The organism is Streptomyces cacaoi, from assembly GCF_006539165.1.
In the GTDB taxonomy this organism is placed as follows: domain Bacteria; phylum Actinomycetota; class Actinomycetes; order Streptomycetales; family Streptomycetaceae; genus Streptomyces; species Streptomyces cacaoi.
Genome location: NZ_BJMM01000006.1, coordinates 1 through 113445, shown reverse-complemented (window position 1 = coordinate 113445; position 113445 = coordinate 1). Strand labels below are relative to the sequence as shown.

The following is a 113445-nucleotide window of genomic DNA, read 5'->3' as shown; positions in this document are numbered from 1 at the left end:
GCACGGACTGCGGCCCGGGCACCGGATGCTGGAGATCGGCTGCGGGAACCTGCGGGCGGGCTGGCGGTTCATCGAGTATCTGGAGCCCGGCCACTACCACGGCGTCGACATCTCTCCCGACATCCTGTTCGCGGCCCAGGAGACGCTGCGCGCCCGGGAGTTGCAGGACCGGCTGCCGACGCTGACGCCGGTGCGCGATCTGACGCTCGGGTTCCTTCCGGAGGGGCGCTTCGACGTGGTGCACGCGCACAGTGTGTTCTCGCACTCGCCGCTGTCGGTGATCGAGGAGTGCTTCGCCCATGTCGGCCGCGTGCTGGCGCCCGGCGGCTGGTTCGACTTCACCTTCGACCGCACCGAGGGCGAGGAACACCATGTGCTGCGGGAGGACTTCTACTACCGCACCGAGACGCTGACCGCCCTGGCCGCCGCGCACGGTCTGGCCGCGCGTTTCATGGCGGACTGGGAGGCCCTGCCGCACGGCCAGTCCAAGATCCGCATCACGCACCGCGCGGACGGCCTGGCCGACTGACCGGGTGCGGCGGCCGGCGCGGGCCGCCGCCGGGGAGGGCCGGGCCGCGCGAACGGCCTGCCCTCCCCGGCGGGTTCAGCTCCGGCGGGTCCGTCCCCGGCGGGGGCGGCGGGCCGTCATCTGACCACGGCCGTCACCGCCGCCGGGTGCGCGGCCAGATCCTCGGCGGCAGCGGCCGGCCGCCACTCGCGGGGCCCGGCCGCGCGAAGAGGCTCGGTGCCGTGGGCGCCGTTCTGGCCGTGTGTGCCGTGCCGTTGCCTGCGGACGCGGACGGCTTCCCAGCCGTCCGGCGGCTCGGGCCCGACGTGGTAGGCGATGTCCGGCTCGCTCGCCCGGCGGGTGACCTCGCACACCCGCACCTGCCCCTGCGGGGCGAGCGCCAGCAGCCGGAAACAGCGGTCCGCGGCCTCGCCCATCACCCGTGGGGCGGTGTCCCCCTCCCCCGGGCGGGACAGCAGATAGGCGTCCCCGGTGACGACCACGACGTGGAGGCCCGCGGGATCGGCTCCCAGGGCGGCGGGGCCGGTGCCCCGGCCGGTGGAGCGGTCACGTATCGCGAAGGCGGCGCGTACCGCGCGGGCCGCGTCGTCCTCGCTCGTCTCGGGGTGGCCGAACAGGACGGAGAAGACGGGCCCGTCCGCCTGTGCCATGGTGCCGCCGAACCGGGCGCTCTCCTCGCGGACGACCCACTCGGCCTCGCGCAGCGCGTCCTGCACGCTCGCCGGGTCGTGGCCGTGTCCCTCCAGGCCGTAGCGTGCCCAGACGAGGCTGACCTGTTTGTGTTCGACGGTGAACTCGTTGAACCGGCGGGGACGGCTGGCGCGTCCGCCCACCGCGGTGAGCCCCGCACGGGCCTGCGGCGGTGCCTCCCGTACCGGCTCCGCCCCGGGCCCGGGCACGGGCGTCACCTCGACCGGGCCGGTGCGCCGGGGAGGGTCCAGCTCCGGGGCGTGGGCGAGGATCGCGCGTTCCAGTTGCTGCATGCCCGGGGTGGGCTCCAGGCCGAAGCGGTCGACCAGTTCGACACGGAAGTGGCGGTAGGCGGCGAGCGCCTCGGTCTGCCGGCCGCAGCGGTAGAGGGCCAGCATGAGCTGGCAGATGAGGCGTTCCCTCGTGGGCTCGGCGGCGGCCACCGAGTGCAGCTCTCCCAGGACCGCGTGGTGCCGTCCGCACGCCAACTCGGCCTCGAACAGGTCCTCCAGGGCGTTGAGCCGGCTGTTCTCCCAGGCGGACAGCTCGGGCCAGGCGAAGCCGTCCTCGACGAGATCGGCGAGCGGGGCTCCCCGCCACAGGCCGAGTGCCTCCCGCAGCACCCGCGCCGCCGACTCGTGGGTGCCGGCGGCGATCTCGGCCTGTCCGCGCTCGACGGCCTGCCGGAAGCGGAGCAGGTCGACGGCGTCCGGATCCACCCGGAGCCGGTATCCCGGCGCGTCGGTCACCAGCACGGCCCCGCCCTGGGAACCGGGCTCGCACGCCAGGGTCCGGCGCAGGTCGCGGACGGCGTTCTGCAGCATCTTCCGCGCGGTGAGCGGCGTGTCACCGGGCCACAGCGTCGCCAGCAAACTGCTCGTGGCCACCACGCTGTTGGCGTGGATGAGCAGATGGGCGAGCGCTCCTCTTCTGATCACTCCGCCCAGCGGCACCGGTACTCCGTCGTCGAGCACCTCAAGGGGACCGAGCAAGTGGAAGTCCACGGAACCTCACCTTCTGTCTGGATGTGTGTGTCCCCGTGTTTCTTCCGTGCCGTCCGGCGCCGCCCGCGGGGCGACGCCCATCGCGAGCCGCAGGAGCTCCAGCCGATGGGTGGTTCCCGTCTTGGCACGGATGCGCCGCATATATGTGTCGACGGTGTGTGGGCTGAGGCCCAGGGCGCGCGCCGTCGAGGAGTACGTGTGCCCCTCCAGGACGCGGTCCAGGACCTCGCGTTCGCGGTCACTGAGTGCTCTCAGCAGATCGGTGTCGGGCTGTCTCATGGTGGTGAGCGGCCTCTCTCCCGGCCTCGGTACGGAGAGGGTGACGCCGCACCGACGCGGCCTCGCCGGCCTCCGCCGCACACTGCTCCCATACCCGCGCCGGGGCGCGGAAGACTTACACGATTGAGGGACCGAGCCGGGCCGGGCGGCATCTTCGCAGCTCATCGTGTGTCCGTCGGACGGTACCCGCCGCTTGCCGCCCCACGGCAGGGGCGGTCACGGCGGCGACGGACACACGGTCAGCCGGCCCGCCGGCGGCTCAGCCCCAGCCGGTGTCGTCGTCGCCGGACGAGGTGGTGCCGGGGGCCGCCGTGTGGGCCGTGTCGGCGGAGACGGTGAGCGTGTGCGGGGCGGCGGCGCGGGGGTGCGCCGGCTGCTCGGCCGCGCCGTGGAAGAGGGAGAGCGCGGGTGCGGCGATCGCCGTCATGGCGACGGAGAGGAGGAAGGTACGCATTGCGGCCTCCGATGGAAGAGTTCCGGTGGGAATTCGGTCTCGGGCCCGATGCATCGATCGTGGCGCGGGCCCGGTGCGCACACCACGCGTTCCGCCGCTCACCAAGGTGCCCGGCAACAAGACGAGGGGGGAACATAACGGGCAGGAGAGAACTCTTCGGGCGTTCGGCGCCGCGACGAGGGCGTCGGGTCCGCGGTGGACGGGAGGACGGGCTCAGGCGCGGCCGGGTCAGGGCGTGGCGTGGAGCGCCAGCAGCAGCATCGGGCACGGGGAGGAGATGTCGTCCAGCGTGCAGGGGTGGCGCGCGGGCACATAGAACATCTCCCCGGCGCGCAGCCGGAGTTCGACCCCCTCGCCGTGCCGCTGCGCACGCTCGGGGCGCTCGACGCGGCAGCGCGCTCCGCCACGCAACGGCAGCAGCAGGATGTCGGGGCCGGTGTGCTCGACGGGCAGCGTCACCCCGGCAGGCAGCAGCCGTTGGTACGCGACGACGGGATAGCCCATGGCGTGGCCCAGATCGACGGCCAGCGCGTGCGCGCCGGAGCCGGGCGGCACGGGCCGCCATCCGTCATCGCCGATTCCCTCCCCCGCCGCCTCGTCGTCGGGGCCGCGCAGGCCGGGGAGCACGGCGTGGGCGCGTGCGGGCCACACCATCGCGGGGCCCCTGCCCTGGTACGTCGCCAGGCACAGCGCCATGTCACGGAGGAAGAGTTCCCAGTCCGAATCGGACACCCTTGGCCTTCGCTCTCGGAGGTCGCCTTGCGTGACCGCCACGCGCCGGGGACGGCGCACGCACCCGGCTCATGGGATGTGTGCGCCGATCGCACGGCAGGAAGGGGCAGTCGGCGACGCCGGGCGGCCCAACCGACCCCCGGGCGCCCGCGTCCGCGTCACCCCCCGCGCAGGCGGCTGCCCATCCTGGCCCGCCGGGAGCCCGGTGTGCCAGTCACGTTTCGGCGGTCCCGCGATCCCGGTCCCGTGAGGACGTGACACACCTGTCAGCCAGAGGTGATGTGCTCTCAACTCGACACGGCTGGGGCCCCGTTCGCCGCCACGAGCGCGCCCCGGATGACGCACCCACCGCACCACGCACCCGGCCGGGCGAGGCCCGGTACGACGTGGCGCCGTACGACAGCGCGAGGCCGCGGCGGCGGTTGCCGTCGCGGCCTCGCATGCCGTGTTCTCCGTGTGCGCGGTCCGGACGCTACGGGCCCACGTCCCCGGCCCCGGTGGCCGGTTCGTCGCCGCCCGCGCCCGCGCGCCCGTCCCTGCGGCCGTGCGCGCCGTCAGCGCCGTCAGCGTCCGGCTCCTCGTCCAGCAGGCCGGCGCGCGCGGCGAGGACACCGGCCTGGAAGCGGCTCACGGCGCCGAGGGTTTCCATGATGTCGGCGACGTGTTTGCGCGTGGTACGCAGCGACATCCCCACTCTGCGGCCGATCGCCTCGTCCTTGTAGCCCGCGGCGAGCAGCCGCAGGATCGTGCCGTCCAGCTCCTTGGCCACCGATTCGAGGCCGTCGACGGCGGCATCGGCGAACGGCCGGGCGTGCGCCCACTCGTTCTCGAAGACCGAGCACAGGTAGGTGACGATGGACGGCTCGCGGATGACGACCGCGCCCAGGCTGCCCTCCCGGTCGGGGATGAACGCCAGTTCACGGTCGAAGACGATCAGTCGGCCGAACATGTCGTGGACGGTCCGGTACTCGGCGCCGAGGCCCGACATGACGGACACATACGACTGGCTCGGCGCGTTGAACCGGGCCGTGTGGTTGTAGAGGGTGCGCATCCGCACGCCCCGGGCGAGGAGCGCCGTGTCGCGGCTGATGGCCTCCTGGAGCACCTCCGGGGAGCGCCCGCCGCCCGGCTGGCTGCTGAGGACCTCCTCCCGGCACTCGTCGGAGGCCCGGTTCAAGGCGGCGCGCACCTCGTCCAGATGCGCGATGACCTCGATGTTGCCGGTGGTGCCGCGGCGGCGCCCTTCGAGGAAGCGTGCTCGCAGACGGCCGAACTCGACACTGATCTGGTCGAGTTGGTGCCGTTTGTGCTGGAGCGATTCCTGGATCGGTGCGGTGAGCGCGGCCGCCGCCAGATCGGGGTCGACGGGCACCAGCACCGCCTCGTCCTTCGCGTGGGAACGCAGCAGGCCGAGTTCCTTCAGCCGGGTGACGGCCGCCTCCAGCTGTTCCCGGGGGATTTCCAGCTCGGCCAGAGCGTTCAGGAATTTCCGGCTCGTCTGCTGGTTCTCCAATATGCAGGAGTACACGGCGACTTCGGTTTCACTCAGATATGTGGAACCGCAGGAGACCGCGGGGAGAGGCTGGTTCACAGGGCCGTACCTCCTTCACCGGACGGTCTGTTCGACGGTCCGGCGCAGGGGGATCCGGTACGGGGCATCCTGTGTCTCAGCAGCATTTCGCTTCTTTTCTCTTCCACCACGGTTCCTGTCGGGAGCGCTCTGATGCGCCGCATGGCCGGCAGCGCGGGCGGGGTCACCCGGGAACCGCGCCGCCGATCCCGGCAGCGCCCAGGATGCGGGCCGCGGCTCTCGTGTGCTGTCCGAAGGCGAGCGGGCCGGGCGTCTCCAGCACCTGCCAGCCGGCCGTCTCGGGTCTCGGTGCCGCGTCGGGCAGCGTACGGGCGTCGCGCACCGGCAGCAGCGCGAAGATCTCCAGGGTGTCCCGGGTGGAGTACGCGTCGAAGAGGCGGACCTGCCCGGGGTAGGCCACCAGCCCGGTCTCCTCCCTCAACTCCCGCACGGCACCCTCCTGCCAGGTCTCCCCGACCTCCACATAGCCGCCGGGCAGCGCCAGTCGCCCCCGGGCCGGCTCGACCGCCCGGCGGACCACGACCACGCCGAGCCGGCCCGACAACGTTGCCACCGGCTGGACGACGACCGCTGCGGGCAGTGGGTTGCGCCACTGGGTCTCACCGCAGCCGGAGCAGTCCCGCGGCCACCCGGCGCCCTCCGCGCAAGCGGTACCGCAGTACGGACAGTGAGTGACGCGGCGTCCGCGCGTGTACCCCATGAGCCTCCCACTCCGTTACGCAGCAGGCAAGATACCGCAGCCCCGGCACCCCGCCCGAGGGCCGCGACCGGCCCCGCTTCCGGCAGCACCTTCCCCCGGACGGACCGAACCCGGGGGAAATACACGGTCATTGGGCGGTCATCATGGCCAATGGCCGCTGCTTTCCGTCGAGTTCCCTGGCAATTCCACCCGGTCCCTAGAGTTGTCCACGTGCTGAAACGACTTCTCCCCGCTTCGGGGCCGGGCCGCGTCCTGGTGGCGGCGACCCTGTTCATAACCATGGGACAGGGCGCCTTCATGACGTGTTCGGCGCTGTATTTCACCACTGTGGTCGGAATATCCGTGCCGCAGTTGGGGCTGGGGCTGACCATCGCAGGAGCCGTGGGTCTGATCGCCGGCATCCCCCTGGGGCATGTCGCCGACCGCCGCGGGGGACGGGAAACAGCGGCGGTGCTGATCTCCCTCAACGGGCTGGCCGCCGCCGGTTATCTCTTCGTCGGTTCCTTTCTTCAATTCACCGTTTCGGCCTGTCTGTTCATGGTTTTCGAACGCGGGGGCAGGGCGGCGCTCCAGACGGCCGTCGCCGCCACGCTGGACGGCGAGGATCTCGTGGAGACCCGCGCCTATCTCCGCGCGGTCACCAACGTCGGCGTGGCGGTGGGCGCCGGATGCGCGGGCATCGCCCTCCAGTTGGACACGCCCGCGGCGTTCCGCACCGTCCTGGTGCTGGACGCCCTGTTCTTCCTCGTGGCGGCGGCCGTGCTGCTGGCCCTGCCGAAGGTGCCGCCGCTGCCCGTGCCGGAGGACGGCGCCGGGGAGCCCCGGCTGGCCGTGCTGCGTGACCGGCCGTTCGCGCTGGTGACGCTCCTGAGCGCGGTGCTGGCCCTGCACGCGGTGCTGCTGGAGATCGTCGTGCCGCTGTGGATCGCCCGCCACACGGACGCACCGCGCTGGATGGTGACGGCGCTGTTCCTGCTCAACACGGCGAGCGTGGTGGCCTTCCAGGTGCGGCTGGCCCGGCAGGTGACGAACATTCCGCTCGCCATAAGGGCCGTGCGCCGGGCCGGCTTCGTCCTGTGTGCCGCCTGTGCGCTCTTCGCGGCGTCGGCGGCGGGCAGCGTCGTCACGGCCGTGGCGTTCCTGGTACTGGGCGGCGCCGTGCACGTGTACGGGGAGATGGTGCTCTCGGCCGGCTCCTGGGTCCTCGGGTACGACCTGGCGCCACCGGACAAGCTCGGCCAGTACCAGGGCTTCTTCTTCTCCGGCTACGCCACCTCCGTCATGATCGCCCCCACGTTCCTGACCGCCACCGTCATCGAGGGCGGTTCCCTCGGCTGGCTGCTGCTCGGCGGCCTGTTCGTCCTCGCGGGCCTCGCCATGAAACCGGTCGTCGGCTGGGCCGAGCGCACCCGCGCCCCACGGCTCGCGCACAGCGGCTGACCTCCCAGAAGGAGCACTGCGATGAACCATCGATCCCTCTCCCCCGCCGCGCCGCCCGCGCGGCAGCCCACCGACGGACCGGCGCACGGCACCTTCGCCACCGGCCCGGCGGACGCCCATGTCGCCCTGCGGGAACGGCTGTTGGGCAACGGCACCCCGCTGACCGAGCTGACCGGCAGGCCGGCCCCCGGACCTGCCGCCGGACCGTCCGAGGCCCTGCACGCCGAGGTGTCCGAGCAGCTGTGGAGCCGTGGCCTGGCCGCGATCCAGCTCGACGAGCCGCTGTCCGACGACCGGTTCACCGCCCTCGGGGACTTCCTGGGCTCGGCCATGCCCGAACGGGACCCCGCGGTCGCGCCGTACGTGCAGCGCGAGGTCATCCTCAATCTGCGCAGCGAGCACGGCCGTACGGACGATGTGTCCCTCCAGCCGTTCGCCGCCAACTACCTCTCGCTGCACACCGAGAGCAGCGGCGCCCCCCTCGACCGGCAGCCGCGCTACATCGTGCTGATGTGCCTCGCGCCGGGGGCCGCGGCACAGGGCGCCAGGACGGTGCTCGTACCGATGCGGGAGGTGGCCGGCCAGCTCTCGCCCCGGGCGCTGGAGGTGCTCTCCCGTACCCGGTACCGGGACCGGCCCGGTGTGCCCACCATCGCCCGGCGGGACGGTGAGCGCTGGGTCTTCTCCTTCCGCGACTTCCTCGCCGACGAGCTGCACTGGTCCCACGAGGGCCCGGACGCCGGAGGCCCGCCCGTCGGGGACGCGCTGCGCGAGCTGCTGGCCGCGATGTACACGCCCGCGCACATGCGGTGGGTCCAGTGGCGGCGCGGGCTCCTCGTCGTCATCGACAACACCTACTTCTTCCACGGGAGGACCAGCGGTTCGGCCACTCCCGAGGCACGGCTGAGGCATCTCAAACGCCTGCGCGTCGTGTAGTCCCGTCCATCCGTTCGCGCTCCCCCACGAAAGCGGCCCTCGGGAAAACGCATGAAACTCTTCGAAACCGTACCGTCTCCGCGTCCGTGTCCCGCCCCTCCGGACGCCTACGAGACCGCGGCGCGCACTCCGCGCGCCGGTGGCGTCAGCGACGTCTTCTCACCCGGGGTGGACCACCGCGTCCTGGAGGTCTACGCACGGGCCCGCGACCCCCACGATCCCCTGGAACTGCGGGACCTGTGGCTGGGGCGGGTCGAGCACGAGCTGGGGCGGCACGCGCTGCGCCCGGCGCTCGCCGAGACCTGGCGCGCCGGCAGGCCGCGCCGCACCGTCACGGCCGAGGAGGTGCTCTCCTCGCGCGCCACCGTCCGCTTCGTCAAGGAGCTGTTCAACTCCTTCTTCCGGGACGACCTGTACGGCGAACTGCGCGACAGCGCCCGCTACATCCTCTCCAGCGGCTCCATCGACGAGGAGCGGTGGGGCCTGCCACAGAGCCTGAAGGAGTGCATCCGCTACGCCCTGGACCGGGACTGGTACGGCTACTCCGACTCGCGTGGGCGCGTGCCCGCGCGGGAGGCGATCGCCGCGTACGAGAACGCCCGGGTGGCGGGGACGCGGTACACGGCGGACAACGTGGCCATCACCATGGGCGGCACCTTCGCCATCAACTCGCTGGCGGACTTCGTGCTGCACGGCGGTGCGCGGCCGACCGCTCCGGCGCTGTGTGCGACGCCCAACTATCCGCCGCTGGTGGAGGCGGTCGCGCGCCGGCACGATGTGCGGCTGGTCCCGGTGCCCTCCGAGCACGGCCGTACCGGTCTGGATCCGCTGATCGCCGCGCTGACACCGGAGACGCCGCTGGTCATGCTCCAGACGGTGGGCAATCCGACCGGCGCCGCCGTGCGGGAGGACGACCTGGTGCGGCTGATCCGGGCCGCCTCGCCGTCCACGGTCATCGTGCTGGACGAGTGCCACGAGTGGCTCGGCGACTACGAGGAGCGGTCGGCCGAGCGGGCCGCGCCCGGCGTGGTGCGGGTCTCCAGCCTGTCCAAGACCTGGTCGGCGCCCGGGCTGAAGGCCGGCTGGTTCCTCGCCGATCCGGCCTTCATCGACGAGTACTACGAGTACGCCTCGTCCTCGTTCGGCGGGCCGCCGTCGTTCTTCTACACCACGATCGAGGTGCTCGCGCGCCTGGAGCGGTGGCTGGTCAGCGGGGTGGAGACGCCGGGGGCCGCCGAGGTCAAGGAGTTCGAGTCGTCGTACGCGATCGATCTGCCGCGGCTCCAGGACGCCTACCGGGGCTACCGCACCGAGCGGCTGCGGCGGGCGGAGGCGCTGACCGTGCTGCGGGACGCGGCCACCGTCCGGCTCGCCGACATACCGGGCCGGGTGCTGCCGCCGCACTTCTCCATCAACACGGCCGTGGAGCTGGAGGGTTGGGACGACTCCTACCGCTGCTTCCGTGACCTGCTGCGGGAGACCGGTGTGTCGGTCTACCCCGGGATCCTCAACTTCTGCCTGTCGGGCAGCGCCGTGCGGATCACCACGGCACGCCCCTGGGAGGATCTCGCGCCCGCCCTCGACAGGCTGCGGCCGCGTGCCGCCGCTGTGAACGGACGCTGAGCGATGGACGGATGGCTGAGCGCCGGCGGGCGCAAGCTGGTTCTCGGGATGGTGCATCTGTCGCCGCTGCCCGGTACGCCGTTCCACGAGGAGGGTTCCTTCGAGCGCACTCTGGAGACGGCTGTCCGCTCGGCGCGGGCGCTGGAGGAGGGCGGCGCCGACGGCTGCCTCATCCAGACCGTGGACCGGGTCTACACCGTCGACGAGCGGTCGGACCCGGCGCGCACGGTCGCGATGGGCCTGATCGTGCGGGCGGTGGCGGAGGCGACCGGTGAACGGTTCCTCGTCGGGGCGCAGTTGATGCGCAATGCGCTCCAGGCGTCGCTGGCCGTGGCGAAGGTCGCGGGCGGCAGCTTCATCCGCGCGGGGGCGCTGGTGGGGCAGACGCTGAGCCCGCACGGCATGGTGCGGCCCGATCCGCTGGCGGTGATGGACTACCGCCGCCGGATCGGCGCACGGCACGTCGCCGTCATCGCCGAGGTCGACTCGATGCACTTCCGGTGGTTCGGCGGGGAGAAGACCACCGCCGAGGTGGCCCGGGCGGCGCAGAGCGCCGGCGCCGACGCGGTGTCGCTGTGCCACCCGGACGAGGACACCGCCCTGGAGATGATCGCCTCCGTCCGGGCGGCCGCGCCGCAGCTGCCGGTGATCCTGGCCGGACACACCCGGCACGAGAACGCGGCCCGGCTGATGGCCGCGGCGGACGGGGCGTTCGTCGGCACCTGTCTGGAGAGCGGCGGCTGGGGCGGGGAGATCGACGCCGGCCGGGTCGCCGCCTACGTCGACATCGTACGGAAGGTGGAGCGATGAGCGGCCCGAACGGTCCCGGCTCCCCGACGGCGGGCGGAGCCGGCGCCGGGCCGCCCCGGCTCGAACCGCAGGTGATGCTGCGCCAGGCCGAGGCCCTCGCGGCGGATCTGAGCAGGCACACCGGCCCGTTCGACGCGCAGGTGCGTGCCCTGCTGCCCCCGCGGTGGGCGTCGGTCGACACGGTCAGCATCGTGGGGGACGGCGACTCCTACCACGCCGCGTGCGCCGTGCGGACGGCGTTCGCCGCGCTGGCCGGGGTGGACTGCCGTCCGGTGAGCGCGCTGCCCTTCGTGGAGTACGAACCGCTCGGCGCCGACCGCCGCCCGCCGCGTACGGAGCTGACGCTCGCGGTGTCCGCCTCGGGGCGTACGCCCCTGGTGGTGCGGGCCGTCGAGCGGGCCCGGGAGTGCGGGGCCGGCACCGTCGCGGTCACCGGGACGCCGGGCAGCCCGCTGGCGGAGGCGGCGGACGGTGCGCTGCTGGTCGGCCTGCCGGACAGCGAACGGTCGCCGGGGGTGCGCACCTACCAGGCCAGCCTGCTGGGGCTGTTGCTGATCGCCGTCCGGCTGGGAGAGCTGCGCGGGCATCTGGCCGCGCCGGAGGCGGACGCGCTGCGGGAGGAGCTGGCGGCGCTGGCCGACCCGGTCGCGGCGACCGTGCGGGCGGCCCGGGAGCGGTGCCGGGAGCCGGCCGAACTCATCGCGGAGGCGGGCGTGTTGAGCGTCGTCGGGAGCGGCCCGTCCTACGGCACGGCGCTCTTCGCGGCAGCCAAGGTCGTCGAGACCTCCGGTGTCCTCGCCGTCGGGCAGGACCTGGAGGAGTGGTGCCACGTCGAGCGGTTCGCCCGGCCGCCGGGGATGCCGGTCGTGGTCGTGGCCGCGCCGGGGCGCTCCCACGGGCACGCCGTGCGGGTGGCCGAGCGGGCGGCGTCGCTGGGGCGCCGCGTCGTCGCCGTGGCGCCGGAGGACGACGCCGATGTCGCCCGGCACGCCTGGGCGGTGCTGCCGGTGGCCGCGCGGGCGCGCGAGGAGTTCTCGCCGCTCCTCCACCACGTCTTCGCCGCCCCGCTCGCCTGCCACCTGGCCCGGCATCTGGGCCGGGCCCCGTTCCTGGCCGATCTGCCCCCTGCCGCCCGAGCCCCTTCTTCTCCTTCTTCTCCTCCTTCTCTTCCTTCTTCGCCCACGTCCACCACCAGCCGATGAGAGCCCGGAGAGACACAGTGACCGAGACACGGGACGACCTGACCACCCAACAGATCATCTCTCTGCTGACGGAGGAACTGCACGACCTCGACCCCGTCGAGCGGAAGGCCAAGACGGTCGAGCTGCTCGCCGTCTTCGGGCGTGCCAAGGCCGCTTCGCTGGCGCCCGAGGAGCGGCCCGAGTCCCCCGAGACACCGCCGGGTCCGCTGCTGATCTGCGACTGGGCCGAGGACCTCGGGCTGGACGGGTCCACCCAGCAGCTCGGGATCGACGTGGCGCCCGGCCCCACGAAGGTGTCGAAGACCGCGGCCGCCACCGGGCACTCCCTGGTGTCCAGCGGGCATGTGGGCGCCGACATCCTGCATGTGCCGGCGGGCAGCGGGTTCGCGCCGCACACCCACCCCGGCGACCATCTGCTGTTCGTGCTCGCGGGCAGCGGCACCATCTCGGTGGCCGGCGAGATCGTGCCCACGCGTCCGGGCCAGGTGTACATGGTGGAGGGGGCCGTCACCCACGCCGTGGGCGCGGTCACCGACCACATGATCCTGGCCGTGGGCGCACCGCACCGCCGGCTGGACAGCCCGGACCGGCAGGAGTTGACGGCCTACGCGGCGCTGCTGGGCGATCTGGGCGAGATCACCTGCCGGATCTGCGACATCCGCGGCTCCAGCGGTGAGGAGCTGGCGGCGAAGGGCTGCACCCACTCCCCGCACCGTTTCGGCGGGTGAGCCGTGCCCTCTTCGTCTGCTTCGTCCTCCACCGCGGCCCCCGCCGTGTCCGGCCCGTCCCCCGCTCCCGCGCGGGATGCCGCGTCCGCTGCCGCCGACGCCGCGCTGGCGCACAGCTACCGCGGCATCCCCTTCGAGGAGCGGCTGGTGCCGCGTCCCACGCCGGCGTCCTGGCTCGCGCACCACGCGCGGGCCCGGCCCGGCGCCCCCTTCCTGACGACCGTGGGCGACGACGGTGAACCCGTCACCCTCAGCTACGGCCGGGCCGAGGCGTTGAGCCGTCGCCTGGCCCACTGGCTGCGCACCGCGCCGGGTGTGGAGCCCGGGCGGACCGTGGCGCTCGCGCCGGTCAACGACGCCGAGTCGGTCGTGGCCGTCCTCGCGGTGCTGCGGACCGGCTGCCCGCTGCTGCTGCTCGGCCCGCAGGACCCGGCCGACCGCCGCAGGCAGCAGGCCGAGGCGGTGGGTGCGCGGCTGGTGCTGCGGCCGATGGCGGTGTCCGCCGAGGCGGTGCCGGAGGCCGTCGTCCTGCCGGATGCCCGCGCCCTGGCGGACCCGGACGGCGAGGCCGCACTGCCGGAGCCCGACCCGGCGGCGGACGCGCTGTTCTTCGGCACCTCGGGGTCGACGGCGGCCTCCAAGCTGGTCGCCCAGTCCCACTACAACGCCGCCGTGAACGCGGAAGCGCTCGGCCGCCACCACGGGCTGCGCCCCGGGGACCGGCTGCTCGGCTGCCTTCCCGTGCACCACGTCAACGGCCTGCACTTCACCGTGCTCGGGGTGCTGGCCGCGGGCGCGCACGTGCTGCTCGCCGACGGCTTCGACCCGCTGCGCTATCCGCGGCTGCTCCAGCGGTTCCGGCCGCGGATCGCCAGCGTCGTGCCCAGCGTGCTGGAGGCGCTGCTGGAGACCTGGCGGGCGCCCGGACTCCCGGACGGCTTCGGGTACTTCGTCTCCGCCGCGGCGCCGCTGACCACACGCACCGCCCGGGCCGTGCACGAGCGGCTGGGCGCCCGGGTCCTCCAGGGCTACGGGCTGACGGAGACGGTGAACTTCTCCACGACGCTGCCGCCCGGCCTGTCCGAGGACGCCTACCGGCAGCTGATGCTGGAGACCGACATCCCGTCCATCGGCACGGCCCTGTACGGCAACGAGGTGGCGGTGCTCTCCTCGGAGGGCGAGCCGGTCGCGCCCGGGGAGGTCGCCGAGATCTGCGTACGCGGCCACAACGTGATGTCCCGTTACGAGGGCAACCCGGCGGCGACCCAGGAGGCGTTCGCCGGCGGCTGGTTCCACACCCAGGACCTGGGCAGGGAGGTCACCGTCCCCGGGCGGGCGGAGCCGTTCGTCGTCGTCACCGGGCGCGTCAAGAACATCGCCAAGGTCGGCGGCGAGACCGTCTCCCTGGACGAGATGGACCGGGTGCTGCGGGCCTTGCCCGGAGTCAGGGACGCCGCGTGTGCCGCGCTCCCGCACCGCTTCCTCGGTGAGGAGATCGTGGCCGCGGTCGTGCCCGCTCCCGGCGGCGGCCCGCCGGATGTGCTGCCCGCGCTGGCGGCCGCCTTCCGGCCCGCGGTCCTGCCCGGCCGGGTGGAGGTGTGCGAGGCCGTCCCGCGGACCCGCACCGGCAAGATCCTGCGCCGGGAACTCGCCGCCCTGCTGGCCGGTCCGGCACGGGACGGCGCCACGGACGGCCCGCCGTACCCGGCCTCCGCATCCGTTGCACCCCCTTCCAGGAGTACGCCATGAACGAGCCCTCGTCGTTGACGTCCCGCGTCACGGATCTGCTGTGCGAGGCGCTACAGATCGATCCGCCGCCCGCCGAGATGGATCTGATCGCGGCCGGCCTGCTCGACTCCATCGGCTTCATGCACCTGTTCGCCGCCATGGAGACGGAGTTCGGTATCGGTGTGACGGCAGCCGATCTGTCCCCGGACCGGTTCCGCAGCGTCGAACGCATCGCGGCGTTCGTCTCCGCCAAGCAGGAACAGGCGGGCCCGCAGGCGGAGTCGGCGGAGGCTGCGGAGGCTGCGACGCCTCCGGCAGCGGCGGCTCCGGCGTCGGCGGAGCCGGCCGTGCTGACCGATCCGCGCACCGGGCGCGAGCGGCGCCGCGTCGCCGTGAGCGGTGTGCGCGAGGTGGCGGCGGCGGTCGCCGAGTGCCGTGCTGCCGCCGCCGGTTGGGCCGCGCACACACCGCGCGAGCGTGCCCGGCGGCTGCTGCGCCTCGCCGATCTCGTGGAGGAACGCTCCGCCGAGTACGTCGCGGCCGAGCAGGCCGGCACCGGCAAACCCGCCGCCGAGGCGGCCGGCGAGGTCGAGCAGTGCGCCGACCTGCTGCGCTTCTACGCGGGGGCGCTGCGCACCGGCCGGTCCCCCGCGCCCGGAGGTCTTCTGCCGGGGCGGGAGAGCTGGGTGCGGTGGGAGCCGCTGGGCGTGGTCGGCGTGATCGTCCCGTGGAACTATCCGCTGATGATGGCCGCGTGGCGGATCGGGCCCGCGCTGGCCGCCGGCAACACGGTGGTGCTCAAGCCGGCGCTGACCACCCCGGACACCGCACTGCTGCTCGCCCGGGACGCGGCCGCCGCGCTGGGGCCGGGCGTGCTGCTGACGGTGCCGGGCGACCGGGACACCGGCCGGCTGCTGGTGGAGAGCGACGTCGACGCGGTGGCGTTCACCGGCAGCGAGACGGGCGGGCGCGACGTCGTCGCCCGCGCGGGGCTGCGCCGCGTCAGCCTGGAGCTGGGCGGCAACTGCCCGGCCGTGGTGCTGCCGGACGCGCCGCCCGACACCTGCCAGGGCCTGGTGGCGGCCGCGACGTACAACGCCGGGCAGAGCTGTGCCTCCCCGGCGCGGGTCATCACACTGCGGGAGAACTACGAGCAGACCGTCGAGGGCCTGGCCAAGGCGATGGCCGAACGGCGTGCGGGAGTCGACTTCGGCCCCCTCAACAACGCGGACCAGGCGGCCCGTTACGACCGGATCGTCGCGCGCAGCGCGGCACGCGTCGAACACGTCGCCCCGCTCGCCCCGCCGCCGGGCGAGGAGGACGGCCACTGGCGGCCCGGCCGGATCCTGGCCGATCTGCCGGCGGACGATCCGGCCGTGCGCGAGGAGGTGTTCGCGCCGGTGCTCACGGTGCAGGCGGCGGACGACCACGCGGAGGCGGTGGCCCTGGCCAACGGCGTGCCGCAGGCCCTCGCCGCGAGCGTGTGGGGCGCCCGCGCGGACGAGGTGCTCGACCTCGCGGGGCAGCTCGACGCCGGGGAGGTGTGGATCAACTGCCATCTGGAGCAGACGGCGGAACTGCCGCACGGCGGGCGGGGCGCCTCGGGGCACGGCACGGACATGAGCGTGCTGGCGCTCACCGAGTACCAGCGGCCCAAGACCGTGACCGCGCGCGTGGGCAGGAGCTGAGCGATGGCGGAGGTCAGCTCCCCGGCCGGGGAGGCGACGGCGGTGTGGCGGTGGGAGGTGAGCCGCGATCCGGACGAGGTCCACGCGCTGCTGTGCGCGTGCGACGCGCACCAGGCCGCGGCCTCCGGGACGTCCGCGCCCCGGCGCCGCCCGGAGACCACCGAGCGGCGGGTGCGGTCCGGTGCGGTGCATCTGCTGCGCCACGGCTCCCGGCCCGCCGGGATGTTCACGCTCAGCGCGGACGCGTCGTTCACCGTGGCGGAGGCCGGGTTCCCGCACGCGGACCGGCCGCTGTACCTCTCCCGGCTGTCGGTGGCGCCCGAGTGGCTGGCCGGCGGGTCGCTGGTGGGGCTGCGCTGTGTGCGCCGTGCGCTGGCGGTGGCCGCGGAGTCCGGTGCGGACGCGCTGCGTTCGGAGGTCAACCCGGATCTGGCGGACACCTGCGCGCTGCTGCACACCCTGGGCTTCGCGCAGTTCGGGCCCACGCTGTCCGACGAGCACGGCCGGCGCCGCGCCTATCTGCACCGGGGCCTGACACCGGCGGCGGGCGGTGCGGACTGATGGCGGCATCGATACGGCGGGAGCGGATCGGCACGAGCGCCGGCCACGCCGGGCAGGGGCCGACGCCGGTGGACTCGTACACGCTCGACACGGGCGCGGGCCTGGCCGTCGAGGTGTGGACCTACGGGGCGCAACTCGTGCGGTGCCTCGTCCCCGACCGGGAGGGCCGCACCGGCAATGTGGTGGTGCGGCTGCCGGATCTGGCGGCCTACGAGGACCGGGCGGCCAATCCGTACGTCGGCTCCACCGTGGGCCGTTACTGCCGGTGTGTGGCGGGCGGCCGGTTCCGGCTGGACGGTGTGGAGCACCGGCTCGACCGCAACGACGGCGCGCACCACATCCACGGCGGCCCCGCCGGCTTCGACCGCTACGTGTGGGAGGCGGAGGCGGAGCAGCGCGCGGACGGTGTGCTGGCGCTGCGGCTGCGGCTGGAGAGCCCGGACGGCGACCAGGGCTATCCGGGCACGCTGTCGGCCGAGGTCTGCTACGAGGTCTCCCCCGAGGGGACGCTGGCGTTCGACCACCGGGCGACGACGACGGCCGCCACCCTCGTGGGGCTGACCAACCACGCCTACTGGAACCTGGCCGGCTCCGGCCGCGTCGACGGGCACCGGCTCGCGCTCAACTCCGGCCGGGCCGTGGTCTTCGACGACGAGCTGATCCCGCTGCCGGGCCCGCCCGCCGACATCACCGGCGGCCCGCTGGACCACCGGCGGCTCACCCCGCTCGACGACCGGCGGCTGGACAACTGCTTCGTCCTGGACGGCCCCGAGTGGGCGGCGCGGCTGCACGACCCCGCGTCCGGCCGGACGATGCGGGTCGTCACCGACCAGCCGGCGGTGGGCGTGTACACCGCCGACGGCTTCGCCGGGCGGCGGCGCTGCGGCATCTGTCTGGAGGCCGGCCCGCTGCCGGACGCGCCCAACCGGGACGACTACCCCCCGGTCCGCCTCGATCCGGGCGAGACCTACCGGCACCGCACCGTGCACCACTTCTCGGCCCGCTGAGCCGTCACCGGCCGGGCCCGAACCACAGGAGGTTTGGCGTAGATGGACCCACTCATGGTTTCCGTGGCGGAGGCCGTGCGGCGCCGGGCGCAGGCGCCGCAGCCGGCCACCGCCCTGGACCCGGACGCGGAGCTGTCGTCCCTGGGGGTGAGCTCGCTGGGCGTGGCCGGCCTCGTCGGCGACCTGGAGGAGATGTTCGCCTTCCGGTTCCCCGACGACGCGGTCACCCCCGAGGTGTTCCGCACCATCCGCTCCCTGACCGACACGGTGCGCGCGCACCGGGCGCAGCAGTCGCAACAGGCCGGGTGAGCATGCAGATCCATGGAGACGGCGTCCGGGTCGGCGTCCACTCGGGCCAGCAGTACACGTCCTTCGCCGAGGCGCTGAAGCTGTGGCGGACGGCGGAGGACCTCGGCTACGACTGGGTGTCCCTCTTCGACCACTTCCGGCCCCCCATGGGCGGCCCGGCCGGCCCCTGCTTCGAGGGCACGTCGCTGCTGGCGGCGCTCGCGGCGCGCACCAGCCGGATCCGCTGTGCCGTGCTCGTCTCGGCGGTGACCTGGCGGCATCCGGCGCTGGCCGCCGCCGTCGCCGCGACGATCGACCATGTCTCGGACGGCCGCCTGGAGTTCGGCATGGGCGCGGCCGGCGCCGACCTCGCCTACGACCAGTACGGCATCCCCTTCCCCGACGCCGGAACGCGGCTGGACATGCTGGACGAGGCGTGCCGCGTCGGGCGGGCGCTGTGGGACGGCGGGCCGGTGACGTTCGACGGGAAGCACTTCCGGCTCGACGCCGCCCACCTGGAGCCGCGCCCCGTGCAGCGGCGGCTGCCGTTGGTGATCGGCGGCGAGGGCGAGCGCAGGATGCTGCGTATCGTCGCCGAGCACGCGGACATCTGGAACACCCTCGCGGGGACGCCGGACTCCTACCGCGGCAAGCTGCGCAGCCTGGCCGGGCACGCGGCGGCCGTAGGGCGCGACTCCGCGGACATCCGCAAGTCGGTGACGTTCCGCGCGATCCTCGCCGAGAGCGAGCACGAGGCGCTGGAGCGCAAGGAGCGCCTGGTGCGGACGCTGGGCGCGGATTCGCCGGTGTGGCCGGAGTACCTGGTCTTCGGCACGCCCGAGCAGTGCGTGGAGCGGCTGCGGCCCTATCTGGACCTCGGCGTCCGCGACTTCCTGCTGGGGGCACGCCCGCCGGTCGACTGGGAGACCGTCGAGCTGTTCGCCCGGCGGGTCGCCCCCGCCCTGCGCGCCCGCACGGCCACCTGACCGCGGCGCGCCGACGGCGCAACCCGCACGGCCGGCCGGGCAGCACGCGGCCGGCACCGATCCCCTGTCCCCCACCTCCGCGTCCACCGCGGCCGACCAAGGACTCACCATGGGCAATTATTACTATTCAGACGGTTTTGCCGCCTTCTTCGACAGCCGGTACACGGGATGGGTGCACCGCTTCTCGCCCCGTCTCGTCGACCATCTCGACGGCCAGGAACTGCCGGAGCGTTCGGTGATCGACCTGTGCTGCGGCACGGGCGTCACGGCGTCCGTCTTCTGCGCGGCGGGCTGGCGGGCGACCGGCGTGGACGGCTCGGCCGCCATGCTCGACATCGCACGCAAGAAGCTCGCGCCCGCCCTGGACAGCGGCGCGCTCACCCTCGTCGAGGCCGACGCCCGGTCCTTTCGCACACCGCGCCCGGCCGGTGCCTGTGTGAGCCTGGACGGCGCGCTCAACCACCTGGACTCCGTGGCGGAGCTGACGGCGTGCTTCGCCGCGGTGTGGGAATCCCTGCTGCCCGGCGGCGAGTTCGTCTTCGACCTGTACACCGGTTCGCACTTCCGCCACTGGAACAACCTGACCCTGACGGACGACCCCGACGCGGTGATCGTCAAGCGCGGCGTCTGGGACGACACCACCAGGACGGGCATGCTGCGCGTCTCCGGCGTCCACGGCTCGGGCCCGGACATCCAGCGCGTCTCCCAGACGCTGCGCAGCTGGGAGTACGACGACGCCGAGGTGGCCGAGGCCCTCGCGGCGGCCGGCCTCGAACAGGCCGCGCACGACTTCGAGCCGGCGCACGTCAAGTGCGACTCGGGTTCCTGCTCCCTGACGCCCGTCCCCTGCCGCACCATCTACCGCGCCCGCAGGCCCCGTTGACCGCGGGCCGCGCGCACCCCCCCCTCACCACACAAGGAGCGACGATGACGACCACTGCCCCCAGCACCTCCGTGCCGAGCACCGATTCCCTGTTCTGTTCGTCGGTGGCGGTCTCCGCGCTGTCGGCCGCCGTGGAGCTCGGGCTGCTCGACGAACTCAAGGACCGCGGCGAGCTGCGGTTCGACGGCCGCCGGGACGGCGCCGACCGGATGGACCCCGCCATGGTGCGCGGCCTTCTCCTGCCCCTGGAGTGGGCCGGGATCGTCACGCTGGACGAGCAGGCTGCCCGGCCGGGGCCCGGCTTCGACGCGGCCTACGCCGACCGCGGCTACTTCTACTGGCTGGCCGGCGGCAACGGTTCGCTGATGAGCCGGGCCCCGCACGTCGCCCTGGAGCGCCACCGGCAGGGCGAGTTCTACACCCGGGACATGCGGGCCGTCGCGGTCAGCTCCCGCATGATCGGCGACGTCGAGGTCGAGCTGCGGTTCGACAAGATCCTCGCCGACCGACCGCCCCGCGCGGTGTGCGACCTGGGCTGCGGATCGGGCCAGCGGCTGATCCGGATCGCGGGCAACCACCCCGGTGTGCGCGGCGTCGGGGTGGACCTGGCGCCCGCCGCCGTGGAGCTGTCCACCACGTCCGTGGCCGAGGCCGGCATGGCGGACCGGATCTCGGTGCACCACGGTGATGTGCACGCGCTGCCGCAGCAGGCCGAGTTCGCCGGGGTCGACACCGTGACCTGTGTGTTCATGGGGCACGACTTCTGGCCGTACGACAAGTGCGTCACGGTGCTGCGCAGGATCCGTGAGGTCTTCCCCGACGTCGAGCGGTTCCTGCTGTGCGACGTGGTGCGCAGCGAGACGGCGCCGGGGCCGGAGACGCCCATCTTCCGGCTGGGCTTCGAGCTGGCGCACACGCTGATGGGGGTGACGCTGCCGACGCGTGCGGACTGGATGACGGCGTTCGACGCCGCCGGCTGGGAGTGCGAGGCCGTCCAGGAGTTCAACCGCCCGCCCGGCGGCCTGCTCTTCGAGCTGCGCCCCGCCGCGGGCGCCAACTGACGCGGCCACAGCGCGAGGGCGCCGCCCGCCTCCGGGGAAGGAGGCGGGCGGCGCCCTCGTCGTACGGGCGGGCGGCCTGCGGCGGTGTGCACCGCCCGGCTCGACGGGTCGGCGCCCGGCCCGGCCCCCCACGGGAGGTGGGCCGCCGTGCGGGAGTGTTCGGTGCGGTGCCGGACGGACGCCGGAGCCCCGCACGACTCGGCACCCGGCGGGTGCCTGTCGCCGTACGGGGCTCGGTAGCGGGCGGGGCGTCGCCGTCCCCCTGCGTGGCTCGGCACGCGGCGGGGGCTCGGCGGCGTACGGGCGGGGTCGTCACCGTGCAGGGTTCAGCGCCCGGGAAGGGACATCGCCGTGGGCGGGGCTCGGCGGTGTGCGGGACTCAGCGCCATGCGCGGCCGGAGACTCCGCTGAGGTTCCAGCCTTCGGGGCTGTCGATGCCGCGCAGCGCGGGCGGCGGCTCGGCACCGGTCGCGCGCACCATCAGGCTGGGGAGGTACATGTCGCGGGTGAACTGCCCGGTGGGGGCGTCGAGTTCGGCACCCAGGGCACGCAGGGCCGCCACCCGCCGCGCCGGCAGATCGCGGGTCCACATCAGCACCTGGGCGCCCGGCAGCCACGCCAGCGCGGTCTCCACGAGGTCGGCGAAGACCGCGTCGGAGGTGGCCTCGCAGTCGACGATCGTCGTGGGCGTCTCGCCGTCGTCGGTGTCGACACCGGAGCGGTGCCCGATGAGATAGCCCTCGACGGGCCCGTCACCGGCCACCAGGTGGAAGTACCGCGCCAGCGGGTTGGCGGCGCGCCAGCGGAAGTAGGCGGCGTCCCGCACCGGGCGCGGCCCCGGGCCGCCCGACAGCCGGGCCACCAGCCCGGCCATCGTCTCCGCCGCGACGTCCGGCAGCGGGCGCAGCGTCAGCCCGGAGGCGGCCCCGCGCACGGCCGGCAGCTCGTGCCACGGCCGCTCCGCGACCAGGGGCTTGTCCCGGGTGACCACCGCCTGCGCCCAGGGCCCGATCAGGCGCCAGCCGTTCATCAGCATGGCGGGGCCCGCGCCCTGGTCGCCGAAGTCCAGCACCCACGGCACCCCGTCGGCGCGCAGCCGTGCCACGACCTCGTCGGTGAGCATCCGGAAGAGCGGGCTGCCCTGGTGGCGGGGGGCGACGACGGTGTCGGTGAGGCAGGGCAGCGTGAACCGCTCCCCCGCCACCTCCCAGCACGAGCCGAAGACCCCCACCATGCCGGCCAGTTCGCCGTCCTCGCGGGCGAGGGTGACGTACCGGTCGTCGAGGTGGGGGTTGGTGGCGTACTTCCAGTCCAGGTAGGCGAGGTTGGCGCGGCGTCCGCCGCGCCACAGCGAGTCCTGGAAGTCCGCGATCTCCAGCCGGTCGTGGGGTGTGCAGCCGGTGAAGGAGAATCCGGTCACGGGGCGCCCCCACCGCTGGGGACGGCCTCGTCGGCGGTGAAGCGCTGCTGGAGCGCCCGCAGATCGGTCTTGCCGTTGGCGTTCGCGGGCAGCGACTCCAGCGCGAGCCAGCGCGCCGGCAGCATGTAGCCGGGCACCTTTCCGCCGAGCCGGGACTTGACCTGCCGCGCCGTCAGAGAGACGCCCTCGGCGAGGGTGTAGGCGGCGCAGATCAGCGGGCCGCCGGCGCGGCCGGGGATGCTCACCACGGCGGCGGCGCTGACCTCGGGCAGCGCGTGCAGCTCGCTCATCACCTCGTCCAGCTCCACGCGGTAGCCGTTGACCTTGACCTGCCGGTCGGCACGGCCGTGGAAGCGCAACAGCCCGTCCGCGTCGCGGCTGCCGAGGTCGCCGGTGCGGTAGGCACGCCGCCCGGAGCCCTCGGGCAGCTCGATGAACGAGGCCGCGGTCCGCTCCGGGTCGCGCCAGTAGCCGGGGCTGACGCCGGCGCCGCCGATCACCAGCTCGCCCACCTCTCCGGGCGGGAGCGGGCGCAGCTGGTCGTCGACGGCCTCCACCCACTCGCCGGGCAGGGGGCGGCCGACGGGCAGCGCCTCGTCGGGCGGCGCGGTCAGGGTGTGGAAGGTGCTGGCGATGGTGGTCTCGGTGGTGCCGTAGAAGCCGGTGAACGTGGTGTGCGGCAGCCGGCGCATCCAGAACTCCACGTCCGTGGGCGGGAAGACCTCCCCGCCCCACAGCACCCGGCGCAGGTCGGGGAAGTCGTCCTTCTCCACGACCTCGTGGCGGGCCATCGCGCTGAGCACGGACGGCACCGAGAGCCACTGGGTCAGCCGGGAGTCGCGGATGAACGCGGCCAGCGTGGTCGGCAGCAGGCTCGCCTCCGGCGGGACGAGATGGAGTTCGGCTCCGCTGGTCAGCGGCCCGTACACGTCCCACAGCGAACCGTCGAAGTGCAGTTGGAGGTGGCAGGAGATCCGGTCGTCCGGCCCGAGCCCGAAGTGCTCGTTCGCCCAGGTCACGAAGTGGGCGATACCGGCGTGGGTGAGGGGGACTCCCTTGGGTTCGCCGGACGAGCCGGAGGTGAACAGCAGATAGGCCACGTCGTCCGGGCCGCCCACGGGTTCGGGTGCCGTCGTCGGTGCCGCGGCGACGTCGGCCGCCGTGAGCGCGGGCGCCGGGTCGGTCGCGGTGGCGTCGCTGCCGGGCAGGCACAGGGCCGCGACGGCGCCGGGTGCGGCGGCCGCCGCGACCTCGGCCGCCAGCCGGCCGCGGCGCCCGTCGGCGAGGAGGCGGCACGGGCCGGTCCGGCTCACGAGGGACGCGAGCCTGTCGACCGGTGACGCCGCGTCCAGGGGTACGCAGACACCGCCGGCCTTGAGCACCCCGAGCAGAGAGACGATCGCGTCCGGGCTCTTGGGCACCAGCAGGCACACGGTCTCGGCCGGGCGCAGCCCGCCGGCGCGCAGCGCGTGGGCCAGCCGGTTCGCCCTCTCCTCCAGCTGCCGGTAGGTGAGGCGCTCCGGGCCGAACACGACGGCGTCCGCTTCCGGGGTCCGGGCGGCCTGTGCGCTCACCAGCTGTTCGAGACGCGTCATCCGGGGGTTCCCTTCCTGTGGGGGAGCTTGTCGAGGTGCACCCGGACCGCTGTGCCCTCGCCGATGAGCCCGTCGTGGCCGGTGCCGGTGAAGGGGCCGAACGTCACCCGGCCGGCCAGGGTCTCGGTGCGCAGCAGCGTCTCGTGGTGCCGGATGCGTGCCGCCGCCTCGGCGGGCAGGTCCACGCTCAGCGCGATACGGTCGCTGACCTCCAGCCCGGCCTCGCGGCGGGCCTGCTGGACGACGCGCACCAGATCGCGTGCGGCGCCCTCGGCGGCCAGCTCCTCGGTCACGTCGGCGTCGAGGGCGATCAGTCCCGCCCCGTCGGACAGGGCGGCGCAGCCGCCGGGCCCGTCGGCGACGAGCTTCAACTCGTATTCGTCCGGCCGCAGTCGGTGCCCGGCGGCGACGACGGTGCCGTCCTCGTCCGTCGTCCAGTCGTCGTCGGCGGCGGCGCGGATGACCTGCTGCACCGCGCGGCCGAGGCGCGGCCCGCACCGGCGGGGGTCGACGGTCAGCCGCATCCGGCCGTGTGCGGACACATCGGTGGTGAGCACGACGTCCTTGACGTTGAGCTGTTCCCGCAGCAGACCGGTGTAGGGCTCCAGCGCGGGCGCGTCCGGCGCCGCCACCACCAGCCGGGCCAGCGGGAGGCGCAGCCGCAGCCCATGGCTCTTGCGGCGGCCCAGCGCGGTCGAGGCGACGTCGCGCACCCGGTCCATGGTGCGCACCAGCTCCGGGTCGTGCGGCAGTTCGGCCGGCTCGGGCCAGGAGGCCAGGTGCACGGAGCGGCCGCCGGTCAGCCCGCGCCACACCCGTTCGGTGATCAGCGGCAGCAGCGGGGCCATCAGCCGGCACAGCACCTCCAGGGCGGTGTGCAGGGTGTCGACGGCCGCGCGGTCGCCCGCGGCGAACCGGTCGCGCGAGCAGCGGATGTACCAGTTCGTCAGCACGTCCAGGTGTTCCCGCAGCGCGGTGCAGGCGCGGGAGAGGTCGTAGTCGTCCATCGCGCGGGTCGTCGTCTCGACGAGGTCGCGGGTCCTGGCGAGGAGGTAGCGGTCGAGCGGGTGGTCCTGGTCCGTGCGGAAGCGGCCCTCGTGCTCGGCGCCGTACAGGGACAGGAAGTGCCAGGCGTTCCACAGCGGCAGCAGCACCTGACGCAGCGCCTCCCTGCTGCCGGCCTCGGTGACCTCCAGGTCGCGGGCGCGCAGCAGGGGCGAGCTCATCAGGAACCAGCGCATGGCGTCGGAGCCGTCGCGGGCGAAGATGTCGTTGACGTCGAGGTAGTTGTTGCGCGCCTTGGACATGGCCTGCCCGTCGTGGCCGAGGACGACGCCCAGGACGGTGCAGTTGGCGAACGCCGGCCGGTCGAACAGCGCCGTCGACATGACGTGCATGTTGTAGAACCAGCCGCGGGTCTGGGCGTAGTACTCGACGACGAAGTCGCCCGGCGAGTGCCGCTCGAACCACTCGGCGTTCTCGAACGGGTAGTGCACCTGCGCGAAGGGCATGGACCCGGTCTCGAACCAGCAGTCCAGCACCTCGGGCACGCGCCGCATCACGGAACGCCCGGTGGGATCGTCGGGGTTGGGGCGTGTCAGCTCGTCGATGTACGGGCGGTGCAGATCGTCCGGGCGGATGCCGAAGTCACGCTCGATCTCGTCGAGGGAGCCGTACACGTCGACGCGGGGGTGTGCCGGATCGTCCGACACCCACACCGGGATGGGGGCGCCCCAGTAGCGGTTGCGGGAGATGTTCCAGTCCTTGGCGCCGCGCACCCAGTTGCCGAACTGGCCGTCGCGGGCGTGCTCGGGCGTCCAGCGGATCCGCTCGTTGAGTTCGAGCATGCGCTCCCGGATCCGGGTGACGGCGACGAACCAGGACGCGATGGCGTGTTGCAGCAGGGGGTTGCCGCAGCGCCAGCAGTGCGGCCGGGAGCGGGTGTGCGGCCGGTCGGCCAGCAGCGCGCCGCCCGCCTCCAGCAGCTCCAGCACGGCCCCGGTGGACTCCAGCACGGGGCGGCCCGCGCACGGCGGTACGGCGTCGGTGTAGCGGCCGCGGGAGTCGGCGGGGTAGATCCGGCCGACGCCCGCCGCGGTGGCGACCGCGTGGTCGTGCTCGTCGAAGCAGGGGGTGACGGCCACGGCTCCGGTGCCGTCGGCGGTGTCCACGGACCGCTCGGCCACCACGAGATGCCGGTCGTCGGCCGGTTCGCAGAAGTCGAACAGCGGGGTGTACCGGCGGCCGGCCAGCTCGGCGCCGCGGTGCCGGGCGATCTCCCGTCCGCCCGCCGACTCGGGGTGCGCGGCGGCCCGGTCGGCCGCCACCACCAGCCGCCAGCCGTCCTTCTCCAGCACGGCGTACTCGGCGTCGGGGTGCACCGCGACGGCCGTGGCGCCGGGCAGCGCCCAGGGCTCGTCGGACTCCACCAGGAGCAGCTCGCCGCTCTCCAGACGGACGCCGACGAGCACGGTGCGGCCCGGCACGTCGCGGTGGGTGTCGTTGCCGTCGATCCGCCCGCTGCTCTCCGCGTTGGCCAGCGGGGTCTCGCAGTGCGCGCAATACCAGGAGACCGAATGCCCCTGGTAGATGAGCCCCTTGTCCCACATGGTCTTGAACGCCCACATGACGCTCTCCATGTAGTCGAGGTCATGCGTCTTGACGGATTCGTCGAAGTCGACCCAGCGGGCCTGCCTGGTGACGTAGTCGCGCCATTCGTCGGTGTAGCGCATCACCGTGGTGCGGCACACCTCGTTGAACCGCTCGACGCCCATCCGCTCGATATCCGATTTCGCGGTGACGCCGAGCTGCTTTTCCGCGTCGAGTTCCGCGGGCAGCCCGTGCGAGGTCCAGCCGAAGCGCCGCTCGACCTTGCGGCCGCGCATGGTCTGGTAGCGCGGCACGACGTCCTTCGCGTAGCCGGCCAGCAGATGCCCGTAGTGCGGCAGCCCGTTGGCGAACGGCGGCCCGTCGTAGAACACGAATTCCTCGGCGGCGGAATTCCGTGCGTGCACGGACTCGTGGAAGATGTCGTTCTTCTCCCAGTAGTCCAGCACGTCGAGTTCGACGTCCGGGAAATGCGGTCTCGCGGGTACGCCGTCGGCCCCGGCCCTTGGATATGCCATCGCTCAGTAAACCTCGCAAGGTCGGCCCGCAGTACAGTGGCCCGACTCTAGCGACGCCCCGGGAAACGCCCGGTAATCCCGGGAACACCCGCACCGCACCGGCCGCCCGCCGCCCGATTACCCGGGAATTCCCGGCGCCGCGGGCCCGGAGATCTCCCCCTGCACGGCCCGGAGTTCACCGCGGCCGACGAGCAGAGCCGCGGCCGACGGGGAGACCGGCACGGCCGGGCCCCCGCCCTCGAACGGCAGCCCCGTCGCCGCGCTCGCGGTCAGGCCGACACGGACCGGAGAGGCGCCCCGGCCCCCGGGACGACCACGGCCGCCGAGGGCCCCTCACCGACCGGGCGCCGACGGGCACGCCTCTCGCGCACCGGCCCAGCGGCGGAGCGCCGCGTCGAGCCGCGTCCGGGCGTCGGCATCGACAGTTGCGGCGTCCTCCGTCGCCGCCCATACGACGACGCCGTCCGGACGTACGAGCAGGCTCGGCAGCGATGCGTCGGCAGCGGGATCGGAAACGCAGGCGATCCGGTCCTCCCACGGGCGAACCACCGCGCCGAAGCGGCCGTCGGGCGAGCGGTCGACGAGCACGAAGCGGCCGTCGTGCGCATGGTCGGCGAGCCGGCCGCCCGAGGCGAGCTCGACGTCGCCGGCAACCGATCCGACCGGCGGCACGGGCTCCTCGGCGACGTCGTACCGCTGCATGATCCCAGAGGACAGCGCCACCACGCGGTTCATCGCCCCGGGAACGGTGAGCAGTTCGTCGCGGACGAGGCTCCGCAGCTGCGCGGTCTGCTCGTCCCCGCGCAGCAGAGCGACCTGGGCCCGCGTCCAGTTGAGGACCCAGGCAGCGACGGGCCGGCGTTCGCTCTCGTAGGTGTCGAGCAGCCCGTCCGGGGCCCGGCCCTGGACCGTGGCGGCGAGCTTCCAGCCGAGGTTGACCGCGTCTCCGAGGCCGAGGTTCAGACCCTGCCCGCTGAACGGCGAGTGCACATGCGCGGCGTCCCCCGCGAGCAGCACCCGGCCGTGCCGGTACGTGCGGGCCTGCCGGGCGTTGTCCGACCACCGGGTGGCGCGGCCCCGGAGACCGGTGAGGGTCACGTCGGTGCCGGTGACCTCCCGTACGACGCGCTGCAACTCCTCCAGCGTGACCGGCGCGTTCCGGTCGGCCGGCTGCGGAGCGAACCGGGCGACGAGGATGCGTCCGGGGACCGGCCCGTAGGAGTAGACACCGCGGGGCGTCCACGTCCATCCGCGCTTCAGCCCGCTCGCGTCCGCGAAGTCGGCGATGGCTTGGTAGCCCACCATCTGCGGGTCGGTGCCGTCGAATGCGACGCCGAGCTGTTTGCGGATCACACTGCGACCGCCGTCGGCGGCGACGAGCCACGCGGCGGTCATGTCGCCCTCGCTGGTCTCCACCACGACACCGGTGTCGTCCGCGCCGCCCGTGCGGTCCGCGCCCGTGCCCCGCAGCCCGCGCACCTCGACACCGCGGCGTATCTCGACGCCGAGCCGGGCGCAGTGCTCCGCGAGGAGGGCCTCAAGGTCACGCTGGGGCACCAGGACGCCGTTCGCCACCGCCGTGTGCGCGGCCAGGGCCGGGTCGTCCTGATCGACGAGGTCGTCGCGGAACAGCATGCCCGCGAAGTGCCCGACGACCGGGAAGCGGCGGTACGCCCGCTCCAGCCCGTCCAGTTGCCCGTCCTCGCGCTCCGCGCCCTCCCGGGCGAACGTCCCCGCGGACGCCAGCAGACGGCGCTGCACACTCTCCGCGGCGGGCAGCAGACCGCGCCGGTCGAGGATCTCGGCGCTGGCGACGTTGACCGATCCGGCCTTGATCGTCGGATCGGGCTCCTCCAACCGCTCCACGACCCGCACGCCGACCCCGCTGAGTGCCAGCTCAGCGGCGAGGAAGAGCCCGGTGGGCCCCGCTCCGACGACGAGCACATCAGTGTGCCGCATACCGATCTCCTTAGCTTTACTCAGTAAGTTTACTTGGTAAGCCTAACTCGGTGAAGGTACCTTTGCCACATGCCGAAACGAGGAGACCGTGGTGGAGCGCGGACGCGGGCCCGCATCGCCGAGGTCGCGACCGACCTGTTCCTCAAGCGCGGGTTCGAGGACGTGACCATCACCGAGGTCGCCGCGGCCGCCGGCGTGTCCAAGGTGACGGTTTTCACGCACTTCGACCGCAAAGAAGACCTGCTGTTCGACCGCATCCCTGACGCCGTCGACCTCGTCCGTACGGTGATGCGTGAGCGCGCCGACGACGTCGACCCCGTCGAAGCGTTCCGCCGGGAGGCGCTCGCGCTCGCCGCGCAGAAACACCCGCTCTCGGGGCTGGCCCCCGACGCCGATGCGTTCCTGCGCACCGTCAGGGACTCGCCCGCGCTGCTGTCACGGCTCCGCGTCTTCGAGTACGAGATCGAGAGCGCACTGGCCGACGAACTCGGCGCCGACCCCCGGTTCGACGGCGACAGCGCGTTGACCGCGGCCCTCCTCGTCGCCGCCTACCGGACGGTCGCCGTTCGGACGGCACGGGAACGGCTGGCCGGAGGCGACCTCGCCGAGATCGGCCGGGCCCACACCGACCGGCTGGAGCACGCCTTCTCCCTGCTGACCACCGGTCTGCCCGAGCGTTCCGGGTAGGCGGCTTCCCCGTTCTCCGCCCGCGCGACCGGCGGCCTGGCGTCCGTGGCTGCGGGCCGGGAGCCCGCGCATGCTTCGCGCCGCGGCTCGGCCCCGCCCGGCGCCGAACCGCGGACGGTCGCTCCACGAGAACGCGACGCGAGGAGCCGATCAGGCACCACATCGGCCACCGGCCGCCGTTCCACGACGCCGAACCGGCGAGCAGAGCCGCGTGATCCGGGAAGGCCGCGTCCCGCCGAGACGCCTGGTTCGATGCGCCCGGGCCCGGGAAGGGCCGTCCGGACCGGAGAGCCGCAGGCCACCGCTACGCTTCCCGGCCGCGCGGAACACCGGAGGGGCGACACCCTGACGGTGGTCCACCGGGCGGACAGGCCCGGCCGCCCCTGCACGCGGGAACACCCGAAGCAGGGCCCACCGGGCACCGGCACCGATGTCGCCGTCGTCATCGCCGTCGTCGTGGGCACCGCCCCACCGGCGGTCGGGGGCCACTGCTCCTGTACGGCTGCGGCATGTGCACCTCGCTCGGCCCGACGCACACGGGGGCCGCACGCCGCACTCCGCCCCGCCGGGAGGGAACCGGGCGCAAGCCGGGACGGATCGCTCGGACCGGAGGCCGTGCCGTAGCCGAGCCCTGACCCGCGCCCGTAGCCACTGGCCCGCGCCCGTGGGTCCCTGGCCCGCGCCCGTGGGCGAGGCGGGCCGCCACGGGGCACGCTCCGGCCTTGAACGCGTCGGGACACCCCCGCTGCGGGCTCCATCCGCACGGCTCGGGGCGCTCTCCGGGCCCCGCGCCCGCCCAGCGCCCCCCCGTACGGGACACAGGGCGTTCCTGACCCGCAAGGCGGGCCCGCGGTCACTGCTGGCCGGCGAACCGGGCCGGGACGGGCGGGGGCAGGGTGTCGCGGTCGACGCCCTCGAACCGGGTCGGGCGGAACATGCCCAGTTCGGGGCGCTCCCGACCGGTGACGATCTCCTCGGCGGCCAGGCGGCCCAGCAGCGGGCCGAGGGTGATGCCGCTGTGCGTGGCGAGCGCGTAGACCGTGCCGCCGCCGTCGAAGCCCGCGACGGTCAACCCGTCGCCGGGCAGGGCGCGTTGGCCGACGCGCAGGGACTCCAGGTGCGCGCCCTCGGTGCCCTCCAGCAGGTTCCGCAGCCGCGTGCACAGCTCCTGGGCCTGCGGCCCGTCCGGGGCCGGTACCGCGGCCGGGTCGGCGCCGGCGTCCAGGTCGAGGCCCTGCACCACGAGCCGCCCGCCCCCGTCGGGCCGCACGTTCAGCTCGGGTGTGGTGAGGACGCTGCCGAGGCGCGTGGCCAGCGGTGCCGTGTAGCCGAGGAATCCGACGGTGGCGGAGCCGGGCGCCTCCGGGTCGGCCATGGGCAGGGACATGCCGGCGAACCGGGCGACGGACTCGCTCCAGCGGCCGGCCGCGAGCACGGCGACGTCGAACCGTTCGGTGCCGCCCCCCGCCAGGGTGACCGAGACGCCGGTGCGTTCCTGGTCGAGGCCGGTGACCTCGGCGGGGCAGCGCAGCCGTGCGCCGTGGTCCCGCGCCTCGCCCCACAGCCGGGCCAGCAGCGCGACGGGCAGGACGTAGCCCTCCCGCGGGTACCAGGCGACGTCCCGGACGGCGGCCGGCACACGCAGATCCGGCACCAGGTTCCGGGCCCGGTCCGCGGTGATCCACTCCACCGGGTAGTCACGGCCGCGCAGTTCGGCGACGGCCGCGTCGAGGCGTTCCCGGCCGTCCTCGTGGGCCCACTCCAGGTTTCCGCCCCGGAAGAACCACTGGCCGCCGGTCTCCTGGAGGCGCTCGTGCTCGGCCATCCCGGCCACATTCAGCTCGTGGTAGGCGAGCGGGTTCTTCTGGTGCGAGTTGATCCAGGCGAACGAGGTGCCGGTGGTGCCGGCCGCCGGGGCCGTCCGCTCGAACACCGTCACCTCGGCGCCCGCGAGCGCCAGCGCCCTGGCCGCGCCCGCTCCGACGACTCCGAGTCCGACAACAGCAACACGCATGGGTGGCTTCCCTTCCTCTTCCGTCCTCTTCGGTCAACGGTCGATGTGCGTCCACTCTCGCTGTGCACCGGTTCGTGCCGGGCACCGGCAGCCCGGGGGTGCCGACGCCGGGCGCCTCAGCTCTCGGTGGGAGACGGCAGGTTCGGCGCCGGACCGGTGTGCTCCGGTGCGTCTGCGCGCCTTCGGCCGGCGCCGGGCACGGTCAGCGCCAGCAGGACCAGCACGGAGGCCGCGATGCCGTAGACGGCGTACGGCACGGTGGTACCGGCGAGTTGGGCGGCGCCGCAGCCGACGACACCGGCGAGCATGCTGCCGAGCGCCGCCGCGGGCCGCAGTGCGCAGCGCGTGCGCAGCAGATAGCCGACGAAGACGGGGGCCGCGAGGGCCGCGGCCGAGTAGGCGTAGCTGGCCACGAGCCAGTCCAGGGCGCTCGGGAAGGCGATGGCAAGACCTGCGGCGAGCGCGGCGACGAGCACGGTGACCACCCGTGACAGGGTGACGGTCGTCCGGTCGCCGGTGCGGCGCTCCAGCACGTTCTGGTAGAGGTCGCGGATGACGTTGGCGACGACGGACTGGAGGGCGGCCCCGGTGGTAGAGATGATCGTCGCGACGAGGAAGGCGCCGTAGACGACGAGGAGCACCGCGGGCAGCCGGGTGATGAGCCAGCCCGCCGCCTCCTCCGGGTTGGCGAGGTCGGGTTTCATGGCGCGGACGGCGAGGCCGATGCAGCCGGCGTACAGACCGCCCACGAGGATCGTCACCCCGGACAGCACCAGTCCGCGGCGCGCGTCGGAGACCTTTCTGGTGGCGAACACCCGCTGGAAGTACAGCTGGTTGGTCAGCGTGCCGGGCACGATCGCCGCCACCCACAGTCCGATCTGTTCCCCGCCGACCGCCGTCAGCCCACCGGGCCGCCACAGCCCGTCGGGCACCCGCGCGGTCATACCGCTCCAGCCGCCGGCCAGGTGCAGCGCGTAGCCGGCCACCACCAGGGACATCACGATCTTGAAGATGCCGAAGACGAAGTCCGTCCACACCACCGAGGTCAGCCCGCCGGGCAGCACGAAGATGAGCGAGCCTGCGGTGACGGTGAGGATGAGGACGGTCGAGGAGATCCCGGTCAGCTCCCCGAACAGCTTGGCGAAGGCGACGAATTGGGTGGCCAGCCAGCCGAAGGGCACGATGAGCGCGGCGATCGAGGCCATGGCGGTGACCGGTCTGCTGGCGCCGAACAGCCGCCCGATGATGTCCGGGATCGTGGTGAACCGCTGCTGGCGCAGCCATCGGGCGATGAGTGCGAGGCCCAGGAAGCCCAGCAGGACGCAGCCCTCGTAGGCGAAGACGGACCAGCCGGCGGAGTAGGCGATGCCGACGTGGGCGATGAGGACACCGCCGCCGACCGCGGTGGCGAACTGGGTGATCACGACGACGCCGAGCGGCAGCGACTCGGGGGCCGCCAGCCAGTCGTCGGAGTTCTTCGCGCGTCTGCCGAAGTACATCGACAGCAGGGCGCCCAGCGCGATGACGAGCAGGCTGGCGAGGACGATGGCGAGGATCTGGCCGGTCGAATTACTGGGCATGGCCTGCCTCCAGGCATGACGGGACCAGCACCCGGGCGCCGCAGCGGGGCGGAGCGCGGCACGGCGCACACGGGCGTTGAGGGGGCGCGGGGGTGGTGAGCGGGCGGAGGTGGGGGGCGAGGGGTGCGGGGCCCGGGGTGTGGGCGCAGGGTTCAGGCTGTGGCCGGACGGCCCGGGGGCGGGGTGTGGGCGCGGGCCCGGGCGTGTGGGCGCGGGCCCGCGGATGCGGGCGCGGGGGCCGGTGGGGGGGGGGAGCGCCGGGCGCGGGGACCCGGGGTTCGGGGCGGGGACGGGAACGCGGCAGGCGGTGAAGACGCGGAGCGGCGTGGGCGGGCGCGGCGGGGAGGCTCCGGCGTTCCGGGGCGCGGAGGTCCCCGGGAGCGAGGGAGGCCGGGGCTCAGGGATCAGGGGCCAGGGGCCGAGGGACCGGGTCGGGCTCAGGTGGTGGTGAAGCGGTGGGGGTCGAGCGCGGTGAGGTCGTAGGCGGTTTCACCGGTGAGCGCGAGGTCGGCCGCGATCTGGCCGAAGACGGGGGCGAGTTTGAAGCCGTGGCCGGAGAAGCCGGTGAGGACGGTGGCGCCCGGAGCGCCGGGCAGCGGGCCCACCGCGGGGTGCCCGTCGGGGGTGAATCCCTCCGCGTAGGTGCCGATGCGCACCGGGTCGGGAACGAGCCCGGGCAGCAGCCGGGCGACCGCGGCGGACGCGGCACGGGCGAACCCGGGGTCGGCGCCGCGCGGCAGGTTCTCGGGGCCGTCGATGGGGGGCCAGCCGAGGTGGTGCGGCACGATCTTGACGGCCACCCCGTCGAGCACGGGGAAGCAGGAGAACCCCGCCTCGGGGTGCCGGCGGATGGCGATGGGCAGCCGGTCCGGCCGGTGCGCGGCCACATCGCGTGCCGCGAACCAGCAGGCGGTGATCAGCTGGGCCTGTACCGGCAGCGCCGCCGTCGGTGCGAACCGTGCCGCCCACGGGCCGGGGCTGAGGACGACGTGGTCGACGTCGTGGGTCTCCCCCAGCGCGGTGATGCGCCAGCCGCCCGCTCTCTCCGTCACGTCGTCGACCGGGTGGTAGCTGAGGATCCGGGCGCCGTGCTCCTCCGCCGCCTCCAGCGCGGCCTGGACGGCGGGCTCGGGGCGCAGCACCCCGGCGCCCGGATCGTGCACGGCTATCTCCCCTTCGTCCAGGCGGTGTTGGGGGAAGCGGGCGGCGCTCTGTGCGCGGTCCAGGATCTCGTGCGGCAGCCCGGCGTCCTCGGCGCAGCGGCGTACCGCGGCCACATCGGGCTCGTCGGGAGCGCCGAGGGTCAGCCCGCCGCACAGGGTCAGCAGTGCGCGTCCGCTGTCCGTCTCCAGCGTGCGCCACAGCTCACGGGCCTTCAGCAACAGCGGGACATAGGAGGCGCCTTCCTTGTAGACGGTGCGGAAGATGCGGGACTCGCCGGCCGACGCGCCTCTGTCGTGTCCTCGTCCGTACGCGTCGAAGGCGAGGACCCGCGCGCCGCGGGCGGCGAGCCGCCACGCCGCCATGGCGCCGATGACGCCGGTTCCGACAATCGCCACTCGGGGCTGGGCAGCCGTCATGTGTGCTCCTTGGGGATCCGGCGCGCACAGCGGCGGCACCGGTGGGATCAGTCGTCGCGGACCGACTGCTCGATGTAGAACTCCATGAGGCCGGGGCGCAGCAGAAAGGCCGCCGACTCGGCGAGCTCTCCGTTCTCCAGCCAGGTGAGCCTGCGTTGCCGGAGGACGGGAACGCCCGGTTCGCAGGCGAGCAGGTGCGCGGTCCGCTCGTCGAGCAGGACGGGGTCGAGATACATGCGCGAGGTGGCGAGCGGGACGCCCCGCGCACGGAAGTAGGGGATCATCGTGAGGTGCGTCAGCTCCTCGTCGAGCAGGTGGGGGGCCAACGCGAAGGGGACGGTGGTGTGTTCGAGGGCGAGCGGGGTCTCTTCGGTGTCGAACTTGCGGCGCACCAGATGGTTCACGGGGGTGTCGTCGTCCAGCCCGGGCACGGGAGGGGTCACCTCCGCCGCGCGGACGACCGCGGCACTGTGCACCTCGTGACGCCCCGGGATCTCCGGGGTGGCCAGCCGCGGGTTGACGAACCGGAGCAGGTTCTCCTTGCGCACTCCGTCCGCCACGAACGTGCCCTTGCGCCGGTGCCGTTCGACGAGACCGGCCTGCGCCAACTCGCTCAGTACCCGCTGCGCCGTGGCCCGGCCGATCGCGTGCTGTTCCTGCAACTCGGCCTCGGTGGGCAGCCGTGAGCCGGGAGGCAGTTCCCCGGATCTGATACGGGCTTCCAACTCGTTCCGGATCCGGAGGTACAGCGGTGGTGCCGACATGAAAGGACCGTAGTAGTCGCCCAATTGACCGGTCAATACTTGTGACAGGACGGGCGCCTTCCGTCGTCCCGGCCGGTCACGACAGGCGTCTGCCCCCGCACCTCGGGCGCGGGGGCAGACGGAAATGCGCAGGCGGATCCGGCCCGTCAACCGTCCAGTTGTGCGCCGCCGCCGTGCCGGACGAGGGCGCAGAGGTGTTCGTGGAGGACCTTCAGCCCGCCGGGCGGGACGGCGGCAGGGCTGCCGGTGAGGGTGTACCACTCCTCGGCACCGGTGTACGTCACGTCGACCGCGGCCCGCCCGCCGGCCGTCGAGCGGGTGACGAGCGTCAGATCGCCGGTGATGACGCCGACCTCGTCGGTCATCACCCCGCCGGGGCCGGCCCGCACCTGGTCCTCGAACCGGCCGGCGCCCGCGTCCCGCCCGCTGCGTCCGCCGTGCCCACCGCGTTCGCCGTGCCCGCCGAACACACCGCGGTCTCGGCGGTCCCCACGGCCCCCACGGCTTCTGTGGCTTCCCTCTCCCCCGTTCACGAGCAGCTCTCCAGCATGCGCGCGAGCGTGGTCTTCTCCGCGGAGGTGACCGAGAGCCGGTAGTGGGACTTCACGCCCGTCCAGGCACGGGCGTAGGTGCACCGGTAGCCCTTGGCCGGCGGCTGCCAGTCCTCCGGGCCCTGGTCGCCCTTGGTGCGGTTCGTGGTGGCGGAGACGGCCAGCAGCTGGGGCCGGGTCAGATCGTTGGCGAATCCCTCGCGGCGCTCCTGGTCCCACTCGCGGGCGCCGGAACGCCAGGCGTTGGCGAGCGGCACCATGTGGTCGATGTCCAGATCCGAGGCGTCGGTGAACGTCTTGTCGTCGTAGACGCTGGTCCAGCGGCCGGAGACCGCCCGGCACTCGTCGTTCTGCTTGACGTCGCGGCCGGCCCGCTGGAGCACCTTCTCGCGGGTGTCGCACCGCTCGCCCTGCGACGACCAGTGCGGGAACTTCTCCCGCGAGTACCCGTCCATGCTCCCGTGCGGGCGCACGGTCAGCTTCCCGAGCGCTTCGCGCGCCTGCCGGGCCGACGGGACGCCGGGCAGCCCGCCGGCGTCGGCCCGTGCCTCGCCGCTGGGCGAGCCGGACGCGGGAGCCTTCTCGTCCCCGCTCGTGCCGGACCCGGTGTCCTCCGCGGCGGACGAGCACCCCGCCAGCGTCAACGCCGTCACCGCCACCGCTGCCGCCGCCCGCACCGACCACCGTCGCCGTCGCATCCGTTGCCCCTCCCTGCTGTCCGTGCGGTGCCTCCCCGTGGGTCCCGGCCCGCACGTGTCTTTCCGGCCTCGGTCAGTGTCCCCAGGCGTGCCGGCAGACACTCATGATGTCGCCGCGCATGCCTGCCTCACGCCCCCACCGGCACAGTTCCGCCGGGCGCACGCTGGGGTCGCCGGACGGCGCGGGCGGTCCCGGCCGGCGCGGGGGTTGCCGCTCGGGCGCGGGCCGCTGGGCGGGCGCCTGCTCGCGCGCTCCGGGCTCACCGGCGGGCGCGGCGGACGGCCGGGCCGCGGGCGGCGGGGCGGTACGGGAGGGCGCGCCGGGGCGCGGCGCGGCCGGGTGGCTGCGGCGCGGGCGGCTCGTGCCGGTCTCGGAAGGGGACTCCTTGCCGGCGCCGGCACGGTGCCCCGGCGGCGACGGCGAGGACGTCGGCTTCCGCGACGGTTCGGGGTGGACGGTGACGCACCCGGCGAGCGCCACCAGCAACAGGATGATCACGACCGTCCGGCGCATCGGCTCCATGCCGTGCCCAACTCCCCACCGGCACCGGAGGTCACCGGCCGCCCGGCGTGTCCCGCCACGAACAACACGACGCGCCCCGGCCGCGAAGCCCCTCCGCACCGTCCCGTCGTCGGCCGAGGCTGTCTCCCGGATGGCCCGCGCAGGCCCGCCGGCGTCTCCCGATGTCGCTCCGCCGCCTCTCCGTGAGTTTTTCCGGCGCCCGTCCCACGTCCCCCTCGAAGCCCATCGCGAACCTCTTCACCACCACGCCGCGAGGTCCTCGGGACCTTCCCGGGCCTTCGGAATCGCCGAAGGTTTCCTGCGCCGACCCGTGCTTGTTCCGCCCGGTGGCCTCCGATTGCCTGTGCGGGGCGTCACCCGAACCGGTGGCGCGGAGCGTGGAGGTGGACGTGAGCGCGCACACGGCACAGGAGGCGACGGCCGGGGCCGGGCAGGAGCGGGGGCCCGGCCGGGCCGTGTCCCAGCGGGACTGGTGGGTCATCGGGCTGCTCCTCGCCTTCTTCACGCTCAACTTCGCCGACAAGGCGGCGATCGGGCTGGCCGCGCCGGACGTCGAACGGGAACTCGGCCTGGACGCCGGGCAGTACGGGCTGGTGTCCAGCTCGTTCTTCTGGCTGTTCGCCGTGGGCGCCGTGGTGCTCGCGCTGCTCTTCCGGCGGATCGGCTGGCGCTGGTCGGCCGCACTGCTCATGCTCGCGTGGGTGGCGAGCATGGCGCCGCTGACCGTGCCCACCACGCTGACGGTGCTGATCGTCTCGCGGATGGTGCTCGGCTTCTTCGAGGGCCCTGCGCACGTGCTGTGCCAGTCGATCGTCGCCGACCGGTTCGCGCCGGAGCGGCGGGCGTTCGCCGGTGCCGTCGTCAACGCGGGCTCCTCGCTCGGGCCGTTGGCCGCCGCACCGGTCCTCACCTGGGTGATCCTCACCTGGAGCTGGCACGCGGCGTTCCTGGTGCTCGTCGGGGCCGGGCTGGCGTGGGTGGTGGTCTGGTGGCTGGTGACCCGGCGGGAGCCGGGCATGGGACGCCCGGGCACGGCACCGCCACGGGCCGGCCGCGCGGCGGAACCGGCCGATCCGCACGGGGACATCGAGGTGTCGCTGCCGGCGCTGCTGCGGCTGGGGAGCTTCTGGGGCCTCGCGCTGCTGTCCTTCGCCGGCTACCTCATCACCTCGCTGAAGGTGGCGTGGCTGCCGTCGTTCCTGCACAACGGGATGGGCTACTCGCAGCAGACCGTCGGTGTCCTCGTCACCCTTCCCTACGGGCTGGCGGTCGTCGTCCTGCTCGCCGCGGGGTGGCTGTCCGGGCGTCTGCTGCGGGCCGGGCGTACGGCGCGGGCCGCGCGGGGCTTCCTGACGGCGGGCTTCCTGTGCTTCGCGGGCCTGGCGATGATCGCGTTCACCCGGGTACCGCCCGGCGGGCTGCAACTGGCCCTCGTGGTGGGCGCGTTCTCGATCAACAGCGTGGCCTTCTCGGTGGCCTTCGCGGGCGCCGCAGACTTCCTGCCCCGCAGGCACCGGCCCGGCTTCTTCGGCTGCATCATCGCCGTCTACAGCGTCGCCGGCATCGTCGCGCCCTGGGCGCTGGGGCTCATCGTGGACGCGGCGAGCACCCCGGCCCGGGGCTACGCCGACGGCTTCCTGGTGGTCGGCATAGCCATCTGCCTCTTCGCCGTCGCCGGCGGCCTGCTGCTGAACCCGGCGCGGTCGCGCGAGGTGCTGCTGGCCGGGACGACACGCCGCCGTGCGGCAGTGAAAGCAGCAGAAGCGGAGGCGGCCCGGTGACGGCGGCGGAGACAGCCGGGACCACGGACATGACGGGGACGGCGGTGACGCGTCCGCTGGCCGGGCTGCGCGTCGTGGACCTCGGGCAGTACATCGCGGCGCCGGGCGCCGGGCAGAACCTCGCCGATCTGGGCGCCGACGTCATCAAGGTGGAGCCGCCGGCCGGGGACCAGGCGCGCGGCATCGGCCCGCTCGGGCAGGCGATGGTGCGGGCCAACAACCGGGGCAAGCGCAGCCTCGCCGTCGATCTGCGCACCGGGGCCGGCCGGCAGGTGGTGGACGACCTCGTGGACTCGGCGGACGTGCTCCTGCACAACTTCCGGCACGGCGTGAGCGCACGCCTGGGGCTCGACCCGGACACCGTGCTGGCGCGCCGTCCCGGGCTGGTCTACGGATTCGTCACCGGGTTCGGCACCCGCGGCCCGTCCGCGTACCGGGTGGGTCTGGACGTCGCCGCGCAGGCGGAGTTCGCCGTCATGGACCTCACCGGTGAGGCGGACGGCGATCCGCAGCGCGTGGGGTTCACCGTCGCCGATGTGCTGGCGGCGCAGGCGCTCACCTCGGGCGTGCTGGCCGCGCTGCTGCACCGCGCCACGACCGGGCGGGGCGAGGTGGTGGAGACCTCGCTCATGGAGGCGGTGGTCCACGCGCAGGCGGCCACCTGGGCCGAGTACGGACTGAGCGGTGCGGTGCCGCGCCGCCGCGGGCACGGGCAGGCGCTGGCGGCGCCCGCAGCGGACCTGGTGCGCACCCGGGACGGCGGCGCGCTGGTTCTCTCGGCGTACACCGCGGACAAGTTCGCCGCTCTCTGCTCGCTGATCGGCCAGCCGGAACTCGCCGACGATCCCCGCTTCGCCACCAACGCGGCCCGTGTCGCCCACCGTCCACAGCTGCTGGAGGTGCTGCACAGCACGCTGGGCGGCCTGGACCGGCCGCAGGCACTGGAGCGGCTGCGCTCGGCCGGGATCGTGTGCGGGGCCGTGCGCAGGTTCGACGAGGTGGTCGGGGACGCCGATGTGCTGGCGTCCGGGCTGATCGCCGACTGCCGGGGCGCACACGCCGCCTACACCGCGCCGACCACGCCGTTCTCGCTGGGCGGCAGGCGTCCCACGTCCTCGCCGCCCGCGCCCGAGGTCGGCGAGCACACCGGCCCCGTCCTCGCCGAACTGGGCCGCAGCGAGGCGGACATACGAGCGTTGACCGAAGGCGGTGTCGTCGTCCGCGCGGACGCCGGCACGGCCGTCCCGAAGGAGGAGCCCACATGATCGACCCCGACCTGTTCCCGCTCGGCTTCGAGGAGTATCTGAAGCGGGTGGCCACCCTGACCGACGAGGTCCTCATCCCCGCCGAGCCGCAGATGGTGGCCCACGGCGCGGTCCCGGACCACGTCGTGCGGGCGCTGGCCCGCGGCGGGCTGTTCGCGGTGTCGATACCCCGGCGGTACGGCGGGCTGGAGTGGAACATGGTCGAACAGGTCCGGCTCACCATGGAGTTCACCCGCGCGTCGTGCGTGTACCGCTCGCGCTTCTCGACCGTGATCGGGCTGTGCGCCCAGGCGATCCTCGCGCACGGCACCGAGGAGCAGCGGGCCGGGCTGCTGCCCCGGATGGCGGCGGGCGAGCACGTCACGGCCTTCGCGCTCACCGAGCCGGAGGCGGGCTCGGACGCCGCCTCCCTGACCACCACGGCGCGCAGGGCCGACGGCGGCTGGGTCCTCGACGGCGGCAAGCGGTACATCACCAACGGCCACTGGGCGGACGAACTGCTGGTCTTCGCCCGGACCGGGGAGGCGGCCGAGGGAGCCGGCGGGATCTCCGCCTTTCTCGTGCCACGGCAGCACCCGGGCGTCACCACCCGGCTGCCGACGCGGATGAACGGCCACGCCGAGGCCCCGGTGGCCGAGATCGAGCTGGACGGTGTGCGGGTCGGCGACGACGCCCTGCTCGGCGGCTCGCCGGGGGAAGGGTTCGCCGCGGCGCTGCACGGCATCAACCACGCCCGGCTGCACGTCGCGGCGACCTGCGTCGGCCAGGCCACCCGGATGCTGGAGGAGGCCGGGCGGCATCTGCGGCAGCGGCAGCAGTTCGGCGCGCCGTTGGACGAACTCGGCGCGGTCCAGGCCGAGTTGGGTGCATGTTTCGCCGATCTGGAGGCGGGCCGGGCACTTGCCGTGGAGGCGGCGCGGGCGTACGACGCGGGCGCTGTGCCACGCCACCGCATCGCCGCGGCCAAGCTGTTCTGCTCGGAGATGGCGGGCCGGGTGGCGGACCGCTGCGTCCAGCTCCTCGGCGGCGCCGGCATCGTCGGGGACAGCCCGGTGCCGCGGATGTGGCGGGACGTGCGGGCGCTGCGCATCTACGAGGGCTCCTCGCCGGTGCACGAACGGAACCTGGGGCGGGCGGTGGCCCGGCAGGTGGCACGGGACGGCACCCTGCCGGACACCTTCCGCGTCACCCGCGGCCCGGCCGTCGGCGCGTAGCGCACCACGCGGCGGGCGCGGGCCGGCGCCGCTCCCCCGACGGGCCTTCTCCCCGGCCCGCTCCCCCGCCGCGCGGACCACCCCGTCGGCCCGCCGCGTGGACCGCCCCGCCGGCCGCCCGGCTCCCGGGCATACCCTGAGCTGGGAAGACGATCCGCGAGGGCGGCCACCGGCGTGCCCGCGTGCGGACGCACGGCACGGCGGTCCGGCACGGGACGAGCACAGGCCGGGCGCGGAGAGAGCCGGTGGAGCGAGGAGAGAACCGGTGGAGCTGAGGCAGCTGGAGCACTTTCTGGCCGTCGTGGACCACGGCGGTCTCGGCCGGGCGGCGGAACGGCTCTATCTGTCGCAGCCCGCCGTCTCCGGTTCGATCCGCGCCCTGGAACGCGAGTTGAAGGTCTCCCTCTTCCATCGCACCGGCCGCCGGCTGGCGCCGACCTCCGCCGGGCTGGAACTCGTCCCGCTGGCCCGCCGGGTGCTGGACGACGTGGTCGCGGCCCAGGACGCCATGCGCAGCGCGCGGGAGGTGAACGGCGGCGTGCTCACCGTGATGTGCACGCCGGACATGTCCGGGGAGGCGGTGGCTTCCTGGGCCGGCGGGTTCACCCACAAGTACCCGGCGGTCCGGCTGGACATCAGCGAGGTCGGGTCCCGGCAGGAGCTGCTCACGGCGGTGGCCGACGGGCAGGCGGAGCTGGGGTTCACGCTCGCCTCCGGCCTCCGCGACGATCTCGGTTTCGTCGAACTCGGGGTGCAGCGGCTGCTGCTCGTCCGGCCGCGCGGGCACCGTCCGGCGACGGCCGGTGCGAGCGTGCCGCTCTCGGCGATCGGCGATCTGCCGCTCGCCTGCCGGCAGGCCGCGCCCCACGAGGACGACGCGGTGCACACGGCGCTGGCGGCGCACGGCGTCGAGCCCGTGATCGGTGCGAACGTCCCGAGCCGGAGTGCGCAGCTGGCCTTCGTGCTCGGCTCGGGTTTCCAGGCGTTCCTGCCGCTGCGCATGTGTGCGACGGCGCTGGACGCGGGCGCCTGCGTCGTCGAGACGGACCCGCTGATCGAGTCCCCGTTCGGAGTGGTGCACCGGTCCGGGGCGCTCGCGCCGGCCGCGCAGCAGTTCGTGCACGACGTCCGGTCGGCGCTGCGGAGTTGGTACGACGCCATCGCGGCACACCGCGAGGCGGGGCTCGACCTGGTGGACGCGGTGGTCGCCGCGCGGAACGCCGCGGCCTGAGCGACGGAAGGGCCGGGGCGCGATCGGCCCCGGCCCGGGGTGGCCGCTCCCGGCGCCGTCAGCCGTGGCGTCCGGCAGGCCCCCCGGCTCCCCGCCCGCGCGGCATCAGCAGCGGCAGCCATGCCACGTCCACGATCTCGACGAGGGCCGCGTCCGGTACCGGGCGCAGCGTGGTGAGCATGTCGTGCCGCAGCAGGTCGAACGGCAGATCCACCACGCGGGACGGGCGGGGCACGTCGGGCAGTTCGCCCCGCTCGACGGCGCGGGCGACGATCTGCTCGAAGGGGGTGCCCTCGTCCGGCGCTCGCAGCGCGTCACGCAGTTCGCCGAAGGTGCTGCCGGTGTCCCGGAAGTAGTCCATGAGCTGCACCCCGAGCAGGGTGATGATGCGTGCGCGGCCGGCGTTGGCGTTGCGCAGGAAGCCGAGCGCGTCCTCGCGGAGGCTGCCGGTGTCGGGCACCTCGATGGGCAGGCAGTAGCGGGTGAGGGTGGCGAACAGCAGGTCGTCGCGCTGCGGCCAGCGGCGGTAGAGCACGGGGCGGCTGGTGCCGGCGCGGGCGGCGACCGCCTCGTAGGTGAAGCCGGGGTAGCCGTGTTCGACCAGCACGTCCCAGGCGGCGTCCAGGATCGCGTCCTCCAGCGCGGCGCCGCGTCGCCGGGTCGCACCGCTGCCGGACTTCGCCGCTGCGTCATGTCGGGGATTCACTTGTGTATCTTAACGCGCCCGCTTACGGTTGCCCCTCATTGGATACAGGACCGTACCTTGAGGAGTGGCGTCAGGATGCACGACGTCGTCATCGTCGGCGGTGGACCCGCCGGCCTCTTTCTGGCCTGCGAACTCCGCCTCGCGGGGGCCCGGCCGCTGGTGCTGGAACGACGGGCCGAGCCCGATCCGTCGGACAAGGCGCACGGCCTCACCGGCCAGGTCGTGCAACTGCTCGACCACCGCGGCCTCTTCACCCGCTGCGGCGGCCGGGACGCCCCCGAGCCGGCACCGGGCTTCCACTTCGGCGGAATACCGCTGCCGCTGCACACACTCGGCGCGGACAACCCGATGCACCTCCTGCCGATCGACCAGCGCGAGCTCGAACGGGTGCTCACCGAGCGGGCGGCCGAGCTGGACGCGGAGATCCGGCGCGGCTGGGAGGTGCTGTCGTTCCGGCAGGACGACGAGCAGGTCGAGGTCGTGGCACGAGACGCGGACGGAAACGAGCGGACGTGCACGGCCCGCTACCTCGTCGGCTGCGACGGCGGGGGCAGCCTCGTCCGCAAGCAGGCGGGCATCGCCTTCCCCGGCAGCAGCGACGACCACGCCGTGGACCGCACAGCCCTCATCGCGCCCGGTGACGGCTACCGGGCGCTGCCGGGCGGACGCGTCGCGATCGACGGCCTCGGCGAGATCCCGGCGGCCTTCCACCGCACCGAGCGGGGCGTCTTCACACTCCTCGCGCACCACCCGGAACGGATGCTGATCAGCACGACCGAATGGGAGGAGCACCCGGCGGGCGACGCACCGGGCCCGGGCACCCCGATGACCCGGGCCGAACTGGAGGACAGCGTCGCCCGGGTGCTGGGAGTGCGCCTGCCGCTGTCACCACCGGCGGCCGGCACCCCCACGCTCCTGCGCCGTATGTGCGGACGCAACTACCGGATCGCCGACCGCTATCGCGTCGGACGCGTCTTCCTCGCGGGCGACGCCGCACACGTCAGCCACGGCCCGACGCTGAACACGGCGCTGCACGACGCGGCCAACCTCGGCTGGAAACTCGGAGCCGCGGTGCGCCGCCGCGCCCCGGAGGGCCTGCTGGACAGCTACGCGACCGAGCGCCGGGCCTGCGCCGAACGCGTACTCCTGCACACCCGCGCCGGGAGCGCGCTGCTGTCGCCCGGAGCCGAAGTCGACGCCCTGCGCACGCTCTTCACCGAACTCCTGGACCGCCCCGAGAACCTCCACGCGGTCGCCGCCCTGGTGGCGGGCTCCGACGTCCGCTACGACATGGGTGAGGCCCACCCCGCCGCCCCCACCGGCGGTTTCGCTCCGGAGTTCGAGCTGACCACCACCGACGGCCGCACCCTCCGCCTCGCCGAACTCCTGCGCGAGGCACACCCGTTGCTGATCGACCTCACCGGCACGGAGGCCCTCGCCGCCGCCATGGAACCCTGGCGCGGACAGGTGCACCGGGTGACCGCCACCGCCAAGTCCGCACCGGCACCCGCACTGCTCATCCGGCCGGACGGCTACGTGGCCTGGGCAGGCAACACCCCGACCGGCCTCCACGCCGCCCTCACCCGCTGGTTCGCCCAGACCTGAGCCCCGTCGGTCCGTCACTCCGCTCCGAAGCCGACCCCGCACACCGCCGGACAGCCGTCGTACCCCGGCGGCCTGCACCGTCGCCCCGCCGCCCAGCCACCCGGGCGGCCGACGGCGGTGCAGGCCTGCCGCCGACAGCCCCGACCGCTCGCGGAGCCGCCACCGACCAGTACGCCGAGATCGCGGCGCACACCCACCCCCTGTCGAACTGCCCGCCGACCAGGCCGAGTTGTACTGCCGCTCCCCCATCCGGCCACGCGGCGCCACCCGTTGACCGACGGCCGCGGCAAGTGGGTTGCCCTCCGAGTAGACCAGTCGTATAGTCCTGGTGTCAGAGCGCGGCAGAGGACCAACTCCCGGAAGGGGAAGGCGACATGGGACGCATCAAGGTCGGCACGGAGAACAGCACCGACATCGAACTGCACTACGAGGACAAGGGAGCCGGGCAGCCGGTCGTCCTCATCCACGGCTACCCGCTGGACGGCAACTCCTGGGAGGGTCAGGTCCCCGCCCTGCTGGCGGCCGGCCACCGGGTCATCACGTACGACCGGCGCGGCTTCGGCAAGTCCTCCCAGCCCTCCACCGGTTACGACTACGACACGTTCGCCGCCGACCTGCACACCGTCATGGAGACTCTCGATCTGCGTGACGCGGTCCTGGTCGGCTTCTCGATGGGCACCGGTGAGGTCGCCCGCTATCTGTCCACCTACGGCTCCGACCGGGTCGCCAAGGCCGTGTTCCTGGCCTCGCTGGAGCCGTACCTGGCGATCACCGACGACAACCCCGACGGCGCCGCCCCGCCCTCCTTCTTCGAGGGGGTCTCCGAGTCGGCGAAGAAGGACCGCTACGCCTTCTTCACCGATTTCTACGCGGACTTCTTCAACCTCGACGAGAACCTGGGCACCCGGGTGAGCGAGGAGGCCGTGCGCAACGCCTGGAACGTGGCGGCCGGCGCGGGCCCGATCGCCTCGGCCGCCGCCCCGCTGACCTGGCCCACCGACTTCCGGGCCGACATCCCCCGGATCGACGTGCCCAGCCTGATCGTGCACGGCACAGCCGACCGGACCCTGCCCGTCGACGCCACCGGGCGCCGCTTCGCCAAGGCCCTGCCCGCCGCCACGTACGTCGAGATCGACGGCGCCCCGCACGGGCTGCTCACCACCCACACCGCCGAAGTCAACGAGATCCTCCTGGAGTTCCTCGGCCGGTGACGCACCGGACCGCCCCGGCCGACGCACGAACCCACATAGACGACTGGTCTAATGGATGCTAGCGTGACGCACATGAAAACCACCCAGGGCGATACTCGCGCGAGCATCCTCAGGGCCGCCCAACAGATCCTCCCCCGCAAGGGGTTCGCGGCGGTGGGCATCAACGAGGTTCTCACCGCCGCCGGGGTCCCGAAGGGGTCCTTCTACCACTTCTTCGGCTCCAAGGACGCCTTCGGCGAGGCGTTGATGCGGGACTACTACGCCGACTACCTGGCGGACATGGACCGCACCCTCGCCGAACCCGGACTGACCGCGGCACAGCGGCTGATGAACTACTGGCAGAGCTGGCGCGAGATGCAGAGCGCCAACGACTGCCAGGGCAAGTGCCTGACCGTCAAGCTCAGCGCGGAGGTCTCCGACCTGTCGGAGTCGATGCGGCTCGCACTGAAGGAAGGCACCACCGCCATGGTCGACCGGCTGGAACGGACGATCATCGCCGGCGTGGAGGAGGGGTCGCTCTCGATCGACAGCTCCGCCCGCGACACCGCGCAGGCCCTGTACGACATGTGGCTCGGGGCGAGCCTCGTCGTCAAGATCCACCGCGACAAGAGCCCCTTCGACACCACGATGAAGCTCACCCGCCAGCTCCTGCACCTGTAGGGCTGCACCGCAAGCCGGCCGGTGCCACACCCCCGCCCGGGCACCGGCCGTTCTGCACACCCAGCGAAGACGACCGGTCTACTGAAAGAGTTTCCTCATGAAGGTCCTCATCGTCCTCACCTCGCACGACGAACTCGGCGCCACCGGCCGTCGGACCGGCTTCTGGCTGGAGGAACTCGCCGCCCCCTACTACCGCTTCAAGGACGCCGGCGCCGAAGTCGTCCTCGCCTCCCCCAAGGGCGGCCGGCCCCCGCTGGACCCCAAGAGCAACGAACCCGGCTTCCGGACCGACGAGACCCACCGCTTCGAGGCCGACCCGGAAGCCATGGCCGCCCTCGCCCACACCGCCCGTCTCGACTCCGTCTCCGCCGACGACTTCGACACCGTCTTCTACCCCGGCGGCCACGGCCCCCTGTGGGACCTGGCCGAGGACCCGGCCTCCGTCCGCCTCATCGAGACCACCCTGCGCGCGGGCAAGCCCCTCGCCCTGGTCTGCCACGCCCCCGGTGTGCTGCGCCACGCCACCGAGCCCGACGGCACACCTCTCGTCCGGGGCCGGAAGGTCACCGGCTTCACCAACGAGGAGGAGGCCGCCGTCGGCCTGACCGACGTCGTCCCCTTCCTCGTCGAGGACGAACTGCGGCGCCTCGGCGCCGACTACTCCAAGACCGAGCCCTGGCAGCCCTACGCCCTCACCGACGGCCTCCTCGTCACCGGCCAGAGCCCGGCCTCGTCCGGCCCGGCCGCCGAGGCCCTGCTCGCCCTCCTCACCGATGCCGACGGCGCCCTCGCACAGCACCCGGACGACAAGGGCGTACGCGAAGCCGGGTGACCCCGCCGGGCCGGGGCCGCGGACAACTCGGCCCCGGCGGAGCCGTCGCAAGGGCCCGGGCACCCACCGCGCGGACGCATGTGCCCCGGCTGGGACGGGCCCGCCTACCGGCAGACATCTCCCAGCCGGCAGGCAGTCGGTCCCGGGCGACGGCGATCCCACCATCGAAGAACCCCGGCGCGACGCCCTCCCCCACCGCCGGGAGCATCCCGATCACCCCACCACCTGCTCCGACCACCGGCACCCACCGCGCGGTGCACATGTGTCAGGAGCCCACCGGATTCCGCCCTCGAAAGGGAAAGCCATGAGCTCGGTGCACCACCGGACCGCCACCGTCGACAGCCACGAGATCTTCTACCGCGAGGCCGGCCCCGCCGACGCCCCCACGATCGTCCTGCTGCACGGCTACCCGACCAGCTCGTTCATGTTCCGCGGACTCATTCCGCTGCTGGCCGACGACTACCACGTCATCGCGCCGGACCACCTCGGCTTCGGCCACTCCGACGCGCCCCTCGCAGACGAGTTCACCTATACCTTCGACGCCCTCGCCGAACTCACCTCCGGACTGCTCGACCAACTGAACCTGGACCGCTACGCCCTCTATGTCCAGGACTACGGCGCCCCCATCGGATGGCGCCTCGCGCTGCGGCACCCCGAACGGATCTCCGCCCTCGTCACCCAGAACGGAAACGGCTACGAGGACGGTTTCGTCGAGTCGTTCTGGAACGACGTCTGGGCGTACGGGGCGAACCCCGGGCCGGACACCGAACCCGCCGTCCGCGCCGCGCTGAGCTTCGAGGCCATCCGCTGGCAATACGTGCACGGCGTACCCGACCCGAGCCTGGTCAGTCCGGACACCTGGGAGCACGACTTCGCGCTCGTCTCCCGCGAGGGCAACGACGAGGTCCAACTGGCGCTGTTCCGCGACTACCGGAACAACCGCCCGCTCTATCCGCTGCTGCACGAATTCCTGCGCACCAGCGGCGTCCCGGTGCTCGCCGTGTGGGGCCGCAACGACGAGATCTTCGGCCCGGCCGGCGCACGGGCCTTCGCCCGCGACGCCGAGGACGCGGAGGTGCACCTCGTCGACGGCGGTCACTTCCTGCTGGAGAGCCACCTGGACGTCGTCGCGGGTTACCTGCGCGGCTTCCTCGGGCGGGTGTTGGCATGACCGGCCGTCTCGGTCCGAGGGCTCCTCTCCCATAGCGGACCCGGAGGCGTCCGGTGGCGGTCGGCGATCAGCCGGCGCCTGCTGCCCGGCGCTTCCCGTCCGCGTGGGTGCGGTCGGTGGTCCAGGCGAGCGCGGCGACGACGGGGAAGGCTGCCGCGGTGAGGGCGACCGCGTTCCAGTTGCCCAAATGGTAGGCAAGCGTGCCGAGTTGGGAGCCGATGGCACCGCCGATGAAGAAGGTGGCGATGTAGACGCTGGTGATCCGGGCGCGGGCGTCTGCGTCGAGTTGGTAGATGGTGTGCTGCCCGAAGATCAGGGAGCACTGCACGGCACAGTCCAGGAGGACCGCGGCGGCGGCGAGAACGAGGATCTGGTGGGCGGCCAGACCGGCCCCGACGAGGGTGGCGGCGGCGACCAGGCAGGTCACGGGGGTGAGTCGGTGGACGAGCCCTCGGTCGGCGAGGCGGCCCGCGAGAGGGGCGACGAGCGCGCCGGCGGCACCGACCAAGGCGAACAGGCCGACCTGGAGCTGGGAGTAGTGGTACGGCGCGGCGGTCAGAACGTAGGAGATGGTCGTCCAGAACGCGCTGAAGGCGGCGAACATGCAGGCGTGGTACAAGGACCGGCGGCGCAGCTGCGGGTGCACGCGGACCATGCGGGCCGTGGAACGCAGCAGCTCGGCGTAGGAATCGCTACTGGTGGGGGCCCGGCGGGGCAGCGCACGGCGCAGGACGACGGCCAGGACGGCCATCAGGGCGGCGGAGACCAGGTAGACGGTGCGCCAGCCCGCGACGTCCGCGAGCAGGCTGCCGACGGTGCGGGAGAGCAGGATCCCGGCGAGCAGTCCGCTCATGACCTTGCCCACCACGGCGCCCCGCAGATGATCGGGGGCGAGGTCGGCGGCGTAGGGAACGAGGATCTGTGCGACGACGGAGGTCGTGCCCGCGACGAGCGCGGCGACGAGCAGGACGGTGAAGGTGGGGGCGAAGCCGCCGACGGCCAGGGCGAGAGCGGTGACGGTGAGCAGGACGGAGACCAGCCGGGAATTCTCGATGCGGTCGCCGAGGGGGACCAGGAACACCATGCCGGCGGCGTAGCCGAGTTGGGTCAGGGTGACCAGCAGGCCGGCGGTCGAGTCCTGGAGCTGGAAGGTGCCGCGCAGCATCTCCAGGAGGGGCTGGGCGTAGTAGAGGTTGGCCACGGTCAGCCCGCAGGACGTGGCCAGAAGTACGACCAGCCAGCCGGGCAGGGCTTTCTGTCGCGCGTCGGACTCCGGTGTGGAGCTGGCGGCTGTGGGCACGGACATGAGCTGTCTCCGGATGCGGACGTGGGGAGCGGACGTGGGGAGGGGCGGAAGCCGAGTCGACGTCACGGATCTGTCGGGCCGGGACCAGCGCCCCGGCCTGGAACGGGCACCTCGATCGCTTGAGTGAGCAGCCGACCGGCATGGAACCAGGGTTCTATATTGAACTGCGATTCAATATAGAACGCGGCGAGTACACTGTCAAAGATGAAGAACTCGGGCGACCCGCTGCCGCAGGGGATCGAAATCGGTGCGCTGTCCAGGATCATCCGTCAGCACTTCGCCGACCGGATCGAGCAGGTCATCCACCCACTGGGGCTCACCCTCGGGCAGTGGACGGTGCTGCGCGAACTGAAGCGGACACCCGGCGCCTCCGCTTCAGAGCTGGCGCGCGCCGCGGTCCACACACCGCAGGCCGTCAGCCGTCTCATCCGGACCTTGCAGGAGGAGGGCCTGGTCGAGCGCTCCCCGGCCCGGGGCCGCGTGATGGACAACCACCTCACGCCCAAGGGACACAAGGTGATCGACGAGACCTTCACCCAGATCGAGGCCCGACTGGCCCCGGCACTGGAAAAGTTCGACAGAGCCAACGCCGAGGAGTTCCGCCGCCTGTCCCATCTCCTCATCGAGGCCCTGGAGGACCCGGCCTGAGCCGGGGGCCTGGGCTACCCCTGCGTGGGCGGGGAACTGGCCTCATGATGCGCAATCTTCGAGATCGGGTCGGGACCATCCCCGCGTGCGCGGGGAGCAGTCGGCCTTGGTGTGGCCGCATGGTGAAGACATGGGACCATCCCCGCCTGCGCAGGGAGCAGGGGAAGGGAACATAGTCTATGAGGTCTGCCTGGGGACCATCCCCGCGTGCGCGGGGAGCAGCGTCGGCCGCAAGCACGAGTGGCAGACCCAGGGGGACCATCCCCGCGTGCGCGGGGAGCAGGGACCCGGGTAGGGCGTGGCCCCGCTCCCGCAGGGACCATCCCCGCGTGCGCGGGGAGCAGCAGAGCCCCTACGTCACGGTGCCGCTGGCCGGCGGACCATCCCCGCGTGCGCGGGGAGCAGTCGCCAAACAGCTCGGGGTCTCACGCTCAGCCGGGACCATCCCCGCGTGCGCGGGGAGCAGGAGGTGCAGCTCTCCCCGAGCGTCCAGGTGGAGGGACCATCCCCGCGTGCGCGGGGAGCAGAGCGTCGCCGACAAGCTCGGAGCCGGTTCCTCGGGACCATCCCCGCGTGCGCGGGGAGCAGTCGGAGACACCGGCCGCAGCAGCAGCGGCGGCGGGACCATCCCCGCGTGCGCGGGGAGCAGCCACCGAGCTGGGCGATCTCCAGTGGCGGGTGGGGACCATCCCCGCGTGCGCGGGGAGCAGGCTCGGTGAGCTGCGGGTTTATCCGGCCGGAAGGCCGTTTCGAGCAACCTTCGGGGATTCAGGCATTCCTCCCATCCAGTCACACAAGGGTCAGCGGCCGCCGCAACATCGCGGGTACAGCAACCTCCAACATACGTGCCCCGTCCTCTTCGCCCTCCGCAACGGCAAAGCCCGGTCCGGGCGCCGGAGCACCCGGGGACTCGTTCCGCTTCCCCTGGCGTGCGTGACTCCGACACACCTGTCCGAAGGACCCAGTTGGCGTTTCGTATACAACTTGCCTCACCCTGGCCATCTCAACCCTACGGAAGGCAGGGGTGACCGCAAGGGTGCGGAGACGCATCGGGGTGCCGCCTCGGCAGCAGACAGGACTCCCTACACGAGCGGGAGCCGGGGCACCCGGTCTCGTGGATCAAACCTCAACGCGGGCTCTTCTGGCCTCTACCTGTGCATCACGGGCTCTCGGGGCTGCGGCCGCGACTAGGTGTTCGCTCCTCCGCCGGTGTGCTGGGCGAGGCTTCGTGGTGTCCGGGGAGTCAGCGTGAACCCCGCGCGGAGGGCGTTGGGCATCGTTGTCCCTAGCATCTTTTTTGTATACGGTCCTGGCGTGTTCCGCGGTCGCAGCGGAGCAATCGGCCGCGGGTCACTACGAGTGAGGTGAGCCAGATGAGTACCGAGAGGGATGTCTCCGTACGACGGCACGGAGTCGGGGCGGCGGTGCCCCGCCGGGAGGATCGCCGGCACCTGGCCGGCCAGGGGTGTTTCATCGCCGACGTGCAGCTCACCGGGCTGTGCGAGGTCGCGTTCGTACGCAGCCAGACCGCACACGGCCGGATCCGCGAGATCTCCGTGCCGGCCGAGGACCGCGAGGCGGTGTGGACCGCACAGCGACTCGCCCCCTTCGCCGAGCCGTTGACGGCGACCTCCACGCTGGAAGGGTTCCGGACCGCGCCGCTGCCCAACCTGGCGGCGGACAAGGTGCGTTACGTCGGCGAGCCGGTCGCTCTGGCCATCGCCGCTACCCGTGCGGAGGCGGAGGACGTCGCCGGGCGGGTGGGCGTGCACCTCGAACCTCTCCCGGCCGTGGTCGACTTCGACACGGCTCTCGCCCGGGACGCCCCGACGGTGCACGACGACTGGCCGGACAACATATTCGCCACCACCTCCGGTGAGGTGGGCGATGTGGACGCGGCGGCCCGTGAGGCCGCCGTCTCCGTCACCCGCGAGTACACGCTGCACCGGCAGGCCGTCGTGCCGCTGGAGACCAGGGGCGTGATCGCCCACTACAACAGGTCGACCGGCGAGCTGGTGGTGTGGTCGTCCACGCAGACCCCGCACATGATCCGCGACATGATCGCGTTGCAGCTGGGCATGGAGGCCCGCCGCGTCCGTGTGATCGCCCCCGACATGGGGGGCGGCTTCGGGGCCAAGTGCTCGGTCTATCCGGAGGAGATCACGCTCGCCGCGATCGCCACCCAGGTCGACCACCCGGTGCGCTGGGTGGAAGACCGTTGGGAGGCCCAGGTCGCCTCGACCCAGGCGCGGGACCACCGGCACCGGATCACCGCGTACGCGGCGGCCGACGGCACGCTGCTGGGGGTGGAGGCGGACATCCTCGTCAACAGCGGGGCCTACTCCGTTCACCCGTGGACGGCGACGATGGACGCCACCATGGCCTCGGCGATGATCCCCGGGCCGTACAGGTTGCCCAACTACCGGTTCCGCACCCGCAGTCTGGCCAGCAACAAGACCCCCTCGGGCCCGTACCGCGGCGTCGCCCGGCCCGCGGCGGCCTTCAGCATCGAGCGCACCATCGACGAACTCGCCCACGAACTGGCCATGGAACCGTACGAGATGCGCATCAGGAACATGGTGCGCAGCGAGGACATGCCCTATGTCTCGGCCGCCGACAAGGTCTACGACAGCGGGGACTATCCCGAGGCCGTGCGCCGTGCCACCGCCCTCGTCGAGCACGACACCTGGCGGGAACGCCAACGGGCCCTGCCCGCCTCGGCGCGTCGGCGGATCGGCATCGGCTACGGATCCTTCACCGAGCAGACCGCCCACGGCTGTATCGAATGGGCCGCGCGCGGGCTGGCCGTCACCATCGGTACGGAGGGTGCGCGGCTGGCCATGGACGCCACCGGGAGTCTCAGCCTGAGTGTCGGCATCAAGAGCCATGGACAGGGCTCGGAGACCACACTGGCGCAGGTCGTCAGCGAGGTCTTCGACGTGGATCTGGACCACGTCACCGTGTCGCACGGCGACACCGCCATGACTCCGCGCGGCGACGGCACGTTCGCCTCCCGCACCATGGTGATGGCCGGCGGAGCCACCCACGGTGCCGCCCTGGCGCTCGCGGAAAAGGTCATGCGGATCGGTGCCGTGCTGTTGGACGAGCCGGTGCAGGACGTGGTCCTGCGCGATCACGCCGTGGTGGGCAAGAAGGGCTCGGTCACCTACGCACAACTGGCCAAGGAATTCCTCTTCACTCCCGACCATGTGCCGGGTGTCGAGGCGGGACTTGAGGTCGTCCACCACTACCGGCCGGAGGTGCAGACCGGAGCGTTCACCTACGCCACCCAGGCGGCCGTGGTGGAGGTCGACCTCGACACCGGAGCGGTGAAGCTTCTCGACTACGCCGTCGTCGAGGACTGCGGCACGGTGGTGAACCCGCGCATCGTCGACGGTCAGATCCTCGGCGGCATCGCCCAGGGCATCGGCAACGCTCTTCTCGAAGAGATCGTGCACGACGCCGACGGACAGCCGAAATCGACCAGCTTCCTGGACTATCTGCTCCCGGGAGCCAGTGAGGTCCCGCAGATCAAGATCGAGCACATGGCGACGCCGTCCCCTTACACGGTGTTCGGTGTGAAGGGCGCCGGTGAGGGCGGAGCCATCCCGCCGCCCGCGGCCATCGCCAACGCGATCCGGGACGCCCTGCGCGAGTACGGCACGGAGGTCAACGAGACTCCCATGACCCCGGAGCGGGTGTGGACGGCGCTCCGGACGAGCCGTATGGCTGCGGAAGCGGAGGGCCGGGCGACGCTGGAGGCGGTCCGATGAAGGCGCCCGACTTCCGGTACCACCGTCCCACCACGGTGGAGGAGGCGATCGCGCTGCTCGCCGACGCCGGTGACGACGGCAAGGTCATCGCGGGCGGCCAGAGTCTGGTCCCCATCATGAACATGCGGCTGGCCGAGCCGGAGACGCTCGTCGACCTCACCGGTGTCGACGAGCTGCGCACCGGCAGTAAGACGCCGTCCGGGGCGTGTTACGGGGCGACCACCACGCACATGATGTTCGAGTACGAGCTGGTGCCGGACGTCACCCGGGGCCTGCTGCCGCACGCCGCCGCCGGCATCGGCTATCCGGCGATCCGCAACCGCGGCACCGTCGGCGGCAGCCTCGCGCACAGCGACTCGTCCGCCGAGTGGCCCACGGTCATGGCCGCCCTGGACGCCGCTGTGCACGTCCGATCCGTTCGCGGGGCGCGCACCGTTCCCGTACGGGAGCTGCTGCTCGGCTTCTTCACCACCGCTCTGGAACCGGACGAGCTGATCACCGAGGTGGAGGTGCCGGGCCTCGCGCCGACGGCGCGCTGGGGCATGTACAAGATGTGCCGCAAGCCCGGCGAGTTCGCCGAATCGCTGGCCGTCGCCCTCGGTGAGGCAGAACCCGACGGCCCCTGGCGGGAGGTGGAGCTGTGGCTCGGCGCGGCGGCCGATCGCCCGCTCCGGCTGAACAGCACCGAAGAAGCCGTACGCGGCGAGGCGTTCGCCGATCTCCTGCCCGATCGCCTCGTCGCACCGCTCGCCGCCGACCTCGGCCAGGACCTGTCGGCCATCGATCCCACAGGACGGCACGCGCTGCAACTGCACGCGGTCACGGTGCAGCGGGCGTTGCAGTCCGCAGAGAGGGGCGACACCGCATGAACGAGATCACGGTCCATCTGAAGGTCAACGGCCGGCCGCACACGCTGCGAACGGCCGGCCGCACCACGCTCGCCGACCTGCTGCGCGACCAACTCGGGCTGACCGGCCTGCATCTGGGCTGCGAGCAGGGCGTGTGCGGGGCCTGCACCGTCATCGTCGACGGACTGCCGATGCGCGCCTGCCTCACCTTGGCCGGGGCCTGCGAGGACAGCGACGTGGTGACGGTCGAGGGGCTGGACGGGCCGGACGCGGACCGGCTGCGGGACGCCTTCTCCCGGCACGGCGCGCTCCAGTGCGGCTTCTGCACGCCGGGGATGCTGCTCTCCGCCCACCATCTGGTGCGGGCGCGACAGCCCCTCGACCGGGAAGAGGTCGGCGTCGCCCTGTCCGGCAACATCTGCCGCTGCACCGGCTACAACGGCATCGTCAGCGCTGTCCGGGAGGCGCTTGAGGGCGGCATCGCCGCCGAGAGCGCAGCGGTCACCACGAGGAACCACGAGGAGTAGAGCATGGAGTTCAACAACGAGTTCGTCGTCTCGGCCACCCCGGACGATGCGTGGGCCCTGCTGACCGACGTGCCGAGGATCGCCCCCTGCATGCCGGGGGCGAGCGTCACCGAGAAGGACGACGGCTCCTACGAGGGGACAGTGGCAGTCAAGGTCGGCCCCATCAAGGTCACTTACGGGGGTACGGCGACCTTCCGCGAGCGTGACACGGCCCGGCGCCGCCTGGTACTGGACGCCGGCGGCCACGAGAAGAGCGGCAAGGGGTCCGCTGAAGCCGTCGTCACCGTCGACCTGGTCCCCGAAGGCAGTGCCAAGACCCGGGTCGTGGTGAGCACGCAGTTGCAGATCACCGGAAAGGTCGCGCAGTTCGGACGCAGCGCGATGGCCGACGTCGGCGCCAGGATCGTCGGGCAGTTCGCCGACAATCTCGAAGCGCTGCTCGCCGAGGGGCAGTCGACGGACGCCGCCGGCCGCTCGGGGCAGCCGACGGCAGTTCGGCCGGCTGCCGGGGGCCCGGCCGATGCCGGGTCCGGCGGCTCGGAGCTGAACGCGCTCGACTTCGTGGGGCCCCTCGCCCGCCGGTACGCACCGGTGGCCGGGGCGTTCGTGGGCGGTGCGCTGTCGGCATGGCTCATCACCCGTCTGCGGGGGCGTCACGCTCCTGCTGCTCCAGCGCTGCCTGCTGTGCGGCCCTGATGTGCACCTTCATGATCATCTCTGCTGAGGTCGCGTCCCCGCGTTGCAGCGCCTCGATCAGTTCCCTGTGGTGCTCGGCGCTGCGCGCGAGGTCACGTGGGGAGTAGCGGAGGAACGTGCGGCGCACCAGTGGCAGTCCGAGCACACCGGTGAGCAGGTGGATGAGGGCGCTGTTGCCGGTGGCCTCCAGCAGCATCGCGTGGAAGTCGTTGTTCAGACCGGCCGCCCGCTGCCTGGCTGCGGCACCTCCCTCCGCGAGCGTCCGCTCGTACTCCGCGAGGTTGGCTTCGAGCCGGCTCAGGGTGCTTTCGGTGACGTTCTGTGCGGCGACCGCCGCCACATAGCCCTCGATCACCGCGCGCAGCCCGTAGATCTCGGCGACCTGCTCGCGGCTCCACGCCACGACCTGGGCACCTCGGTACCGCTCGATCCGGACGAGCCCTTCGGAGTTGAGCTTGCGCAGCGCCTCGCGCACGGGCGTGCGGCTGATCCCCATCGAGGTGGCCAGGGACTCTTCCCGCAGCCATATGCCGGGGCGGAGTTCGCCCGAGGCCATGCGCTCGGTGATCTCGGCGTAGGCACGCTGTGCCGCGGACGACTCCGCCTCTCGGCCGTCTGCCACGGAGTACCTCCTCGTCGTTTCCAGGATCAGGATCGGTGCACCCGGCGGCCGGACCGCGCATCCCCCTCGGTGAGAAAGGGAACTCCCGGTGCGCATTCGGCGTCGCTTCGGACATCGGCGGCACTCGTTTCCCGGCCAACTCCCCCATTTCACCCCGCCATTACTGCGTCGAGGCACTGCTCGTTTCCTCGTCGGACCCGGTCGCGCGTCACGCCGCAATCGGCTCGATGGCCCGCAGAATTCCGGACGAGTCCCGAAGGCCGTGGACGCTCAGCGGGCGCACGGAGTATACAGTTTGCTGATTTCCGCGCGGTATCAGGCCTGGTAGCCACCCGACCTCGGCTCCTCGTGCCGAGGGGCTGCCCCCGGGACTCCGCACTGCGGGCTTCGAGATCCGGTCCGCAGGGAAAATCGCCGTTCCCCGTATATCCGGCCGGGAAGTCGCACCAGCAGTTCACCTTTTTCATGGAGGTGGGACCGGTGAGGGCGATCGTGCGGAAGTCGCGGCCGGATGGGAGGAGTTCGCGGCGCGTAGCACTTCTGGAGCCCGTTTCGCCGAATGGGCAATGCCCCGCCAGGTAGCTGAGCACGCTCGCGATTCCGGTGAAGGTGAGGAAGTGCTCGGCACCGCCGGTCGGAGGCCTCGGGGTCGCGGTGTGCGAATGGGCAGGTAGGTGGGTGACATGTGGCGGTAGGCCGGGCATCAGCGGCAGCACGGCTGGGGTCGGCCCCTCGGCCGCGTACGCTGCCGTCTCACGCGGAGGCCCCCGTCCGCCCCGCGATCCACCGCCCAGACCACGAACCCGCACAGGGCGAAGCCCGCGCCGAGGGTGGTGGAGCCGGGCCAGCCTGTGTGGGCGTAGACGGTGGTTGTCGTCGTCGCGCCGAGTGCCGAGCCGAGGGAGTAGAAGAGCATGTAGCCGCCGATGGCGCTGCTGGTGCGGTCCGGGTGGGCCGCGGTGAGCAGGTGCTGGTTGCTCACGTGCACGGCCTGCACGGCGAAGTCGAGGACGACGACGCCGAGGACGACGAGCCACAGGGACCAGGACGCCTGGCCGATCGCGGACCAGGAGACGGCGAGGAGGGCGAGCGCGCCGCCGGTGACGGCGCTCGCGTGTCCGGTGTCGGCCCAGCGGCCGGCGCGCGCCGCGCCGAGCGCCCCGGCCAGCCCGGCGAGTCCGAACAGCCCGGTCTGCGCGGTGTCCAGGTGCCACGGCGCGACCGCGAGCGGCAGGGCCAGGCCGCTCCAGAGCGTGCCGAAGGAGGCGAACAGGAAGAAGGCGATCAGCCCGCGCGAGACGAACAGGCGCTCGCGGAACAGCCCGCGCAGCGAGGACAGGACCTGCCGGTGGGTGGCGCGGTCGGTGCGCGGGTCGGGCGGCAGCGTCCTCAGGGCGAGGCAGGCCAGTGCCACGAGGAGCACCGCGAGCGCGAGGTAGACGCTGCGCCAGCCAAGGAGTTGGGCCAGGGCACCGACCGCGACGCGGGCTCCGAGGATACCGATGACGACGCCGGAGGTCACCACGCCGAGGGTGCGGCCGCGTTCCGCGGGCGTGGAGAGGGCCGCTGCGTAGGCGACCGTCGTCTGGACGACGACCGCGAACAGGCCCGCGAGGGCGAGTCCGCCGAGCAGCAGCCAGGTGCGGGCGGCCGTCGCGGCGAGCGCGGTGCCGGCCGCGGTCAGCAGCAGGTGTCCGGCGATGAGGGTGCGCCGGTCGGCCATGTCGCCCAGCGGCACGAGGACGGCCAGCCCGGCGAGGTAGCCGAGTTGCCCGGCGGAGACGACCCACCCCAGCCGGGCGTCGGGTATGTCCAGATCGCTGCCGATCCGGGTGAGCACGGGCTGCGCCGCGTAGATGCTCGCGACGGCGACCGCGCAGACGGCGGCGAACAGTACGTTGCGGCCGGCGGTCCTGGCCATCCTGCCCCTCCCTCGATTGGTTGCACTTCGCAACCGACGCGACGGTACGGCAGAATGGTTTCAATCAGCAACTCTCCGGGAGGCGAGATGACGCGGTCCGCACTCGGCGCGGGCACACCCTGGACCGATCCGAACTGCCCGGTGGCACGCACCGTCGACCTGGTCGGTGACCGCTGGAGCCTGCTCATCGTCCGCGACGCCATGGACGGGGCACGCGCGTTCACCGACTTCCAGCAGCGCACCGGCATCGCCCGCAACATCCTCACCGACAGGCTCCGGCGCCTGGTCGAGCGAGGCGTCCTCGACCGGCGCACGGCGCCCTCCGGCAAGCGGCAGCTCTACGCGCTCACCCCCGCCGGGCGCGACCTGTTCACCGTGATCGTCGCCCTGCGCCAGTGGGGCGAGCGCCACGCCTTCGCGCCCGACGAGCCGCACTCCGTCCTCGTCGACGGTCAGGGGCTTCCGCTGCCGCCGCTCCACCCGGTCGACTCGGACGGCAGGCCCGCCGACGTCGCCACGACCCGGGTGCGCAAGGAGAGTTGACGCCGCGCGACGCGTACCGCGGCCCCGGCGGGCGTCAGGCGTCCGTGCTGCGTTCCAGTACGGCGCTCAGCGTCTGTTCGGTGATGGTGAAGTGGTGGGCCGCGACCCGGCCCGCCTCCTCCTGGTCGCCTTCCAGCACCGCCCGCACCAGGGCGCGGTGCTCGGTCAGGGCGCGCTCGGTGAGGTTGCCCCCGTAGGGCTCGATGGGGAAGCCGGCGCTGATCTCCTGGAGCAGCTGGTGGCCGTAGACGGCCAGCGGCTCGTTCTTCGCCGCGCGGGCGACCGCGCGGTGCAGCATCGCGTCCGAGGTGCGGATGCGGGCGCCGTCACCGGAGTCGGCGGCCTCGGTGTACTCCTCCAGTGCGCGGGTGATGCGCGCGCTGTCCTCGTCGTCCCGGCGCTCGGCGGCGGTCCTGGCGATCAGGGACTCCAGCAGACAGCGGGCGTCGAGCAGTTTCTTGGTGCGCTCCCAGTGCGGCAGCAGGGTGCGCCGTACCGCGGGCCCGGACTCGCGCTGCCAGCCCGAGCGCACATAGTGGCCGCCGCTGCGGCCCCGTACGACCTCCAGGCAGCCGATGTCGTGCAGCCGGGCGATCGCGGCGCGCACCGTCGGCCGCCCGACGGCGAGGATCTCCGCCAACTCGCGTTCGGTGGGCAGGCGTTCACCGACGCTGAACTCTCCCAGCGCGATGGCGGTGAGCAGCCGGTCGGCGACGTGGTCGACGGCGCTCGGCACCTGGAGAGGGCCCAGCCCGCCCGGGGCGCGCCCCTCGGGACCGACGGACGGGAACGCGCCGGGCCCCGGGGTCCCGGACCGGGTCACCGGGGCCGGCTCCTCGGCCTGCTCCATGGGGCTCTTCTCCTTCCGGGCGCGAGGGCCCGTCGTCGCCGCGGCTTCTGCCGTCGCTGCACGATCCTGCGCCACTCGACGCGACGGCGCCACCACGACGACCGTCGGTGATCGACCGGGACCACAAGGTGACCTCAGGGGGCCGCACACCCCCTCGTGGCGACCCGGAATCCAACTCCCCGCTTTTAAGGTCTTGTTTTCCGACCTTTTTCTCCTCACGATGGCTGGCGTTCCGACGGCGAGGAGGAGAGCGATCCATGGCCGGCAGCACACACACGGCGGGCGGGCAGCCGCTGCCCGGAGGGGCCGAACGCCGATGACCACACACGAAACCCCCGGCGCCGCACCGTCGCAGGCGCCCGCACAGGCACAGGACGAGCAGCAGCGCGAGCTGCACCGGCTCGGCTACCAGCAGGAGTTGAAGCGGTCCCTGGGGCTGAAGGATCTGCTCGTCTACGGGCTGGTCTTCATGGTCCCCACCGCGCCGTTCGCCATCTACGGCTCGGTGTTCAACTTCTCCAAGGGCATGGTCGCGCTGACCTACGCCATCGGCTGCATCGCGATGATCTTCACCGCGTTCAGCTACCGCGAGATGTCCCGGGCCGTCCCGCTCGCCGGCTCCGTCTACTCCTACGCGGGCCGCGGGGTCGGAGCGCCGTTCGGCTTCCTGGCGGGCTGGGGCGTCCTGCTCGACTACCTGCTCATCCCGACGCTGCTGTACGTCACCGGCGCCGCCGCGCTGCACGCCATCGTGCCCGGGGTGCCGCAGTGGCTGTGGGTGGTCGTCTTCGTCGCCGTCAACACCGGGGTGAACCTCGCCGGGGTCGAGCTGTTCGCCTGGGCGACGCGGCTGTTCCTCATCGGCGAGAGCCTGGTGCTGCTGCTGTTCCTGGTGCTCGGGGTCGTCGCGGTCTCCCACGGCGTCAACGGCGCCCACTTCAGCTGGGACCCGCTGTTCAACCCGGAACACTTCCACGTCGGCATGGTCTTCGGCGCGCTGTCGGTGGCGGCGCTGTCCTTCCTCGGCTTCGACGCCATCTCGACGCTGTCCGAGGAGGTGAAGGGCGGCCCGAAGCTGGTGGGCCGGGCGACGATGCTGTCCCTGGTCATGGTGGGCTCGCTGTTCGTCGTGCAGACCTTCCTGTCCGGCCTGCTGCTGCCGGGCAAGACGCACTTCTCCGGTGACACCGCCACCAACGAGGCGTTCTACACGGTCGCCGACCTGGTCGGCGGAGGCTGGTTCAAGGCGGTCGTGGCGCTGACCGTCGCCCTGTCCGCCGCGCTGGCCAACTCCCTCGCGGCGCAGGGCGCGACCTCGCGGCTGCTGTACTCCATGGCCCGGGACCGGCAGCTGCCGAAGTTCCTCGCCCATGTGCACCCCGTGCGCAAGGTGCCGCAGCGCGCGGTGATCCTGGTGGGCGGGATCAGCGTCATCCTGGGCGTGTTCTTCGTCGGGCAGATCGGGCTGCTCTCCAGCATGGTCAACTTCGGGGCGCTGTTCTCCTTCCTGCTGCTGCACATCTCGGTGGTCTCCTACTACCTGGTCAAGAAGCGGCAGCGCACCTTCGGCATGCACCTCGTGGTGCCGCTGATCGGCTTCGCCGTCATCGCGTACGTCCTCTACAACGCGGACGCCAAGGCGCAGATCGCGGGCGGCATCTGGATCGTCATCGGGTTGGCGGTGATCGCGGTCCGCAGGGCAACCGGGCGGCCGATCACGCTGACCCAGCCGGAATGAGCGCCACGGCGGCCGCGCTGGCCGCCCTTCGGCTGGAGACGGAGCCGCCGGCCTCGGTCTCGGTGTGGTGCGGGCGGCCCGGACGGCCCTCCGCGTTCCGCTTCCGCGCGGACGTGCCGCACTACGCGGCCAGCCTGATCAAACTCGCCGCGCTGCGGGCCGCGGCCCGCACCCTCGACCCGGCCACCGAGGTGCCGGTGCACGACGAGTTCCGCTCCGCGCACTCGGGCACCTACCGCACCGACCGGGCCTACGACAACGACGAGGAGCCGTGGCGGCGCCTCGGCGGGACGGCGCCGCTGGGCTGGCTGTGCGAGCGCATGGTGTGCTCCAGCAGCAATCTGGCCACCGACCTGGTGCTGGAGCGGGTCGGTGTGGCCGCCGCGGCGGCCGAGGCGCCGGCCGGGATGACGCTCACCCGGCCGATCGGCGACCACGCGGCGCGCGAGGCGGGGCTGACCAACACGGTCACCGCCGAAGCGGCGGCGGCGCTGGTGTCGGCCCTGGCGACGGAGCAGGAGGGGCGGCTGCTGGAGCCGCTGCGCCGGCAGCTCTACCGCGCGGAGATCCCGGCGGCGCTGCCGCCCGGCACCCGCGTCGCCAACAAGAACGGCTGGGTCGACGGCGTACTGCACGATGCCGCGCTCGTCGAGCCCGACGACGCGCCCGCCTACGTCCTCGCCGTGTGCACCAGCGGGATGGCCGAGGAGGCCGCCCGCGCGGTCATCCACCGGGTGGCACGGGCCAGTTGGGACGACCGCACGAGACCGGGCACGGGCCCGGAGACGGAGGAGTCCGATGCCCGTCGTTGAACTGCGCACCCACCGCGTGCGGGTGCCCCTGCACACCCCGTTCAGCACCGCCGTGCGCACCGTGGACCACGTCGAGGCCGTCCTCGTCGAGGCGCGCGACGAGGACGGCCGGTCCGGCTGGGGCGAGGCCACGGAGAACTGGCGGGTGACCGGCGCGAGCCTCGCCGGGATCGAGGCGGCCGTCGACGGTCCGCTGCGGGCGGTCGTCCTCGGACGCGACCCGGACGCGACGGAGCCGCTCACCCGGGACGTCGGCCGCGCCGTCCAGGGCAACCAGGCGGCCCGCTCCGCCGTGGACTGCGCGCTGCACGATCTCGCCGCCGTCCGGCTGTCGGTGCCGCTGGCCCGGCTGCTCGGTGCCGGGACGCTGCGGGTGCCCACCGATGTCACCCTGGCCGCAGGGCCCGCGGAGCGGATGCGCTCGGCGGCCGAGCAGCGCCGTTCCGAGGGCTTCGACGTGCTGAAGATCAAGCTCGGCGATCCCGGCGGCGACGATCTGCGCCGGCTGAAGGAGATCGGCGCGGCCGTCGGCCCCGGCGTCCGGCTCCGCATCGACGCCAACCAGGGCTGGACGCCGAAGCAGGCCGTCCGGCTCATCGGGGAGTTCGAGCAGACCGGCCTGGACATCGAGCTGGTCGAACAGCCGGTCGCGGCGGGCGACTTCGACGGGATGGCGTATGTGACGGCCCGGACGGGTGTGCCGGTGATGGCGGACGAGTCGGTGTGGTCACCCGCCGACGCGCTGCGTCTGATCCGGACCCGGGGCGCCGACCTGATCAACATCAAGCTCGCCAAGTGCGGTGGCCTGCGCCCCGCCCGCCAGCTGATGGCGCTGGCGGAGGCGGCCGGTGTCGGCGTCGTCCTCGGCTCGATGATGGAGACGCACGTGGGCACGGCGGCCACCGCCGCCCTGGCCGCCACGGCCCGGCCGGGCGGGCTGCTGCCCGACCTCGACGCCGCCTGGTGGCTGTCCCGCCCACCGGTCACCGGCGGCATGGTCTACGACGGTGCCGAGCTGTGCCTGCCGGACGCCCCCGGACTGGGCATCACCGGCCTGGCGCACACGGCGTAGCGGAGCCACTGCGCGCCGGGCACACCGCGCACGACGAACGCACCCCTGCACGGCAGAAGCGCTCGCACAGCCGCGGAAACCGCACACCACGCGGGGACGCTCAGCACCGGGCCCCGCACAGGCCCCTACGTCCCCACGTCCCCCTGTCCCCCGCCCGTTCCTCACCGAGGAGGCATCGCCATGCCCACCAGCGTTCCCCGCCCCGGCCGCCGCCGGGCCACCGCCGCGCTCACCGTCCTGGCCTCCGCCGCCGCGCTGGCCCTGCCGTCCGCCACGGCGCACGCGGCCGGTCCGCAGCGCGCCGGCGCCGACGCGCCCTCCGCCCCGTCCGGGACACCGCCCACCGCATACGTCGACGTCGCGGTGGCCACCGTGTGGACCGGCCCCGACAGCCCCCGCCCGGTGGACGCCCCCGCGCTGACCGACCCGGTGCACCCGGATGCGTGGCAGCGGGCCATGACCGGCGAGCAGCAGAAGGAACTGGTCTCCGAGGGGCTGACACAGACCCAGGTGCAGTACGGGCGCCCGGTGTACGTCCTGGAGAAGAAGGACGGCTGGAGCAAGGTCGCCGTACCCGACCAGGCGTCGCCGAAGAACCCACTCGGCTACCCCGGCTGGATACCCGACGCACAGCTGACCCGGAACGCCCACTACGGAGCGGTCTCCGCGCACCGGCCCTTCGCCCTCGTCGACAAGCATCTGAAGACGCAGCTGTACGACGACCCGCAGCTGCGCTCGACAACCCTGCGGATCGGGGTGAACACCCGGCTGCCGGTGCTCGGCAGAACCGGGAAGGCCGTACGGGTCGACACCCCGGACCAGGGCCCCAAGTGGCTGTCGGCCGGGGAGGTCTCCCTCCACCGGCGGGAGAGCGACATCCCGCGGCCGAGCGGCGACGACCTGGTGCGCTTCGCCAAGAAGTTCCTGGGCCTGCCCTATCTGTGGGGCGGCCGGTCCGGCTTCGGCGTCGACTGCTCCGGGCTCACCTCCACCGTCTACCAGGCCCAGGGCATCGAACTGCCGCGGGACGCCGACGCGCAGGCCCTGCACGCCGGGGGCCGGAAGGTCGCCAAGGACGACCTCGCGCCCGGCGATCTGCTGTTCTACGCCCACGACTCGGGCACCGGCGCCATCTACCACGTCGCCCTGTACGTGGGCGACGACAAGATGATCGAGGCGCACGATCTGAAGCCGGTCCGCATCAGCCGGGCCCGCTTCGACGCCGACTACTGGGGCGCCATGCGCTACCTGCCCTGAGCCCGTGCCCGGCCGCGCCCCGGCGCGGGGCATGCCGCACCGGTGACGGGACACGCGCGCGCGGCCGGGCGGTGAACGCGCGGCCGGACGGGCTCGTCCCACCCGACCGCGCGGCCGCGTTCAGGCCGGTATCGAACGCTCCCGGGGCTCCAGGGGTTCCGGACGGTCCGCGAACTCCCCTCCCGCATACGCGATGTGAGCCTCCGGGGATTCCGGCAGCGGTGCGGGCCGGGCCCCGGCGTGCAGGCCCGGAGGCAGCGGGTCGTGGCAGAGGCGTTCGGCGGGCAGGCCGGCGCGGGTGAGGGCCGATGCCACCGTGCGGACCATCGCCGGGGGCCCGGCGAGCAGCGCGCGGCCGGGGGTCGGACCGCCGCTGCGGGTCGCCGCGCGGGCCAGCCGGTCGTAGCGCCCCTCCCCCGGCGCACCGGCGGACACCGGGACGACCGTCAGCCAGGGCCGGGCCTCGGCGAACCCCGCCACGTACTCCCTGTCGTAGGGGCCGGACGGCTCGTCGGCGCCGAGCAGCAGGCGCACCGGTGGCCGGGCCGCCGTCTGCCGGGGCTCGGCCGGCTGTTGGTCCAGCTGGTGCAGGAGCGCCTTGGCTGCGGCCCAGCCGGTGTCCCATGCCACGAGCAGCAGTTCGCCGTGCCCGGCCGTGTCACCGAGGGCCAGCGCGCCCTTCGGCGGGCCGAGCCGGATCTCGTCGCCGGGCGCGGTGTGCTCGACGAGGGCCTCGCTCACCCCGCCGGGGCCGGTCATCCGGATGTGGAACTCGACCTCGCCGTCCGCGCGCGGGGCCCCGGCCAGGTGGTACGGGCGCCAGGCGTGCGGCAGCCGCGCCGACTCCACCGTGGCGTGCTGGCCGGGCCGGTACCGGTAGGTCTCGTGCGGCCGGGCCCTGAGCACCGCGAGGCCCGGCGTCAGGAGCTGATGGCGGGTCACGGTCGCACGCCAGGAGGCGGGTTCGCGCAACGCGGAGTCGGCTCCGCGGACCATGGCCCGCACACCGCAGCGCAGCATGCGCACCCACGCCTCCTCCAGCTCCGGGGTCCAGCGCTCGCCGGCCCGGGCACGCAGCGCCTCGCACAGGGCGGCCTCGAACGCGGCGTACTGCGCGGGCCGGACGCCCAGCTTGCGGTGGTCGCGGCCGAGTTGCTCGAACCGTTCGGCGATCGTCTCGGGCCGGTCGAGGTGTTCGATCAGGTACCACAGGGCCCGGGCCAGATGGGCCTGCTGGAACTCCATGGAGGCCGGGAAGAGGGAGCGCAGCGCCGGGTGGCGGGCGAACAGTGCCTCGTAGAGACGGGTGATCAGCTGGTCGAAGGGCGCCACCAGGTCCAGCGTCCGCAGGATGGTGTGCTGGTCGGCGGCCCCGTCGTACGCCTCGTCGGACGCCGGGGAGGCGGCGCCCGTGCCGGTCTCCTCGGGGGCGCCGCCCGGGGAGAGCAGCCGGCGGCGCAGCCGCATGGCGTCGTGCCGGGCGAGCAGTGTGTGGTAGGCGCCGTCCTCCACGCTCATGTTCAGCACCCCCTTCCCGTGTCGGTCCCCGTGCTGTTCCCCGTGCAGTCCGCGCTGCCCGCGTGCCGCGCGCCGCCGGTGGCCCGCGGCCCGGGAAGGGCCGGAGCGGGGGCGGACCGGTGCGGCCGGGCCGGTGCGGGGCAGGGGAGTTGCCGCAAGAGGCGGGGCATGGGCGGGCTCCTGGAGATGTAGGGGGTGGCGGGCGGAACCGGCCCTCGGGCCGGACACGGGCGCCCGGTGGAACGCCGGCCAGTATGGCATTCCGGGCATTTGCCCCAACGGCCCTGGTGAGCGGGGACGTTCGGCCCTGGACACGGCCAAGTGACCGTGCTGCGGCCGCCGGTGAAGACGCCGGTGGGGGCCTTCGGACCGGCGGGCCCGGGGACCTTCGGACCGGGACGGGGCCTGCACGGCCCTACGGCTGCGGGCACGGTCCCGCGAAGCATGGAGCCGCCGGGAAGGGCGCGTCTCCCCCGTTGTCATCCGTCCCTTCCCGGCTGCCTGTTCCGTGCCAGAGGTGGAGGACGCGTCCCCGTGGACGTCATGAACACAGATACACACGCACAGCCCGCCCGCAGCGGGCCGCCGGACGGTCCGGCGGCGCCGGGGCGGGCCCGGCGCCGGCTGCCCGTCGAGTGGCTGACGACCACCGACCACAAGCAGATCGGGACGCTCTACCTGGTCACCGCGTTCGCGTTCTTCGTCGTCGGCGGGGTGATGGCGCTGGTGATGCGGGCCGAACTGGCCCGCCCCGGCATGCAGATCATGTCGAACGAGCAGTTCAACCAGGCGTTCACCATGCACGGCTCAATCATGCTGCTGCTGTTCGCGATGCCCCTGTTCACCGGGTTCGCCAACTGGATCATGCCGTTGCAGATCGGTGCGCCGGACGTGGCCTTCCCCCGGCTGAACATGCTCTCCTACTGGCTGTTCCTGTTCGGCGGGCTCATCGCGGCGGCGGGGTTCCTCACCCCGGGCGGCGCGGCCGACTTCGGCTGGTTCCTCTACGCGCCGCTCTCGGACGCGGTGCACACCCCCGGCCTGGGCGGCGATCTGTGGATCATGGGGGTGGCACTCACCGGCTTCGGTTCCATCGGCGGCGCCGTCAACTTCATCACCACCATCATCGGGATGCGCGCCCCCGGGCTGACGATGTTCCGGATGCCGATCTTCACCTGGAACGTGCTGCTGACCTCGCTGCTGGTGCTGATGGTCTTCCCGGTGCTGGCCGCCGCGCTCTTCGCCCTCGAATGCGACCGCAAGTTCGGCTCGCACATCTTCGACGCGGCCAACGGCGGCGCGCTGCTGTGGCAGCACCTGTTCTGGTTCTTCGGCCACCCCGAGGTCTACATCCTCGCGCTGCCGTTCTTCGGCATCGTCAGCGAGATCGTGCCGGTCTTCTCCCGGAAGCCGATGTTCGGCTACGTCGGGCTGATCGGCGCCACCATCGCGATCGCCGGGCTGTCGGTGACCGTGTGGGCCCACCACATGTACACCACCGGCGGGGTGCTGCTGCCCTTCTTCTCCTTCATGACGTTCCTGATCGCGGTGCCGACGGGTGTGAAGTTCTTCAACTGGATCGGCACCATGTGGAAGGGCTCGCTGTCCTTCGAGACACCGATGCTGTGGACCATCGGCTTCCTCGTGACGTTCGTCTTCGGCGGGCTGACCGGCGTCATCCTCGCCTCGCCGCCGATGGACTTCCATCTGTCCGACTCGTACTTCGTCGTCGCGCACTTCCACTACACCGTGTTCGGCACCGTCGTGTACGCCATGTTCGCCGGATTCCACTTCTGGTGGCCGAAGTTCACCGGCAAGATGCTCGACGAACGCCTCGGCAAGATCACGTTCTGGACGCTCACCGCCGGCTTCCATCTCACGTTCCTCGTCCAGCACTGGCTGGGCGCCGAGGGCATGCCCCGCCGGTACGCGGACTACCTCGCCGCCGACGGCTTCACCGCGCTCAACACCCTCTCCACCATCGGCTCGTTCCTGCTGGGCATCTCGATCCTGCCGTTCTTCTACAACGTCTGGAAGACCGCGCGGTACGGCACGCCCGTCGACTGCGACGACCCGTGGGGGTACGGCCGCTCCCTGGAGTGGGCCACGTCCTGCCCGCCGCCCCGGCACAACTTCCTGCGGCTGCCGCGCATCCGCTCCGAGTCGCCCGCCTTCGACCTCCACCACCCGGAGATCGCCGCGCTGGAGACGGCCCCGCAGCGGACCGCCTCGCTGGAGCCCGCCGGGGCCGCGCACTCCGAACGGACCCGGTGAACGACGGCCCCGCCATCCCGGGGCCCACACCCGCGGGGCCCCGCACACCCGAGCGCCCCGCGCACCCCGCGGCCCCCGGCACACCCGGCGGCCCGTACACCGCAGGAACCGGAAGCCCCCGGAGCGCCGGCACCGGCAGCCGGAAGGAGCCGAGCCCGGACGCACCGGAACGAACAGCCGGAAGCCCCGGAACACCGGAAGCACCGGAAACGCCGGAGACCCCCGGAACCGGCCGACAGACAGGAGCAACTCGCCGTGTCCCAGCCCGTACTCGCTCTGGGGATCGCCGCCGTGAGCGTCTCCGGCTGCGTGTGGTACCTCCCGGCGCTGGCCGACGTCCGCGCCGGGGCCGACCGCCCCCGCTCCCGCCGGCCCGCCGCCCTGGCCTGTCTGACCGGCTGGGGCACGGTCGCGCTGCTCGTCCCGCTGGCGCTGCTGGCATCGCCGTGGCCCGCGGTGGCCGCGGTGGCGGCGACGGGGACGGTCCTCACCGTGGCGCTGGCACTCGGCGCCCGGCACCGGCGCAGCCGGGAGCAGCGGGAGGCCTCCGCGCAATGGGCCGCGCTGCGCAGCCAGTTGGGCACGCCACCGCCGAGGCGGACGGCCCGGGCGCTCATGACCGGGCTGACCGGCGGGCTGCTGGCGCTCTCCGTGGCGGCGTCCGGGGCGCTGCTCGCGGGGGTACCGGCGCCCACGGTGCTCGTCGGCGCCGCCGTCCTCGTGGTGGCGGCGCTGGCCCTCGCCGCCGCCTGCGCCAGGCCCCCGGCACACGGCACCCGGCACGACGGCGGACGGCACGACGGCGGACGGCCGTGACGCCGTGACGCCGTGACGCCGTGAACCGCGCCCCGGGCGCGGGCCCGGACGGTTCACGGCGGCGGGGTGCAGCCGCGGTCGCGGACGAGGTTCCGGGCCAGTTCGGTGAAGGCGCGGGCGGCGGTGCTGCGGTAGGCCCCCTCGCGGTGCAGCAGGGCTGTCGGCGCGGTCCAGCAGTCGCACACCGAGGGCGCATTCCCGCTGTTCGACCTGCCGGGAGAGCGTGGGCACTCCGCCTGCGGCACGATGAGCGCCCTGGCCGAAGGCCATGATCTGTCGGGCGCCCCGGCGGTCGCCGACTGGCTGGGGCACGCGGACGCCGCCGTGGCCCGCACCGCCGGCATCCCCGCAGGCCGCCGGAAACCGGAGGCCCTGATCCGCCGGAACGTGTACGCGCAGCTCACGAACCCGACCTCGCAGTCCTCGGTCGCGCGGGGGCTGGCGGAGAAGCAGGTGACGCCGCACGGCTGGATCCTCGTCATCGCCACCGGGCGCGTCGACGCCCTCGGCACCGCCGGCACGGGCGCCGCCCTCGCGTCCCGACCGACGCGCCCGGCCCCGGACACCCGTACGGACCCGCTCGCGGCGCGGAACCGCGACACCCCGGAACCCGCCGCTTCAGCCGTGCCGCGCGGAACGGCACCCTCGACAACGGAACCCCGCCCCGGAAAGGAACCCCCTCATGCCACACGCCCAGTTCGACCCCACCGCCCGCCAGAACCTGGCCACCCGGGCCGTCGAGGCCAAGACCCGCAAGGACCTCACCTGGCAGCAGATCGCGGACGCCGCCGGCCTGTCCGTCGCCTTCACCACCGCGGCCGTCCTCGGCCAACACGCCCTGCCCGAGCAGTCCGCCCGGGCCGTGGCCGAACTGCTGGGCCTGGACGAGGACGCGGTGATGCTGCTCCGGACGATCCCCACCCGCGGCTCGATCCCCGGCGGCGTCCCCACCGACCCGACCATCTACCGCTTCTACGAGATGCTCCAGGTCTACGGCACCACCCTCAAGGCCCTGGTCCACGAGCAGTTCGGCGACGGCATCATCTCCGCGGTCAACTTCAAGCTGGACGTGCAGAAGGTCCCGGACCCCGAGGGCGGCGAGCGCGCCGTCATCACCCTCGACGGCAAGTACCTGCCGGCCAACCCCTTCTGACCCGAGGGCACGTCCGCACCGGGTGGTGCGGGGCGGCCCGGCGCACCGGACCGGCCGGCACCACCGACGACCGACGCCCCCGCCGCCGCGCGGCGGCCCGCCCCCACCGCTTCGGAGCACCCCATGGACTTCGGCCTCGGGGAACATCGGTACAGCGGTTGGCGCTGAGATTGATCATGACTAGGGCGTGAGGGTACTGACCCGGTTCTCGTACTCGCGGCGGGCCTTGCGCCGGGCCGGGACCGCGAGGAGTCCCTGGCCGCCGTCGAGCGGCTGGGAGCGGGCGAGGAGCCCTCGGTGCACGGCGGGGAGGGCGCTGACGCGCAGGGTGTAGCCCTGGCCGCGCCGTACAGTCAACTCCTGGTCGAGCGCGGCGCGCTCGGCGGGCTCCAGCTCGGTGGTGCGGAGGCAGTCCGCGACCTTGCCCGGCATGTCGAGGGTGACCGGCAGCTCCAGCGCGCGGGAGACGACGTACGCATTCCGGCTTCGGATCAGGCTGGTCGCTTGGAGGCATAGCGGGCGAGCGTGGTCTCTACCGCTTGCTCGACGGCGTAACGAATGTCGGAGGCTGTGGGGTTCCAGTCGGTCAGCAGCATGCGGGGCCACAGGACGTAGTTGGCGATCATCCCGAGGAACTGGTTGGCGGCGCTCTCTGCGTCCGGAACGTCGGCGTTACCGGCCTCGTGCTCCGACTCCAGGTAGCGCTGGACAGAGGTGAAGTAGGGCAGCTTGCCGAGCTGGAACTGCATCCGTCCCAGTTCGGGGAAGCGAGGCAGCTCGGCGATGACGATGCGGAACAGGGCTGTCATACCGGGCCGGCCGATCAGGTCGGCGTAGCGGTGACCGATGGAGGTCAGGCCGGAACGCAGATCTCCGGCCGGAGGCCGCGCGACGGCGCCGGTGGCGTCACGCTGCCATGACTCCGTGACGATGGCCTCGAAGAGGGCTGCCTTGGTGGGGAACTGCTTGAACAAGGTGGACTTCGAGACGGTCGCCCCTTCGGCAATGCGCGCGAGGGACGTGCCGTCGTAACCGTGGTTCAGGAAGAGGTCCGTGGCCGCGGAGATGATCGCCTCACGCTTTTGCTGGGCGAGACGGCGGTGGTGTGCGGAGAGCTCTGCTGCCATGCGTGCAGTATGCCCCAGACCCGAGGCGAGTCACTTGACTCGCCTCTTTGGGGCTGCCTACGCTGCAACGGAAAGGCGAGTCAAGTGACTCGCATCTGATGACGGTGCCCGATGTCTCTCCGGTGCCGTGTGATGGGGGGTAGCGGATGACAGCCGACCGGATCGCTTTGGTGACCGGTGCGAACCGTGGTCTGGGCCGGAGTACGGCTCTTGCGCTGGCGGCGCGCGGGGTGCGCGTCGTGGTCACTCATCGCGGTGATGTGGCCGGGGCCGAGGAGACACAGCAGCACGTGCACGCTGCGGGTGGGACCGCCGCTGCCGTGCGTCTCGACATCAGCGACGTCTCCTCTTTCGGAGCTTTCACTTCCGAGCTGAGCGGGCTGCTTGAGCGCTGGGGGGCTTCGCGGCTCGATATCGTGGTCAACAACGCGGGGGTGGGTGTCTTCGGGCCACTGGAAGCTGTCACGACCGACGACTTCGACACGGTGTTCGGCACGAATGTGCGGGGCACGTTCTTCTTCATCCAGTCGCTTGTGCCGATGCTGGCGAAAGGCGCCCGCGTCATCAACGTCTCGTCGTCGTTGACTCGCCACACCAGCCCCGCGACCTCGGTCTACTCCGCCTCGAAGGCCGCCGTCGAGGCCCTGAGCCGCACTCTGGCCGCAGAACTCGGCCCCCGAGGTATCCGGGTCAACTCCATTGCCCCGGGGCCGACCGCCACCGACTTCAACGGCGGTGCCATGCGGGATGACGCCGGTATGCGCCAGGGTCTGGCCGGGCAGACCGCGCTTGGCCGCGTCGGCGAACCCGAGGAGATCGGCGACGCCATCGCCACACTGGCGTCCGACGGCCTGCGCTGGATGACCGCCCAGCGCATCGAGGTCTCCGGCGGCGCCCTCCTGTGACCGACCGAGCGGGTCTGTCCCGGGCCGCAGGCAACAGCGCGCCGGATTCATTCCGCGCCGGTCTCGTCCTCATCCGGCTCCGACGCGTCCGGGTCGCGCGCACCTCCCCCGGCGACTCCCCCCGGCACCTCCTCCCGCTCGGCCCCGCGACCGCGCGCGAGCACGTGTTCCGCGTTCAGCGCCGGTGCCCCGGGGCGGGGCCCCGTCCGGCCCGCGGAGAGCGGACCTTGCGAAACTGCTGCCATGGAACCCGAACCGCACCCCGTAGCCGACGCCCTCGCCTACCTGGCCGGCGAGTGGACCGTACGCCGCGAGCTGTCCGACCGGATGTCCGGCGGCAGCGGCCGGTTCACCGGACGAGCCGAGTTCCGGGAGGACGGCGGGGACGACGCGGGCGGTGCGTGCGAGGAGGACCACGGAGCCGGGGAGGGCGGTGCGTGGCTGCACGTCGAGGAAGGCGTCCTGGAGTGGGGCGGTACGCACCGCGCGGCCGGGCGGACGCTGCGGCTGGTCCCTGAGCCGGACGGCACGGCGCGGGTGTTCTTCGCCGACGGCCGCCCCTTCCACGACCTCGATCTGCGCGACGGCCGGTGGACGGCCCCGCACCACTGCGGAGCCGACTACTACGAGGGCCGCTTCACCGTCGTCTCGCCCGACGAGTGGCGGCTGCGCTGGACCGTGCGGGGACCGGCCAAGGAGCAGACGCTCGACTCCGTGTACCGGCGGGCCGGCAGCTGACGGCTCCCGCCCGGCCGACGGGCCCCGGCTCAGGCCCGGTTGCCGGAACGGGAGACGGACCGCTCCGTGAGGGTGCGGACGCACCAGCCGATGAACACGGCGTTGACGAGCGCGCAGACGAGCAGCGGCGGCAGGAACGCCCACGGCCCCTCCGGCAGCGGCAGCGCCAGCACGGCCAGGCTGAGCGGGAGGGTGGCCAGCATCGGGATCACCCCGGCCATGGACTCGCCGCTGCTGTCGCCCGCGGTGACCACGGCGGCCCACACCGTCAGGCCCACGCAGACCGCCAGGTAGACGAGCGCGGGCACGCTCGTGAGGGCGCGGCGCAGGGTGTGCGGGAGGGAGCGGCGCTCGGCGGTCATGCGGAGGGATCTCCTTGTTCGTGGCGTGCGCGGACGGGCGTTGACGGGCGTTGACGGGCGTTGACGGGCCTGGACGGGCGCGGTCCTGCCTGGGCGCGCCGGACGGGCGGGGACGTACGTGAGGAGTGCGTGAGGAGTACGTGGTGCGTGGTGGTGTGCGGTGGTCTCAGCCGCCCGAGCGGTCGCGTGCTTCCTCCCATGGGCCGTGTGCGCCGTCCCGTCGGCCGTGTGGCTGCGGTGGCGCGTCCGGTCCGGGAGGGTTCGCCCTGGCCAGGCCCAGGTCGTAGGCGAGGATCGTGGCCTGCACGCGGTCGCGCAGACCGAGCTTGCGCAGCAGCGCGTTCACATGGGACTTGACCGTCCCGACCGCGATGTCCAGCTTCTCGGCGATCTCCGTGTTGTTCAGCCCCGAGGCGACCAGGGTGAGGACCCGGCGTTCCTGGGCGGTCAGCGCGCCGAGCATCCCGGCGTCCGTCTCGGGCTGCGGCTCGCCGGCCGGTCCCCCGGCGTAGTGGCCGATGAGCCGCCGGGTCGCGGACGGCGCGAGGATGCCGTCGCCGGAGGCCACCGTGCGGATGCCGGCGGGGAGTTCGTCCGCCCTGACGTCCTTGAGCAGGAAGCCGGAGGCACCGGCGCGCAGCGCCCCGAAGACATAAGTGTCGAGGTCGAAGGTGGTCAGCACCAGCACGCGGGGCGCGTCCTCGCGGCCGGTGAGGATCCGGGTGGCGGCGATGCCGTCGAGTTCGGGCATCCGGACGTCCATGACGACGACGTCGGGGGCGAGTTCACCGGCGAGGCGTACGGCGGTGACGCCGTCGCCCGCCTCCCCGACGACCTCCATGTCCGGTTCGGCGTCGATGATGGCGGCGAAACCCGCCCGCACCACGCTCTGGTCGTCGACGACCAGCACTCTGAGGGTCATCGGGGGTCCTCCTCGTCGCCCGTGCGCGCGCCGTGCCGCGCCGCCGGTGCCTGTGGTGTCTCCGCTGCGCCCGGCACGGTCTCCGGCGCGCCCTGTGTCCTCGCCCCGCCGCCCGCGCCCGCGCTCCCGGTCACGTCCACCGCCGCCGGTGCCGTGCCCGCGCACACGGCGGCCGGTGCGCCCGCCGTGTGCTCCGCGCCCCGCGGCAGGCGCAGCCGGACCGCGTCCGGAGGCCGGGTGGTCACCGTGCCGCCGAGTGCGGCGGCCCGCACGGCCAGCCGTTCCCGGGACGCCGGACGCGTGGCGCGCGGCACACCGGAGGCGTCGAGGGTCAGCTCCCCGTCCGCGAGGTCGAACATGAGCCGGGCGGGTGCGTCGCCGGCCGCCTCCAGGATGATCTCGGCGGCCCGGTAGGCGGCGAGGTCCACCTCGGCGGGCAGCCGCTCGGGCAGCCGGGCGCCGAACCGCACCTCGACCTCGCGTCCCGTGGCCCGGTACTGCTGGACCAGCAGATCCAGCGCCTCCAACGTGGGCTGCGGACGCAGCGCGGCGTGCTGTTCCCCGTCCCGGACGGTGTCCAGCAGGGAGCGCATCGCGGCGAGGGCGTCGCGGGCGCGGGCGGCGGTCTCCTCCAGGCGCCCCGCCTCCGCCTCGGCGATCATGTCGGCGGCGCGGGCCAGCACGGTCGTCTCCAGCCCGGCGGTGATCCGGCGGCGCTCGGCCCACGCGTCGCGTACGGCCTCCTGCGTCCAGGCCGCGACCTGTTCGTCCCGCGCGGCCTCGGCGGCCCGGCCGCGTCCGCCGTACCAGGTGCCGAGGCCCCAGGCCGACGCGGCGGCCGCCGCGGCCGCGGCCGTCGCCACCCCGGCGACCGCCGGGAGCGGCGCGGTGACCCCGCAGGCGAGGACGGCGCCGGTGCCCGCGACCGCGTGCACGGCGGCGGCCACCGCGGGCACGGCCGGACGCGGCAGCGCCGCGAGGGCGCTCACCGGGCCGCCGTCCCCGGCAGCGTCCCGCGCGGCGAGGACGGCCAGCGCCACGCAGGTGGCGAGCATGCCGAGCGCGGGCGGCAGCGCCGCGACGCCCGCGTAGTCGCCGGCGGCGACGGCGGCGGGCCACAGCCCGGCCAGGACGAGCAGCGCACCCAGCGCTCCGGAGGCGGACCGATCCGTGCCGTGCAGCTGACGGCGCAGCCACAGCAGTGCCGTCACCTGCGCCGCGGCCAGCAGTGCGAACAGCAGTCCGGCCGGGACGCCGTGCCCGGGCTGCCGGGCGGTGTCGTGCAGGACGAGCGACGGCACCAGCGGCTGGACGAGCAGCCCGGCGGCAGCGGCGAACTGTGCCACCCGGTACCGGCGCGGCACCCCGTCCGAGGGCGCTTCCGCGCTCCGGCCGGGCAGCACCGCGCGCACCTCCCAGCCCCCTTCGGGGGTCGGACCGGTGGTGAGGGTGCCGCCCGCCTCGCGGGCCCGGCCGCGCAGCAGGTTCTGGCCGCGCCCGCCGCCGAGACCGGCGCCGCGCGCCGTGGGCCCCGCCGAGGCGTCCGGCGGTGCGTTGCTGACGACGATCTCCGTACGGTCGTCGTCGTAGGTGCAGCGGACGGTGGTCGCGGCGCCGGAGGCGTAGCGCACCACGTTGGTCAGCGCCTCGCGGACGATGCCGTACGCCGCGTCGCCGACGGCGCCCTCGGGCAGCGCCTCCAGATCACAGGTGACGGGCTGGCCCAGGGACCGGAATCCGGCCACCAGTTCCCGCAGCCGTTCCTCCGGCGCGGGCACGTCGTCGGCGGACGGTGCGGGCGCCCGCACCGCGCCCAGCGCCCTGGTCACCTGGCGGCCGGTCTCCGCCGCGAACTCCAGGGCCTGTCCGGCCATCTCGGGGCGGCGCTCACGCAGCCCGCGGGCGGCCTCCACGGTCACGACGACCCCCGTCAGATGGTGCGCGCTGACGTCGTGCAGCTCCCGCTCCATACGGCGGCGTTCGGCAGCGGGCAGCCGGTGGCGCTCCGACTCGGCGCGGCGCAGCCGCAGTTCGGCGGCCCGCCGCGTGGCCCGCACCGCCCGCAGCCGCATCCCGGCCCCGGTCGCGGCGGCGTACAGCAGCGCCGTGAGCGCCGAGCCGAGCCCCTGGTGGTCGCCGAGGCCGTGCAGGGTGATGCCGTGTGCGGCCTGCCACACCGCGAGCGTGCCGGTGCACAGCAGCGCGGTGGTGGTGTCGTGCTCGACGGCCACGGTGCCCAGGGCCAGCGCGACGCCCGCCGTGCCCAGGACGGCCAGCGCGCCCGTCGGCAGCGGGTCGGCGCCCAGCGCGCAGGCCGCGGTCACCAGCAGCAGTGCGGGCACCGGGTGCGCGCGGCGCAGCCCGAGGGCGGCAGCGACGACTCCGGCCACGACGGCGGCCGCGAGCAGCTCGGCGGCGGCCGGGGCGGCACCGCGCAGCAGCGCCGCGCCCGGCCACACCGCGGCCTGCGCGCCCAGCAGCAGGACCGGCAGCAGTCGGTTGTTGCTCGTCTTGACCGTCATCACGGTCTTCAGGGTCTTCACGATGGCTTCAGGCTATGGCCGCCCGCCGCGCCCGGGCATCGGGCCCCGGGCCGATGACCACCTCTAACCAGGGGTGGAGACGCTCCGGCCCCGCTCCTCCGCACGGCCGGGCACCGGCGCGGCCCCCGCCCGGCCGCCCGGGCCCGCGCCCTGCCGGGGAGAGCGCGCCCGATCTCCCTCTGTCACGCGGGTGGGGCGGACGAGGACGACCCGGGCGCGCGGCACACGCAGCGCGGCCTCGACCCCGAGCCCGGTCGCTCGTTCGGTCGCCGCGCCCATCCCACCCTTCGGCTCTGCCGCAGTGAGTGCGTGCGCCTCACCTCGGCGGCCGGAAGGCTGCCGTGGGGGACAGTCAGCGACGCCGCAGGGACGGGTCGAGCAGTGCGGGCGGGGTGTCGTTCTTCTCGTGGGCGGCGAGGTCGGTACCGGGGGCGACGATGCCGTCGATCGCGTCGAGCACGTCCGCGGGGAGCGTGGTGTCTGCGGCGGCGAGCTGCGAGTGCAGGTGGTCCAGCGTGCGGGGGCCGATGAGTGCGCTGGTCACGCCGGGGTGCGCGGTCACGAAGCCGAGTGCGAGCTGGATCATCGTCAGGCCGGCCTCGTCGGCGACTTCGGCCAGTTGCTCGACGGCGTCGAGCCTGGCCCGGTTGGAGGGGATGGTGGTGTCGAAGCGCTGCGGCATGAACGTCGAGCGGTTCGTGGTGATCTCCCTGCCCTCGCGGATCGCGCCCGACAGCCAGCCCGAGGCCAGCGGGCTCCATGCCAGCACACCGAGCCCGTACTGCTCGGTCACGGGCAGGACGTGGGCCTCGATGCCGCGCTGGAGGATCGAGTAGCTGGGCTGTTCGGTGACGTAACGGCTCAGGTGGTGCTCGCGGGCGGCCCACTGGGCCTCCACGATGCGGTGGGCCGGAAAGGTCGAGGATCCGAGGTAGCGGATCTTTCCCGCGCGCTGCAGGTCGGTCAGCGCCGACAGGGTCTCCTCGTCGCTGGTGTGCGGATCCCATCGGTGCATCTGGTAGAGGTCGACGTGGTCGACGCCGAGCCGACGCAGGCTGTCCTCCAGCGCGGTGACCAGCCAGCGGCGCGAGCTGCCCCGGTGATTGCGCTCGTCGCCCATCGGCATGGTCGCCTTCGTGGCCAGCACGATGTCGTCGCGGCGGCCCGCGATGGCCCTGCCGACCATCTCCTCCGATTCACCGCCGCTGTACATGTCGGCGGTGTCGATCAGGTTGATCCCGCCCTCCAGGGCGGCGTCGACGATGGCGGTGGCCTCGTCCTGGGTGGTGCGCCCGATCTTCCCGAAGTTCATCGCGCCGAGCGCGAGGGTGCTGACCTGCACACCGGTGCGGCCCAAGGTGCGGTACTGCATGATCGTGTCTCCTCGTTGCGGGTGCGGCGTGGTGCGTTGCACGGCTTGGTTGCCGAGCCCCTGCTCTGACATCATGAGCAAAACGGAACCTCGTTCCGAACAGTACGGAACACGGTTCCGTTTTTGCAAGCGGCGAGCGGAAGGAGCAGTGCGGTGGACGACAGCGACGCGGGCGCAGGACAGGCAGGACAGGCAGCCCCGTCCAGGCGGAAGGACGCCCGGCGCAACCAGAAGGCCCTGCTCGATGCGGCCGCCGCGGTCTTCGTCGCGTCAGGCGTGGACGCGCCGGTACGCGACATCGCGGCCGAGGCCGGCGTCGGGCTGGGCACGATCTACCGCCACTTCCCGACGCGAGCGGACCTCATCATCGGCGTCTACCGGCACCAGGTCGACGCCTGCGCCGACGCAGGTCCGGCCCTGCTGGCGACCAGCCCCTCCCCGCACTCCGCACTGGGGCAGTGGATCGACCTCTTCGTCGATTTCCTGGTCACCAAACACGGACTCGCCGCCGTGCTCCAGGCCGACAGGACCGGGTTCGAGGCGCTGCACGCCTACTTCCTCGACCGCCTCGTACCCGTCTGCACCGAACTGCTCGAAGCCGCGACCGCCGCCGGCGAGATCCGCTCCGACATCGACGCGTACCAGCTCATGCGCGGCGTGGGTAATCTCTGCGTCGGCGCGGACAGCGACCCCCGCTACGACGCACGCCGCATGGTCGAACTCCTCATCGCAGGGCTACGCCGCCCACAGCACTGACCTCGGCGACACCCCCTCTACGACGCGGCGCCGCTGATGGACGGGCAGCCCTTCGGGACGGCGGCGCCCGGCCTCGGGGCCGAACCGGCGGCGCTCGCCGCCCTGTCCACCGAGTTCCACGTCTGCTGGTACCGCCTCGGAACCGGCGCCCGGCGACCGCTCCCCCGGCGACGGGAAACACGAGCAGCGCCCGAAAACGTGAGCAGCAGGGGCGGGGCCACGGTGCCGGGCCGCCGCCGGCGGGCCCGGGGCGGCCCGTCCACGCGGCCCGGACGACGGTCGGCGGGACGCCGCGCGACCCCGTGGGCAGGGGCCCGAATGCGAGTAGCCAAGAGATCGGATTCCCGTTCAGAATGGGCTCTCGCGCTCCGGCGGAGCGCACAGCCGCCGCCGTCGGCGTGGCAGGCGGGAAGACGCGGGCGCGCCGAGCCCGGGCCCGCCGTCCCCTTCGCATCCCGGAAGGAGTCCTCATGACGCATGCCCGAACGCGCCCGCGCCCCCTGTCGCTCGACGAGGTCCGTGCCCGGCTCGGTGAGCCCGAGGGCACGGCCACCGACAAGATCATCGACCATATCGACGACCAGTTCCGCCGCTTCATCGCGCACTCCCCGTTCCTGACCATGGCCACCTCGGATGCCGCGGGGCGCGCGGACTGCACACCGCGCGGCGACTACCCCGGGTTCGTGAAGGTCCTCGACGCGCACACGCTGGCGATCCCCGACCGGCCGGGGAACCGCATCGCCGACTCCTTCCGCAACCTCGCCGAGAACGACGGGATCGGGCTGCTGTTCCTCATACCGGGCATGCGGGAGGTGCTGCGCGTCAACGGCCGCGGCTACCCCACCGACGAACCCGACGTGCTCGCCCGGATGCAGACCGAGGGCAGGACGCCGGAGCTGGCGATCGTCGTGGAGGTGGAGCAGGCGTACGGGCACTGCGGCCGCGCCGTGATCCGCTCCCGGCTGTGGGATCCGGCGAGCCAGGCCCTGGCGGACGAGATGCCCACGGCGGGCGAGATGTTCACCGCCCAGCTCGGCCTCGACATCCCTCCCGAGACGCTCGACAACGCGCTCGAAGACGGGTACCGGAAACTCTACTGACCACGCACAAGGTGAACCCCATGCAGCAGACCACCATCGACCGTATCGAGCCGGTCGCCGACGGCGTCGTCTCCGTCGTCCTGCGCGGTTCCGCCGGCGCGCTGGCGCCCTGGGAACCGGGAGCGCACATCGACCTGAACCTTCCCAACTGGCTGACCCGCCAGTACTCGTTGTGCGGGGACCCGGCCGACCGGGAGCGCTACCGCGTCGCCGTCCGGTACGACCCCCTCAGCCGCGGCGGATCGGAGTACATCCACCGCTTCCTGCGCCAGGGCCGCACGCTCGACGTGTCCCTGCCGCGCAACCACTTCCCGCTGCTTCCGGCCCCCGGCTACCTCTTCGTCGCGGGCGGCATCGGCATCACTCCCCTCCTGCCGATGCTCCGGGCGGCGACCGACGCGGGCGTGCCGGCATCCCTGGTGTACGTCGGGCAGTCCCTCGCGAGCATGCCGTTCGTCGACGAACTGCGCTCCCGCTTCGCCGACCGGGTGCGCCTCGTCGCCACCCGCAGCGACGGCCGCCCGGACCTCGCCGCCCTGGCCTCCACCCTGGACCCGGCCGCCCTGGTCTACTGCTGCGGCCCCGCACCGATGCTCGACGCGGCAGAGGCCGCGTTCCCCGCCGACCGGCTGCACGTGGAGCGGTTCCGACCGGTGGCCCGGTCGTTCCCCGCCAGCACGCCCTTCGAGGCGGTGTGCGCCCGCTCGGAGCGGACCGTCCCGGTAGGGGCGGACGAGTCGCTGCTGAACGCCCTGAACCACGCGGGGCTCCGGGTACCGTCCGGCTGCCGCGAAGGCGTCTGCGGGAGCTGCGAACTGACCGTCCTGGACGGCGAGCCGGATCACCGCGACGACATCGGCGCCCCCGAGGACCGCATCTACCCCTGCGTCTCCCGCGCCGCCTCGGACCGGCTCGTCCTGGACCTGTGAACGCCCCGCGGCGGACCGCACCGCACACGCCCGACCACGCCGCCCCGAACAGCCCCGCTGCGCCTCCCTGTTGAGGCCCCGGCGCGACACGGCCGACCGCACTGTGACGCCCTGCCCGCTACCGAGTACCTCGCCGCCGACGGCTGACCCGAGAGGGCGAGCGGCTACAGTTCCGCGATCCAGGGGTGTCCCGGATGTACGCGAGCGAGGAGCTCGGCCAGGGTCTCGCGCTGAGCCGAGGTCATGTGCGGGACGGTCGCTTCGAAGTCCGCTTGATCCTTTGGACGGACATGCTCGGCTTTGAACAGCAGGACCAGTTCGGGCGCCAAGTAGGGGATGCCGTCCCGGGTGTGACGGACGATACCGCTGTAGGGGAGCCGGATCCCTGGATCGCTTCGGCAGATCCATGTGTCGCCGTCGTGCGGTTCGCGGAACACGTCGAGCAGGTAGTTTCCGGTGGCCGGATCCCGGAGCCATGTCTGGTGCACGGCGGCCAGGACCTCCGGTGTGGCGTCGTTCCAGATCCGGCCGCTGCCTACAGCGTCGAAGACATACCCGGGGAAGCGGCGGCGGACCTCGGGAAAGCCCGCGGCCGGAATCGCGATCTCGATGTCGCCGTGAGCGCGTGTCTGCGTGCCGTGGAACAGGTCCAGCGCCCAGCCCGCGGCCACGTACCAGGGCGTGGTGCTCCCGGCCAGCCGCTGCGCGACCTCACTCGGGGTCCAGCACGATGACCATCTGGCGGGGAGGGCTTCGATCTCGTCGGGTGACAACTCGACGCCGCCGCCGGGTAGTTGCTCGCTCACCGCAGGAATCTATCAGCCGCGCTGTCCGGGAGAGGCATGACAAGTAGGTTCACCGAATTGACCGTTGACTGCCACGATCCGGAGAGACTCGCGGCCTTCTGGTGCGTGGTCCTGGACTTCAAGGTGATCGACCGGAGCGAGGGCAAGGTGGAGATCGGCTCCTGGGTGCCGACCGTCGAGGATGTCCGGGCCCGCCAGATGCCGCCCACCCTGCTGTTCCTCCAGGTGCCCGAGGGCAAGACCGTGAAGAACCGGCTTCACCTCGACGTCAGCCCGATCGACGGCAGCACCGAGGACGAGGTGAGCAGACTGCTCGGCCTCGGCGCCACCAAGGCGGATGTGGGCCGAGGCGCAGACCGGAACTGGGTGGTCATGGCCGACCCGGAGGGCAACGAGTTCTGCGTCCTTCGCACCCTGGCTCCGCAGAACCGGGCCACGAACGGGCACCGATGACGCGCCGGTGCGGTGTCGCCCGAGTGCGGCTCCGGCGGGATCCGCGGCGTGACGGTACCGTGCGGCCGGTGCGCGCCCGTTGGCCGTTCTACTGCCGTCTCTCGTAGACGAGTTGCCGCGTGTCGTCCCCGTCCGGCCCGAGGAGCCGGAAGCCCGTGCGTTCGAGGACCTTCCGGCTGGCCAGGTTGTCTCTGAAGACATAGGCGCGCAGGGCGGGTTCGATGCCCGGCTCGGGGTGGGCCTCGTGCCAGTCGACGAGGGCGCGGGCGAGTTCGGTGGCGTGCCCGGCGCCCCACAGGGCGGGCGCGAGGAGGAAGCCGAGTTCGCGGTGTGCGGTCCGGTGCGGGCGGCGGAACCCGGCCCGCCCGACGAGCGCGCCGTGCGCGTCCTCGACCCGCCACTTCGTCCAGCCCGGTGTCTGCTGCTCGCGCAGGAACGTGTCGAGGCGGGCACGGGTCCGCTCGGGCGTCTCCACGCCGGACGCCATATGGGCCATCACCCGGGGGTCGGTGTGGAGCACACGCAGCGCGCCGAGATCGCCCGGCAGCCAGGTGGTGACGCGCAGCCGAGGCGTGGTCAGCACCGTGGTCCGCTCTCTCGGGGTGTTCGCGGTGGTCTCCGGCACGGTTCACCTCCGAGCGGCGGGACAGGGGCGGGCGCCGGCGTAGGGCACGGCCGCCGTGAGCCGGAGGTGCTCCTCCATGAGCCGGAGGTGCCGGTACTTCCGTGGCACGCCGGGGCTCCCCGGCGGGCCGGGGCCGTCCAGCGCCCGGCGGGAGAGACGTCGTTCGGCGGCGGGCCCGCGTCGGGTGCGGTGCGGCGTGCAGGTGTGCCGAGGCGTCACGTGGTCGGGGTGCGCAGCAGTTCGGTCGAGACCGTCCAGAGGCGCTGGGCGAGGGCGGGATCGAGCGCCCAGCGCTTGACGCCGTGGGGATGCTGCGCGAGGTCGGCGTCGTCCGGCACGGTGTAAGCCTCCTGTGCGTCGTCGAGGTAGTGCCCGCCGGAGTGCGCGAAGGCCGGATGGACGGCCGCGACGATACTGGTCGCGGCGCCCTGCTGGACCGTCTTGTAGGTGAAGACACCGGCGGCCTCGGCCGCATCGAGGGACTGCCTCTGCGCGGGGGTGAAGTTGCGCTGGAGGCCGGTGGCGACGCCTCCCGGGTTGACGGCGTTGGCGACGATCCCGTCGGGTGCCCACCGCCGGGTGGCCTCGACGGCGAACAGGGAGTTCGCCGTCTTCGAGCGGGCGTAGGCGATCTGCGGGTCGTAGTCGCGGTGCCGGAAGTGCAGGTCGTCGAAGTCGACGCCGGACCGCATGTGCGCGGTCGAACTCACCGAGACGATCCGGGCTCCGGCGCGGTCGGAAGCGCCCCGGGCCAGGGCGGCGTGCAGGCCGGTCGCGAGGGCGAAATGGCCGAGATGGTTGGTGGCGAACTGCAACTCCCAGCCTTCGCGGGTCCGTTCGAGGCCGCCGGTGACGACGCCCGCGTTGTTGATCAGAAGGTGCAGCGGGCCACGCCACGCACCGACGAACCGTGCGACGGCCGCCCTGTCGGCGAGGTCGAGCGCGGCGACCCGGGGCCGGGGCCTTCCGGTGGACCGTGCGAGGGCCTCGGCCACGGTGCCGCCCGCGACGGTGTTCCGGACGGCGAGGGTGACCTCGGCCCCGGCGGCGGTCAGCGCCCGGGCGGTCTCGGCGCCGATACCGGAGGAGGCTCCCGTCACGACGGCGCGGACGCCGGTCAGATCGTGGCCGTGCAGCACGTCGTCCGCGGTGCTGGCGGCGGTGAAGGGCGTGGAGATCAGCTGGGGCTCGGCCATGGCCGGACTATACACAGTGAACGAAAGTTGTATAGCTCGAATGCTCCTCGTATGCTCGGCGCATGACCAGCCCCGATGCCCTCCGGAGCGGCCCCGACACCGGCCGGACGTCCTCGCCGGCCCGCGAAACGGACCGAAGGACCGCGGTGCTGGACGCCGCCCTGACCACGTTCGCGCGCTTCGGCTACCGGAAGACCTCGATGGAGGCGGTGGCGCAGGCGGCGCACATCTCCCGGCCGGGGCTGTACTTTCTCTTCTCCTCGAAGGAGGCCCTGTTCCGAGCCGCGGTCACCCAGGCGCTGGAGCGCGACATCGCGGCGGTCGAAGACGTGCTGGCCGACGGTGAACGCCCCCTGCCGGAGCGTCTCGTCGCCGCGTTCGACCAGTGGGCGGGCCGCTACATCGGCCCGCTGACACGGGATGTCACGGAGGTCATCGAAGCCAACCCCGATCTGCTCGGCGACACGGCCGAGACCGCGCCACGCCGTTTCGAGGAACTGCTCACCGAGGCGATCGCCGCGCGGGCGGGACGGGAGACGGCGCCCGCGCTCGCCCGGACGATGATCAGCGCGTCCATCGGCCTCAAGCACCAAGCGCCGTCACGGGAGTTCTATCGCGAGCGGATGACGACCGCCGTCGAGCTCCTGATGCGCTGAACGGGCCCCGGCCTCCGCCGTTCGCGGAAGACGGGGAGACGCCGGCGTACTCCTGCCCCGGGCCCCACCGGCCGGACACCGCTGTCGTCGCGTGCCACAGGCCCGCCATACGCTCCGCGACCGCTGGCACACGTCACGCGAGCGACCCGGCGGACGGTTGCCGTGGGCCGGGGGACGGCGGGTGTCGAGGGCGCTGTGCCGGGAACCCAGGGCGAGTAAGCCACATGCAGCCGACACAGCGTGGCCCGGCTCGGTCGGGTCAGCGGGACGGATACTCCATGACCGGTGGGTACATGGGTCCCGGCGGCTTCGGTCGGGACCCGTTCGACGAATTCGTCGCGCGTTTCCTGGGGGGCGCCTCCTCCGGGGGCGGCCGGCGGGGCGATCCCCGCTACTTCGACTTCCTCCGCCTGATGAGCGAACCCGCGCGGCAGCTCGTCTCCGACGCCGCTTCGTACGCGGCCCGGCACGGCAGCAGCGACCTGGACACCGAACATCTGCTGCGGGCGGCACTCGTCACCGAACCGACCCACACCATGGTGGCCAGGGCGGGCGCCGACCCGGACGCGCTCGCCGCCGAGATCGACCGCGGAGTGGAGGAGGGCCCGCCGCGCAGTTCGCTGTCGGTCACCCCCGCCGTGAAGCGGGCGCTGCTGGACGCGCACGAGATCGCCCGCTCCCGGGGTGCCTCGTACATCGGCGCCGAGCATGTGCTGGTCGCGCTCGCCGCCAACCGGGACTCGGCGGCGGGCCGGATCCTCGACGCCGCCCGCTTCGACCCCGGCACCGCGGCCCCCGGCGGCTACGGCCCCGGCCAGGGCGCGGGCGCGGAGGCACCGACCCGGGGCGGGCAGCCGACGCGGGAGAGCGGCACCCCGAATCTCGACAAGTACGGCCGGGATCTGACGGCGCTGGCCCGCGAGGGCCGTATCGACCCGGTCATCGGGCGCGATCAGCAGATCCGGCAGAGCATCGAGATCCTGGCCCGGCGCGGCAAGAACAACCCGGTGCTGATCGGCGAGGCCGGTGTCGGCAAGACGGCCGTGGTGGAGGGCCTGGCCCAGCGCATCGTCGAGGGGGAGGTACCCGACGGCCTGCTCGGCCGGCGGGTCGTCCAGCTCGACTTCGGTACCGTCGTCGCCGGGACCCGCTACCGGGGCGACTTCGAGGAGCGGCTCACCGGGATCATCGACGAGATCCGCGCACACAGCGAGGAGTTGATCGTCTTCATCGACGAGCTGCACACCGTCGTCGGGGCCGGCGGTGGCGGGGAAGGCGGCTCGATGGATGCGAGCAACATGCTCAAACCGCCGCTCTCGCGCGGGGAACTGCACGTCATCGGCGCCACCACGCTGGAGGAGCACCGGCGGCACATCGAGAAGGACGCGGCGCTCGCCCGCCGGTTCCAGCCCGTCCTCGTCCCCGAGCCGACGGCGGCGGACGCCATCGAGATCCTGCGCGGCCTCCGCGACCGCTACGAGGCGCACCACCAGGTCCGCTACACCGACGAGGCGCTGGTCGCCGCCGTCGAGCTGTCCGACCGCTATCTGACGGGGCGCTATCTGCCGGACAAGGCCATCGATCTGCTGGACCAGGCCGGCGCCCGGGTCCGGCTGCGCACCGCGACGCGCGGCACCGATGTGCGCGCGCTGGAGCGCGAGGCCGAGCAGGTGCGCCGCGACAAGGACCAGGCCGTGGCGGCCGAGGACTACGAGCGGGCCAAGGAACTGCGTGACCGGCTCAGCGAGTTGGAGAAGTCCATCGGCCGCGACGAACGCAAGCCGGAGGACCGCGGCGCCCACCGGATCGCGGAGGTGACCGTCGAGGACATCGCCGACATCATCTCCGAGCAGACGGGCGTGCCGGTCAGCAATCTCACCCAGGACGAGAAGGACCGGCTGCTCGGCCTGGAGGAGCATCTGCGCAAGCGGGTCATCGGCCAGGACGAGGCGGTGTCGGCGGTCGCCGACGCGGTGCTGCGCTCCCGCGCCGGGCTCTCCAGCCCGGACCGGCCCATCGGCAGCTTCCTCTTCCTCGGCCCCACCGGCGTCGGCAAGACGGAGCTGGCCCGCGCCCTGGCCGAGGCGCTGTTCGGCAGCGACGACAAGATGGTGCGGCTGGACATGAGCGAGTACCAGGAGCGGCACACCGTCAGCCGTCTCATCGGCGCCCCTCCGGGATACGTGGGACACGAGGAGGCCGGCCAGCTGACCGAGACGGTGCGCCGCAACCCGTACTCGCTGCTGCTCCTGGACGAGGTCGAGAAGGCGCACGCCGACGTGTTCAACATGCTGCTCCAGGTCCTCGACGACGGACGGCTGACGGACTCGCAGGGCCGCACGGTCGACTTCAGCAACACCGTCATCGTCATGACGAGCAACCTCGGCTCCGAGGCCATCACCGGGCGCGGTACGACGGTCGGTTTCGGAGGCGGCAGCGAGGAGGCCGACGAGGACGCCCGCCGGGAGCGCGTGCTGCGGCCGCTGCGGGAGCACTTCCGGCCGGAGTTCCTCAACCGCATCGACGAGATCGTCATCTTCCGCCGGCTCGACGACGCCCAACTGCGGCAGATCACCGACATGCTGCTGGAGGAGACCCGGCGCCGGGTGCACGCCCAGGGCCTGACCATCGACTTCTCCCCCGCGGCCGTCGACTGGCTGGCGCACCGGGGCTACCAGCCCGAATACGGCGCCCGGCCGCTGCGCCGCACCATCCAGCGCGAGGTCGACAACCAGCTCTCCCGGATGCTGCTCGGCGGCGAACTCGATCCGGACACCCGGCTGCTGGTCGACGAGGCGGACGGCAAGCTCGAATTCCGCACGGAGTCGTCGTGAGGCGGCCGACCCTGCGGATGAGGCCGGCGCGCCGTAGGACCTTCCGGGTGCTGCCCGGCGTACGGCTCGTCCTCGGCCGCCGCTCCTGGGAGGCGGCGTGGGGCGGCCGGCGGCGGGGCCGCCGCACGACCGGCTCGGTGCGGCGCCGCGCGTCCTCGATGAACCTTCCCGCCCCGTTCGGCCGCCGCCGCGGCCGCGCGGTCCGCAAGCGCACCCGTTCACGCGGCGGCAGCTGACCGGCTCGGCGGACCGGGCCCGGCGGGTGACCGGGGCGCCCGTGCGGTTCCGGAACACGATGCGCCTCGGTCACCCGCGAAGCGGACTCCGTCAGGCTTTCTCAGTGACAGTTGAGCTTGCGGGTCGGGCCGATCTTGTGGCCCTTGAGGGGGCCGCTGCTCCAGTAGAGGATGACGCGGTGGTTGTGGATGCCCGCACAGCGAGCAGTCAGCGTGCGGCTGCCGCTCCCGATCCAGCGTGCCTTGGCGTCGGTGGCCCACCCCCACCAACGGGAGCTCTGGAGAACGGCCGTGAGCGTCCAGTTGTTCGCGCATCCGCGACTCCACGCCCGCGCCCTCACCTTCTTCCGGGGGCGCTGGACCGGAGCGGTGACGCCCAGGTTGCACCCCTTGACGGCGAAGGTCTGCCGACCCTCCTGGGCCGGCGGCGTGGCCGCCTGCGCCGCCCCGGAGCCGCTCAGACCGCCGGCGACGAGGACACAGCCCCCCGCTGCCAGCGCGACGCGGTGACGGAACTTCTTCATACCCACTCCTCCCCTTCTCCCCGAGTGCTGTGCTCTGGCTGCCCGTTGGCATCCGACAGACGCCTGCGAACAGGTCATTTCACCCGAAAGTGAGAAGGGGCGGCGGGTGCGGTCGCACGTGCTGGAGCGCTCTGGCGATCAGCGGATCGCGTCCGTGACGGAAGAGGCGTCAGCGGTGGCCCAGCACGTTGATCACCCGGCCGTTGGGGTCACGGACGAAGAAGCGGCGCACCCCCCACTCCTCGTTCTGCAAGGGGTGGACGATCTCCGCGCCGCTCTCCCGCACGGCCGCGTAGGCCGCGTCGACGTCGTCCACTTCCACGCTCATGTCGGAGGTGACCGGTGCGGTCTTGTCGGCGGCCATGAAGCTGATCTGCGCCGTCGGGCCGGACGGGGCCGCGAGCGTCATGATCCAGCCGAGGTTCATGACCTCCTCGAATCCGAGCAGACCGTAGAACTCCCGGGATTCCTCCGCGGCTTCCGACTGCACATTGGGGACGACACGGCGAACGGCCATCGATGGCTCCAAGGGGACAGCAGACCGTGTTGGGTGTCCAGGAGTACCGCATCACACCGACAATCAGACGCACTTTCGAGGCGAGTCCGTCCTAAGCGTTCAGCCCACCATTGCTGTGCAGCAGTTGGCCGTTGACCCACTGGCCACGCGGTGAGCAGAGGAAGTCCACGAGGTGTGCCGCGTCCTGCGGGGTGCCGAGGCGGCCGAGCGGGGTGTGGTCGCGGCAGGCCGCTTGCAGCTCGGGCGACATCCAGCCGGTGTCGACGGGCCCCGGGTTGACGACGTTCGCGGTGACACCGAGGTGGGCGAACTCCCGGGCGGCGGCGAGGACGATGCGGTCCATGGCGCCCTTGCTCGCGCCGTAGGGCAGGTTCCCGGCGGTGTGGTCGCTGGAGAGTCCGACGATCCTGCCGCTTCCGTGGGCACCGGCGAAGCGGGACCCGTAGGCGCGTATCAGCAGCCAGGTGGCGCGCGCGTTGACCGCGAAGTGCCGGTCGAAGCTCTCGACGGTGGTGTCGAGCAGGCCGGAATCGACGGATTCGCAGTGGCACAGCACCAGGGCGGTGACCCCGCCCAGCCGCTGTTCCGTCTCGTCCAGGACGCGGTCGGGTGCGGCGGGGTCGGCGAGGTCGGCCTCGATCGCCACCGTCCGTGCGCCGTGCCGGGCGAGGTCCTCGCCGATGGTCTCGGCGGCGCCCGGTTCCGCGCCCCACTCCATGCGGGCGTCGTAGGGGGACCAGTAGGTGTATGCGATGTCCCAGCCGGAGGCGGCCAGTTGGCGGGCGATGCCCGCGCCGATGCCGGCGGTCCTGCCGACGCCCGTCACCAGGGCGAGCGGGCGCGGGCCGGCGAAGCGGGATTCCGGGGTCTGCGTCGTGTTCACGGACAGGGATGCTCCGGCGTGGGCACGGTTCCGGGCAACTGTTTTGCCGGGCAGGTGCACTGCGGGGGCGCCTTCCGGTGCGGGGTGTGTAGAAGCCGCGTCGCGAGGTAGGCACGAGTGCAGGACATTCGCCGACCGAGAGGAGCCCGCGCAGTGCGGCGCGTTCAGCACACCGTTCATTCCCCGCGTTCCGAGAGCGCCGGCCGCCCGGCTCCGCGCTCGCCGAAGCCGGACTGGCAGAACCTGTTCCTCGCGCCCCGCTACCGCGACCCTCGCCCCGACGAACCCCGCTACCGCGATCCTCGCCCCGATGAACAGCCGCGGCCGGCCCGTTCACGCCGGGCCCGGCGGAGGCGTCCCTGACCGTGCGGCCGTCCTCACCCGGCATCGCCGCTGCCGTCGTCGTCGACGCCGCGCGGGTGCTGCTGGTGCGGCGCCGCCCCGGGGAGGCCGGGCTGCGCTGGCAGTTTCCCGCGGGGGCGGTGGAGCCGGGTGAGTCGGCCGGGGAGGCCGCCGTCCGGGAGACGCGAGAGGAGACGGGGCTGCATGTCGCGGCGGTACGGCCGCTCGGCGGGCGGCTCCATCCCGTGACGGGCCGGTGGATCGCGTACACGGCGTGCGTTCCCGTCGGCGGCGAGGCCCGTGTCGCCGACACCGCGGAACTCGACGCCGTCGCCTGGGCCCGGCCCTCCGCGCTCCCCCGCTACCTGCCCGGCGGCCTGCACCCGGCCGTCCGGGAGTACCTGGACACGCTCCCCGGCTGACCGGGCCCCGCCCCGTACTAGGCATCCGCCTCGGGCCGGCCTTTTCTTGAGCGTACGTTCCAGATCAGCTACGGTGCAGAACATGGCAAGGACCCGGGAGTTCGACACCGAGGCGGTCGTCAGCCGCGCCATGGATCTGTTCTGGACGCGCGGCTACGAGGCGACCTCGGTGCGCGACCTGACCCAGCACCTGGGGATCGGACAGGGATCCCTGTACGCGGCGTTCGGCGACAAGGACGGCCTGTACCGGGCCGCGCTGGAGCACTACCGCACCACGCTCGCGGCAGCCGCCCTGCGCGACCTGGAGGAGGGAGCGGACGCCCGCGCGGCCATCCGTGCGCTCCTGACGGAGCGGATCCGTATCGCCGTCCGGGACGACGGCCGGGGCTGCCTGGCCGTCAACGCCGTCTGCGAGCGGCTGCCGCAGGACGCGGCGACCCGCCGTGTCGTGCGGGACATGCAGGACGCGACCCGGGAGGCGTTGGCCGAGGTGCTGCGGGCCGCGAGGGAGCGTGGCGAGATCGCCGCGCGGCACGACCCGCACACGGCCGCCGCCTTCCTGGTCACCTTCCTCAACGGGCTGCTGGTCTCCTCGAAGATCACCCCGGACACGTCCACGCTCGAACCCCTCGTGGAGATCGCACTGACCGCTCTCGACTGAGGCCACCCGACCACGATCGGAGGCTTTTCCTGCCCTGATTCTGTAACGCACACCCCAGAAAACGACCCAGGGCCGACCCCCATGCGGGCCGTCCGCCGGTCCGCTCGACCCACCGCACCCGCCGACAAGGCAGAAAGCAGCACGTCATGCTGGACGACCACACCTCGACTCCCCTGCGCACCGGCCGCGCCACCGTCAACGGAACGAGCCTGCACTACCGGACGGCCGGGTCCGGCCCCGCCGTCGTACTGCTGCACGGTGTACCGAAGACCGGGTACCACTGGCGCCACCTCGTCCCGAAGCTGACGCCCCACCACACCGTCGTCGTGCCCGACCTGCGCGGCCTCGGGGACTCCGCCCGCCCCGCGGACGGCTACGACTCCGCGACGATGAGCGACGACATCGCCCATCTGATGGCCCACCTCGGACACGAGAGGTACGCCGTCGTCGGCGAGGACTGGGGCGCGGTGATCGGCTATCAGCTCGCCGCCCGCCACCGCGACCACGCCACCGGACTGGTCTTCGCCGAGGCCCTGCTCCCCGGCTTCGGCTTCGAGGACCACACGGCCCTCACTCTGGAGAACGTCTCCAGTGGCATGCATCTGTGGCACCTGGGCTTCTACTTCCAGCCCGACATCCCGGAGACGCTGATCGCCGGACACGAACGCGAACTGATCACCTACATGATCAAGAACGAGCGCAGCCACCCGGACACGGCCACCCCGGACGCGATCGAGGAGTACGTGCGCTGCTACTCCATGCCCGGCGGCATCCGCGCCATGCTCGCCGTCTACCGCGCGATGCTCACCGACGCCGCACAGAACCGGGAGAGCGCCCAGAAGAAGCTGGACATCCCCGTCCTGGCGCTCGGCGGATCCGCCTTCATCGGCGAACGCAACGAGGAGCAGGCCCGGTTCGTGGCCCACGACGTCACCGGCCACGTCTTCGACGCGGGCCACGACCTCGCGGAGGAGGTACCCGAGGAGATGGCCGGCGTCGTCCTGCCGTTCCTGGCGGCGCACGGCTAGCACCCCGCCGGCCGAACTCCTCGTCTGCGCACGAGGGTCTTCGCGCTGCGCACCACGCACCGGCCCGACGCGAGCGCGGCGCACGGGTGCGGGGAGACGGGCTCGGGCGGGACCTCGAATCGGCCCGGCAGGGACGGTGCCGGGGCTCAACTCGGGCTGTGCCGGCTCCGGTAGGCCGCGACGCTGGCCCGGTGTGCGCAGGTTCGGGTGCAGTACTGCTTCGAGCCGTTGCGCGAGAGGTCCACGAAGGTGGCCCGGCAGGTCGGCCCGGCACATACGCCGAGACGAGCCGGGCCGAGCGTGGCGATCACGGACGCCAGTGCGCTGAGCGTCGCCACGGCAAGGTGCGCCGAGCAGCGGTCGCTGTCGGAGGTCACCTCGGTACGCCAGCGGCCGTCCTCGTGGCGCAGTACCGGGGTGGCACGGCTTCGACGCAGCCCGTCGTTGAGCAGTGCCGCAGCTTCGGCCGCGTCCGTGTCCGCCCGTTCGAGCACCTCACGCACCGTCTCGCGCAGCGCGCGGACCTCCGCCAGGTCGGCGCGGGTGAGGCGCCGCGTACCGGCTCTCCGGCCCGCGGCCGAACTCGGAGGCAGAGCCGCCGGATGGCCTTCGAGAAAGTCCCGGAGTTGCTCCACGGTCTCCAGCGTGTCCTCCCCCTTGATCGGCCTCAAGGTGTTGGCGAGGTCGACGGCCGTCTGGACCACCTCTGGGTTGTGACACGCATTCTGCATTTGACGTATCTCCTCTCTGCTCCATAACGTTACACCCAAAGGAGCTTTCGCATGTCACAACCTACGCAGCCGGGGACCACGCCGCAGACGATCGCGCCCGCAGAGGCCCCGGCACCCGAGCGAACGAACGCCTCGGACGGACGTCGGCTGGGGCTCACTTCGGGGTTGCTGGTGCTGCCGATGTACGTGGCGCTGGGAGCGCCGTCGGTGGCCCTGCCGGCCGTCGGCCGGGCACTCGCGGTGCCGTTCGGGGCCACCGCATGGATTCTCGCCGCATGGTCGCTGACCTCCGCGCTCGCGATGCCGGTCGCGGGCCGGCTGCTGGCCCGCTGGAGTCCCTTCCACATCCTCGTCGCCGGCGTCGTGGCGCTCGCAGCGGGCTCCGCGCTCGCCGGGGCCGGCCCCACACTGTCCGTCGTGATCGTCGGCCGGCTGATCGGCGGCGCCGGAGCGGGCGCGACCGTGATCGCCGTCTACGCCGCGGCCACCGCCCTTCCCGGGCGGCAACGGATCCGCGCCCTGGGAATCGTCGCGGCCGCCAGCGCGACGGCGTCGGGGTGCGGGACGCTGTTGGGCGGGGCGGTGACCGCATGGCTCGGGTGGCGTGCCGTGCTCGCGATCCCGGTTCTCGCGCTGCCCCTGCTGCTGGTCGCGTTGCCGAGCAGGCGCGCGCTGACGCGGAACGGCAGCGGCGAGCGCAACGGCTCGACCGGGCGACTCGACATCGTCGGCGCGGCCGTGCTGTCGGTGCTCGCCGGCTCCCTGATCACGTTGTTGCAGGCACACTCGGTCGGCCTGCCCGCTCCGGTCACGCTCGTCGTGGCCACCGCCGGGGTACTCGCCGCCGTGGGGCTGTGGTGGCGCGTGCGCGGCACGCCCGACGGGTTCGTGCCCCGGCGGGTGATCGCATCCCGCGGCTTCCTGGTGGCCGGGCTCATCGGCGGGACGGTCTTCGCCGGCTACTACGGGGTGCTGTTCCGCGCCCCGTCCCTGATCGAGCAGGCCACGGGCGGCGGTCCCCTGGAAGCCGGCGTGCTCCTGGTCCCGGCCGCCGCCTGCTCGGTGCTGACCGGGCGACTGATCGGCACCTTGGCCGACCGGTTCACCGGCTGGCGGGTGTCGGCCGGGCTCGCGGCGCTCACCGTCGTCGGCGTGCTCGTGGTCGCGCTCTCCACCGGGCCGGTCCTGATCGTCGTCGGCACAGCGTTGACCGTGTGCGGGTTCGCCGGTGCCCAAGCCGTACTGATGAGCCTCGCGCCGGACCTGGTCGCCGCGGACGACCGCCACACCGCACAGGGCCTGCTCAACTTCATGAACGCCCTCGGCGGCGGGATCGGTCCGGCCGCCGTCGCGGGTCTGTCCGGCATCGTGCCGGCACCGGTGGCCCTCGCCGCGCTCGCGGCGCTCCCCCTGACCGGACTCGTCCTCGGCCTGACCCGGCGCCCTGCCGCCGACCACCGCCCCGCACCCGACACCCCGGGTGGGACCCCGCACTGACGGCCCACCCGCCTCCGATCCGATAACGCCTCGCCCACCAAGGAGCATTGCCATGTCCGCCGAGCCGTTCGAGGTCAACGTCACCGAAGCCGAGATCGCGGACCTGCGTGACCGATTGCGGCGGACACGGTGGCCCGAGCGCGAGCCGGTGGACGACTGGTCGCAGGGGCTGCCGCTGGCGTACGCGCAGGAGCTGTGCCGCAGTTGGGCCGAGGACTACGACTTCGGGTTCGCCGAGCGGCTGAACGCGTTCCCGCAGTACCGCGCCACCGTCGACGGGCTGGGCATCCACTTCCTGCACGTCCGCTCGCCCGAGCCGGACGCGTTCCCGCTGGTGCTCACGCACGGGTGGCCGGGTTCGGTGCTCGAATTCCTGGAGATCCTCGGCCCATTGACCGACCCGCGCGCGCACGGCGGTGACCCGGCGGACGCGTTCCACGTGGTCGCGCCGTCATTGCCCGGGTACGGCTGGAGCGACAAACCGTCGACGACCGGCTGGGGCGTCGCTCGCACCGCGCGCGCGTGGGACGCGTTGATGGTCTCGCTGGGTTACGAACGCTACGGCGCACAGGGCGGTGACTGGGGCTCCGCGGTGTCCGGGCGGCTGGGCGAGGTGGCGCCCGAGCGGGTCGCCGGCGTCCACCTGAACCTGGGGTCCGTGGCGGCGGGCACGTTCGACGACCCGACGCCCGCGGAGCTGGCGAATCTCGCGGCCGAGCAGGAGATGCAGCGCACCGGCCGCGGGTACTCGGCGATCCAGGCGACCCGGCCGCAGACGCTCGGCTACGGCCTCACCGACTCCCCGGCGGGCCAGGCCGCCTGGATCGCCGAGAAGTTCTGGGCGTGGACGGACAACGACGGCCATCCCGAGGACGCGCTGTCGCGGCGGACGATCCTCGACGAGATCTCGGTCTACTGGTTCACCGCGTCGGCCACGTCGTCGGCGCGCCTGTACTGGGAGAGCTTCGCCACCTTCCGGGACAAGGTGACGGCGCCGTCCGGGCTGTCGGTCTATCCGCGCGACATCACCCGCCCGTCGAGGCGGGAGGCCGAGCTGCGGTTCACCGATCTGCGCTGGTTCGAGGAGCTGCCGCGTGGCGGCCACTTCGCCGCGCTGGAACAGCCGGAGTCGCTGGTCCAGCAGGTGCGCGGGTTCTTCCGCCTGTTCCGCTGACCGTCCGTGCGGGCCCGGGGGAGGCCGCGCCGTACGGGCCCCGGTACCTCTCCCCTGCGCATGACGGACGGTTCGCCGGCGCACGGGAGGCGGTACTCGCGGTACACACGGTGCGGCGTCCGCTCCCCCCTCACCGGCGCTCCGCGCCCCTGCGGCGCATCCCGCCTCAGGTCACCGGGGTCCGCGGGGACGGCCGTCCCCGTCGTCCGCCCCCGCACGCCGCGTCGAGGCCCGCAGACGCAGATCCGGCGCGACGACGACGGGTTCGTCGGGGGTCGGGGCGCCGGCGAGGCGGGCGAGCATGAGGTCCACTCCGGCCGCGGCGAGGTGTTCGTGGCTGAGGTCCATGGCCGTGATGGGCGGATGGGACCGGCGGGAGTGCTCGGAGTCGGTCAGGGCCGCCACCATCAGATCGTCGGGGACGCGCAGGCCCAGTTCGTCCGCGACCTGGGTGACGATCGCGGCGAAGTCGCTGGTGGCGACCACCACGGCGTCCGGCCTGCGGCGGCCGGCGAGCATCCGGCGGATCCTGCCCGCCGCACCGGCGTCGCTGAGGCTCTCGCTGAGCAGGGCGGTACGGGCGCTGCGTCCGTGCTCGGCGCACCAGGTCTCGTGGGTCTCCCGGGGCCGCCGGTTCCACGCGTTGTCCTCGCTGCCGGTGAGCAGCGCGATCCGGTCGGCGCCCTGGGCGGCGAGATGGTCCAGGAGGGCGGTGACCGCCGTGGTGTAGTCGAGCCGGACCGCCCAGGGCAGCGCGGGGCGTTCGGGGTCCTCCTCGATGGTGACCACGGGTACGTTCCGGCGCAGGAGTTCGGTGAGGACACCGTCGCCGCCGTAGGGGTGGGCGACGAGGCAGCCGTCCATGGGCACGCCGGCGGTGGCCGGGTCGTCCAGGTCGGGGACGTGGATCAGTCCGACCTTGCGGCGCAGCATCTCGGTGGCGACCGAGCCCACCAGCCGGTTGAAGGTCTCGGCGCGGTCGCGGGTGTGCGCGACCGCGTACCGGGGCCGCAGCACCAGCCCGACGAGCCCTGAGCGGCCGGTGCGCAGGGAGCGGGCGCTGGGGTTCGGGTCGTATCCCAGCTCGCCGGCGGCGGCGAAGACGCGGTCCCGGGTGGCCTGGGAGATCGGCCGGACGCCGGAGAAGGCGTGCGAGACGGTGCTGATGGACACCTGGGCACGCTCGGCGACCTCGCGGATGGTGACCTTGCGTCTGGAGGTCCTGTCGCCCAACGACGTCGGCTCCCTTCGGTCGGCTCGGGCCGCGCTCTGCCCGGTCGGATGCGGCCGGAGGCGCTCGTCCGCAGTCGGGTGCTGTCGGGTGTTTCCGGATGCGGTCGGTTGCGCCGGATCAAGTATCGCGTACGCGTGTGCGGTTGCGGCGCGCGAGGGGCACCGCCCGCGTGCGGGGCGTCCGCCCGGTCGTGCCGGACGGCCGCCGCACACCCCTTGACACCGTTCCGCACCGGGCCCGAGGGTGGCACACCATCAAAACCTTTTGATGGGGGATCGCGATGCATCCACCAAGCCCCTCCCGTACGGGAGAAGACCCCGGAAGGTCCGTCCGGCCACGGTCCGTCGGGGAGATCTGTGACGGCATGCAGCTCGGCCGCGCGCACCTGGTCGCCGGCGCCGTGCTGTTCTTCGCGTTCGTCGTCGAGGCGTGGGAGCAGGTCGGGCTCGTCTACGTCTCGGACGGCATCGCCGAGGACTTCGGCGTCGACCACGCGCAGCTGGGCTGGGCGCTGTCGGCCGTGGCCTTCGGCATGGTGCCCGGCGCGCTGTTGTGGGGCCGGCTCATCGACCGGCTCGGCCGGCGCCGGGTGGCCGTCAACAGCCTGCTGCTCTACGGCGCCCTCGCGCTGCTGGCCGGACTGTCGCCCGCCTACTGGCCGTTCCTGGTGCTGCGCTGCCTGTCCGGGGTGGCCTTCGGCGGCGTCTACACCGTGACCTTTCCGTACTTCCTGGAGCTGTTGCCGACCCGGTGGCGGGGCCAGGGAGCGGTCGCGCTGTCGGTGGGGTTCCCCGTCGGCACGCTGCTGTGCATCGGGGTCAGCCAGACCCTCGGCGCGGTCAGCTGGCGGCTGGTGGCGGTCGTGGCCGCGCTCGCGGGGCTGTGGGCGCTGGCCATCCGGCGGTGGGTACCCGAGTCGCCGTACTGGCTGGCCCGGCAGGGGCGGCACGCCGAGGCGGCCGCGGTGCTGCGCCGGCTGGGTGCCCGGATCGGCGAGGACGCCCAGGGCCCGCACAGCACTCGGGGCTCTCAGGGCGCCGGGGGCGGTGCGGAAGCCGGAGGGGTGGTCTTCGCCGTCGACGAGGGCGGCCCGAACGGGACGCTGCGTGCCCTGTTCGGTGCCGGGCTGCGCCGCCCGTTCCTGCTGCTGCTCGCCGTCTCCTTCACGTTCAGCTGGGGCTACTGGGGGTTGCAGACGTGGCTTCCGGTGCTGCTGGAGAGCAAGGGGCTGAGCGTCTCGGGGGCCGTGTCGTTCGTCGCGCTCACCCAGGTCGTCTCCGTGCCCGGCTACCTGCTCGCGGCATGGCTGACCCGCCGGTGGGGGCGCAAGCCGGTGTTCCTGCTGTTCGCCTTCGTCTCGGCGGCCGGCGGGCTGCTGTTCGGATTCGCCGACAGCCAGGCCCAGACGTATGGGGGCAACCTCGTCCTCTCGTTCGTCTCGCTGGGCGCCTGGGGCATCTGGAACACCTGGTCCGGAGAGATCCTTCCCACCGGGCTGCGCGGCATCGGCTACTCCTGGGTGACGGCGGCGATCCTGCTGGCCAACACCCTCTCGGCGCCCGTCATCGGCGGTCTGATGGACAGCGGCGCCGACACCTCACTGGTCGTCGGCTCGATCATGGCCTTCCTCGTCGTCGCGCTGCTGGCCGCCGTCCCGCTCCAGGAGACCGAGGGCCGGGCCCTCGACTGACCCCGGCCGCCCCCGGCCCCGGCCGGTTCCCGCTCGACTCACCACCACTGTCTAGGAGTTCGCGATGACATACCGGGTCGCCATGGACATCGGCGGCACGTTCACCGACGTCGTCACCTTCGACTCGGACGCACGGCAGGTGCACGCCGGCAAGGTGCTCACCACGCCGGACGATCTGGCCCGCGGGGTCTTCGACGCGCTGGAGCGCTTCCGGCTCCCGTTCGACGACGTGTCCTTCTTCGTGCACGGCACCACACAGGGCCTCAACGCGCTGCTGGAGCGCCGGGGTGCGAAGGTGCTGATCCTGACGACGCGCGGCATCGGCGACGTCCACCGGATCGCCCGCGGCAACCGGGAGCGGCTGTTCGACCTGCACTACCGCAAGCCGACGCCGCTGGTCGGGCCGGACGCCGTCGTCGAGGTCGGCGGGCGGCTGGACGCGGACGGGCGGGAGCGCGAGCCACTGGACGAGGACGCGGTCCGGCGCGCCGCACGGCGGGCGCGGGACGAGGGCTTCGACGCCGTCGCCGTCTGCTTCCTGTTCGCCTTCCGCGACGGCGAGCACGAACGCCGCGCCGGCCGCATCCTGCGCGAGGAGCTGGGCCCCGAGCGGCTGGTCGTCCTCTCGCACGAAGTCGCCCCGGAATGGCGGGAGTACGAGCGCACCTCGACGACCGTCATGGAGGCGTACACCGGCCCTTCGGTGCACCGGTACCTGGACCGGATCGAAGCCCGCTTCGCCGACAAGGGGCTGGATGTGCCGGTGCATGTGATGCAGTCCTCCGGCGGTCTGGTCAACGCCGGTTTCGCGCGGCGGCATCCGTTGCAGACGCTGCTGTCGGGGCCGGTCGGCGGCACCATGGGCGGTGTCGCGGTGAGCCGGCTGCTGGAGCGCCCGAACGTCATCTGCATCGACATGGGCGGCACCTCCTTCGACGTCTCGCTCGTCATGGACCACGAGGCGGACGTCTCACCGAGCGGCTCGTGCGAGGGCTTCCCGGTGCTGATGCCGATGGTCAACCTGCACACCATCGGGGCGGGAGGCGGCTCCCTGGCGTACGCCGAGGGCACCGCGCTGCGGGTCGGCCCGGAGTCCGCCGGTGCCGTGCCGGGCCCCGCCTGCTACGGGCGCGGCGGCACCCGGGCGACCGTCACCGACGCCAACTGCGTGCTCGGCAGGGTCGACGCCGGCTCCTTCGCCGGCGGCGGGATGCGCCTGGATCCGGACGCGGCGCACCGGGCCGTGGAGCAGCTGGCCGGCGAGCTCGACATGGACCCAGTCGCCCTGGCCTCGGGGATCTGCGATGTGGGCAACGCCAAGATGGCGCAGGCGATCCGCACGCTGACGGTCGAACACGGCCGTGAGCCGGGGCAGTTCGCGCTGCTGGCCTTCGGCGGGGCCGGGCCGATGCACGCGGCGTTCATCGCGCGGGAGATCGGCATCACACAGGTCGTCGTCCCCCGCTTCCCCGGCGCCTTCTCGGCCTGGGGGATGCTGGAGTCCGATGTGCGGCGGGACTTCAGCATGCAGTTCCTCGCCACGGACCGCACCCTGGACACCCGGGCTCTGTCGGCGGCGCTGAAGGAGCTGCGCGCGCAGGCGGACGAGGCGCTGACCGAGCAGGGCATCCCCGAGGAGAGCCGTTCGGTCACCCACGGCGTCGACATGCGCTACGAGAGCCAGGACTACACGCTGACCGTGCCGATCCTGGACACCGACGAGATCACCGGCGCCGACTACGCCGAGGTCCTCGGCCGCCGCTTCGCCGAGGCGCACCACAAGCGCTACGGGCATGCGACGCCGGGCGCACCCGTGCAGTTCGTCGCCCTGCGCACCACCGGGCACGGGCGGGTGGAGCGTGCGGACGGCGCGGCCGGGGAACCGGCGGAGGAGACCGCCGAGCCCGTCGTCCGCGAGGTCGTCTTCGACGGTGAGGCGCTGCCCACCACGGTCGTCGCGCGCTCGGCGCTGCCGGTGGGCGCGCGGCTGGCGGGGCCGGCCGTCGTGCACGAGGAGACCTCGACCACCGTCGTGCCGCCGGAGGCCGAACTCCGCGTCGACGAGCACAAGTTCCTGATCATCACCCTCGCGGCCCGGCCGGAGATGGAGGACCTGGCATGACCCTCAGCCCTGTCACCACGGAGATCATCCGCTCGGCGCTGATCCAGGCCGCCGAGGACATGAACACCACCCTGATCCGCTCCGCGTACACCCCGACGATCTACGAGGGCAAGGACTGCGCCGTCGCGCTGCTCGACCGCGAGCACCGGGTGCTGGGCCAGTCGTCCGGGCTGCCGATCTTCCTGGGCAATCTGGAGGAGTGCTCACGCCGTACCGAGGAGGAGTTCGGGCCGCGGGTGTGGCAGCCCGGGGACGTCTGGGTGCTCAACGACTCCTACATCGGCGGCACCCACCTCAACGACTGCACCGTCTACGCGCCGATCTTCGTCTCCGGTGCGCTCGTCGGGTTCGCGGCCTCCCGCGCCCACTGGATCGACATGGGCTCCAAGGACCCGGGCGGTTCGATGGACTCGACCACCATCTACCAGGAGGGCCTGCGCATGGGCCCGACCCGGATCGTGGCGGGCGGCGAGGAATGCGCCGACGTGCTGCGGCTGATCGCGACCAATGTGCGGTTCCCGGATGTGACGCTCGGGGACATGCGCGCGCAGGTGGCGTGCGCCCGCATGGGGGTGCGGCGGCTCGGCGAACTGTTCGCCCGGTTCGGCCCGGACACCGTCGAGGCGGCCCGGCGGGAGATCTTCGCGCAGACCGAGCGTCTGGAACGGCAGCGGGTGGCGGAGATCCCCGACGGCGTGTACACGGCCACCGGGCACCTCGACAACGACGGCATCACGCTGGATGTGCCGCTGGAGGTCACGGTGCGGATCACCGTCGACGGCGCGCACATGACGATCGACCTGACGCAGTGCGCCGACCAGACCACCGGGCCGGTCAACTGCGGGCGCTCGCAGGCGGTTTCGGCCGCGCGGGTCGGCTACAAGCTGCTGATCTCACCCTCGGTCAGCCTCAACGGGGGCTCCTTCGCGCCGCTCGACGTGGTGGTCCGCGAGGGCTCGATGCTGGGTGCGCGCGAACCGGCGGCGTGCCAGTACTACTACTCCAGCCTGGGCATGCTCATCGATCTGATCGTCAAGGCGCTCGCGCCCGCGATGCCGGACAGGGCGGCGGCCGCCAGCTACGGCGACTCGATGATCGTGCAGTTCGCCGGCGACAACCCGCGCACCGGCAAGCCGTTCGTCACCCTGGAGGCGACCGTCGGCGGCTGGGGCGCGTGGCGGGGCGGAGACGGCGAGAGCGCGCTGATCAACAACGTCAACGGCTCGCTGTGCGACCTGCCCATCGAGGTGTTCGAGTCGCTCTATCCGGCCCGGGTCACCGAGTACCGCATCCGGCAGGGCTCCGGCGGCGACGGGAGGTGGCGCGGCGGCGACGGTGTGGTCCGCGAGTACGTGATGGAGGCCGACCAGGATCTCTCGCTGTGGTGGGAGCGTTCGGCCACCCCGGCCTGGGGGCTGGACGGCGGCCGGCCGGGCACCCCGCCCCGTGTGGTCCTCAACCCCGGTACCGAGGACGCCCGGGAGATGCTGAAGGCCAACAGCCTGCGGGTACGCAAGGGCGATGTGCTGCGCTGCGAGTCCGGTGGCGGCGGCGGGTTCGGCGATCCCGCCGCCCGCGACTCCGGCACCGCCGGGTGACAGGCGCCGCCCCCGCCACCCGGTGACGGGCGGCCCCGCCACCGCTCGCGGTCCGTGCTCCGTGCGTTCCGTCCCTCGGGCGGGCGCCGGATCGCGGGAGCCGATAAGGTCCGCTGTTCACGCGGGAACAGTCGGGACAGGCGAACGGGCGGGCGGGCCGGACGGCCGTGCCCCGCGGTCGCTGCGAGGGGGACGGTGAACGGTGCGGGGCAAGCTGCTCGTCGCGGTGGCGGCGGGGGTCGTGGCGGTACTGGGCGGGCTCGCCGTCAACCCGGCCACGTCGCAGGCGGACTGGCCGGGCCCGCTGGACTGGCTGCGCCGGTACGCGTGGGCCGCCGTGGGAGCGCTCAGCGTGCTGGGGGTGCTGCTGGCCGCCGTGACCACCTGGCTCCAGGAGCGGACCGCCTCGGCCGCCGGACCGCCGCCGCCTCCGGTGCCCGAGGTGCCGGACTGGGTCGTCGACCGGTCGGAGCGCGACGTGGCCGTCGCCGCCGTGTGCGGCCGCGGGACGGCGGTGGGCATCACCACGGCGCTGGAGGGCGCGGGCGGCTTCGGCAAGACGGTGCTGGCGGGCGCGGTCTGCGCGCACCGGCGGGTGCGGCGCCGCTTCCGCGGCCGGATCCATGTGGTGACGATGGGCCGGGACGTGCGCGGGCCGGTCGCCGTCGCCGCCAAGGTCGCCGAGGCCACCCGCTTCATCACCGGCGACACCGCCACCTTCGACGATCCCGCGCTGGCCGGCGCCCATCTGGGCCGGCTGCTGGACGCACGGCCCCGCACGCTCCTCGTCCTGGACGACGTCTGGGAGCACGAGCAGCTCGCCCCCTTCCTGCTGGGCGGCCACCGGTGCGTCCGCCTGGTGACGACCCGGATCCCGGGGGTGCTGCCGCACACGGCGCGGTGTGTGCGGGTGGACGAGATGTCGCCCGCCCAGGCCCGGCACGTGCTGACGTGGGAACTGCCCCCGCTGCCAGGCGACTTGGTGGACGCCCTGGTGCGCGTCACCGGCCGCTGGGCGCTGCTGCTGCGGCTGACGAACCGGCTGGTGAAGGAGCAGACGGACACCGGCGCGGACGCCGCGGCAGCGGCCCGCCGGGTGCTCTCGCGGCTGCGGGAGGGCGGCCCCGGAGCGGTCGACGGGGAGTTCCGGCCGCCGGACATGGACAGCCCGGCTCGGCGCAGCACAGCGGTCCGTGCCACGGTCGAGGCGGCCGTCGAGCGGCTGCCGGAGGGCGGCCGGGAACGCTTCGTCGAGCTGGCCGTCTTCGTCGAGGACGAGGCCGTCCCGCTCGCTCTCGTCGGCGCCCTGTGGCGGGCCACCGCCGGCCTGGCGGAGGAGGACACACGGACGCTGTGCGGGACGCTGGCGCGGCTGTCGCTGCTGACCCTCGCGCCGGACAACGGCGGCACGATCGCGCTGCACGACGTGCTGCGCGACTATCTGCGCGGCGAGGTGGGCGACGAGGCGGCGCTGGCCGCGCTGCACGGCACCCTGGTGGACGCCGTGGCCCAAGACCTGCCGCCCGCCGGGCCGTTGGCGCCGTCGTGCCCCGGCCCCGGCACCGCCTGGTGGGAGACCCGGCAGGGCTATCTGCTGGACCATCTGATCGAGCACCTGGTGGGGGCCGCCCGCACGGAACGCGCCCTGGCGGTCGCCGGGGACCTGCGGTGGATCGAGGCGCGGCTCGTGCAGCGGGGCGCCACCGCGCCGTGGCGGGACCTGACCGCGGTGCCCACGGCGGAAGCGGCCGCCCGCGCGCGGGAGTTGGGCAGCGTCGCCCATCTGCTGGACCTGGCCGCTCCGGTGCACGCCGTCGCGAACGTCCTGCACAGCCGGCTCGCTCCGCTGCCCGCCTGGCAGGCGCAGGTGGCGGCGCGGCAGCGGGCCGCGGACGGCCCCGTCCTGGTCAACCACTGGCCGCTGCCGGACGTCCCCTCCCCCGCGCTGCTGCGGACCTTCATCGGCCACCGCGGCCCGGTCAACGCGGTCGCGCTCGCACCCGGCGGGCGCTGGGCGGCGTCCGGCGGGGACGACGGGAAGGTACGGCTGTGGGACCCGGCGACGGGTGTGTGCCTGCGGATCCTCGACCACAACCACTACACGTACGTCGGGCTGGAACCGACCGAGCTGGTGCGGCCGGTGACGGCGCTGGCGATCGCGCCGAGCGGGAGATGGCTCGCCGCCGGAGGCGAGGACGGGATGGCGGTGTGGGACACCACCACGGGCACCCGGCTCGGGCATCACGCGGGGCCGGTCACGTCCGTCGCCGTCGCTCCGGACAGCCGGTGGCTGGTCACCGGTGACGGCGGCCCGCGGGTGCACGTGTGGAACGCGTCGACCGGCAGCCGCGTCAACGTGCTGGAGACGGGCGGGCCCTGGGTGACCGCGGTCGCCGTCACCCCGGACGGCCGGCGCGTCCTCGCGGGCGGGCACGACGGGGTGCTCCGCAGCTGGCAGCCGCCGGACGGGAGCGCCGACGGGTGGCTGACGCCGTGGCCGGACCCGCCGCTCGCCACGGAGCGGGACGGCGGATCCGCGGGTGCCGGGCCCGCGTCCCGGATCGTCTCGCTGGCCGTCGGCCGCGACGACCGGGTGGCCGCCGTGGCCGCCGACGGCCGGGCGTGGGCCTGGGGCGCGACCGTCGATGAGCGCCCCTTCCCGGTGGACACCGACGACGCCCGCTGCCTCGCCCTCGCACCGGACGGCCGGCTCGTCGTGGGCTGCGGCGCGGGCCGGGTCCTGGTGGCCGAGCGGGCCACGGGCGCGGTGACGAGGGTGCTGGAGGGACACGTCGGCCGGGTGAACGCGGTGGCGGCGGCGCCGGACGGCACCTGGCTGGTCGGGGCGGGGGACGACGGCAAGGTGTGCCTGTGGGACTCGGGCCCGGAGACCGGGGCGGGCTCCGGGCAGCACCGCGGCAGCGCCGACGCGGTGGCCGTGGAGCCGGGCGGCAGGTGGGCGGTGACGGCGGGCGCGCGGGGCGTGTCGGTCCGGGAGCTGGCGACGGGCGTCCCGGTGTGGAGCAACACGGCACCGGCCACCCATCTGGCGGCGGCCGGTGACCGGTTCGTGGTGGCCCATGTCAACGGCGTTCTCGGGACGGCCCGTTGGGGCGGGGACCGCGAGGACACCGGCCTGCTGCCGCCGCCGTCCCGCCCGGTGCCGCACCGTGCCCTGGCCCTCTCCCCCGACGGCGGACGGCTGGCCGTGGTGGAGGCGGACGGCACGGTCCGGGTCTGCGGCGTCTCCTCGCGGGAGCCGGACACGTCGTTCGTCGCCGGAGCGGGGCGGGTGACCGCCGTCGCCTTCGCGCCGGACGCCTCGTGGCTCGCGTGGGGCGGGAGCCACGGCGCGGTGCACGTGTCCGCCGGGAACGGCGGGGACGGCGGGGACGATCCGTGGCCCCGGGTGGGCGGCGTGGGTGCCAGGACCGAGGTGCACGCTCTCGCCGTCGCCCCGGACGGCTCCTGGCTGGCGACGGCCGACGGCAGGGGTTCGGTGCAGCTGTGGGATGTGGCCTCCGGCGCCAGGACCGGTGTGCTGGACGGGCACGACGGCGCCGTCCACGCGCTGGCCGCCGCACCGTCCGGCGCGTGGCTGGCGAGCGCCGGCGCGGACGGCACGCTCCGGGTGTGGCGCGTGCCCGGGGGCGACCCGGTCACGCTCGTACGCGTCGACGGCCGGCTGCGCTCCTGCGCCTGGGGTCCCGACAGCCGGCTGCTGCTGGCGGCAGGCGAACGGGGCGTGTACGCCTACGAGTTGCGGCCCTGACGGCGGGCTCCGGCGGTGCGCCCGGCCTGGTGCCCGGCGGGTGGTGGACCGGGCGCGGCTCGGCGCCCGGCCGGTCGGGCGGGACGGACCGGTGAGGGGGCGTCAGAGGATCTGGAAGAAGAGGGTGTCCGGTCGGCAGCGGGGTGTGCCGCGTCCGGCGCGCTCCCACTCCTCGTACTCGACCTCCAGCTTCTCCACGACCTCCCGCACCTCGTCCCGGCAGTCCTCGTCCATGCGGCCCAGGACGGCGCGGTAGGCGTCGGTGACGGACTTGGCCCTGGCCAGCGGCAGATGGCCGATGGCCGGGCTGCCGTCCACCGGCTGCGGGAGGGCGGGGAACTCCGGCGGAAGCCCGTGGAGGAAGCCGCACGGCAGCAGGTCGGCGGGCACGCCCAGCCGTCGCATCGCCTCGTCCACCAGGCCGAAGAACGAGGACGGCCGTGCGTAGGTGCCCAGCGGGAGCGGGTCGGAGCCGTTGTGGTCGATGATGTGCTGGAGCGCTGCGACGTAGGCGCCGCCCGCCGCCTCGGAATCCGAGCCGGTGTGCCCGGCGAGGAGGTGGTCGAGGGCTTCGGAGACGGTCAGGCCCCAGTCGACGCCCTGGCGGTCCAGCTCCTTCTGGTGCGCCTCGGCATCCGCGCGCACCCACTCCAGGCGGCGCTGCTGGTCCACGGTGAGGTCTCCTTGACTACCCAGGTAGGCAAGGACGTTGGCCTTGTCGGCCGTGGAGTAGGAGATGGTGTGGCTCATGATCGCCAATGATGACAAGCCGCACCGGCGCGAGGTAGTGCACGCCCCCGGCACCGCAGCGGAACCGGCCACCGGCGGCGGCCGCACCGGCGTGTCCGCCGCCCGGCGTCCCGCCGCCGGCGGGCTCGCGGCCCTCGGTGGTCCGCGCCCGGCCGTCCGCGCACGGCCGCCGGCCGCCGGCAAGTGCCGTGCACACGAACGGCTCGAATCCACCCCTGGCACGGAGCGGAACCGGCCGCGCCGCGGGCCGGTTCGTGGCGCTCCGGCGCCCCCGCGCCGGGGCCGCGCGGCGACCGCGCGCTGTGCCCGGGGCGCGCGGTGCGGCAGAGTGAACGGATGAGCGACGAGTTCCACGAGGTGCTGACCGCGGTCGGGCCCCGGCTGCGCGCGCTGCGACGCCGCAGCGGGACGACGCTGACGGCCCTGTCGGAGACCACCGGCATCCCCGTCAGCACCCTGTCACGGCTGGAGACCGGGCACCGCAAGCCGAGCCTGGAACTGCTGCTGCCGCTGGCCAGGGCCCACCGCATGCCGATCGACGAACTCGTCGGCGCCCCGGAGCAGTCCGACCCCCGGGTGCGTCCCCGCCCGGTCACCCGCGACGGCATGACCGTCCTGCCGCTGACCCGGCGCCCCGGCGGGCTCCAGGTGTGGAAGCAGGTCATGCCCGCCGGTTTCACCACCGGGCACGCGCCCGAACCGCGCTCCCACGAGGGCTACCACTGGCTGTACGTCCTCTCGGGCAGGCTCCGGCTCGTGCTCGGCGACCGGGACCTCGTCCTGTCCGCGGGCGAGGCCGCCGAGTTCGACACCCATCTCCCGCACTGGTTCGGCAACGCCGACGCGGGGCCGGTGGAGATGCTCAGCATCCTCGGCCCCCAGGGGGAGCGCTTCCATCTGCGGGCCCGCTACCCGGCGGAGGGCTCCCCGACGGGCGATTCCCCGGGGTGAGCCGGCCCGCCCGGTGCCAGCACGAGGCGCGCCCGGCGGGTGCGGTCGGAGGACGGGCCGGTCTCGACGGCGACCTCGCCCGGTTCGACGGCCAGGTCGAGAGCGCGGGTGACCGAGGCGAGCGCCCCGGCGTCGAGGGTGAAGACCGCCTCGCCGGAACGGCCCGGCGGCAGGACGAGCCGGGTGAAGCCGCGCAGTTCCCGCGCCCGCGGCCACGCCGTACCGCCCGAGAGACGGCGCACATACAGCTGCACCGTCTCGTAGGCGGTCCGCTCCCCCGTGTTGCGTACGGTCACACGGCAGGTCAGACGCGGGTCGGCGGCCGGCACCCGCTCGCGGGAGAGCCGGGGCGACCCGTAGTCGACCGTCGTGTACGACAGGCCGTGCCCGAAGGCGAAGCGGGCGCGGGCCGGGCGGTCTGCATAGCCGCGGTAGCCGTGGTCCTTGCCGTTGTAGAAGACCGGCAGCTGCCCGGAGGAGTCCGGTACCGACACCGGAAGGCGGCCGACGGGCTCGGCCGCCCCGAACAGCACGTCGGCGACGGCACGGCCGCCCCAGGGGCCCGGGTACCAGGCGCTGAGCACGGCGGCCGGAGCGGCGATGCCGTCCAACTCTCCGCTGTCGGCGGGGCGTTGGGGCAGCTCACCCGTACCGGTGAGCCCGCCGGGTCCGAGAGGTCGGTCCGGTCCGGTGGTGTCACCCGGTCCGGTGGGTTCACCCGGCCCGGTGGGTTCACCCGGTTCCGTGAACGGGGGCAGGGCGTGCGGTCTGCCCTGGACGAGGACCACGACGACGGGCACACCGGTGCCCGTCACGGCCCGCAGCAGGGCCCGCTGGCCCTCCGGGAGCCGCAGGTCGGCCAGGTCGACGCCTTCGCCGCAGGTCATGTCCGGGTGCGCGGCCGGGGTCGGCACGGCGGCGCCGTTGGCGTCGAAGAGGGTGTCACGGTGCCGGGCGCTGGTCCCGCCGAGCACCAGGACGGCGACGTCCGCTTCCCGCGCCGCCGCCACGGCGTCCGGGATGCCGTCGAGCGCGGCGCCGACGAGGCCGCAGCCGGGCGCATGGACGATCCGCGTGCCCGGCGGCGCGGCGGCGCGTACGCCGTCCAGAACGGTGTGGCCCGTGCCGGGCCGCTGGGGCGCCGTGTAGTCGCCGAGCAGCGCGGACAGCGAGTCGGCGTTGGGGCCGAGGACGGCGACGCGGCGGGCCTGCGCGGTCAGCGGCAGGACGTCTCCCCGGTGCGCGAGCAGGGTGACGCAGGAGCGGGCGAGGCGCTCGCTCAGCTCCCGGGCGCGCGGTGCGTCCGGGCCCGACGGCGCGGCGGGGCCGGGCCGTTCGAAGAGGCCGAGGCGGAACTTGAGCGTCAACACCCGGGCGACGGCGGCGTCCAGGGCGTCCTCGGACACCAGGCCGCGCTCGACGGCCTCGTCGAGGCGGGGGAAGCAGGCGTCCCACAGGCTCAGATCGCAGCCCGCCTCCAGCGCCATGGCGCCCGCGGCGACCGGGTCACCGGTGAGCCTGACCAGCCGGTCGACGGCGGTGCCGTCCGCCATGACGATCCCGTCGAAACCCCACCGCTCCCGCAGCAGCCCGGTGAGCAGCTGCCCGCTGGCGACGCAGGGCAGGCCGTCGAACTCGCTGTAGGCGGCCATCACTCCGGCGGCGCCCGCGCGTATCCCGGCCCGGGCGGCGGCCAGATGGATCTCGTGCAGCTCGCGGGCGCCCAGTTCGCTCGCCGCGCTGTTGCGGCCGCCGACGGTGCTGCCCTGCCCGGCGAAGTGCTTGAGCACCACCGCCGCGCCCGCCCTGCGCATGCCGCGGACGAGGGCCTCGGTGAACCGGGCCGCCAGATACGGGTCCTCGCCGAAGCACTCCTCGGCGCGTCCCCAGCGGGGGTCGCGCAGGACGTCGAGCGCGGAGACGAGCGCCACATGGCCGCCGCGGCGGCGCAGTTCACCGGCGGCGGCCTCGGCCGCCGCCGCGTACAGCTCCGGGTCCCAGCCGGCGCCGACGGCCAGATTGACGGGCAGCACCGTGCCGTCCAGCGCCTGGTGGCCGTGCGGCACCTCCTCGACGAGGAGGACCGGGATGCCCAGCCGGGTGTGCTCGGTGACATGGCGCTGCACGGCCTCGGCGACGCCGGGCGCCTCCGCGGCCGTGATGCCGTCCTCGAAGCCGACACCGGACCAGGCGTCCGCGCGCTGCAACCCGTAGAGCGCTCCCATGCCGTCGAAGGCGGCGACCTCGGCCCGGAACGCGTCGCTGAGCCGGTGTCCTCCGGGGGTGCGCTCCCACGCGTGCCAGCCGTACATCCGCTGGTTGAGCTGCCCGGTCTTCTCCCGCAGGGTCATCCGTCCCAGCAGGTCGCGTACCCGGTCGGGCACCGGCGCCGACGGGTCGCGGTAGCGGGGTGTCCTCGGCGTGTTCATCGCAGCTCCAGCACCCGTACGCCCCACGGGGCGAGCGTGACGCTCCGCACCGGGTCGCCGGAGCCGATCTCGTGCAGCGTGCCGTCGGCCGCGGGCCGGACGGTGTGCTCCTCGTCGCACTGGCTGACCAGCCAGACGAAGCGCCGTCCGTCCTCGTGGACGACGACGTCGGCGCCGACGCGGGGGTCCTCGACCGTCACGGTGCGCCGCACGCCCGCCACCTCGGCGAGCGCCGCGTACAGCCGGTGGGTGTCCTCGGGGTTGACGCGCGGTGTGCGCGCCGCCATGTGCTCCAGCGGGTAGGTGGCCAGGACGGTGCGCCCGCGGCCGGCGCGGTGCACCAGCAGCGCCGGGCGGCCGTGCGCGTCGACGGCCACCACCTCGGCACCGCGCGGGACGACGGGCAGATAGGCGCGGCTGTCCTCGTTGCCAGCGACGGGGAAGCGCAGCACCTCCCCCGCGGCCAGCGGCCCGAAGTCGCGGGTGAACGTCATCTCCAGCACGTCGTCCGTGATCGGTTCGGCCACTCCGTACGACAACTGGTGTTCCACGCCGAAGAGTTGGTCGAGTCCGTCGAACCAGGGGCCGCGGGTGCCCGGGTGTTCGCCGGAGCAGAACGAGAGGTAGACCGTCGCGCCCTGCTCGGCCCGGCGCGCGAGGGTGCGGCGGGTGCGGGTGGTGAACTGCCGGGTGGAGGGCAGCAGATACAGGGCGGCGTCCTCGGTGAGGCCGTCGGCTTCCCGGGTGAGGCCGACGGGCAGGTCGGCGGCGCGGGTGGCCGTGTAGCTCTGCTGGAGCGAGGTGAAGATCAGCGGCCGGTCCGCCGGGCGGCTGTAGGGGTAGTCCCGTTCCAGGAACGCGGGCACGACCAGGGCGGCGTCGGCGTCCGCGCGGCGGCAGCGGGCGAAGTCGACGGCCCGCAACGTGTCGGCGAACGCGGCGAGTTCACGCAGTGGCGCCTTGGGCGCGCCGGTGTGGTCGGTGATGCCGAAGTGCATCTCGAAGGGGTGATGGTCGTAGGGGGAGCGCTCCCACAGGTCGTCGTAGTCGGTGTTGTTCCACGCCATCCAGCCGGTCGCGCCGCCCAGCAGCGAGTTGTGCAGGGTCTGCCGGTAGTAGGCGGCGGCGTTGTCCGCCGAGACGGTGTCGGTGGAGACGCCGAACTCCTCCAGGACGACGGGCTGACCGGTGACGGCGGCCAGCTCGCACTCGAAGGCCGCGCGGTGGTGCTGGCGGACGCGGTCGGTGTCGGAGCGGTAGACGTGCGGGCCGACGAAGTCGACGTACTCGGCGGTCTCGCGCAGCGAGAAGCCGTTGTCCCGGCCGGTCACCTCGATGCCCCAGGCGCCGTCGCCGAGGGAGACCGGCTGGGTGCCGCCGGCGGCCCGTACGGCGTTGCACATCGCCTGCGCCCAGGCGGTGACCACCTCGCGGGAGGGCGGGTCGACCTGGTAGATACGGCCGTAGCCGGGCATCTCGTTGGTGATGAGCCAGCCCGTGACCGCGGGGTGGTCCTTGAAGCGGCGGGTCATCTGCGCGACGAACCAGGACTGCCGGCCCACCATCCACACGTCCTCGTACAGGTCCCGGCCCCCGCGCCAGGCCGGGTCCCAGTTCTCACCGGACATGTGGCCGACGATGAAGGTGGGGACGGTCGCCATCCCCGTCGCGGTGTGGGCGTCGAGGAAGTCGGCGAAGCGCGCGCACAGTTCCTCGTCGACGCGGTGCGGCTCGGGGTGGAAGTCGGGCCAGTAGAAGAACGAACGGGTCATGGTCAGCCCGTGGTCCCGCAGGACCCGCAGCTCGTCGCGGACGGTCGCGGGATCGTAGTCGCGCCACATCAAGGGTCCGCCGGTGCGGGACCAGAAGTTGGCGCCGAGCCAGGGCAGGACGGCCGGGTCGTGGGTGAGGTGGGCGCTGTGGCGTCGCATGGTCCTTCTCACGGGGTCGTGGTGCGGTGGGCGGCCCTGCCGTGCGGCGGGCGCCGAGGTCGGTCGGTTCGGGGTCAGTCGGGCGCGGGGCCGGTGGATTCGCGAATCACCAGGCGGGGGCGGCCCTCCAGCGCCGCGTCGGCGACGTCCTCGCCGACGCGGG

Annotated in this window: 98 protein-coding genes, 1 pseudogene and 1 CRISPR repeat array (1 of these 100 only partly in view); of the genes and pseudogenes, 58 read left to right on the top strand and 41 right to left on the bottom strand. The window is 73.4% G+C overall.

Annotated features, from left to right (window positions below; translation table 11 throughout):
- Positions 1-529 carry the 3' portion of a class I SAM-dependent methyltransferase gene (locus SCA03_RS08085; protein ID WP_086814434.1) on the top strand. It extends 260 nt beyond the left edge of the window, so the window shows 529 of its 789 coding nt (coding positions 261-789); its start codon lies beyond the left edge, outside the window; the stop codon is at positions 527-529.
- Positions 530-645: 116 nt separating this feature from the next.
- On the opposite strand, the gene SCA03_RS08080 is transcribed toward SCA03_RS08085, so the two are convergent.
- The 6 genes from SCA03_RS08080 to SCA03_RS08055 all read right to left on the bottom strand — a co-directional run bounded on the left by SCA03_RS08080 (position 646) and on the right by SCA03_RS08055 (position 5832).
- Positions 646-2223: an AfsR/SARP family transcriptional regulator gene (locus SCA03_RS08080; RefSeq protein ID WP_086814433.1), complete on the bottom strand. Its 1578-nt coding sequence runs from the start codon at positions 2221-2223 to the stop codon at positions 646-648.
- A gap of 6 nt (positions 2224-2229) precedes the next feature.
- Positions 2230-2502 (bottom strand): helix-turn-helix domain-containing protein, encoded by a 273-nt coding sequence (locus SCA03_RS08075; protein WP_063767310.1) that lies wholly within the window; start codon positions 2500-2502, stop codon positions 2230-2232.
- A 259-nt stretch (positions 2503-2761) separates the two neighbouring features.
- Positions 2762-2956 carry a hypothetical protein gene (locus tag SCA03_RS08070; protein WP_030883968.1) on the bottom strand — a complete coding sequence of 65 codons (195 nt, stop codon included), beginning with the start codon at positions 2954-2956 and terminating at the stop codon, positions 2762-2764.
- Between the two features lie 228 nt (positions 2957-3184).
- A complete protein-coding gene (locus SCA03_RS08065) occupies positions 3185-3688 on the bottom strand; it encodes a cupin domain-containing protein (protein ID WP_086814432.1) in 504 nt (167 codons plus the stop codon).
- Positions 3689-4160: 472 nt separating this feature from the next.
- A complete protein-coding gene (locus tag SCA03_RS08060; RefSeq protein ID WP_107428938.1) occupies positions 4161-5279 on the bottom strand; it encodes a helix-turn-helix transcriptional regulator in 1119 nt (372 codons plus the stop codon).
- A gap of 163 nt (positions 5280-5442) precedes the next feature.
- Complete coding sequence (locus tag SCA03_RS08055) at positions 5443-5832, bottom strand: NUDIX domain-containing protein (protein ID WP_230988535.1); 390 nt, start codon at positions 5830-5832, stop codon at positions 5443-5445.
- A gap of 357 nt (positions 5833-6189) precedes the next feature.
- Here SCA03_RS08055 and SCA03_RS08050 point away from each other — a divergent pair, with 357 nt between their 5' ends.
- The 14 genes from SCA03_RS08050 (at position 6190) to SCA03_RS07985 (ending at position 20920) form a co-directional block, all read left to right on the top strand.
- On the top strand, positions 6190-7419 hold the full coding sequence (locus SCA03_RS08050; protein WP_051855341.1) for an MFS transporter: 1230 nt from the start codon (positions 6190-6192) through the stop codon (positions 7417-7419).
- Between the two features lie 21 nt (positions 7420-7440).
- Positions 7441-8355, top strand: coding sequence for a TauD/TfdA family dioxygenase (locus SCA03_RS08045; RefSeq protein ID WP_051855342.1), 915 nt, complete (start codon positions 7441-7443; stop codon positions 8353-8355).
- A 51-nt stretch (positions 8356-8406) separates the two neighbouring features.
- On the top strand, positions 8407-9978 hold the full coding sequence (locus SCA03_RS08040; protein WP_030874120.1) for a pyridoxal phosphate-dependent aminotransferase: 1572 nt from the start codon (positions 8407-8409) through the stop codon (positions 9976-9978).
- Between the two features lie 3 nt (positions 9979-9981).
- A complete protein-coding gene (locus tag SCA03_RS08035) occupies positions 9982-10788 on the top strand; it encodes a BtpA/SgcQ family protein (RefSeq protein ID WP_030874123.1) in 807 nt (268 codons plus the stop codon).
- Positions 10785-11990, top strand: coding sequence for an SIS domain-containing protein (locus tag SCA03_RS08030; RefSeq protein WP_086814430.1), 1206 nt, complete (start codon positions 10785-10787; stop codon positions 11988-11990). Before SCA03_RS08035 ends, SCA03_RS08030 begins: the two co-directional genes overlap by 4 nt.
- A gap of 17 nt (positions 11991-12007) precedes the next feature.
- Positions 12008-12718 (top strand): cupin domain-containing protein, encoded by a 711-nt coding sequence (locus SCA03_RS08025; RefSeq protein ID WP_051845847.1) that lies wholly within the window; start codon positions 12008-12010, stop codon positions 12716-12718.
- Positions 12719-12763: 45 nt separating this feature from the next.
- A complete protein-coding gene (locus SCA03_RS08020) occupies positions 12764-14467 on the top strand; it encodes a class I adenylate-forming enzyme family protein (protein ID WP_211293498.1) in 1704 nt (567 codons plus the stop codon).
- Entirely contained in the window at positions 14464-16134 is a 1671-nt protein-coding gene (locus SCA03_RS08015) for an aldehyde dehydrogenase family protein (RefSeq protein ID WP_230988534.1), read from the top strand. The genes SCA03_RS08020 and SCA03_RS08015 overlap by 4 nt, the downstream gene beginning before the upstream one ends.
- 3 nt (positions 16135-16137) lie before the next feature.
- On the top strand, positions 16138-16695 hold the full coding sequence (locus tag SCA03_RS08010) for a hypothetical protein (RefSeq protein WP_063764568.1): 558 nt from the start codon (positions 16138-16140) through the stop codon (positions 16693-16695).
- Positions 16695-17702: an aldose epimerase family protein gene (locus SCA03_RS08005; RefSeq protein WP_086814429.1), complete on the top strand. Its 1008-nt coding sequence runs from the start codon at positions 16695-16697 to the stop codon at positions 17700-17702. The genes SCA03_RS08010 and SCA03_RS08005 overlap by 1 nt, the downstream gene beginning before the upstream one ends.
- 42 nt (positions 17703-17744) lie before the next feature.
- The gene (locus SCA03_RS08000; RefSeq protein WP_078874563.1) at positions 17745-18011 is read left to right on the top strand and encodes a phosphopantetheine-binding protein; all 267 of its coding nucleotides are present in this window, start codon (positions 17745-17747) and stop codon (positions 18009-18011) included.
- A gap of 2 nt (positions 18012-18013) precedes the next feature.
- A complete protein-coding gene (locus SCA03_RS07995) occupies positions 18014-18976 on the top strand; it encodes an LLM class flavin-dependent oxidoreductase (RefSeq protein WP_030884000.1) in 963 nt (320 codons plus the stop codon).
- A 109-nt stretch (positions 18977-19085) separates the two neighbouring features.
- On the top strand, positions 19086-19859 hold the full coding sequence (locus tag SCA03_RS07990; RefSeq protein WP_086814428.1) for a class I SAM-dependent DNA methyltransferase: 774 nt from the start codon (positions 19086-19088) through the stop codon (positions 19857-19859).
- Positions 19860-19903: 44 nt separating this feature from the next.
- Positions 19904-20920 carry a class I SAM-dependent methyltransferase gene (locus SCA03_RS07985; protein WP_051845849.1) on the top strand — a complete coding sequence of 339 codons (1017 nt, stop codon included), beginning with the start codon at positions 19904-19906 and terminating at the stop codon, positions 20918-20920.
- Between the two features lie 379 nt (positions 20921-21299).
- Here SCA03_RS07985 and SCA03_RS35000 read toward each other — a convergent pair whose 3' ends face one another.
- The 4 genes from SCA03_RS35000 to SCA03_RS07965 form a co-directional block, all read right to left on the bottom strand.
- Positions 21300-22340, bottom strand: coding sequence for a GNAT family N-acetyltransferase (locus SCA03_RS35000; protein ID WP_158102243.1), 1041 nt, complete (start codon positions 22338-22340; stop codon positions 21300-21302).
- On the bottom strand, positions 22337-23935 hold the full coding sequence (locus SCA03_RS07975; protein ID WP_086814427.1) for an amino acid adenylation domain-containing protein: 1599 nt from the start codon (positions 23933-23935) through the stop codon (positions 22337-22339). The genes SCA03_RS35000 and SCA03_RS07975 overlap by 4 nt, the downstream gene beginning before the upstream one ends.
- Positions 23932-27060: an isoleucine--tRNA ligase gene (gene ileS, locus SCA03_RS07970; protein WP_086814426.1), complete on the bottom strand. Its 3129-nt coding sequence runs from the start codon at positions 27058-27060 to the stop codon at positions 23932-23934. Before ileS ends, SCA03_RS07975 begins: the two co-directional genes overlap by 4 nt.
- Before the next feature lie 333 nt (positions 27061-27393).
- Positions 27394-29019, bottom strand: coding sequence for an FAD-dependent monooxygenase (locus SCA03_RS07965; protein ID WP_086814425.1), 1626 nt, complete (start codon positions 29017-29019; stop codon positions 27394-27396).
- Between the two features lie 69 nt (positions 29020-29088).
- On the opposite strand from SCA03_RS07965, the gene SCA03_RS07960 reads away from it, so the two are divergent.
- Positions 29089-29706, top strand: a complete 618-nt coding sequence (locus tag SCA03_RS07960; protein ID WP_030874166.1) for a TetR/AcrR family transcriptional regulator — start codon at positions 29089-29091, stop codon at positions 29704-29706.
- Positions 29707-30559: 853 nt separating this feature from the next.
- Here SCA03_RS07960 and SCA03_RS07955 read toward each other — a convergent pair.
- The 7 genes from SCA03_RS07955 to SCA03_RS07925 all read right to left on the bottom strand — a co-directional run bounded on the left by SCA03_RS07955 (position 30560) and on the right by SCA03_RS07925 (position 37416).
- A complete protein-coding gene (locus SCA03_RS07955; RefSeq protein WP_086814424.1) occupies positions 30560-31720 on the bottom strand; it encodes an NAD(P)/FAD-dependent oxidoreductase in 1161 nt (386 codons plus the stop codon).
- 116 nt (positions 31721-31836) lie between these two features.
- The gene (locus SCA03_RS07950) at positions 31837-33300 is read right to left on the bottom strand and encodes a sodium:solute symporter family protein (protein ID WP_030874170.1); all 1464 of its coding nucleotides are present in this window, start codon (positions 33298-33300) and stop codon (positions 31837-31839) included.
- Positions 33301-33737: 437 nt separating this feature from the next.
- Entirely contained in the window at positions 33738-34880 is a 1143-nt protein-coding gene (gene solA / locus SCA03_RS07945) for an N-methyl-L-tryptophan oxidase (protein ID WP_141275276.1), read from the bottom strand.
- 47 nt (positions 34881-34927) lie between these two features.
- Positions 34928-35644: a GntR family transcriptional regulator gene (locus SCA03_RS07940; RefSeq protein ID WP_086818229.1), complete on the bottom strand. Its 717-nt coding sequence runs from the start codon at positions 35642-35644 to the stop codon at positions 34928-34930.
- Positions 35645-35790: 146 nt separating this feature from the next.
- A complete protein-coding gene (locus SCA03_RS07935) occupies positions 35791-36114 on the bottom strand; it encodes a hypothetical protein (RefSeq protein WP_371863902.1) in 324 nt (107 codons plus the stop codon).
- A 59-nt stretch (positions 36115-36173) separates the two neighbouring features.
- Positions 36174-36893, bottom strand: coding sequence for an HNH endonuclease family protein (locus SCA03_RS07930; RefSeq protein WP_170297873.1), 720 nt, complete (start codon positions 36891-36893; stop codon positions 36174-36176).
- Positions 36894-36966: 73 nt separating this feature from the next.
- Positions 36967-37416, bottom strand: coding sequence for a hypothetical protein (locus tag SCA03_RS07925; protein WP_086818226.1), 450 nt, complete (start codon positions 37414-37416; stop codon positions 36967-36969).
- Between the two features lie 389 nt (positions 37417-37805).
- Between SCA03_RS07925 and SCA03_RS07920 the strand changes: the two genes are divergently transcribed.
- From SCA03_RS07920 to SCA03_RS07905, 4 genes are all read left to right on the top strand, one after another.
- A complete protein-coding gene (locus tag SCA03_RS07920; protein ID WP_211293578.1) occupies positions 37806-39197 on the top strand; it encodes an MFS transporter in 1392 nt (463 codons plus the stop codon).
- 29 nt (positions 39198-39226) lie between these two features.
- Positions 39227-40462, top strand: coding sequence for a CaiB/BaiF CoA transferase family protein (locus SCA03_RS07915; protein WP_086818231.1), 1236 nt, complete (start codon positions 39227-39229; stop codon positions 40460-40462).
- Positions 40459-41676, top strand: a complete 1218-nt coding sequence (locus SCA03_RS07910) for an acyl-CoA dehydrogenase family protein (RefSeq protein WP_086818228.1) — start codon at positions 40459-40461, stop codon at positions 41674-41676. The genes SCA03_RS07915 and SCA03_RS07910 overlap by 4 nt, the downstream gene beginning before the upstream one ends.
- A 265-nt stretch (positions 41677-41941) precedes the next feature.
- Positions 41942-42907 (top strand): LysR family transcriptional regulator, encoded by a 966-nt coding sequence (locus tag SCA03_RS07905; protein ID WP_037848998.1) that lies wholly within the window; start codon positions 41942-41944, stop codon positions 42905-42907.
- A 58-nt stretch (positions 42908-42965) separates the two neighbouring features.
- Here the strand turns inward: SCA03_RS07905 and SCA03_RS07900 are convergent, their stop codons facing one another.
- Entirely contained in the window at positions 42966-43613 is a 648-nt protein-coding gene (locus tag SCA03_RS07900) for a TetR/AcrR family transcriptional regulator (protein WP_086816300.1), read from the bottom strand.
- 75 nt (positions 43614-43688) lie between these two features.
- On the opposite strand from SCA03_RS07900, the gene SCA03_RS07895 reads away from it, so the two are divergent.
- The 5 genes from SCA03_RS07895 to SCA03_RS07875 all read left to right on the top strand — a co-directional run bounded on the left by SCA03_RS07895 (position 43689) and on the right by SCA03_RS07875 (position 49092).
- Positions 43689-45218 (top strand): FAD-dependent monooxygenase, encoded by a 1530-nt coding sequence (locus SCA03_RS07895; protein ID WP_086816298.1) that lies wholly within the window; start codon positions 43689-43691, stop codon positions 45216-45218.
- A gap of 374 nt (positions 45219-45592) precedes the next feature.
- Entirely contained in the window at positions 45593-46429 is an 837-nt protein-coding gene (locus tag SCA03_RS07890; RefSeq protein ID WP_086816296.1) for an alpha/beta fold hydrolase, read from the top strand.
- A 72-nt stretch (positions 46430-46501) separates the two neighbouring features.
- On the top strand, positions 46502-47089 hold the full coding sequence (locus SCA03_RS07885) for a TetR/AcrR family transcriptional regulator (RefSeq protein ID WP_030879546.1): 588 nt from the start codon (positions 46502-46504) through the stop codon (positions 47087-47089).
- Between the two features lie 97 nt (positions 47090-47186).
- A complete protein-coding gene (locus SCA03_RS07880; protein ID WP_051845852.1) occupies positions 47187-47921 on the top strand; it encodes a type 1 glutamine amidotransferase domain-containing protein in 735 nt (244 codons plus the stop codon).
- Positions 47922-48225: 304 nt separating this feature from the next.
- The gene (locus SCA03_RS07875; protein ID WP_086816294.1) at positions 48226-49092 is read left to right on the top strand and encodes an alpha/beta fold hydrolase; all 867 of its coding nucleotides are present in this window, start codon (positions 48226-48228) and stop codon (positions 49090-49092) included.
- A 67-nt stretch (positions 49093-49159) separates the two neighbouring features.
- On the opposite strand, the gene SCA03_RS07870 is transcribed toward SCA03_RS07875, so the two are convergent.
- Positions 49160-50398 carry an MFS transporter gene (locus tag SCA03_RS07870; protein ID WP_086816292.1) on the bottom strand — a complete coding sequence of 413 codons (1239 nt, stop codon included), beginning with the start codon at positions 50396-50398 and terminating at the stop codon, positions 49160-49162.
- Positions 50399-50602: 204 nt separating this feature from the next.
- Here SCA03_RS07870 and SCA03_RS07865 point away from each other — a divergent pair, with 204 nt between their 5' ends.
- The 5 genes from SCA03_RS07865 to SCA03_RS07845 all read left to right on the top strand — a co-directional run bounded on the left by SCA03_RS07865 (position 50603) and on the right by SCA03_RS07845 (position 56890).
- Complete coding sequence (locus SCA03_RS07865) at positions 50603-51046, top strand: MarR family winged helix-turn-helix transcriptional regulator (protein ID WP_051845854.1); 444 nt, start codon at positions 50603-50605, stop codon at positions 51044-51046.
- A 71-nt stretch (positions 51047-51117) separates the two neighbouring features.
- Positions 51118-51756: a CRISPR direct-repeat array (repeat unit 29 nt; unit sequence GGGACCATCCCCGCGTGCGCGGGGAGCAG).
- 663 nt (positions 51757-52419) lie between these two features.
- Positions 52420-54819, top strand: a complete 2400-nt coding sequence (locus SCA03_RS07860; protein WP_230988533.1) for a xanthine dehydrogenase family protein molybdopterin-binding subunit — start codon at positions 52420-52422, stop codon at positions 54817-54819.
- Positions 54816-55688 (top strand): FAD binding domain-containing protein, encoded by an 873-nt coding sequence (locus tag SCA03_RS07855; protein ID WP_086816290.1) that lies wholly within the window; start codon positions 54816-54818, stop codon positions 55686-55688. Before SCA03_RS07860 ends, SCA03_RS07855 begins: the two co-directional genes overlap by 4 nt.
- The gene (locus SCA03_RS07850) at positions 55685-56194 is read left to right on the top strand and encodes a (2Fe-2S)-binding protein (protein ID WP_086816288.1); all 510 of its coding nucleotides are present in this window, start codon (positions 55685-55687) and stop codon (positions 56192-56194) included. Before SCA03_RS07855 ends, SCA03_RS07850 begins: the two co-directional genes overlap by 4 nt.
- 3 nt (positions 56195-56197) lie before the next feature.
- Positions 56198-56890, top strand: a complete 693-nt coding sequence (locus SCA03_RS07845; protein WP_086816286.1) for an SRPBCC family protein — start codon at positions 56198-56200, stop codon at positions 56888-56890.
- Here the strand turns inward: SCA03_RS07845 and SCA03_RS07840 are convergent.
- The gene (locus SCA03_RS07840) at positions 56829-57512 is read right to left on the bottom strand and encodes a GntR family transcriptional regulator (protein WP_158102313.1); all 684 of its coding nucleotides are present in this window, start codon (positions 57510-57512) and stop codon (positions 56829-56831) included. The genes SCA03_RS07845 and SCA03_RS07840 overlap by 62 nt on opposite strands.
- Positions 57513-58215: 703 nt before the next feature.
- Entirely contained in the window at positions 58216-59433 is a 1218-nt protein-coding gene (locus SCA03_RS07835) for an MFS transporter (RefSeq protein ID WP_086816281.1), read from the bottom strand.
- Between the two features lie 87 nt (positions 59434-59520).
- On the opposite strand from SCA03_RS07835, the gene SCA03_RS07830 reads away from it, so the two are divergent.
- Positions 59521-59976: a winged helix-turn-helix transcriptional regulator gene (locus SCA03_RS07830; protein ID WP_030879566.1), complete on the top strand. Its 456-nt coding sequence runs from the start codon at positions 59521-59523 to the stop codon at positions 59974-59976.
- Positions 59977-60010: 34 nt separating this feature from the next.
- On the opposite strand, the gene SCA03_RS07825 is transcribed toward SCA03_RS07830, so the two are convergent.
- Positions 60011-60826 (bottom strand): FadR/GntR family transcriptional regulator, encoded by an 816-nt coding sequence (locus SCA03_RS07825; RefSeq protein WP_086816279.1) that lies wholly within the window; start codon positions 60824-60826, stop codon positions 60011-60013.
- A 316-nt stretch (positions 60827-61142) separates the two neighbouring features.
- On the opposite strand from SCA03_RS07825, the gene SCA03_RS07820 reads away from it, so the two are divergent.
- The 4 genes from SCA03_RS07820 (at position 61143) to SCA03_RS07805 (ending at position 65705) form a co-directional block, all read left to right on the top strand.
- Entirely contained in the window at positions 61143-62564 is a 1422-nt protein-coding gene (locus tag SCA03_RS07820; RefSeq protein WP_078873005.1) for an APC family permease, read from the top strand.
- Complete coding sequence (locus tag SCA03_RS07815) at positions 62561-63376, top strand: serine hydrolase (protein WP_086816277.1); 816 nt, start codon at positions 62561-62563, stop codon at positions 63374-63376. Before SCA03_RS07820 ends, SCA03_RS07815 begins: the two co-directional genes overlap by 4 nt.
- Positions 63363-64448, top strand: a complete 1086-nt coding sequence (locus SCA03_RS07810) for a mandelate racemase/muconate lactonizing enzyme family protein (protein WP_141275275.1) — start codon at positions 63363-63365, stop codon at positions 64446-64448. Before SCA03_RS07815 ends, SCA03_RS07810 begins: the two co-directional genes overlap by 14 nt.
- Before the next feature lie 180 nt (positions 64449-64628).
- A complete protein-coding gene (locus tag SCA03_RS07805; protein ID WP_086818449.1) occupies positions 64629-65705 on the top strand; it encodes a C40 family peptidase in 1077 nt (358 codons plus the stop codon).
- Positions 65706-65825: 120 nt separating this feature from the next.
- Here SCA03_RS07805 and SCA03_RS07800 read toward each other — a convergent pair whose 3' ends face one another.
- A complete protein-coding gene (locus SCA03_RS07800; RefSeq protein WP_086818450.1) occupies positions 65826-67223 on the bottom strand; it encodes a globin domain-containing protein in 1398 nt (465 codons plus the stop codon).
- Between the two features lie 543 nt (positions 67224-67766).
- On the opposite strand from SCA03_RS07800, the gene ctaD reads away from it, so the two are divergent.
- Complete coding sequence (gene ctaD / locus SCA03_RS07795) at positions 67767-69497, top strand: aa3-type cytochrome oxidase subunit I (protein WP_086814654.1); 1731 nt, start codon at positions 67767-67769, stop codon at positions 69495-69497.
- Between the two features lie 255 nt (positions 69498-69752).
- On the top strand, positions 69753-70313 hold the full coding sequence (locus SCA03_RS07790) for a hypothetical protein (protein ID WP_174864485.1): 561 nt from the start codon (positions 69753-69755) through the stop codon (positions 70311-70313).
- A 53-nt stretch (positions 70314-70366) separates the two neighbouring features.
- On the opposite strand, the gene SCA03_RS36755 is transcribed toward SCA03_RS07790, so the two are convergent.
- Entirely contained in the window at positions 70367-70498 is a 132-nt protein-coding gene (locus SCA03_RS36755; RefSeq protein WP_268932838.1) for a hypothetical protein, read from the bottom strand.
- 16 nt (positions 70499-70514) lie between these two features.
- On the opposite strand from SCA03_RS36755, the pseudogene SCA03_RS07785 reads away from it, so the two are divergent.
- Positions 70515-70799: pseudogene (locus tag SCA03_RS07785) on the top strand (carbonic anhydrase); the annotation flags it as partial.
- Between the two features lie 196 nt (positions 70800-70995).
- Positions 70996-71466 carry a cyanase gene (cynS, locus tag SCA03_RS07780; RefSeq protein ID WP_030879593.1) on the top strand — a complete coding sequence of 157 codons (471 nt, stop codon included), beginning with the start codon at positions 70996-70998 and terminating at the stop codon, positions 71464-71466.
- Positions 71467-71646: 180 nt separating this feature from the next.
- On the opposite strand, the gene SCA03_RS07775 is transcribed toward cynS, so the two are convergent.
- On the bottom strand, positions 71647-71898 hold the full coding sequence (locus tag SCA03_RS07775) for a hypothetical protein (RefSeq protein WP_230988532.1): 252 nt from the start codon (positions 71896-71898) through the stop codon (positions 71647-71649).
- 59 nt (positions 71899-71957) lie between these two features.
- Positions 71958-72593, bottom strand: a complete 636-nt coding sequence (locus SCA03_RS07770; protein ID WP_030879597.1) for a TetR/AcrR family transcriptional regulator — start codon at positions 72591-72593, stop codon at positions 71958-71960.
- A 146-nt stretch (positions 72594-72739) separates the two neighbouring features.
- Here SCA03_RS07770 and SCA03_RS07765 point away from each other — a divergent pair, with 146 nt between their 5' ends.
- Both SCA03_RS07765 and SCA03_RS07760 read left to right on the top strand, forming a co-directional pair.
- Positions 72740-73498 carry an SDR family NAD(P)-dependent oxidoreductase gene (locus SCA03_RS07765; RefSeq protein ID WP_086814647.1) on the top strand — a complete coding sequence of 253 codons (759 nt, stop codon included), beginning with the start codon at positions 72740-72742 and terminating at the stop codon, positions 73496-73498.
- A 243-nt stretch (positions 73499-73741) separates the two neighbouring features.
- Complete coding sequence (locus SCA03_RS07760; protein ID WP_030884081.1) at positions 73742-74236, top strand: DUF6314 family protein; 495 nt, start codon at positions 73742-73744, stop codon at positions 74234-74236.
- Positions 74237-74265: 29 nt separating this feature from the next.
- Here the strand turns inward: SCA03_RS07760 and SCA03_RS07755 are convergent, their stop codons facing one another.
- From SCA03_RS07755 to SCA03_RS07740, 4 genes are all read right to left on the bottom strand, one after another.
- Positions 74266-74598, bottom strand: coding sequence for an SCO4225 family membrane protein (locus SCA03_RS07755; protein WP_030884084.1), 333 nt, complete (start codon positions 74596-74598; stop codon positions 74266-74268).
- A gap of 166 nt (positions 74599-74764) precedes the next feature.
- Positions 74765-75520 carry a response regulator gene (locus SCA03_RS07750; protein ID WP_078873007.1) on the bottom strand — a complete coding sequence of 252 codons (756 nt, stop codon included), beginning with the start codon at positions 75518-75520 and terminating at the stop codon, positions 74765-74767.
- Entirely contained in the window at positions 75517-78063 is a 2547-nt protein-coding gene (locus SCA03_RS07745) for a histidine kinase (RefSeq protein WP_230988531.1), read from the bottom strand. The genes SCA03_RS07750 and SCA03_RS07745 overlap by 4 nt, the downstream gene beginning before the upstream one ends.
- A gap of 352 nt (positions 78064-78415) precedes the next feature.
- Entirely contained in the window at positions 78416-79435 is a 1020-nt protein-coding gene (locus SCA03_RS07740; RefSeq protein WP_086814646.1) for an aldo/keto reductase, read from the bottom strand.
- Between the two features lie 153 nt (positions 79436-79588).
- On the opposite strand from SCA03_RS07740, the gene SCA03_RS07735 reads away from it, so the two are divergent.
- From SCA03_RS07735 to SCA03_RS07725, 3 genes are all read left to right on the top strand, one after another.
- On the top strand, positions 79589-80191 hold the full coding sequence (locus SCA03_RS07735; RefSeq protein ID WP_086814645.1) for a TetR/AcrR family transcriptional regulator: 603 nt from the start codon (positions 79589-79591) through the stop codon (positions 80189-80191).
- A 470-nt stretch (positions 80192-80661) separates the two neighbouring features.
- Positions 80662-81291 carry an MSMEG_1061 family FMN-dependent PPOX-type flavoprotein gene (locus SCA03_RS07730; RefSeq protein ID WP_030884100.1) on the top strand — a complete coding sequence of 210 codons (630 nt, stop codon included), beginning with the start codon at positions 80662-80664 and terminating at the stop codon, positions 81289-81291.
- A 20-nt stretch (positions 81292-81311) separates the two neighbouring features.
- A complete protein-coding gene (locus SCA03_RS07725) occupies positions 81312-82220 on the top strand; it encodes a PDR/VanB family oxidoreductase (protein WP_086814644.1) in 909 nt (302 codons plus the stop codon).
- A gap of 164 nt (positions 82221-82384) precedes the next feature.
- Here SCA03_RS07725 and SCA03_RS07720 read toward each other — a convergent pair whose 3' ends face one another.
- A complete protein-coding gene (locus SCA03_RS07720) occupies positions 82385-83026 on the bottom strand; it encodes a nucleotidyltransferase domain-containing protein (protein WP_086814643.1) in 642 nt (213 codons plus the stop codon).
- A gap of 36 nt (positions 83027-83062) precedes the next feature.
- On the opposite strand from SCA03_RS07720, the gene SCA03_RS07715 reads away from it, so the two are divergent.
- On the top strand, positions 83063-83479 hold the full coding sequence (locus tag SCA03_RS07715; RefSeq protein WP_030884107.1) for a VOC family protein: 417 nt from the start codon (positions 83063-83065) through the stop codon (positions 83477-83479).
- A gap of 88 nt (positions 83480-83567) precedes the next feature.
- Here SCA03_RS07715 and SCA03_RS07710 read toward each other — a convergent pair whose 3' ends face one another.
- Complete coding sequence (locus SCA03_RS07710; protein ID WP_086814642.1) at positions 83568-84104, bottom strand: GNAT family N-acetyltransferase; 537 nt, start codon at positions 84102-84104, stop codon at positions 83568-83570.
- Between the two features lie 215 nt (positions 84105-84319).
- Positions 84320-85300: an SDR family NAD(P)-dependent oxidoreductase gene (locus SCA03_RS07705; protein ID WP_030884111.1), complete on the bottom strand. Its 981-nt coding sequence runs from the start codon at positions 85298-85300 to the stop codon at positions 84320-84322.
- 62 nt (positions 85301-85362) lie between these two features.
- Here SCA03_RS07705 and SCA03_RS07700 point away from each other — a divergent pair, with 62 nt between their 5' ends.
- From SCA03_RS07700 to SCA03_RS07690, 3 genes are all read left to right on the top strand, one after another.
- A complete protein-coding gene (locus SCA03_RS07700) occupies positions 85363-85956 on the top strand; it encodes a TetR/AcrR family transcriptional regulator (RefSeq protein ID WP_078874570.1) in 594 nt (197 codons plus the stop codon).
- A gap of 278 nt (positions 85957-86234) precedes the next feature.
- Positions 86235-88790, top strand: coding sequence for an ATP-dependent Clp protease ATP-binding subunit (locus tag SCA03_RS07695; protein WP_170297970.1), 2556 nt, complete (start codon positions 86235-86237; stop codon positions 88788-88790).
- Positions 88787-89026, top strand: a complete 240-nt coding sequence (locus SCA03_RS07690) for a DUF4236 domain-containing protein (RefSeq protein ID WP_230988530.1) — start codon at positions 88787-88789, stop codon at positions 89024-89026. The genes SCA03_RS07695 and SCA03_RS07690 overlap by 4 nt, the downstream gene beginning before the upstream one ends.
- A 101-nt stretch (positions 89027-89127) precedes the next feature.
- Here SCA03_RS07690 and SCA03_RS07685 read toward each other — a convergent pair whose 3' ends face one another.
- The 3 genes from SCA03_RS07685 to SCA03_RS07675 all read right to left on the bottom strand — a co-directional run bounded on the left by SCA03_RS07685 (position 89128) and on the right by SCA03_RS07675 (position 90950).
- Complete coding sequence (locus tag SCA03_RS07685) at positions 89128-89550, bottom strand: hypothetical protein (RefSeq protein ID WP_030884121.1); 423 nt, start codon at positions 89548-89550, stop codon at positions 89128-89130.
- A gap of 169 nt (positions 89551-89719) precedes the next feature.
- A complete protein-coding gene (locus tag SCA03_RS07680) occupies positions 89720-90067 on the bottom strand; it encodes a VOC family protein (RefSeq protein ID WP_086814641.1) in 348 nt (115 codons plus the stop codon).
- 91 nt (positions 90068-90158) lie between these two features.
- Positions 90159-90950: an SDR family oxidoreductase gene (locus tag SCA03_RS07675; protein WP_230988529.1), complete on the bottom strand. Its 792-nt coding sequence runs from the start codon at positions 90948-90950 to the stop codon at positions 90159-90161.
- Between the two features lie 365 nt (positions 90951-91315).
- Between SCA03_RS07675 and SCA03_RS07670 the strand changes: the two genes are divergently transcribed.
- From SCA03_RS07670 to SCA03_RS07660, 3 genes are all read left to right on the top strand, one after another.
- Positions 91316-91714 carry an NUDIX hydrolase gene (locus tag SCA03_RS07670; RefSeq protein WP_230988528.1) on the top strand — a complete coding sequence of 133 codons (399 nt, stop codon included), beginning with the start codon at positions 91316-91318 and terminating at the stop codon, positions 91712-91714.
- A gap of 82 nt (positions 91715-91796) precedes the next feature.
- The gene (locus SCA03_RS07665; RefSeq protein ID WP_086814638.1) at positions 91797-92375 is read left to right on the top strand and encodes a TetR/AcrR family transcriptional regulator; all 579 of its coding nucleotides are present in this window, start codon (positions 91797-91799) and stop codon (positions 92373-92375) included.
- Positions 92376-92521: 146 nt separating this feature from the next.
- Positions 92522-93403 carry an alpha/beta fold hydrolase gene (locus SCA03_RS07660; protein ID WP_169729610.1) on the top strand — a complete coding sequence of 294 codons (882 nt, stop codon included), beginning with the start codon at positions 92522-92524 and terminating at the stop codon, positions 93401-93403.
- Between the two features lie 146 nt (positions 93404-93549).
- Here SCA03_RS07660 and SCA03_RS07655 read toward each other — a convergent pair whose 3' ends face one another.
- A complete protein-coding gene (locus tag SCA03_RS07655) occupies positions 93550-94134 on the bottom strand; it encodes a CGNR zinc finger domain-containing protein (RefSeq protein WP_086814637.1) in 585 nt (194 codons plus the stop codon).
- 51 nt (positions 94135-94185) lie between these two features.
- Here SCA03_RS07655 and SCA03_RS07650 point away from each other — a divergent pair, with 51 nt between their 5' ends.
- Positions 94186-95631, top strand: a complete 1446-nt coding sequence (locus SCA03_RS07650; RefSeq protein WP_086814636.1) for an MFS transporter — start codon at positions 94186-94188, stop codon at positions 95629-95631.
- Between the two features lie 52 nt (positions 95632-95683).
- Positions 95684-96805, top strand: a complete 1122-nt coding sequence (locus SCA03_RS07645; RefSeq protein ID WP_086814635.1) for an epoxide hydrolase family protein — start codon at positions 95684-95686, stop codon at positions 96803-96805.
- A 171-nt stretch (positions 96806-96976) separates the two neighbouring features.
- Here SCA03_RS07645 and SCA03_RS07640 read toward each other — a convergent pair whose 3' ends face one another.
- Positions 96977-98038 (bottom strand): LacI family DNA-binding transcriptional regulator, encoded by a 1062-nt coding sequence (locus SCA03_RS07640; RefSeq protein ID WP_051845858.1) that lies wholly within the window; start codon positions 98036-98038, stop codon positions 96977-96979.
- Positions 98039-98403: 365 nt separating this feature from the next.
- Between SCA03_RS07640 and SCA03_RS07635 the strand changes: the two genes are divergently transcribed.
- From SCA03_RS07635 to SCA03_RS07620, 4 genes are all read left to right on the top strand, one after another.
- Complete coding sequence (locus SCA03_RS07635; RefSeq protein WP_086814634.1) at positions 98404-99729, top strand: MFS transporter; 1326 nt, start codon at positions 98404-98406, stop codon at positions 99727-99729.
- Positions 99730-99793: 64 nt separating this feature from the next.
- Positions 99794-101851, top strand: coding sequence for a hydantoinase/oxoprolinase family protein (locus tag SCA03_RS07630; protein ID WP_030879667.1), 2058 nt, complete (start codon positions 99794-99796; stop codon positions 101849-101851).
- Positions 101848-103449 (top strand): hydantoinase B/oxoprolinase family protein, encoded by a 1602-nt coding sequence (locus SCA03_RS07625; RefSeq protein WP_030879670.1) that lies wholly within the window; start codon positions 101848-101850, stop codon positions 103447-103449. Before SCA03_RS07630 ends, SCA03_RS07625 begins: the two co-directional genes overlap by 4 nt.
- Before the next feature lie 202 nt (positions 103450-103651).
- Complete coding sequence (locus SCA03_RS07620; protein ID WP_086814633.1) at positions 103652-107221, top strand: NB-ARC domain-containing protein; 3570 nt, start codon at positions 103652-103654, stop codon at positions 107219-107221.
- A gap of 102 nt (positions 107222-107323) precedes the next feature.
- Here SCA03_RS07620 and SCA03_RS07615 read toward each other — a convergent pair whose 3' ends face one another.
- Positions 107324-107971: a DUF7691 family protein gene (locus SCA03_RS07615; protein ID WP_086814632.1), complete on the bottom strand. Its 648-nt coding sequence runs from the start codon at positions 107969-107971 to the stop codon at positions 107324-107326.
- Positions 107972-108307: 336 nt separating this feature from the next.
- Here SCA03_RS07615 and SCA03_RS07610 point away from each other — a divergent pair, with 336 nt between their 5' ends.
- Positions 108308-108922 carry a helix-turn-helix domain-containing protein gene (locus SCA03_RS07610; protein ID WP_030884159.1) on the top strand — a complete coding sequence of 205 codons (615 nt, stop codon included), beginning with the start codon at positions 108308-108310 and terminating at the stop codon, positions 108920-108922.
- Here SCA03_RS07610 and SCA03_RS07605 read toward each other — a convergent pair.
- Positions 108880-111351 carry a glycoside hydrolase family 3 N-terminal domain-containing protein gene (locus SCA03_RS07605; protein ID WP_086814630.1) on the bottom strand — a complete coding sequence of 824 codons (2472 nt, stop codon included), beginning with the start codon at positions 111349-111351 and terminating at the stop codon, positions 108880-108882. The two genes, SCA03_RS07610 and SCA03_RS07605, sit on opposite strands and share 43 nt — an antisense overlap.
- Positions 111348-113282: a cellulase family glycosylhydrolase gene (locus tag SCA03_RS07600; protein WP_086814629.1), complete on the bottom strand. Its 1935-nt coding sequence runs from the start codon at positions 113280-113282 to the stop codon at positions 111348-111350. Before SCA03_RS07600 ends, SCA03_RS07605 begins: the two co-directional genes overlap by 4 nt.
- Positions 113283-113445 lie beyond the last annotated feature (163 nt).

Coding starts and splice junctions, on each gene's coding strand:
- SCA03_RS07750 (WP_078873007.1), bottom strand. CDS start 75,520: ATGACCCTCAGAGTGCTGGTCGTCGACGACCAGAGCGTGGTGCGGGCG.
- SCA03_RS07755 (WP_030884084.1), bottom strand. CDS start 74,598: ATGACCGCCGAGCGCCGCTCCCTCCCGCACACCCTGCGCCGCGCCCTC.
- SCA03_RS07890 (WP_086816296.1), top strand. CDS start 45,593: ATGGGACGCATCAAGGTCGGCACGGAGAACAGCACCGACATCGAACTG.
- SCA03_RS08030 (WP_086814430.1), top strand. CDS start 10,785: ATGAGCGGCCCGAACGGTCCCGGCTCCCCGACGGCGGGCGGAGCCGGC.
- SCA03_RS07925 (WP_086818226.1), bottom strand. CDS start 37,416: ATGGAGCCGATGCGCCGGACGGTCGTGATCATCCTGTTGCTGGTGGCG.
- SCA03_RS07730 (WP_030884100.1), top strand. CDS start 80,662: ATGACGCATGCCCGAACGCGCCCGCGCCCCCTGTCGCTCGACGAGGTC.
- SCA03_RS07665 (WP_086814638.1), top strand. CDS start 91,797: ATGGCAAGGACCCGGGAGTTCGACACCGAGGCGGTCGTCAGCCGCGCC.
- SCA03_RS07760 (WP_030884081.1), top strand. CDS start 73,742: ATGGAACCCGAACCGCACCCCGTAGCCGACGCCCTCGCCTACCTGGCC.
- SCA03_RS07830 (WP_030879566.1), top strand. CDS start 59,521: ATGACGCGGTCCGCACTCGGCGCGGGCACACCCTGGACCGATCCGAAC.
- SCA03_RS07855 (WP_086816290.1), top strand. CDS start 54,816: ATGAAGGCGCCCGACTTCCGGTACCACCGTCCCACCACGGTGGAGGAG.
- SCA03_RS07975 (WP_086814427.1), bottom strand. CDS start 23,935: ATGACGCGTCTCGAACAGCTGGTGAGCGCACAGGCCGCCCGGACCCCG.
- SCA03_RS07865 (WP_051845854.1), top strand. CDS start 50,603: ATGAAGAACTCGGGCGACCCGCTGCCGCAGGGGATCGAAATCGGTGCG.
- ileS (WP_086814426.1), bottom strand. CDS start 27,060: ATGGCATATCCAAGGGCCGGGGCCGACGGCGTACCCGCGAGACCGCAT.
- ctaD (WP_086814654.1), top strand. CDS start 67,767: ATGAACACAGATACACACGCACAGCCCGCCCGCAGCGGGCCGCCGGAC.
- SCA03_RS07850 (WP_086816288.1), top strand. CDS start 55,685: ATGAACGAGATCACGGTCCATCTGAAGGTCAACGGCCGGCCGCACACG.
- SCA03_RS07835 (WP_086816281.1), bottom strand. CDS start 59,433: ATGGCCAGGACCGCCGGCCGCAACGTACTGTTCGCCGCCGTCTGCGCG.
- SCA03_RS08010 (WP_063764568.1), top strand. CDS start 16,138: ATGGCGGAGGTCAGCTCCCCGGCCGGGGAGGCGACGGCGGTGTGGCGG.
- SCA03_RS07685 (WP_030884121.1), bottom strand. CDS start 89,550: ATGAAGAAGTTCCGTCACCGCGTCGCGCTGGCAGCGGGGGGCTGTGTC.
- SCA03_RS07875 (WP_086816294.1), top strand. CDS start 48,226: ATGAGCTCGGTGCACCACCGGACCGCCACCGTCGACAGCCACGAGATC.
- SCA03_RS07950 (WP_030874170.1), bottom strand. CDS start 33,300: ATGCCCAGTAATTCGACCGGCCAGATCCTCGCCATCGTCCTCGCCAGC.
- SCA03_RS08000 (WP_078874563.1), top strand. CDS start 17,745: ATGGACCCACTCATGGTTTCCGTGGCGGAGGCCGTGCGGCGCCGGGCG.
- SCA03_RS07650 (WP_086814636.1), top strand. CDS start 94,186: ATGTCACAACCTACGCAGCCGGGGACCACGCCGCAGACGATCGCGCCC.
- SCA03_RS07680 (WP_086814641.1), bottom strand. CDS start 90,067: ATGGCCGTTCGCCGTGTCGTCCCCAATGTGCAGTCGGAAGCCGCGGAG.
- SCA03_RS08075 (WP_063767310.1), bottom strand. CDS start 2,502: ATGAGACAGCCCGACACCGATCTGCTGAGAGCACTCAGTGACCGCGAA.
- solA (WP_141275276.1), bottom strand. CDS start 34,880: ATGACGGCTGCCCAGCCCCGAGTGGCGATTGTCGGAACCGGCGTCATC.
- SCA03_RS07825 (WP_086816279.1), bottom strand. CDS start 60,826: ATGGAGCAGGCCGAGGAGCCGGCCCCGGTGACCCGGTCCGGGACCCCG.
- SCA03_RS08070 (WP_030883968.1), bottom strand. CDS start 2,956: ATGCGTACCTTCCTCCTCTCCGTCGCCATGACGGCGATCGCCGCACCC.
- SCA03_RS07630 (WP_030879667.1), top strand. CDS start 99,794: ATGACATACCGGGTCGCCATGGACATCGGCGGCACGTTCACCGACGTC.
- SCA03_RS07910 (WP_086818228.1), top strand. CDS start 40,459: ATGATCGACCCCGACCTGTTCCCGCTCGGCTTCGAGGAGTATCTGAAG.
- SCA03_RS07870 (WP_086816292.1), bottom strand. CDS start 50,398: ATGTCCGTGCCCACAGCCGCCAGCTCCACACCGGAGTCCGACGCGCGA.
- SCA03_RS07765 (WP_086814647.1), top strand. CDS start 72,740: ATGACAGCCGACCGGATCGCTTTGGTGACCGGTGCGAACCGTGGTCTG.
- SCA03_RS07600 (WP_086814629.1), bottom strand. CDS start 113,282: ATGCGACGCCACAGCGCCCACCTCACCCACGACCCGGCCGTCCTGCCC.
- SCA03_RS07985 (WP_051845849.1), top strand. CDS start 19,904: ATGACGACCACTGCCCCCAGCACCTCCGTGCCGAGCACCGATTCCCTG.
- SCA03_RS07700 (WP_078874570.1), top strand. CDS start 85,363: ATGACCAGCCCCGATGCCCTCCGGAGCGGCCCCGACACCGGCCGGACG.
- SCA03_RS07725 (WP_086814644.1), top strand. CDS start 81,312: ATGCAGCAGACCACCATCGACCGTATCGAGCCGGTCGCCGACGGCGTC.
- SCA03_RS07625 (WP_030879670.1), top strand. CDS start 101,848: ATGACCCTCAGCCCTGTCACCACGGAGATCATCCGCTCGGCGCTGATC.
- SCA03_RS08035 (WP_030874123.1), top strand. CDS start 9,982: ATGGACGGATGGCTGAGCGCCGGCGGGCGCAAGCTGGTTCTCGGGATG.
- SCA03_RS07955 (WP_086814424.1), bottom strand. CDS start 31,720: ATGCGTGTTGCTGTTGTCGGACTCGGAGTCGTCGGAGCGGGCGCGGCC.
- SCA03_RS07895 (WP_086816298.1), top strand. CDS start 43,689: ATGCACGACGTCGTCATCGTCGGCGGTGGACCCGCCGGCCTCTTTCTG.
- SCA03_RS08015 (WP_230988534.1), top strand. CDS start 14,464: ATGAACGAGCCCTCGTCGTTGACGTCCCGCGTCACGGATCTGCTGTGC.
- SCA03_RS07695 (WP_170297970.1), top strand. CDS start 86,235: ATGACCGGTGGGTACATGGGTCCCGGCGGCTTCGGTCGGGACCCGTTC.
- SCA03_RS07995 (WP_030884000.1), top strand. CDS start 18,014: ATGCAGATCCATGGAGACGGCGTCCGGGTCGGCGTCCACTCGGGCCAG.
- SCA03_RS07915 (WP_086818231.1), top strand. CDS start 39,227: ATGACGGGGACGGCGGTGACGCGTCCGCTGGCCGGGCTGCGCGTCGTG.
- SCA03_RS07845 (WP_086816286.1), top strand. CDS start 56,198: ATGGAGTTCAACAACGAGTTCGTCGTCTCGGCCACCCCGGACGATGCG.
- SCA03_RS07990 (WP_086814428.1), top strand. CDS start 19,086: ATGGGCAATTATTACTATTCAGACGGTTTTGCCGCCTTCTTCGACAGC.
- SCA03_RS07965 (WP_086814425.1), bottom strand. CDS start 29,019: ATGCGGCACACTGATGTGCTCGTCGTCGGAGCGGGGCCCACCGGGCTC.
- SCA03_RS07940 (WP_086818229.1), bottom strand. CDS start 35,644: ATGTCGGCACCACCGCTGTACCTCCGGATCCGGAACGAGTTGGAAGCC.
- cynS (WP_030879593.1), top strand. CDS start 70,996: ATGCCACACGCCCAGTTCGACCCCACCGCCCGCCAGAACCTGGCCACC.
- SCA03_RS07660 (WP_169729610.1), top strand. CDS start 92,522: ATGCTGGACGACCACACCTCGACTCCCCTGCGCACCGGCCGCGCCACC.
- SCA03_RS07880 (WP_051845852.1), top strand. CDS start 47,187: ATGAAGGTCCTCATCGTCCTCACCTCGCACGACGAACTCGGCGCCACC.
- SCA03_RS07705 (WP_030884111.1), bottom strand. CDS start 85,300: ATGGCCGAGCCCCAGCTGATCTCCACGCCCTTCACCGCCGCCAGCACC.
- SCA03_RS07770 (WP_030879597.1), bottom strand. CDS start 72,593: ATGGCAGCAGAGCTCTCCGCACACCACCGCCGTCTCGCCCAGCAAAAG.
- SCA03_RS07815 (WP_086816277.1), top strand. CDS start 62,561: ATGAGCGCCACGGCGGCCGCGCTGGCCGCCCTTCGGCTGGAGACGGAG.
- SCA03_RS07615 (WP_086814632.1), bottom strand. CDS start 107,971: ATGAGCCACACCATCTCCTACTCCACGGCCGACAAGGCCAACGTCCTT.
- SCA03_RS07645 (WP_086814635.1), top strand. CDS start 95,684: ATGTCCGCCGAGCCGTTCGAGGTCAACGTCACCGAAGCCGAGATCGCG.
- SCA03_RS07775 (WP_230988532.1), bottom strand. CDS start 71,898: ATGCCGGGCAAGGTCGCGGACTGCCTCCGCACCACCGAGCTGGAGCCC.
- SCA03_RS07605 (WP_086814630.1), bottom strand. CDS start 111,351: ATGAACACGCCGAGGACACCCCGCTACCGCGACCCGTCGGCGCCGGTG.
- SCA03_RS08005 (WP_086814429.1), top strand. CDS start 16,695: ATGGCGGCATCGATACGGCGGGAGCGGATCGGCACGAGCGCCGGCCAC.
- SCA03_RS07740 (WP_086814646.1), bottom strand. CDS start 79,435: ATGCAGTACCGCACCTTGGGCCGCACCGGTGTGCAGGTCAGCACCCTC.
- SCA03_RS08040 (WP_030874120.1), top strand. CDS start 8,407: ATGAAACTCTTCGAAACCGTACCGTCTCCGCGTCCGTGTCCCGCCCCT.
- SCA03_RS07715 (WP_030884107.1), top strand. CDS start 83,063: ATGACAAGTAGGTTCACCGAATTGACCGTTGACTGCCACGATCCGGAG.
- SCA03_RS07805 (WP_086818449.1), top strand. CDS start 64,629: ATGCCCACCAGCGTTCCCCGCCCCGGCCGCCGCCGGGCCACCGCCGCG.
- SCA03_RS08045 (WP_051855342.1), top strand. CDS start 7,441: ATGAACCATCGATCCCTCTCCCCCGCCGCGCCGCCCGCGCGGCAGCCC.
- SCA03_RS07610 (WP_030884159.1), top strand. CDS start 108,308: ATGAGCGACGAGTTCCACGAGGTGCTGACCGCGGTCGGGCCCCGGCTG.
- SCA03_RS07885 (WP_030879546.1), top strand. CDS start 46,502: ATGAAAACCACCCAGGGCGATACTCGCGCGAGCATCCTCAGGGCCGCC.
- SCA03_RS07810 (WP_141275275.1), top strand. CDS start 63,363: ATGCCCGTCGTTGAACTGCGCACCCACCGCGTGCGGGTGCCCCTGCAC.
- SCA03_RS07635 (WP_086814634.1), top strand. CDS start 98,404: ATGCAGCTCGGCCGCGCGCACCTGGTCGCCGGCGCCGTGCTGTTCTTC.
- SCA03_RS07800 (WP_086818450.1), bottom strand. CDS start 67,223: ATGAGCGTGGAGGACGGCGCCTACCACACACTGCTCGCCCGGCACGAC.
- SCA03_RS07860 (WP_230988533.1), top strand. CDS start 52,420: ATGAGTACCGAGAGGGATGTCTCCGTACGACGGCACGGAGTCGGGGCG.
- SCA03_RS07820 (WP_078873005.1), top strand. CDS start 61,143: ATGACCACACACGAAACCCCCGGCGCCGCACCGTCGCAGGCGCCCGCA.
- SCA03_RS07930 (WP_170297873.1), bottom strand. CDS start 36,893: ATGCGACGGCGACGGTGGTCGGTGCGGGCGGCGGCAGCGGTGGCGGTG.
- SCA03_RS07655 (WP_086814637.1), bottom strand. CDS start 94,134: ATGCAGAATGCGTGTCACAACCCAGAGGTGGTCCAGACGGCCGTCGAC.
- SCA03_RS07960 (WP_030874166.1), top strand. CDS start 29,089: ATGCCGAAACGAGGAGACCGTGGTGGAGCGCGGACGCGGGCCCGCATC.